Origin of the sequence: Jeotgalibacillus soli, from assembly GCF_000829435.1 — a bacterium.
Taxonomy (GTDB): Bacteria; Bacillota; Bacilli; order Bacillales; family Jeotgalibacillaceae; genus Jeotgalibacillus; species Jeotgalibacillus soli.
Genome location: NZ_JXRP01000013.1, coordinates 57672 through 160793 on the forward strand (window position 1 = coordinate 57672; position 103122 = coordinate 160793).

Annotated in this window: 91 protein-coding genes, 8 pseudogenes and 4 riboswitches (1 of these 103 cut by a window edge); of the genes and pseudogenes, 71 read left to right on the plus strand and 28 right to left on the minus strand. The window is 39.2% G+C overall.

The genetic code is table 11. The annotated features are described in order from the left end of the window. Window positions 1-621 carry the 5' end (the start) of a sigma-54 interaction domain-containing protein gene (locus KP78_RS07670; RefSeq protein WP_052474695.1) on the minus strand. 1086 nt of this gene lie to the left of the window's left edge, so only the first 621 of its 1707 coding nucleotides appear in the window; it begins with the start codon at window positions 619-621; its stop codon lies off the left edge, out of view. 211 nt (window positions 622-832) lie between these two features. On the opposite strand from KP78_RS07670, the gene KP78_RS07675 reads away from it, so the two are divergent. The 6 genes and pseudogenes from KP78_RS07675 to KP78_RS07695 form a co-directional block, all read left to right on the plus strand. Beyond that, window positions 833-1726: a carbon-nitrogen hydrolase family protein gene (locus tag KP78_RS07675; protein WP_041087808.1), complete on the plus strand. Its 894-nt coding sequence runs from the start codon at window positions 833-835 to the stop codon at window positions 1724-1726. Window positions 1727-1819: 93 nt separating this feature from the next. Next, window positions 1820-3940 (plus strand): hydantoinase/oxoprolinase family protein, encoded by a 2121-nt coding sequence (locus KP78_RS07680; RefSeq protein ID WP_052474696.1) that lies wholly within the window; start codon window positions 1820-1822, stop codon window positions 3938-3940. Between the two features lie 89 nt (window positions 3941-4029). Next, window positions 4030-5796 (plus strand): hydantoinase B/oxoprolinase family protein, encoded by a 1767-nt coding sequence (locus tag KP78_RS07685; RefSeq protein ID WP_041087810.1) that lies wholly within the window; start codon window positions 4030-4032, stop codon window positions 5794-5796. A 155-nt stretch (window positions 5797-5951) separates the two neighbouring features. Next, a complete protein-coding gene (locus KP78_RS07690; RefSeq protein WP_041087812.1) occupies window positions 5952-7442 on the plus strand; it encodes an NCS1 family transporter in 1491 nt (496 codons plus the stop codon). A 131-nt stretch (window positions 7443-7573) separates the two neighbouring features. Continuing rightward, window positions 7574-7702, plus strand: a complete 129-nt coding sequence (locus KP78_RS19105; protein ID WP_084219852.1) for a DUF4023 domain-containing protein — start codon at window positions 7574-7576, stop codon at window positions 7700-7702. Window positions 7703-8069: 367 nt separating this feature from the next. Beyond that, window positions 8070-8441: pseudogene (locus KP78_RS07695) on the plus strand (manganese catalase family protein); the annotation flags it as partial. Between the two features lie 122 nt (window positions 8442-8563). Here KP78_RS07695 and KP78_RS07700 read toward each other — a convergent pair. Next, on the minus strand, window positions 8564-10237 hold the full coding sequence (locus tag KP78_RS07700; RefSeq protein ID WP_041087814.1) for a ribonuclease J: 1674 nt from the start codon (window positions 10235-10237) through the stop codon (window positions 8564-8566). A gap of 302 nt (window positions 10238-10539) precedes the next feature. On the opposite strand from KP78_RS07700, the pseudogene KP78_RS07705 reads away from it, so the two are divergent. The 3 genes and pseudogenes from KP78_RS07705 to KP78_RS07715 form a co-directional block, all read left to right on the plus strand. After that, window positions 10540-10734: pseudogene (locus tag KP78_RS07705) on the plus strand (KGG domain-containing protein); the annotation flags it as partial. 874 nt (window positions 10735-11608) lie between these two features. Next, window positions 11609-11875: a DUF1292 domain-containing protein gene (locus KP78_RS07710; RefSeq protein ID WP_041087817.1), complete on the plus strand. Its 267-nt coding sequence runs from the start codon at window positions 11609-11611 to the stop codon at window positions 11873-11875. Between the two features lie 292 nt (window positions 11876-12167). Next, entirely contained in the window at window positions 12168-12794 is a 627-nt protein-coding gene (locus KP78_RS07715; protein WP_041087819.1) for a LysE family transporter, read from the plus strand. A gap of 5 nt (window positions 12795-12799) precedes the next feature. Here the strand turns inward: KP78_RS07715 and KP78_RS07720 are convergent, their stop codons facing one another. Beyond that, on the minus strand, window positions 12800-14152 hold the full coding sequence (locus KP78_RS07720) for an amino acid permease (RefSeq protein ID WP_041087820.1): 1353 nt from the start codon (window positions 14150-14152) through the stop codon (window positions 12800-12802). 200 nt (window positions 14153-14352) lie between these two features. Between KP78_RS07720 and KP78_RS07725 the strand changes: the two genes are divergently transcribed. The 7 genes and pseudogenes from KP78_RS07725 to KP78_RS07755 all read left to right on the plus strand — a co-directional run bounded on the left by KP78_RS07725 (window position 14353) and on the right by KP78_RS07755 (window position 21023). Beyond that, window positions 14353-15531, plus strand: a complete 1179-nt coding sequence (locus KP78_RS07725) for an MFS transporter (RefSeq protein ID WP_106388548.1) — start codon at window positions 14353-14355, stop codon at window positions 15529-15531. A 221-nt stretch (window positions 15532-15752) separates the two neighbouring features. After that, on the plus strand, window positions 15753-16028 hold the full coding sequence (locus KP78_RS07730; protein WP_041087821.1) for a hypothetical protein: 276 nt from the start codon (window positions 15753-15755) through the stop codon (window positions 16026-16028). A 133-nt stretch (window positions 16029-16161) separates the two neighbouring features. Further along, window positions 16162-17814, plus strand: coding sequence for a catalase (locus KP78_RS07735; RefSeq protein WP_041087822.1), 1653 nt, complete (start codon window positions 16162-16164; stop codon window positions 17812-17814). 65 nt (window positions 17815-17879) lie between these two features. Beyond that, window positions 17880-18152 (plus strand): hypothetical protein, encoded by a 273-nt coding sequence (locus KP78_RS20610; protein ID WP_041087824.1) that lies wholly within the window; start codon window positions 17880-17882, stop codon window positions 18150-18152. A 535-nt stretch (window positions 18153-18687) separates the two neighbouring features. Next, complete coding sequence (locus tag KP78_RS07745) at window positions 18688-19035, plus strand: hypothetical protein (protein ID WP_041087825.1); 348 nt, start codon at window positions 18688-18690, stop codon at window positions 19033-19035. 237 nt (window positions 19036-19272) lie between these two features. After that, a pseudogene (locus KP78_RS07750) lies at window positions 19273-20391 on the plus strand (glycerol dehydrogenase). Between the two features lie 329 nt (window positions 20392-20720). Continuing rightward, complete coding sequence (locus KP78_RS07755; protein ID WP_052474697.1) at window positions 20721-21023, plus strand: HD-GYP domain-containing protein; 303 nt, start codon at window positions 20721-20723, stop codon at window positions 21021-21023. A gap of 68 nt (window positions 21024-21091) precedes the next feature. Here KP78_RS07755 and KP78_RS07760 read toward each other — a convergent pair whose 3' ends face one another. Next, the gene (locus KP78_RS07760; protein WP_041087826.1) at window positions 21092-21361 is read right to left on the minus strand and encodes a hypothetical protein; all 270 of its coding nucleotides are present in this window, start codon (window positions 21359-21361) and stop codon (window positions 21092-21094) included. Window positions 21362-21467: 106 nt separating this feature from the next. Here KP78_RS07760 and KP78_RS07765 point away from each other — a divergent pair, with 106 nt between their 5' ends. Beyond that, entirely contained in the window at window positions 21468-21713 is a 246-nt protein-coding gene (locus KP78_RS07765; RefSeq protein WP_157841467.1) for a hypothetical protein, read from the plus strand. Between the two features lie 105 nt (window positions 21714-21818). Here the strand turns inward: KP78_RS07765 and KP78_RS07770 are convergent, their stop codons facing one another. Further along, window positions 21819-22088 carry a YczF family membrane protein gene (locus KP78_RS07770; RefSeq protein ID WP_041087828.1) on the minus strand — a complete coding sequence of 90 codons (270 nt, stop codon included), beginning with the start codon at window positions 22086-22088 and terminating at the stop codon, window positions 21819-21821. 124 nt (window positions 22089-22212) lie between these two features. Between KP78_RS07770 and KP78_RS07775 the strand changes: the two genes are divergently transcribed. The 3 genes from KP78_RS07775 to KP78_RS07785 are packed head-to-tail and all read left to right on the plus strand — an operon-like array spanning window position 22213 to window position 26196. After that, on the plus strand, window positions 22213-23862 hold the full coding sequence (locus tag KP78_RS07775; protein WP_041087829.1) for a spore germination protein: 1650 nt from the start codon (window positions 22213-22215) through the stop codon (window positions 23860-23862). Next, window positions 23852-25075 (plus strand): Ger(x)C family spore germination protein, encoded by a 1224-nt coding sequence (locus KP78_RS07780; protein ID WP_041087830.1) that lies wholly within the window; start codon window positions 23852-23854, stop codon window positions 25073-25075. Before KP78_RS07775 ends, KP78_RS07780 begins: the two co-directional genes overlap by 11 nt. Window positions 25076-25095: 20 nt before the next feature. Next, window positions 25096-26196, plus strand: a complete 1101-nt coding sequence (locus KP78_RS07785) for a GerAB/ArcD/ProY family transporter (RefSeq protein WP_041087831.1) — start codon at window positions 25096-25098, stop codon at window positions 26194-26196. A gap of 49 nt (window positions 26197-26245) precedes the next feature. On the opposite strand, the gene KP78_RS07790 is transcribed toward KP78_RS07785, so the two are convergent. Next, window positions 26246-26755, minus strand: coding sequence for a DUF3231 family protein (locus KP78_RS07790; RefSeq protein ID WP_041087833.1), 510 nt, complete (start codon window positions 26753-26755; stop codon window positions 26246-26248). 63 nt (window positions 26756-26818) lie between these two features. Further along, window positions 26819-27022 carry a WGxxGxxG family protein gene (locus KP78_RS07795; RefSeq protein WP_041087835.1) on the minus strand — a complete coding sequence of 68 codons (204 nt, stop codon included), beginning with the start codon at window positions 27020-27022 and terminating at the stop codon, window positions 26819-26821. A 66-nt stretch (window positions 27023-27088) separates the two neighbouring features. Here KP78_RS07795 and KP78_RS07800 point away from each other — a divergent pair, with 66 nt between their 5' ends. After that, entirely contained in the window at window positions 27089-27343 is a 255-nt protein-coding gene (locus tag KP78_RS07800; protein ID WP_041087838.1) for a hypothetical protein, read from the plus strand. Between the two features lie 58 nt (window positions 27344-27401). After that, window positions 27402-27599 carry a hypothetical protein gene (locus tag KP78_RS07805; RefSeq protein ID WP_041087839.1) on the plus strand — a complete coding sequence of 66 codons (198 nt, stop codon included), beginning with the start codon at window positions 27402-27404 and terminating at the stop codon, window positions 27597-27599. A 60-nt stretch (window positions 27600-27659) separates the two neighbouring features. Here KP78_RS07805 and KP78_RS07810 read toward each other — a convergent pair whose 3' ends face one another. The 3 genes from KP78_RS07810 to KP78_RS07820 all read right to left on the minus strand — a co-directional run bounded on the left by KP78_RS07810 (window position 27660) and on the right by KP78_RS07820 (window position 31160). After that, complete coding sequence (locus tag KP78_RS07810; RefSeq protein WP_084219854.1) at window positions 27660-28217, minus strand: undecaprenyl-diphosphatase; 558 nt, start codon at window positions 28215-28217, stop codon at window positions 27660-27662. 492 nt (window positions 28218-28709) lie between these two features. Then, a complete protein-coding gene (locus tag KP78_RS07815) occupies window positions 28710-29882 on the minus strand; it encodes a hypothetical protein (protein WP_041087841.1) in 1173 nt (390 codons plus the stop codon). Between the two features lie 51 nt (window positions 29883-29933). After that, on the minus strand, window positions 29934-31160 hold the full coding sequence (locus tag KP78_RS07820) for a metal-dependent hydrolase family protein (protein WP_052474699.1): 1227 nt from the start codon (window positions 31158-31160) through the stop codon (window positions 29934-29936). A gap of 245 nt (window positions 31161-31405) precedes the next feature. Here KP78_RS07820 and KP78_RS07825 point away from each other — a divergent pair, with 245 nt between their 5' ends. From KP78_RS07825 to KP78_RS07845, 5 genes are all read left to right on the plus strand, one after another. Continuing rightward, window positions 31406-32578, plus strand: coding sequence for a DUF2515 family protein (locus KP78_RS07825; protein WP_052474700.1), 1173 nt, complete (start codon window positions 31406-31408; stop codon window positions 32576-32578). A gap of 273 nt (window positions 32579-32851) precedes the next feature. Further along, a riboswitch (TPP riboswitch) is annotated at window positions 32852-32966 on the plus strand. 133 nt (window positions 32967-33099) lie between these two features. Continuing rightward, complete coding sequence (gene thiC, locus KP78_RS07830; protein ID WP_041087843.1) at window positions 33100-34881, plus strand: phosphomethylpyrimidine synthase ThiC; 1782 nt, start codon at window positions 33100-33102, stop codon at window positions 34879-34881. 509 nt (window positions 34882-35390) lie between these two features. Further along, window positions 35391-35534 (plus strand): hypothetical protein, encoded by a 144-nt coding sequence (locus KP78_RS20615; protein ID WP_235420877.1) that lies wholly within the window; start codon window positions 35391-35393, stop codon window positions 35532-35534. A 416-nt stretch (window positions 35535-35950) separates the two neighbouring features. After that, entirely contained in the window at window positions 35951-36643 is a 693-nt protein-coding gene (locus tag KP78_RS07840; protein WP_084219869.1) for a YqcI/YcgG family protein, read from the plus strand. A gap of 421 nt (window positions 36644-37064) precedes the next feature. Then, window positions 37065-38477 (plus strand): alanine/glycine:cation symporter family protein, encoded by a 1413-nt coding sequence (locus KP78_RS07845; RefSeq protein ID WP_422723700.1) that lies wholly within the window; start codon window positions 37065-37067, stop codon window positions 38475-38477. A 226-nt stretch (window positions 38478-38703) separates the two neighbouring features. On the opposite strand, the gene KP78_RS20945 is transcribed toward KP78_RS07845, so the two are convergent. Together KP78_RS20945 and KP78_RS07850 are read right to left on the minus strand one after the other, a co-directional pair. Continuing rightward, on the minus strand, window positions 38704-38835 hold the full coding sequence (locus KP78_RS20945) for a hypothetical protein (RefSeq protein ID WP_268747511.1): 132 nt from the start codon (window positions 38833-38835) through the stop codon (window positions 38704-38706). A 185-nt stretch (window positions 38836-39020) separates the two neighbouring features. Beyond that, complete coding sequence (locus KP78_RS07850; RefSeq protein WP_041087848.1) at window positions 39021-39311, minus strand: DUF6509 family protein; 291 nt, start codon at window positions 39309-39311, stop codon at window positions 39021-39023. Window positions 39312-39515: 204 nt separating this feature from the next. On the opposite strand from KP78_RS07850, the gene KP78_RS07855 reads away from it, so the two are divergent. From KP78_RS07855 to KP78_RS07870, 4 genes are all read left to right on the plus strand, one after another. Further along, window positions 39516-40043, plus strand: a complete 528-nt coding sequence (locus tag KP78_RS07855; protein ID WP_041087849.1) for a type 1 glutamine amidotransferase domain-containing protein — start codon at window positions 39516-39518, stop codon at window positions 40041-40043. Between the two features lie 227 nt (window positions 40044-40270). Continuing rightward, a complete protein-coding gene (locus tag KP78_RS07860; RefSeq protein WP_041087851.1) occupies window positions 40271-41746 on the plus strand; it encodes a potassium/proton antiporter in 1476 nt (491 codons plus the stop codon). A gap of 187 nt (window positions 41747-41933) precedes the next feature. Then, on the plus strand, window positions 41934-43673 hold the full coding sequence (locus tag KP78_RS07865) for an ABC transporter ATP-binding protein (RefSeq protein WP_041087853.1): 1740 nt from the start codon (window positions 41934-41936) through the stop codon (window positions 43671-43673). Further along, entirely contained in the window at window positions 43654-45492 is a 1839-nt protein-coding gene (locus KP78_RS07870; protein WP_041087855.1) for an ABC transporter ATP-binding protein, read from the plus strand. Before KP78_RS07865 ends, KP78_RS07870 begins: the two co-directional genes overlap by 20 nt. 144 nt (window positions 45493-45636) lie before the next feature. Here the strand turns inward: KP78_RS07870 and KP78_RS07875 are convergent. Then, a pseudogene (locus KP78_RS07875) lies at window positions 45637-46261 on the minus strand (cation diffusion facilitator family transporter). Window positions 46262-46587: 326 nt separating this feature from the next. Between KP78_RS07875 and KP78_RS07880 the strand changes: the two are divergent. The 4 genes from KP78_RS07880 (at window position 46588) to KP78_RS07900 (ending at window position 51114) form a co-directional block, all read left to right on the plus strand. Next, entirely contained in the window at window positions 46588-47709 is a 1122-nt protein-coding gene (locus tag KP78_RS07880) for a DEAD/DEAH box helicase (protein WP_041087857.1), read from the plus strand. Between the two features lie 824 nt (window positions 47710-48533). Next, entirely contained in the window at window positions 48534-48773 is a 240-nt protein-coding gene (locus tag KP78_RS07890) for a hypothetical protein (protein ID WP_041087859.1), read from the plus strand. A gap of 70 nt (window positions 48774-48843) precedes the next feature. Then, window positions 48844-49455, plus strand: coding sequence for a DUF4097 family beta strand repeat-containing protein (locus tag KP78_RS07895; protein ID WP_041087861.1), 612 nt, complete (start codon window positions 48844-48846; stop codon window positions 49453-49455). A 180-nt stretch (window positions 49456-49635) separates the two neighbouring features. Then, window positions 49636-51114, plus strand: coding sequence for an amidase family protein (locus KP78_RS07900; RefSeq protein WP_041087863.1), 1479 nt, complete (start codon window positions 49636-49638; stop codon window positions 51112-51114). A gap of 207 nt (window positions 51115-51321) precedes the next feature. Here the strand turns inward: KP78_RS07900 and ade are convergent, their stop codons facing one another. After that, window positions 51322-53007 carry an adenine deaminase gene (gene ade, locus KP78_RS07905; protein WP_052474705.1) on the minus strand — a complete coding sequence of 562 codons (1686 nt, stop codon included), beginning with the start codon at window positions 53005-53007 and terminating at the stop codon, window positions 51322-51324. A gap of 345 nt (window positions 53008-53352) precedes the next feature. Beyond that, window positions 53353-53475 (minus strand): hypothetical protein, encoded by a 123-nt coding sequence (locus KP78_RS20950; protein WP_268747512.1) that lies wholly within the window; start codon window positions 53473-53475, stop codon window positions 53353-53355. 389 nt (window positions 53476-53864) lie between these two features. Further along, window positions 53865-54017: riboswitch (cyclic di-AMP (ydaO/yuaA leader) on the plus strand. Between the two features lie 116 nt (window positions 54018-54133). Here KP78_RS20950 and KP78_RS07910 point away from each other — a divergent pair. Together KP78_RS07910 and KP78_RS07915 are read left to right on the plus strand one after the other, a co-directional pair. Then, window positions 54134-54790, plus strand: a complete 657-nt coding sequence (locus KP78_RS07910) for a potassium channel family protein (RefSeq protein ID WP_041087865.1) — start codon at window positions 54134-54136, stop codon at window positions 54788-54790. 5 nt (window positions 54791-54795) lie between these two features. Continuing rightward, the gene (locus KP78_RS07915) at window positions 54796-56115 is read left to right on the plus strand and encodes a TrkH family potassium uptake protein (protein WP_041087867.1); all 1320 of its coding nucleotides are present in this window, start codon (window positions 54796-54798) and stop codon (window positions 56113-56115) included. Between the two features lie 89 nt (window positions 56116-56204). On the opposite strand, the gene KP78_RS07920 is transcribed toward KP78_RS07915, so the two are convergent. Both KP78_RS07920 and KP78_RS07925 read right to left on the minus strand, forming a co-directional pair. Continuing rightward, complete coding sequence (locus KP78_RS07920) at window positions 56205-56834, minus strand: SOS response-associated peptidase (RefSeq protein ID WP_084219860.1); 630 nt, start codon at window positions 56832-56834, stop codon at window positions 56205-56207. A gap of 13 nt (window positions 56835-56847) precedes the next feature. After that, a complete protein-coding gene (locus KP78_RS07925) occupies window positions 56848-57612 on the minus strand; it encodes an aminoglycoside adenylyltransferase domain-containing protein (protein WP_041087869.1) in 765 nt (254 codons plus the stop codon). Between the two features lie 272 nt (window positions 57613-57884). Here KP78_RS07925 and KP78_RS20000 point away from each other — a divergent pair, with 272 nt between their 5' ends. The 4 genes from KP78_RS20000 (at window position 57885) to metH (ending at window position 64039) form a co-directional block, all read left to right on the plus strand. Continuing rightward, entirely contained in the window at window positions 57885-58049 is a 165-nt protein-coding gene (locus KP78_RS20000) for a hypothetical protein (RefSeq protein WP_157841469.1), read from the plus strand. After that, window positions 58046-58369, plus strand: coding sequence for a DUF4352 domain-containing protein (locus tag KP78_RS07930; RefSeq protein ID WP_268747513.1), 324 nt, complete (start codon window positions 58046-58048; stop codon window positions 58367-58369). The genes KP78_RS20000 and KP78_RS07930 overlap by 4 nt, the downstream gene beginning before the upstream one ends. A 125-nt stretch (window positions 58370-58494) precedes the next feature. Beyond that, window positions 58495-58645, plus strand: a riboswitch (SAM riboswitch). Window positions 58646-58752: 107 nt separating this feature from the next. Further along, window positions 58753-60615, plus strand: coding sequence for a bifunctional homocysteine S-methyltransferase/methylenetetrahydrofolate reductase (locus KP78_RS07935; protein ID WP_041087872.1), 1863 nt, complete (start codon window positions 58753-58755; stop codon window positions 60613-60615). Next, window positions 60593-64039, plus strand: coding sequence for a methionine synthase (gene metH / locus KP78_RS07940; protein ID WP_041087874.1), 3447 nt, complete (start codon window positions 60593-60595; stop codon window positions 64037-64039). The genes KP78_RS07935 and metH overlap by 23 nt, the downstream gene beginning before the upstream one ends. A 127-nt stretch (window positions 64040-64166) precedes the next feature. Here metH and KP78_RS21195 read toward each other — a convergent pair. Continuing rightward, window positions 64167-64394: pseudogene (locus tag KP78_RS21195) on the minus strand (ATP-binding protein). 739 nt (window positions 64395-65133) lie between these two features. Further along, window positions 65134-65637: a hypothetical protein gene (locus KP78_RS07945; protein ID WP_041087876.1), complete on the minus strand. Its 504-nt coding sequence runs from the start codon at window positions 65635-65637 to the stop codon at window positions 65134-65136. 432 nt (window positions 65638-66069) lie between these two features. Next, a riboswitch (TPP riboswitch) is annotated at window positions 66070-66173 on the plus strand. Between the two features lie 153 nt (window positions 66174-66326). Here KP78_RS07945 and thiT point away from each other — a divergent pair. Continuing rightward, window positions 66327-66902: an energy-coupled thiamine transporter ThiT gene (gene thiT / locus KP78_RS07950; protein WP_041087878.1), complete on the plus strand. Its 576-nt coding sequence runs from the start codon at window positions 66327-66329 to the stop codon at window positions 66900-66902. Window positions 66903-67148: 246 nt separating this feature from the next. Next, window positions 67149-67562: a hypothetical protein gene (locus KP78_RS07955; RefSeq protein ID WP_041087880.1), complete on the plus strand. Its 414-nt coding sequence runs from the start codon at window positions 67149-67151 to the stop codon at window positions 67560-67562. 414 nt (window positions 67563-67976) lie between these two features. Here KP78_RS07955 and KP78_RS20005 read toward each other — a convergent pair whose 3' ends face one another. After that, window positions 67977-68180 carry a hypothetical protein gene (locus KP78_RS20005; protein ID WP_041087882.1) on the minus strand — a complete coding sequence of 68 codons (204 nt, stop codon included), beginning with the start codon at window positions 68178-68180 and terminating at the stop codon, window positions 67977-67979. 258 nt (window positions 68181-68438) lie between these two features. Here KP78_RS20005 and KP78_RS07965 point away from each other — a divergent pair. From KP78_RS07965 to map, 4 genes and pseudogenes are all read left to right on the plus strand, one after another. Continuing rightward, window positions 68439-69142, plus strand: a pseudogene (locus KP78_RS07965) (SAM-dependent methyltransferase). A 32-nt stretch (window positions 69143-69174) separates the two neighbouring features. After that, a complete protein-coding gene (locus KP78_RS07970) occupies window positions 69175-69531 on the plus strand; it encodes a nuclear transport factor 2 family protein (RefSeq protein ID WP_041087883.1) in 357 nt (118 codons plus the stop codon). A 158-nt stretch (window positions 69532-69689) separates the two neighbouring features. Beyond that, a complete protein-coding gene (locus KP78_RS07975; protein ID WP_041087885.1) occupies window positions 69690-70895 on the plus strand; it encodes a dicarboxylate/amino acid:cation symporter in 1206 nt (401 codons plus the stop codon). 150 nt (window positions 70896-71045) lie between these two features. Then, window positions 71046-71789, plus strand: coding sequence for a type I methionyl aminopeptidase (map, locus tag KP78_RS07980; RefSeq protein ID WP_041087887.1), 744 nt, complete (start codon window positions 71046-71048; stop codon window positions 71787-71789). A gap of 44 nt (window positions 71790-71833) precedes the next feature. Here map and KP78_RS07985 read toward each other — a convergent pair whose 3' ends face one another. The 4 genes from KP78_RS07985 to recQ all read right to left on the minus strand — a co-directional run bounded on the left by KP78_RS07985 (window position 71834) and on the right by recQ (window position 76598). Continuing rightward, complete coding sequence (locus KP78_RS07985) at window positions 71834-73018, minus strand: GTP-binding protein (protein ID WP_041087889.1); 1185 nt, start codon at window positions 73016-73018, stop codon at window positions 71834-71836. A gap of 146 nt (window positions 73019-73164) precedes the next feature. After that, on the minus strand, window positions 73165-73488 hold the full coding sequence (locus KP78_RS07990; protein WP_041087892.1) for a hypothetical protein: 324 nt from the start codon (window positions 73486-73488) through the stop codon (window positions 73165-73167). Between the two features lie 136 nt (window positions 73489-73624). Next, window positions 73625-74380: a tryptophan-rich sensory protein gene (locus tag KP78_RS07995; protein ID WP_041087894.1), complete on the minus strand. Its 756-nt coding sequence runs from the start codon at window positions 74378-74380 to the stop codon at window positions 73625-73627. Window positions 74381-74450: 70 nt separating this feature from the next. Further along, entirely contained in the window at window positions 74451-76598 is a 2148-nt protein-coding gene (gene recQ / locus KP78_RS08000) for a DNA helicase RecQ (protein WP_041087896.1), read from the minus strand. 254 nt (window positions 76599-76852) lie between these two features. On the opposite strand from recQ, the gene KP78_RS08005 reads away from it, so the two are divergent. The 8 genes from KP78_RS08005 (at window position 76853) to KP78_RS08040 (ending at window position 84005) form a co-directional block, all read left to right on the plus strand. After that, entirely contained in the window at window positions 76853-78646 is a 1794-nt protein-coding gene (locus KP78_RS08005) for a M3 family oligoendopeptidase (protein WP_041087897.1), read from the plus strand. Window positions 78647-78897: 251 nt separating this feature from the next. Further along, window positions 78898-79443, plus strand: coding sequence for a GNAT family N-acetyltransferase (locus tag KP78_RS08010; RefSeq protein ID WP_052474702.1), 546 nt, complete (start codon window positions 78898-78900; stop codon window positions 79441-79443). A 269-nt stretch (window positions 79444-79712) separates the two neighbouring features. Then, the gene (locus KP78_RS08015; RefSeq protein ID WP_041087898.1) at window positions 79713-80066 is read left to right on the plus strand and encodes a lmo0954 family membrane protein; all 354 of its coding nucleotides are present in this window, start codon (window positions 79713-79715) and stop codon (window positions 80064-80066) included. Window positions 80067-80090: 24 nt separating this feature from the next. Beyond that, window positions 80091-80729, plus strand: coding sequence for a PspA/IM30 family protein (locus KP78_RS08020; protein ID WP_041087899.1), 639 nt, complete (start codon window positions 80091-80093; stop codon window positions 80727-80729). Between the two features lie 177 nt (window positions 80730-80906). Beyond that, window positions 80907-81644, plus strand: a complete 738-nt coding sequence (gene liaF, locus KP78_RS08025) for a cell wall-active antibiotics response protein LiaF (RefSeq protein ID WP_041087901.1) — start codon at window positions 80907-80909, stop codon at window positions 81642-81644. Further along, a complete protein-coding gene (locus tag KP78_RS08030; RefSeq protein ID WP_041087903.1) occupies window positions 81641-82687 on the plus strand; it encodes a sensor histidine kinase in 1047 nt (348 codons plus the stop codon). Before liaF ends, KP78_RS08030 begins: the two co-directional genes overlap by 4 nt. After that, on the plus strand, window positions 82680-83312 hold the full coding sequence (locus KP78_RS08035; protein WP_041087905.1) for a response regulator transcription factor: 633 nt from the start codon (window positions 82680-82682) through the stop codon (window positions 83310-83312). Before KP78_RS08030 ends, KP78_RS08035 begins: the two co-directional genes overlap by 8 nt. A gap of 78 nt (window positions 83313-83390) precedes the next feature. Beyond that, complete coding sequence (locus KP78_RS08040; protein ID WP_041087907.1) at window positions 83391-84005, plus strand: DUF1349 domain-containing protein; 615 nt, start codon at window positions 83391-83393, stop codon at window positions 84003-84005. A 1016-nt stretch (window positions 84006-85021) separates the two neighbouring features. On the opposite strand, the gene KP78_RS08050 is transcribed toward KP78_RS08040, so the two are convergent. The 3 genes and pseudogenes from KP78_RS08050 to KP78_RS21200 all read right to left on the minus strand — a co-directional run. After that, a complete protein-coding gene (locus KP78_RS08050) occupies window positions 85022-85396 on the minus strand; it encodes a hypothetical protein (protein ID WP_041087909.1) in 375 nt (124 codons plus the stop codon). A 326-nt stretch (window positions 85397-85722) separates the two neighbouring features. Further along, a complete protein-coding gene (locus KP78_RS08055) occupies window positions 85723-86298 on the minus strand; it encodes a beta-class carbonic anhydrase (RefSeq protein ID WP_041087911.1) in 576 nt (191 codons plus the stop codon). 101 nt (window positions 86299-86399) lie between these two features. After that, window positions 86400-86660: pseudogene (locus KP78_RS21200) on the minus strand (peptide-methionine (R)-S-oxide reductase); the annotation flags it as partial. Window positions 86661-87255: 595 nt separating this feature from the next. Here KP78_RS21200 and KP78_RS18585 point away from each other — a divergent pair. The 7 genes and pseudogenes from KP78_RS18585 to KP78_RS08090 all read left to right on the plus strand — a co-directional run bounded on the left by KP78_RS18585 (window position 87256) and on the right by KP78_RS08090 (window position 93093). Then, window positions 87256-87741, plus strand: a complete 486-nt coding sequence (locus tag KP78_RS18585) for a GyrI-like domain-containing protein (RefSeq protein ID WP_052474703.1) — start codon at window positions 87256-87258, stop codon at window positions 87739-87741. Between the two features lie 362 nt (window positions 87742-88103). After that, on the plus strand, window positions 88104-88601 hold the full coding sequence (gene queF / locus KP78_RS08065) for a preQ(1) synthase (RefSeq protein WP_041087913.1): 498 nt from the start codon (window positions 88104-88106) through the stop codon (window positions 88599-88601). 277 nt (window positions 88602-88878) lie between these two features. Beyond that, window positions 88879-89244, plus strand: a complete 366-nt coding sequence (locus KP78_RS08070; RefSeq protein ID WP_041087915.1) for a Na-translocating system protein MpsC family protein — start codon at window positions 88879-88881, stop codon at window positions 89242-89244. Window positions 89245-89477: 233 nt separating this feature from the next. Beyond that, window positions 89478-90485 carry a sodium-dependent bicarbonate transport family permease gene (locus tag KP78_RS08075; RefSeq protein WP_041087917.1) on the plus strand — a complete coding sequence of 336 codons (1008 nt, stop codon included), beginning with the start codon at window positions 89478-89480 and terminating at the stop codon, window positions 90483-90485. Window positions 90486-90496: 11 nt separating this feature from the next. Continuing rightward, window positions 90497-90982, plus strand: coding sequence for a carbonic anhydrase (locus KP78_RS08080; protein ID WP_106388545.1), 486 nt, complete (start codon window positions 90497-90499; stop codon window positions 90980-90982). 141 nt (window positions 90983-91123) lie between these two features. Continuing rightward, window positions 91124-91969 (plus strand): annotated as a pseudogene (locus KP78_RS08085) (DUF2935 domain-containing protein). Between the two features lie 170 nt (window positions 91970-92139). After that, window positions 92140-93093: a PstS family phosphate ABC transporter substrate-binding protein gene (locus KP78_RS08090; RefSeq protein WP_041087921.1), complete on the plus strand. Its 954-nt coding sequence runs from the start codon at window positions 92140-92142 to the stop codon at window positions 93091-93093. Between the two features lie 44 nt (window positions 93094-93137). On the opposite strand, the gene KP78_RS08095 is transcribed toward KP78_RS08090, so the two are convergent. Beyond that, complete coding sequence (locus tag KP78_RS08095; protein ID WP_052474704.1) at window positions 93138-94967, minus strand: pyruvate kinase; 1830 nt, start codon at window positions 94965-94967, stop codon at window positions 93138-93140. Window positions 94968-95338: 371 nt separating this feature from the next. Here KP78_RS08095 and KP78_RS20625 point away from each other — a divergent pair, with 371 nt between their 5' ends. From KP78_RS20625 to KP78_RS08140, 9 genes are all read left to right on the plus strand, one after another. Beyond that, window positions 95339-95527, plus strand: coding sequence for an alpha/beta fold hydrolase (locus KP78_RS20625; RefSeq protein ID WP_041087923.1), 189 nt, complete (start codon window positions 95339-95341; stop codon window positions 95525-95527). A 446-nt stretch (window positions 95528-95973) separates the two neighbouring features. After that, a complete protein-coding gene (locus KP78_RS08105) occupies window positions 95974-96993 on the plus strand; it encodes an STAS domain-containing protein (protein WP_041087925.1) in 1020 nt (339 codons plus the stop codon). 435 nt (window positions 96994-97428) lie between these two features. Then, window positions 97429-98505 (plus strand): sensor histidine kinase, encoded by a 1077-nt coding sequence (locus tag KP78_RS08110; RefSeq protein ID WP_235420878.1) that lies wholly within the window; start codon window positions 97429-97431, stop codon window positions 98503-98505. Window positions 98506-98657: 152 nt separating this feature from the next. Then, a complete protein-coding gene (locus KP78_RS08115; RefSeq protein ID WP_041087929.1) occupies window positions 98658-98864 on the plus strand; it encodes a DUF1657 domain-containing protein in 207 nt (68 codons plus the stop codon). Between the two features lie 97 nt (window positions 98865-98961). Beyond that, window positions 98962-99441: a stage V sporulation protein AC gene (spoVAC, locus tag KP78_RS08120; protein WP_041087931.1), complete on the plus strand. Its 480-nt coding sequence runs from the start codon at window positions 98962-98964 to the stop codon at window positions 99439-99441. Next, window positions 99441-100454 (plus strand): stage V sporulation protein AD, encoded by a 1014-nt coding sequence (gene spoVAD, locus KP78_RS08125; RefSeq protein ID WP_041087934.1) that lies wholly within the window; start codon window positions 99441-99443, stop codon window positions 100452-100454. The genes spoVAC and spoVAD overlap by 1 nt, the downstream gene beginning before the upstream one ends. Window positions 100455-100478: 24 nt before the next feature. Beyond that, entirely contained in the window at window positions 100479-100685 is a 207-nt protein-coding gene (locus tag KP78_RS08130; RefSeq protein WP_041087936.1) for a DUF1657 domain-containing protein, read from the plus strand. 39 nt (window positions 100686-100724) lie between these two features. Continuing rightward, a complete protein-coding gene (locus KP78_RS08135; protein ID WP_041087974.1) occupies window positions 100725-101585 on the plus strand; it encodes a DUF421 domain-containing protein in 861 nt (286 codons plus the stop codon). 215 nt (window positions 101586-101800) lie between these two features. After that, entirely contained in the window at window positions 101801-102547 is a 747-nt protein-coding gene (locus KP78_RS08140) for an ATP-binding cassette domain-containing protein (RefSeq protein ID WP_041087938.1), read from the plus strand. Window positions 102548-103122: the final 575 nt, after the last annotated feature.

Consider the following 103122-nt stretch of genomic DNA (forward strand, 5'->3'; position numbering starts at 1 on the left):
GCGTGATGCATTAACAACTCGAATAATATTCCCCTTCTTATCAAGGACAGGTGTACCAACCACAAGCAAGGTTTTTCCGGTTGAAGTTTTTTGGATAGCTGAAATTTTGCGTTTTTCTTTTAATACCATAGAAGTAACTGATGGATAGAAAACTTTTTGTTTCTCAAGATCGAAAACATTTAATCCGATAAATTCACTTCTTTTTTTACCCCATAATTGTTCACAAGCAGAGCTTACTCTAAGCGTATTCCCTTGTGCATCTGAAACAAAGATTACATCATAGGAAGAATCAAATAACACCTTCAAATCGGTAGCTATTTCTTGATACTCTTTAAATTTCTGTATTTCTCCATCCTGGTAAATGACGAAAACCCCGGCAAAATACCGGCCTTTTCCGATCGGTACCATACGTGTGAAAGTTGAGTCATGATCAGATAAATTACCGCTCCACGATGTTTGAGTATCATATACTTCGTTAAGAACTTGTTGAAACTCAGCGCTTGGTTTAGGGATTTGAGTACTCAATTGTTCATAGACAGTTTTTTTTGAACGATCAAAAAGCTGATAGGAGATACCAAAAACATCTAATAATTCTTTATGCGATGACAGACTAGCATCCAATAGTGGATCACCTCTTATTCAGAATAGAATAATAATTAGGAATTTTGTCATAATTATTACATGCTGCCTGCTTGAAAGACAATAGTCTTATGATGCATTTACAGGAAAAAGTATGGCAGTTACAGGATTTTATGGCGTTAATTTTTATTTGGCATGAAACTTGCAATATAGAAAATACAACTACATAAAAATAGAATAGGAGTTTAAGATGATGAAGAAAACAGTAAAAGCAGCTCTCGTTCAATTTTCACCATGGTCCATGCATGAGATGGACAAAAATATTGAGTATATCAATTCACAAATTGAGAATCTGGCTCAAGAAGGAAATGAATTAATAGTTTTTCCTGAAATGAGTGTTACAAATTTTTTTGAACATCATGAAAATGGCAAAGAAGAGTATTGGGATTATGGAGCAATATCAGTAGAAAGCAAACAGCTAAAGGCTATTGAAACAAAGGCTGCACAGCACAATTGTTATGTCATAGTTGGTTTTGCAGAAAGATCGAATGTGATTGGTGTAATCTTTAATTCTGCAGCACTAATAGGACCAGAAGGGATAATAGGAGTTACCAGGAAGATACATTTTCCAGGGATTGAAAAGCAGTATTATACTACAGGAGATCGTATTGATGTTTTCGATACACCTATTGGAAAGATAGGCATTTGTATTTGCTATGATAGCATGTTTCCAGAAATCACAAGAATTTTAGCTGTTAAAGGAGCCGATATTATTGTGATGACTTCGTCCATTTGGGAAGGCGGAGAAAAAGGAGGAATTGGTTCCCCAACATACAAAAAAAGCTATTGGGATCACCTGCCTCCAGTTAAGGCAGTAGAAAATCAAACATTTGTCATCGCGTGTAATGGAAGCGGCTCTCATCTCATTGGAGAAGCGCTTGGGAAATGGTCTAGGATGGGATTAAGCAAAATAGTAAGTCCTACCGGAGAAATTTTGGCTTCGATCGATCATAATCAGGAAGCGATTTTATCCGCTGTTCTAGATGAAAGGGATCTTGTAAAAGCGCGGAGTCAATATTCTTTTTTAGCTGACCGAAAGCCATATTTATTCCAAGATCTAGCTGGGAAACATAAGAATAGTTTTTAGCCATTAAAGGGGGTGAAACTTAAAGGGGTTCTCTGACTTAAAATTACTGAATTATTAATAAAATTGATAGATATTATTAAAGGAGGAATTATCTTGATTAGATTAGGTGTTGACGTTGGAGGAACATTTACAGATTTAATTTTAATTAATGAAGGAACAGATCAATCCTGGGTTCATAAGGTGCCCTCAACACCATCGGATCCTTCAGAAGCAGTAATAAAAGGTGTTACAGAGATTTGTGAAATGGCAAAGATTCAACCCTCTAAGATTGACCAATTTTTTCATGGAACCACTGTTGCGACAAATATTGTTTTAGAGCATAATGGCGCAAATGTAGGAATGATTACTACTGAGGGCTTCAGAGATATATTACACATTGCAAGGCACAAGCGTCCATACAACTTTTCTTTATATCAGGATCTTCCGTGGCAGAAATATCCATTAGTAGAAAGACGAAATCGTTTGGTGGTCCCTGAAAGAGTATCAGCAGCAGGAGAAGTAATAACGTCTTTAGATGAAGAAAAAACAAGAGAGCAAGTACGAAAGTTAAAGGATGCAAAAGTAGATTCAATTGCGGTCTGTTTTGTGTTTTCATTTAAAAATCCATCACATGAAAGCCGTGTTAAGGAAATAATTCAAGAAGAATTTCCTGAAGCTTACTTGTCTATCAGCAACGAAATATTACCCCAATATAGAGAATATGAACGTTTTAGTACAGTAGCATTGAACGCTTTCATTGGTCCAAAGGTAAGTCGCTATATCAAACGGCTGGAAGAAGTGCTGGACGAAATGGAAGTGAGTACAAGTGTTCATCTCATGCAATCAAATGGCGGGATTGCCACTTCTGAAGTAGCAGCGGAGAAGCCGATTAACTTACTCCTCTCGGGTCCGGTTGCGGGGTTGATTGGGGGAATTAAAGCAGCTAAAAACGCTGGATTTGATAATGTTATTACTCTTGACATTGGAGGCACATCTGCAGATATCGGTGTTGCGCCAAATGGTGAAATGAGAATGCGGCATTTGTTAGACACTCGTATCGGAGAATACAATGCGATGGTTCCAATGGTTGATATTGATGCTATTGGTGCTGGCGGCGGTTCAATTGCCCATGTAGATGAGGGTGGCATCTTTCGAGTAGGACCACAAAGCGCAGGGGCTGATCCAGGACCTGCCTGCTATAACCGCGGGGGGGCACTCCCAACCTCAACAGACGCGCAGGTTATACTTGGACGTATACACGCCGACAGTAGTCTTGCAGGCGATATGCAAGTGGTTGCTGAGCTTTCTGAAAAAGCTTTTGAAGAGCATATAGCACAAAAGCTGAATATGACCTCGCTAGAAGCTGCAGCTGGGGCGCTGAAAATTATGACACATAATATGGTGAACGCCATTGAAATGAACAGTGTACGTAAAGGGTATGATCCACGCGACTTTACGCTAGTGGCAGCAGGAGGAGCGGGTCCTTTATTCGCTTGTGATATTGCAGAAGAATTAAATATACCGAATGTTGTCGTTCCGCCATATCCAGGAATTACAGCGGCAATGGGACTCCTTGCAAGTGATATTGCATATGAGAAAGTTCATACACTTTGGGGAAGTCTAACACACCCTGATGTACCCAATATAAGCTCTGTAATTGATAAACTCGAAAAAGAATCATATAAAGCATTAAAAGAAGATGGAATGAGAGATGACCAAACGGTTCTGCGTCGGGTTGTTGATTGTCGTTACTCCGGACAAGGATACGAGCTTCGTGTTGATGCACCGGAGGGAGAAATTAATGATAGCTGGGTAACTGAGGTTATTCAAAGATTCCATCAAGCACATCTGCGTGAATACGCAAGCCAATTCCCTGACCAAGAAGTCATTGCGATTAATGTACGGGTAATTGGAATTGGATTAGTAAAATCTGAAAAAGAACAACTATTTGTTACCGAAGGACAGGAAATGTTCTCCATAGATGAATATCCACAGTATCCAGTTTATTTCTGGAACAGTGACCAGCTAGAGAAAGTTCAAACTCCATTTATCATACGTAATGACATACCTATTGGAACATCATTGTCAGGACCTGCGGTTATTCAACAAAAAGACAGTACGACGATCTTGCCGCCGGATTGTACTGCTAGCTTTGACTCTTATGGCAATATTGTAATTGATATGCGTCAAAAGATTGAAAAGAAATTTCAAGCATACGCATCAATATCAAAATAAGTATTTCTGATCGTCATATAAAAATGTTTCCGAAGCAGGAGCTTTTATCAAAATATTAACCGTATAAGAGAAGGGAGATTGAAAAATAGATGACTAACAAAATCTTAACTACTGATATTGATCCTGTAACATTAGGGGTAATTGCTGGGTCATTTAGTGCAATAGCAAAAGAAATGGCTTTAGTACTTTATCGTATGGCCTACTCGAGTATTATTCGTGAATCGGAGGATTTAGGGGCAGGGTTATTTGATCCAGATGGCAATGAATTATGTGAAAGTGATTCAACCCCAATGCATATCGGCTCATTACCGGGCTATATTCAGGGTGTTCGGCATTTTTTAGGCGACAATATTTGTGATGGCGATATTATCTTGCACAATAACCCTTACTATGGGGCGTCGCATACACCTGATCTAGCCATTATAATCCCCATTTTTTATGAAGAAGAACTTGTTGGATTTGCAGCAAATACAGGTCATGTATTAGATGCTGGCGGAATGTCTCCTGGACTAATGGTTGATGTTGTAGATGTATATGCTGAAGGAAAGCATTACAACGCAGTTAAGCTGTATAGCAAAGGCGTAAAAAACGAAGATATGTGGAGACATATCTTTGAGAATGTGCGAACACCAAAAGAAAATAAAGGTGATGTCGAAGCAATGATCGCTTCTGCTAAGCTCGGTAAGAAGCGTTATATTGAGCTTCTTAATCGTTACGGGCGAAAGACCATTCAAGCTGCAGAAAAGCGCTGGATGGAATATTCAGAAGAGATGCTGCGTAAGGAAATTGAAAAAATTCCTGATGGTGTCTATAAAGCACCAACAGGATGGTTAGATGATGATGGAAGGAATTATGGTGAAAGACTAAGAATTGAGACAAGTGTCAAAATTGAAGGCAGTGACTTAACTGTAGACCTTACAGGAAGCTCTGACCAGGTTGAAACGGCATACAATGTTCCGTTCTCAGGATCTACTTTGCCGGCAACCTATACGATTGTACGAGCTATTTTACTGGATGAAGCGAATTCAGATGTGTTTATCCCGCAAAACAGTGGTATTTTTAAGCCGATTAAAGTAGTGGCACCATACGGGAGTATATGGAATCCGAAACATCCAGCCTCTTGTACAGCAAGGATAAACCAAGTACAACGCCTAGCAGATCAAATTAACCTGGCTTTGTCAGATGTTTTGCCCGAAAAAACAACAGCAGGAAATTCAGCGCACGTACACTTTAACTCTTATGCAGGAATAAAAGAAGAGTCGGGAGATTATTGGGTGTATATCGAGGTTAACGAGGGGTCTTACGGCGGACGTAATGGCAAAGACGGACTAGACAGTGTAGATAATCTAGTAGCCAATACTCGAAATAACCCGATAGAAGAATTAGAAATGAGACTTCCAATGCGCTGTACACGTTATGAACTAAGAGATGAAGGTGCTGCAGCAGGGAAATGGAGAGGAGGCATAGGGATTATTAGAACATGGGAGTTCTTAACCGATACTCTTTTTACTGGTGAAGGTGATAGACATACAGATCCTCCGAGAGGTGTGTTTGGCGGTCAAGATGGATTAACTGGATCGATGATTTTAAATCCAGACACAGAAAGAGAACAAAATCTTCATGCGAAACTGACAAATTTCAAGATTAGAAAAGGAGACATACTAGAAATTAGGACACCGTGTGCGGCAGGGTATGGTGACCCGTTTGAGCGCAGTAGTGAACAAGTGCTAGAGGATATTCTGGATGATTATTTAACCATTGAAAAAGCTGAAAAAGTATATGGGGTAGTTATTCGCGAGGATTTATCTGTTGACCTGGAAAAAACCAGCAAGATTAGAGAAAAAGTAAGCAGCTAACTTTATAGAAGGCTGCAGCTGATCTATAAGATTGGCTGCAGCTTAACAAAACAGGGGGCCAACATAAAAAATTAATGTAAAATATTATCTGAATATTCAGAAATAAATACACGTCATTAACATTCTAAAAGAAACGTAATAAAGGAGGCAGTTTAATGTCTAAAGTGAAAAGTAAAAACCATTTATTGGAGGAATCCATTCTACCGATTAAGAATACACGCCGTTCAATTGGAATGCTAGGCTATTTTATGATATGGACAGGTATGGTAGTAATGATTGTAGCTTACCAATTTGGTGGTAACGCGATTGCTGCCCATCCTTTAGTTACGAGCCTGCTAGTTATATTTTTTGCATACTTTTTAATTGGTGCCATTATGCTGTTGTCAGCGGACATTGGAACGGAACACGGTTTGTCATTCGCCGTTTTTTTACGTGCACCTTTCGGGATTTATGGGACACATATTCCGGTAGTATCGAGGGGAATAGTCGCGGCAATTTGGTTTGGGATTCAAACATATCTTGGAGCATTGGCGTTAAATGGTATATTTCAATATTTAACAGGATTTGATAATTGGTTCCTGTGGTATGTAATTTTTGCTATCGTGCAGATCTTTAATACAGCGCTTGGAATAAAAGCTGTTGAACGTTTTGCTGATTTTGCGGCCCCGTTATTAATAGGTATTTCTGTTTGGATGTACTTTTATTTGGATGGAATGGTTGTCAACGAGGGAGAAAATATTTGGACTTTCGTGGGTTCAATGGATACCTCGCTATTTGTAATTTTTATGGCTAATTTTACGTTATGGACTGCGCTGGCAGTTGATATCCCGAATATCTCACGGTTCTTAAAAGTTAAAACAGGTACAAAATCATTTGTAAAACGAAATCGAAATATCTTTGCCGCCCAGTTAATTGCTCTTCCTATTTTCTCGACGTTTATGGCTTTTATTGGTGCAGTTGCTTTTGTTGCTACGGGGGATTGGAATCCAATAACAATTATCCAGAGTAACCAGACGGGATTTGGGTTAATCGTATTATTGAGTCTTGTTATACTAGCTCAGTGGTCTACTAATAATGCAGCGAATCTGATACCAGCTGCACTTGCGTTTGTTAATGCCGGTGCTCCACGTTTGAGCTATACAATGGGCGTTATTATTGCGGGTCTTGTGGGCACCTTGGCAATGCCGTGGTTAATTCTTAATAACCTTAGTACTTTTTTGGGGTATTACGGAGCTGCATTATCCGCAGTTGCAGGGATTATGTACTGTGATTATTATCTCCTTCGCCGCCGCCGATTAAATGTTCCAGACTTATATAATCAAGATGGTCAATTTCGCTTCATGAAGGGATTCAATCCAGCAGGCTTAATCGCTTGGGTAATTGGTGGAGGGTTTGCCATATGGTTTATACAATTTTCTTATTTAGTGGGATTACCGCTTGGTTTTGTTCTGTATTACATTTTAATGAAATCGTGGATCCTAAAAATGTATCCTCAACAAGAAATAGAATCAAATTTTGATGATCGTTATTTGGCAACCAGCGTCAATAAGGAATGGAGCTATTCTGATGAGGAATTTTACCATGTAGATGTTGCTGCCGATATAAAAGACGACTCATTGTTGGTGAAGGAAGAAGGCCTCATATAGTATTTAATTGGGAAAAGCTCAAGGGGAATAAACAGTTGTTTTTTCCCAGTAATACTCTCAACGTGTATACATCTTTCTCAGGTATTTGGTTAAAGTAATAATCACTCTTAATCATTAAGGAGGATAGATCATTGGAAAACGAAAGTACACATGAGTTTGTTGAGAAGCTGCATGATACACAGAAAAAAGACGCGGTAAATAAAAAGAGGCAGGGAAACGGTCATCCCGAAAAGAAATTGCCAAATAAAAAGGAAAATTAAATAACATGAATCGTTAAAATAAACCCTCAAATGCAACAAAAAGTAAATGATAGTAAAAAAGAAGTTCAATTCATGTGTGAATTGAACTTCTTTTTATTGGTCTAAAATTTAAAAGGCACCAAATTCACCAAAATACCTTCCACATACTTATCCACTGTTTTACCCACAATTCTATTTTCCCTTCTTTAAGTAGTCCGGATAGAAAAGAAAAATTAGTAAATAATACTTTTAAGTACTCAAATCATACATAAAAAGGAAGTTTTATTTGTGTGTTTTTACAAAGAAGATTTAATTAATATGATTGTTCCAGATAAACCTGATCCGCCTGCTGCAAGAGTTTTACAAAAAACACTGGGCGGTCGTTTTGAACCTTATTCTAGGATCTACGGGTGTTTTGCAAAAGACAAGAATTTATGAAATGAGTTCAAATAAATCGTTCAGGGAAACTCTTGCTTTCCTTATAGTCCGCGACAATGCCCACCAAAATGCGTTTGCAAAAGCGCTGGAAACCCTGGGTTTTGATTGGGCAAATCTCTTCCCGGTTCCAAATTATGATATTAACAAATATCCTGAATATAAAAAGTATGTAGAAATGGGATTCCACAATGCGCAGTTCAATTTCAGGTTGGATAGCATAAGGATTGGAGAGGTATTCCAAGGAGAATCGCCTAGTCGTAACAAGGGAGAATTAAAGGTTGTGGACCCTCCAGCTGGATATCCAGTTCCAGAACTGCCTTAAATGCCAAATGAACATAGTCCTGGATTAAACGATTTAAATGCTTAATCAAATAATTTAATATGTAAGAAAAAGAGCTGTTGAATGATACAGCTCTTTTTCTTGATTTACAATAATTTTCCCGGTTAAATTTCAATAATAATAGGAAGGATCATTGGCTTTCTTTTTGTGTGGGAATATAAATATTTTCCTACCGATTTCTTTATATTCTGTTTGATCACATTCCATTGGTGAAGGTTTTCTTTTTGTAAGTCGTTAACGGTTGATTTCACTAAACCATTAACATTCCTTAGGAGGTTCTCAGAATCTCGTGCATACACGAATCCACGAGAAATTGTGTCGGGTCCGGAAATAATTCTCCTTTCCGATTTACTTAGAGTTATAACAATGACTAGCATCCCATCCTCAGAAAGCTGTTTGCGGTCCCGTAACACAATGCTCCCAACATCACCCACACCTACCCCGTCCACGTAGATATTCCCTGATGGTATCTTCCGAGTCTGACGTGCAGTCATGTTCTCAATATCAACGACATCGCCATTACCAATGATAAAAGTGTTTTTTTTCTCCACCCCAATGGATTCAGCCAACAAACGGTGCTGGTGCAGCATTCTAAATTCACCATGAATAGGAATAAAATATTGCGGTTTCATCAGTGTAAGCATGAGTTTTAATTCTTCCTGATAGGCATGTCCGGAAACATGCATTCCTGTTACACTTCCCGATCCATAAATAACCTTTGCTCCTAGCAGAAATAGATTGTCTATTATACGCGAAACATTTCGTTCATTCCCAGGTATTGGAGATGCTGATATAATTACTGTATCTTCAGGTAGAATGTCTACTCCCCTATAGTTTGAGCTAGACAGACGTGAAAGGGCGGCCATCGGTTCTCCTTGACTTCCTGTGCATAGGATAGAAACCCTTTCCGGCTCCAATTCATTGATTTCGTGTGCATCAATCAGCATTCCATCAGGAATCTGTAAATAACCGCGTTCCATAGCAACAGTTACTACATTCACCATACTCCGGCCAAGCAGTGCAAGCTTACGATTTGTCTTTAGTGAAGCATCAACTACTTGCTGAACGCGATTAACATTTGATGCGAAGGTAGAGATAAAGACCTTCCTTCGGGCTTTCATAAAGGCTTCCTCGATATGATCACCAACAATTTGTTCCGACGGGGTAGAACCGGGACGTTCTGCATTGGTACTTTCAGATAAAAGAACCAAGACACCTTTTTTGCCGATTTCAGCCATTTTATGAATGTCGGCATACTGGTTATTCACTGGGGTTAAATCGAACTTGAAGTCCCCTGTATGGACGACTGTTCCTTCTGGTGTGTCAAAGACAATACCCAGACAATCGGGAATACTATGACTGGTTTTGAAAAAGGTTACATTGATCTCCCCGAAATAACAAATAGATTCTGAATCAATCTGGACCAGCTCGGTATCACCGAGAAGTCTATGCTCTTTTAATTTTAATTCAATTAAACCTAGTGTGAACCGCGTGGCATAGACAGGTATATTTAATTTTTTTAAAAAGTAGGGGATACCTCCAATATGATCTTCATGCCCATGAGTCACAATCAAAGCGCGGACTTTATCCTTATGTTCCTGCAAGTAGGATATATCGGGTATTATTAAATCGATTCCCAATAAACTTTCATCTGGAAACTTAGACCCGCAGTCAATGATCACGATATCATTCGAATATTGGATTGCATACATGTTTTTACCAATCTCATTCACTCCCCCCAAGGCGAAAATAGATAATATATTCTCTTTTTTGGTCAAACTAATACCCTCCCATTTTCTATAATATTCTTAGTATTCCCTTTTAAATTTCTTTTATATATGAAGGAATAGCTGTATTTCTGGTATGAATAACTGCAAAATGCTTTTCTAAATAGGATGGCAGCTTGATACCGCTTACGTTCTCTTTTATGCAAGGAGATCTGTACAAAAAAACAGCGTAGGTCTTTTTAGTAACTTAGGTAGCCCTTTAATATCAAAATTTTCCTTTTGCGTTTTGGATAAGTATGATCGGGAAAGAAACCACTGTGTTACCAAATCCAATTACAAGAGGAGGATTTCTAATGACGAAAAACAAAAATGAAACAATGAGTCGTGAAGAAGCGGGACGCAAAGGTGGAGAAGCAACATCAAAGAATCATGATAAGGAATATTACCAGGAGATCGGTGAAAAAGGCGGACAAGCAAATGCCAAGTCACATGACAAAAAACATTTTCAAGAAATCGGCAAAAAGGGCGCAGATGCTCGGAATAAAAACTAGTTTTTAAGGACAAGGATATTTTTGGGCTTGATTCAGAAATAAGGGAGGGACCATCTCAACAAACGATTACAGAAAATATTCACTGCATATTAAAAAAATGTGAAGAATAGTGGTGTACAAAGGATTGTTAATAAAAAACGAACCTTTTGTGCGTACAGGAGAACTGGTGACCATTCAGTTTGATTGCGACGGCCAAGTGTTTTATTAGTTATGTAAGAAAAAACAGAGATATTTTTTCCTGTGAGTGAGCCGATATAGGTAAGGTTTAACGGCCTTGAAGCTAAAGATTTTGGCTTTAAGGCCGTGCATTTTAATTTTTAAAAGGAAAATGGACTCTTTATGAGCTTTCTCCTCTTCTATCTTTATTTATGTCTTTCCCGGCCTCATTTGCTTTATTCAACTCATGATTATACAAAACCTCTTGCATGCCTGTGAGACCATTTTTTTGTTTTTTTCTGATCCATTTTCAATCCTCCTTTTAATATACTTAATGCTAGCCTGCCAAAGCAGCAAACTCCGCAGGAGATTATCCTTATTCTTAAATATTTATCAAACAAAAGTGGATTGATCCATTGGAATACAGTCGGTGGATCATGTATATAATTTCAAACCATAAGGCAAAATAAAAAAGTTAAAAAGAAGAAAGTAATCAAATTGTTAAGTAACGATTCTCGTAAAGAAGGAAATCCCTAGGTTAGAGGTGAAAGTGCCACTTGATATACGGCTATCCCTCCTTCCATATTTGGTTATGCCGAGATTTTTTCTGTTATCTTAGCTAATCGCAGTAAAATTTTAAGCATGTAACTTTTACAAATTGTCTAAAAAAATGCGAAGAGACCTAATTTTGAACTACATGGGAGGGAAAGGCAATATGGAAGAAAAAATTGAAATAGGCGATATCTTAACATTAATTGATGAGAACGATCAAGAGCAAGAAATTGAAGTGCTAGGCACGTTAAGCCTTGACGGAATGGATTATGCTGCAGTTGGGTTTGTGGAAGAAATTCAAGGGGAAACGGAAGAAGATATCGATGTTTTCTTTTTAAGAATTGAAAATGAAGATCAATTAACTGTTATCGAGGATGACAACGAATTTGAAAAGGTATCTGCCGCGTTTGAAGAGGCTGTAAAGGAGTAAAGAAAGATTTGAAAAGAGGGGGGAGTTCCTCTCTTTTTTTATTTATTTCAGTGGATATACGTACATATACGATAGACAGGCATCACTGCGGGACTATTCGCCCAATAAAAAAAGTGATCTTCATTTGAAGAATCACATTCATTTTATATATAGCACTGATAACCAGAGTATCTCAATGAGAGATTTCATCATATTCCTCTGTTAATTCATTAAAAATTTCCCTTTGCTTAGTTGTACAAGCTGCTTCCTTTGAATATGAATGCAAAGAGATCGTTTTAACGGAGGCTATTTAATGAATTCAATTTTTACCTATATCTTTTTAGGTGTATCTCTTGCTGCTCCCATAGGTCCTGTTAATGCTGCCCAATTAGACACGGGAATTAAAAATGGATTTACTCATGCTTGGGTGTTTGGTCTTGGCGCTTTAGCAGCTGACGTGATGTATATGATCTTGGTTTATTTCGGGGTTGGCCAATTTATCGACTCGGCTTTTATGAAAACGCTCCTCTGGTCGTTTGGATGTTTTGTTCTTTTGTATACAGGCATTGAAAATTTACTTGCCGTACATAAAATTGAAGTCAATATGAGATCCGGGAAAAAGATCCGTCTTAGACGATCACTTTTATCCGGTTTCTTTATGTCGCTATTGAACCCACTTACGATTCTTTTTTGGTTGGGGATCTATGGCTCTGTCCTTGCTGAAACATCCCAGGTGTTTACAGGCAATCAACTCTTTATTTATAGTATGGCCATTATCATTGGTATTCTTTTATGGGATTTAACAATGGCCTTTCTGTCCAGCGGAGCACGCAGGTGTCTATCTGTGATGCTCTTGAAAGTTATTTCTGTTCTTTCTTCGTTAGCCATGATTGGGTTTGGGATATACTTTGGCATACAGGCTTATCATGCGCTTTTTTGATTGAATTAAGCAGGGCTTTCCTCGGTCTCTTCCTTTTTCCATCTATTACGCAACATTACGACAACGATTACAATCACAGTGATGAATGCTAAGCTGATAAAAAATCCAGGGCGGCTTGTTGGGTGAAAGAGTGTTCCGCTAACAGCTGAGAAGACAAGAATCATTCCAATCACCCTTTTCACTTTGTCCCCGGAAGAGGGTGCAATTAATCTATGGTACATCATTAAAATGAAAAACCAGTTATACAGCAGCATTAATCCTGCAGCTGTGGTTATATACTCGTACACTTTTCCGGGCAATAGTAAGGATGTAACAATGGAAAGTATAAGTCCCACGGAAGTTAAAGCAACAGCAGGCAAGGGGACCTTTAGCTTCTTTTTCTTTTGTTTACTGAATATTGCTGGAGCATCCCCCTCTTCAGATAAGGTGATAAGAATAGTGGTAACTGAAAACAGAGAAGCAGCCATCGTTGAAAACCCGGCAATAATGATTGCACCAGTAAACACATACGGGAAAAAATCGAGATTATAGCCCGCTAATGCTTCAACAAACGGGCTTTTGTCCTGCTGAAACGATGTCCATGGAATCAGTAATAAGGCTAAAGAAAGAGCCGTAAAATAAATCATAGCCAGCAATATGAGCATTACTTTTCCCGCCTTAGGGGCATCTTCCTTTTTTCGAAGATTAATAGCCATAACCCCCATCACTTCGATTCCTCCATGAGCATAAAAGGCGAATATAAGAGCACTCCAAAATCCTAGCCCTCCATTAGGGAAAAACTCATGAACCGAATAAGGAAGCCCCTCTTTTGAACCTCCGTCAATTGTCCCTGTCAGTGCTAAAATGGCTATCACAATAAACATAAAAATAGCGGCTATTTTTGTCACGGCAAAGACACTTTCTAACTTCCCAAAAGCTTTTGTACCTATAAAGAGAACAAGGAGGCCACAAACAGCAAAACCCGATGCAAACACCCATAAAGGAATATCAGGAAACCAAAATTTAGACAAAAGTGAAATTGCCGTAAGCTGGCTGCCGATGATTAATATTTCCGAGCACCAATAAACCCAGCCACTGCTAAACCCGGCCCAGCGTCCATATGCTTTTTTTGCATAGGAACGGAAGGATCCTTTCTGCGGATCTTTTGCGGACATTTTTGCAAGCGCTTCAAATACAATATACGTTCCGCATGCAGCCAACAAAAAGGCGATGACCACAGAAGGACCTGTCATTTTAATTGCAATACTTGATCCTACGAAAAACCCTGTGCCAATAATACAGCCTACCCCAATAAGGGATAATTGCCACCATGCAAGTTTCCCTTCATTCGCATTGCCGCCGCACGCCTTCTTCTTCATTTTCGCACCTCCATATAAGGATAGGTTGTCACAATTAAATGGAATTTATGTTTAAAAGATGATGGAAACAATCTGTTTGAAATGCTTATTACTGAATAAAAAGAATGCGCATGGAAACCATACATTTAGTTAAAAAAAAAGATAGAGGTGCGGTTGTGAGAGAAAATGCTGAAAAAGTAGGTGTATGGTGTATTGTAAGCATGGCTTCTATTCCACTTGTAATGACACTTGGCAACTCCATGTTTATACCGGTGCTGCCGATACTGGAAAGAAAGGTTGGGATCTCTTCCTTTCAATCAAGTATGATCATTACAAGCTATTCAATTGCTGCCATTTTTCTTATACCAGTAGCCGGTTATTTGTCGGATCGTTTTGGGAGAAAAAAAGTGATTTTACCGAGTTTAACCCTAGCACTGCTAGGAGGCCTGATTGCTGGATTTGCATCCTGGAAATTGGAAGCCCCTTATACGTGGATTATTATAGGAAGAATTTTACAGGGGATTGGTGCTTCTGGGGCTTTTCCGATTGTATTGCCTTTAGTAGGGGACCTATACAAGGATGATGATGAAAAAACAAGCTCGTGTTTAGGGATCATTGAAACGTCGAACACAGCAGGAAAAGTACTAAGTCCAATCCTTGGTTCATTATTGGCAGCTTTTTTATGGTTCTTTCCTTTTTTTTCTATTTCTATCTTTAGTTTTATTTCTATCATACTTATTTACTTCTTTGTTAAGGTGCCAAAAGACAAAAACGACCCAATAAAGATTAAGGAATTTCTTAATAACACAAAAAAAACTTTCAAAAGTGAGGGGAATTGGCTGTTTACCGTGTTCCTTGTTGGAACATTTGTAATGCTGGTTTTATTCGGGGTGTTATTTTTTCTATCTGAAAATCTAGAAATGGTTCATGATCTGATGGGAATAAAGAAAGGATTTATTTTGGCCATTCCACTTTTTGTCCTCTGTATTACTTCTTTTATTACTGGCAGAAAAATTAAAGGCGTTTTACCGACAATGAAAAAAATAATGATCTGCTGTTTGATTGTCTTATCCGTCAGCGTTTGCTTTGTTGGATACACAAGTGAAAAATTGATTCTTCTTTTAATTGTCACCAGTATTGTTGGCATGGCTATAGGAGGGTTATTGCCTGTGCTTGACGCTATCGTCACAGAAAATATTGAAAAGGAAAAAAGGGGTACAATCACATCTTTTTATAGTTCTGCAAGATTTATCGGAGTAGCTGCAGGTCCTCCGATTATGTCACTTGTTATGAATGATGCAGATGCAGTCAATATCAGTTATATTACAGCTGGTGTGCTGGGACTTCTTTTTTTACTTATTGTGATAAAGTTAATTAAAGTTGAAGAAATTGAAAACTAATGCATAAGAACCCTTCTTCTATCTGAATATCCAATTAAATAAAATGGAAATTAAAAAAATATTTTATTCTTAATGAATTCGGGTATAGAGACATATATAGCTGTTCCAATGAAATGACTGGACAGTACTATAATTCGAATTAAAGGATTTTCTTTGAACAGAAGTAAATTGGCCATTTATTTTTTGTTTTCAGGAAGAGAAACAAAAATAGGAGGGTTCTTATGGCTGACAACTATCAATATATCGATAAACTGTCAGGAGAAGAGTTGTTTCCAGAAGAGATCTATTCGGAATGTGCAGATTCGAAGGCATTTAGAAAAGAAGGTGACAGCAACATTATCGTCTTTCGCAGCTGTGATAATGTTATCCAGACAAAAAAACCGCCAAGCCTCTATAGCTATACAGCCCATCATCCTGATTTAATTGAATTAGCACTTCAACTTGGGGATAAAATATGGTTTTTGGAGCTGACGGATCCGAAAAAAAGAAAACAATAATAAAGATCTTATTAATAACGAATCCCGTTAAATAGGACAGAATATTTTAATTTTTCTTTTTATTCCCGTTTGAATATGACCTGATGGGGTATTGTGGGAATGTATGCAATAAAAGATAGAGGGAGGACTTTTTTTGGATAATAAGAAAAAGAATGATTTTACAGGAACGTCCGCAGAGGGTGCAGGAAATTCGCATGATGAACGTACTGGTACTGGGGAATCAATGGAATCCCTAACGAATCGGCAGGGCCATCCGGTAGTCGATAATCAAAATGTAAGAACCGTAGGAAACAGAGGTCCTACTACTTTAGAAAACTATAATTTTATAGAGAAAATTTCACACTTTGACCGGGAACGAATTCCTGAAAGAGTCGTTCACGCCCGTGGAGCAGGGGCGCACGGTTATTTTGAAACGTATGGAAAGGCCGGTGATGAGCCGGTTTCTAAATACACAAGGGCAAAGGTTTTCCATGATGCAGGGAAACAAACGCCTGTTTTCGTCCGTTTCTCAACGGTAGCAGGGGCGAAGGAATCGCCTGAAACAGCTCGTGACCCGAGAGGATTTGCGGTTAAATTTTATACCGAGGATGGCAACTGGGATCTGGTGGGGAATAACCTGAAAATCTTTTTTATCCGTGATCCAATCAAATTCCCGGATATGATTCACGCTTTTAAACCAGATCCAGTTACAAATGTTCAAAATCCGGAGAGAATGTTTGATTTTGTCTCGCAATCTCCAGAAGCGATCCAAATGATTACCTTTCTCTTTTCGCCGTGGGGTATTCCAGCGAATTATCGACAAATGCAAGGGTCGGGTGTAAATACGTATAAATGGGTGAATCAGGAAGGTGAAGCGGTTTTAGTGAAGTATCACTGGGAGCCGTTAAAGCAAGGGATTCGAAATCTTACGCAAAAAGAAGCGGATGAAATCCAAGGCAAGAACACGAGCCATGCGACACAGGATCTTTATGAAGCAATTGAAAGAGGCGATTATCCTGAGTGGGAGCTTTGCGTACAAATTATGAGCGATGACGAGCATCCAGAGCTTGATTTTGACCCGCTTGATGATACGAAATTATGGCCAACAGATAAATTCCCATTTCTTCCTGTCGGGAAAATGGTGCTGAATAAAAATCCTGAAAATTATTTTGCGGAAGTGGAGCAGGCTGCATTTGGAACAGGTGTCCTTGTAGATGGAATGGATTTCTCAGATGACAAAATGCTGCAAGGCCGAACCTTTTCCTACTCAGATACACAGCGCTACAGGGTAGGAGCGAACTATCTGCAATTGCCGGTTAACGCTCCAAAAAAACGTGTAGCGACAAATCAGCGTGACGGGCAAAGCGCCTATTATGTAGATCATGCTCCTGGTCGTAATCCGCACGTAAATTACGAGCCATCCGTCCTTGATGGATTAAAAGAATCCGAGCGACCTGGCAAAGAACATCAGCCGCATTACAATGACAGACTTATAAGAGAACCGATTGATCGTCAAAATAATTACGGACAAGCGGGTGAAACCTATCGGAATTTTGAAGAGTGGGAAAGAGAAGAACTCATCAGCAATCTCGTGAGTGCTCTTAGTGTTAGCCATCCAACTATTCAGGAAAAAATGATTGAACATTTCACTCAAGCGGATGAAGACTACGGAAAACGGGTAGCAGAAGGGCTTGAAAAAGCGAAGGCAGAAATGGAAAATGAGGAAAAAGAGCATACAAGCTCGATTGAAAGTGAGAGAGCAATGTATAACGCTCAACGTAAGGGACATAAGGCAGATCCTTATTAAAAATTAATCGTGAGCGTGGCTAATAGGCAAAGCCGATTTCAATTTACATTGAGATCGGCTTTTTTATGATTCGATTAAAATCTATGAGCAGATCAATAATCGCAACATATACTATTACATTTCATCTTTTAAATCGACATGAAACACGTATGATAGAAGGGAAAGGGGAGGTGAAGTCAATTGAAGCAATAAAAAAGTTATTATCTAGCCATCTCTTCAAAACCATTACCTTAACCCACCCTGAGCAATTATTTAAACCATATATCCATACATATGAAGAGTTCCCCAATAGGATTTTATCCTTAGAAAAAGAAGAAGTATTAGCGATGTTGAAATAAAGGGGACGTATATCAAGAACGCCTACTCTTGCATTTCAGTTTCGTATTGATAAGAGTTTGCTTGCAGCGGAGCATCATCATAATCGACAAATACCTTTTCAATACCCATTTCATAAGCTGTTTATGAAGGTGATTATAAGGCTGTTTTGTTTGACTTTAGCGCTACGGGAAAGCTTGAAAAGGAAGGCATGGAAAAATTACATGACCTTTTTGAAAGTCTTTTTTTATATTGGGGCTCCTATATTAAAAAGTGATTAGTGTCAAACCGCGTCATGCGAAGGTATTGCATGAATATGGGCAAGTGTGGACGGTTGGATTTAAATCGTCCCTAAAAAGCATCCTGCACAAATATTTTAAGTAAAAAGAACTTCTTTGAAATGATAAGTCTTTCAAAGAAGTTCTTTTTATATGCCGAAAAATAATGAGAATCATGTTTGAAAATGTATAAATTAGGCTATATGGAAATAGAGAGAAAGAAGGATTAAAGACCTGCTATAGGCAGGAAGAAATTGTAATTCAGGAGAGTGAGTAACTGATGGTTCTTATGTTAAAAGAAGAGGAAAAAGTTGAGATGGTCATGATGCCGAATCTCCAATTACATAACCAAGTTCGATTTGCGAATATAAATGAAGCATCCATTTCATTAAGCGAAGCGTTGCATGATGCTGACATTTCGACTGAAAAGAAAAAAGAAATAGACCGAATTATTTCAGCGATTGAAAAAGAGGTAAACACGAGTAGACCGAATAGCAGTGTATTGGCTTGCATGATGAATGCGATGCAAAAAAAGATGAGTGGAGTAACATTTACCCCGTCTATGAAAGATATGTATAAAAAATGGGAAGCATTTGTAGAACCGATTATTAAAAATCCTCTTTCGTAGTTGTGATACCTTAAGCACTCTTTACTTCAAATTTTTTTGGAGTAAAGAGTGCTTAATTATCTTATGTTTAAATTTTTTCGAAAAATTTTTTTTGCAAATATCAAGAAAATGCAGTATATAGCAATTGTGAAATACTTTACAATAATTTGATCGACAAAATGCTTTTAGCCTACCTATTTTTTTAATTTTAATTGTGAAATACTTCACAAAAAATCAAATATAAAAGGAGCGGATCTTATGTCTGAAAAAGAATTTACTAGTCCAGGGAAATATGTTCAAGGAAAAAATATGGTTGAAAAGCCTGGAAAATATATTCGGGGGCCGGGGAAGAAAGCTTTAGTCATTGCAGATGAATTCGTTTGAAAGCTTGCTGGCAATAATGTGGTGGAAAGTTTAGAACAAGAAGGCGTATCTACAACAAAAATCGTATTTAATGGAGAATCTTCTCTTCAGGAAATAAATAGAATTACAGAAATAGGTAAAATGGAACAAATAGATGTTGTGATCGGAGTAGGCGGAGGAAAAACAATCGATACCATTAAAGCAATAGGAGATGATTTAAAGGCAAGCCGAGTGATCATTCCTACGGTTGCTTCATCAGATGCGCCAACCAGTGCATTATCTGTTATTTATTCTTCTGATGGTATATTTGAAGCGTATAAATTCTATAGTAAAAACCCAGATTTGATTCTTGTCGAAATTCAAATTATAGCAGGAGCACCACCTCGATTCCTTGCTTCTGGGATTGCTGATGCTCTTGCAACCTGAGTGGAGGCAAGAGCGGCCATTGGATCAGGTGCAATTAATATGGCAGGAGGTTTGCCAACCATCGCAGGGAAAGCGATTGCTGAAAAATGTGAAAAAGTGCTTTTCCAGTATGGATTACTTGCTTATGAATCCGTTAACAGCCAGATTGTAACCCCTGCTCTAGATGCCGTTATTGAGGCAAACACGCTATTAAGCGGACTCGGATTTGAGAGCGGCGGATTGGCAGGAGCTCATGCAATCCATAATGGCTTTACTGCAGTAAATGGAGATATTCACCACCTTACACACGGTGAAAAAGTAGCATACGGAACGGTTGCGCAATTGGTTCTAGAAAACAGACCAATGGAATAAATTGAACGCTATATTGAGTTTTATCTTTAGCTGGGCCTTCCTGTTACCCTTGAGGAAATTAAATTAAAGGATGCAACGAAAGAAGAGCTATACAAGGTGGGAGCTGCTGCAACGCAGGAGAATGAAACGATGCATAATTTGTCATTCGCTGTCACTCCAGATGACGTTGTACAGGCTATAATTGCTGTGGATCAGTATACAAAAGCGTATAAAGTCCGCGTTGGTTGGCAGGAATAGTTAACGGGTTGGAAATAGAACTGTCTCTCTTTTATAGAGGCAGTTTTTAACTTGGTACATAGGAGCGATGATATTGAAAACGATATTGCCAGTACCTGATCAGCTGCGAAATTTTTTACAATTAGGGGATGCTGTTATTATCACGGATAGTGATCAAATGAAAGAAATCACCTGCATTTAGATTCAAACTATACAGACAACATCATTCATTCCAGTATATTGCACGATATCGGGAAGGCAGGTATCCTAGAAGGAATATTATACAAGCCAGGAAGTTTAATGTCCTATGAAAGAAACATTATTGAAATGCACCCCTTAATTGAAAGGATATGTTAAACGAAATTTCCGCTGGTATTCAACATGACTTCATTCAAAATCTGGAGGTAGCAGAAAATATTATTTTATATCACCATGCAAAATGGGATGGAAAAGGCTATCCCTTCACAATAAAAGCTGAGAAAATTCCTTTTGAAGAAAGGATCGTAGCGGTTGTCGACGTTTTTGACGCTTTAACAAGCCGCAGACCTTATAAAGATTTTTGGACTAAAGAAAAAGCGTTATCTTACATAAATGAACAGAAGGGGAAGTGTTTTGATCCATCCATTGTCGAAACGTTTATTGAAATCATGTAAATAGAAAGAGGCTGTTCCAGCAAAAGCGGCGATACGTCGACTGATGGAACAGCCTTTTTGTGATTCCACTACACTACAAAACGGGCTGCCGTCAGCAAAACAAGCAAAAACCCGACAATTATGCTGTAAACTGCTCGATTTCTGTTCGTTTTTCTTCTAATTACGCCATTTATAATGGCAAAAATTCCGATTCCAATGGCAAATATATTAAGTACTATTTCACCTTCTATAAAAATGAGTGATCCCATTGTTAATACGGAAAAAATAACGAACGAAATTTTTAAGATCAGCAGCTGTTGTTTTTGAGCTCCTTGTTCCTTTTTAACGATCGTAAACACCTCGTTTTTTAAACATTATACCACGTGGATTTAGTAAGTAGTTTTTTAGAGATGTCCGGAAGAAAAACAAATGATTTTTATCCAATTAAAGCATAAAAATTACTATATGAAGAAAACTATTTCCACGTTTGGTAAAGGAGGAAAGAAAAAGGTGACGGCTGAGTATGAATACATTGATAAGCTGTCAGGGAAAGAATTGTTTCCAGAAGACATTTATTCCACGAGCTTACATGTTAAAGCATTTAGAACGGAAGGGAAAGGTAACTTCATTATTTTCCGCAGCTCTGAAAACATTATTCAATCGATTTGCCTCCAACATGCCATATTTATTCTGCACATCATCCAGATTTAATTGAATTAGCAATTCTGTTGAAAGATAAAAATTGGTTTTTGGAGCTTACAGATGATCAAAAAATTGTGTTTTTTGTGCTGCAGCAGCATCCTGCAGTGGCCAATATTACGATTCTGTAGAAACACTGCTTGATGGGTCGTTCTTTTTTTTACCCTTTCTTTTGTTGTAAAAGGTTAATAAAGGTGTTTTAAACAAAAAAGCAATAAATGATAAGCATACAACAAGTTCAATAAATTCCATTACTAAAAAGGGATTAAATTCATTATATAAGGATGGTTTTGGATCCAGTCCTAAAGAGACATCCAGTAATAAAGAAAAGCTCATTAACGAGATCAGCATCAGCATTGTTATACCGAGTATTTTTATTTTTATCACTCCCTGCTTTGTTCATATTTTTTTCAAGTTCTTAAACAGTTATGCGCAAAAATAGTTCTTATTTTGTATATGCACATATCTGAAAGGCAATAATGAATAAAAAATAAAGAAAGGTATATTGCCAATGCCTTCATTTTTTAAACGACATAAAAGGAAGAAGATTGACAAGGTACATAACAACAAAAAGGAACAAACGAAAAAGGAAGATAGTAAAGAGAATTCCAGCCAAAATGCTGCAGGTCCCCTTAACCGGTCATTGGCTGCGAATCTTGAGGTCATTAAACAAAAAACAGGGAGCAGCCCGGATGTGATCATACGCAGGTTAATGGTTGGCGGTGGTCCTCCTGTTGAGATTGCTATTGGATATGTGGAAGGACTCGTAGAGGAGCAATCAGTTAATGATTTTTTAATAAAATCGATTTTAAACAATGATGACATCGAGGTAAAGAATGGAGAAGAAATCTTAAACAAAATTGAAAAAGATATTATTGCACTTGGGAGCATAGAGCGTGTAAACGATTGGGAAAAATTATTTCAATCGATGCTGTCCGGCAAAACCATTATTTTAATTGATGGATCTAGTGAGGCTATAAGCGCCAATACAAGAGGCGGTGAAAAGCGATCGATCCTTGAACCAAGTACACAAAATACCATTCGGGGTTCAAGAGAAAGCTTTACAGAAGCCATCGGGACCAATATCGCATTGGTCCGGAGAATTATCAACAATCCTAATTTATGGATCGAGCCGAGGAAACTTGGGACTATAACACAAACAGATGTATCAGTTATGTATATAAATGGAATTGTTAAGGATGAAATTGTTGAGGAAGTACGTAAACGTCTGGATAATATCAAATTGGACAGCATCCTTGAATCAGGATACATCGAACAGATGATTCAAGATCAAACCATGACCACTTTTCCCACCATTTTTCATACAGAAAGACCGGATATGGTGGCAGGAAATCTCCTTGAAGGCAGGGTTGCGATTTTTATCAATGGGACTCCATTTGTTCTGTTGGCTCCTGCAGTATTTATTCAATTTTTTCAAACGCCAGAGGATTATTATATTCGCTCTGATATTGCAACGGCTACTCGCTTCTTACGCGTAATAACTTTCTTCATTTCATTGATGGGACCGGCGATTTATGTTGCTGCAACAACCTTTCATCAAGAAATGATTCCTACTCAGTTCTTGCTCATAATTGCAGCACAGAGGGATGTAGTCCCTTTTCCTGCATTTGTTGAAGCGCTTATTATGGAGGTAACGTTTGAAATATTAAGAGAAGCTGGTATACGAATGCCCAAAATTATTGGTCCTACAATATCAATTGTTGGTGCGCTTGTGATCGGACAAGCATCTGTACAAGCCGGAATCGTTTCGCCGGCTATGGTCATTGTCGTGTCCATCACAGCGATTGCAAGCTTTGCAACTCCTTCTTTTCCAATGGCCATTTCCATCCGTTTGATTCGTTTTCTTTTTATGCTATGTGCAGCAACATTTGGGTTTTATGGAATTGTACTTGCATTTATTACACTGCTTGCACATTTATGCGGTCTGCGGTCATTTGGTGTTCCGTATATGTCTCCTCTTACGCCTTTTATTCCTGAAAATGCAGGTGATACCATTTTTCGGAGACCTTGGTGGGACTTGAGAGAAAGACCGAGACTAATTGGCAGCAAAAATACTGTTCGAAAAGGGAATAACCAGAAACCGGAACCGCCTGCAGCGCGTGAAATGAGCTCGAGAAAAGGTGATGGGGATGAGATATAAAAAAATACTTCTATTTCTATTAATAATATGCATTACCACCATTTCTGGCTGTTGGAACAAAAAGGAGCTAAACGAATTATCAATTATTTCAGCCCTTGGAATTGATAAAAATGAAGAGGGGGAGTATGTAAAGACATTTCAGATCATTAATCCAAAAAACGTAGCAGGAGCATTGCAGGGAGGTGGCGGCGGACAAGGGCCTGCTGTTACTGTTTATTCTGCTACGGGTAAAACAATTCTTGATTCTCATTATATGGGCTCCACAAAAATTTCCCGAAGACTTTATATGGCGCATACCAATTTATTAGTGATCAGTGAAGAACTGGCAAGAGAAGAAGGAATCATCAAAATATTGGATGCCTTTGAACGTGACCCTGAAATCCGACCCACCACAACCATTGTCATTGCTCATGAAGCAAAAGCAGAAGATATCGTTAAATCGTTGACAGCAATCGATAATATTCCAGCTGATAAGGTTGTGAAAACGCTGGAAACATCAGAGAGGGTTTGGGGTGGGGAATTAAAAGTGACGCTTCAAGGTGTCATTAAAAAGCTTACAGATTCGGGTACAGACCCTTTAATCACAGGAGTTCGCGTAATCGGAGACCCGGAAAAGGGCAAGAAAATTGAAAATATTCAAGCGTCTGAATTGGATGCCACGCTAGAAGCGGATGGACTGGCGATTTTTAAAAATGGAAAATTAATCAATTGGCTGCATGGTGATAATGCCAGGGGAGCTGTATGGGTACTGGATAAACTAAAAAAAACCATAGTGAATCTTGAATGGGAGGGAGTTAAGGATGTTATTGGTTATCAGGTAATGCGACAAAATACAGAAGTTTCAGCTGCTATAAAAAATGAGCAGCCTGAAATTACTGTACATGTTCGTGCAGAAGGAGATATACGCGAGGTGAGAAATCCGGTTAAGCTGAGTGACCCTGACGTATTGAGGAAGATCGAGAAATTAGCGGAAAAAGAAATTAAGCGACAAATAGAAGGTTCGGTTGAATTTGCAAAAGAAAATAAGACCGATATCTTTGGATTCGGTGATGAGGTTCATCGCTCCTATCCTGACGCGTGGAAAGACTTCGGGAAGGATTGGCAGGAAACGGTCTTCCCGGAAATAAAAGTCGATGTAAAGGTTGATGCCTTTATACGGCGCACAGGATTACGAAACAATTCTTACCTCTCTGATTATGAAAATAGCCATTAATGAAAAGGAAGTGACAATCAGTGGAACAAGCGAAAATAAGCGCATATCAGCTGTTTGTCTTAATTGTCATGTTTACGGTAGGGAGCGCTTTAATGCTTCCACTTGCAAGTGAAGTAAAACAAAGTGCCTGGCTTGCTATTCTCTTGGGAATGGGAGGCGGGTTTTTGTTGTATTTGATCTATCATGGCCTCTATCAATATTACCCTAATATTCTTCCGACGGAATATGTTCAAAAGCTGCTTGGAAAAACGTTTGGAAGAGTTCTTGGGTTTATCTATATTCTTTATTTTATGTATCTTGCTGCCAGGGTACTAAGAGACTTTGGAGAGATGCTATTAACATTTGCTTATGAAGACACTCCATTATTTATTGCAAATGCATTGTTAATCATTGTCATTGTCTATACCGTTCGCAAAGGGATTGAAGTCATTGCAAGAACAGGGGAATTGCTATTTGTCCTCGCGGGGCTGCTTGCGATTAGCGGCTTAATCCTAATTATTGCTTCAGGTGTGATTGACACAGCGAATTTAAAGCCGGTCCTTGAAAAAGGATTGGGAGCACTACTAAAGACAACTGCTACTCAAACGCTTTACGTGCCTTTTGGAGAAGTCGTCGTCTTTGCGATGATTTTGCCTTATTTAAATAAATCAGAAAAAGCCAAACGCGCTGGTTTATTAGCATTGACACTCAGCGGGGTTACCCTGGCTTTGGTTGCGGCAATCAATATTAGTGTTCTCGGTGTAAGCCTTTTATCACGATCACAGTTTCCGCTTCTATCCTCCATACAAATGATCCAAATAGCAGGATTTTTGGAACGGCTTGACGTTTACTTTATGCTTACCTTAATTATCGGTGGTTTTTGTAAAATTGGTATCTATACGTACGTGGCCATTATTGGTACAGCCGATTTGTTTAACATTAAAGAATCATCCCAGCTGTCTTTTCCAATCGGGCTGATCATTTTACTCTTATCAATCATCATTGCAAGCAATTTTTCTGAACACATTCAGGAAGGGCTGCAGATCGTTACACTTTATATTCTTTTCCCGATGCAAGTGATCATCCCTGTTTTATTGCTTGTGATTGCTTTCTTTAAAAACAGGAAAAAAAACAATAATTGAAGGTTGTGTTGAGCTAGAACAAAAAAACCCCTTTTATAGGGTTTTTTTGTTAACAGTCAGCTTTATAGTGGTGAAGCGGGGGAGGAATGAGCCAGCCTTTTTCTTTATTTAATCGTAGTATTTTTGCACCAAGAGCAGCTTTTTGCATATGCATTTGTCCATACATGAGCGCGATGTCTTCTCGGATGGATTGCCCCATCATTGTACTGCAAGCAATTAAACCAGCAGCTGCATCTTTTGAAATGGCAGCCGCAATCTCAGGGTCTTGAAATCGAGCTCCAACCGGAATATTTTCTACTTGAGCATTTGGCCGAGACGGAGGTGTAGGTGGAAGACCGACTCCGTTTTCCTTTAATAATGCTTCAATTTGCTCGATTTCCTGCTGGGCTAATCTTAGTCCTTCTTCAATTAATTTTTGAAGATCCACATCACCAGTATGATTAATGAATGTTTCGTATCCTGCTACCATTCCTTTAGAAGCCAATAAATAAGACCAAGCTCCATATACCTCTCCATAATGCATTGGCTCGTCTTTTTGATTTCCACTTAAAATGCCCATCGTAATCCTCCATTTTATCTTTTTTAATTTGTTTATAAAAGTTATGTTCATGTTTTATGTTCTTTATTTGTCTTTTCTTCTTAACCCTAAAAGTCCCGCAAGACCAATTAAACCAATCCAGCCCCAATCTGTGTCATCATCATTTGCATCAGTTTGAACAGCGGTGTCCGGATTTTCATCTGTATCATGTTGAGCATAAGCTGGCACCCCTGCAAGCATTCCAGTAATGGTAATACAACAAACTAAATAAAAAATTTTGTTGGCCATCGTTTTCCTCCTTCCAAATCATAGTCATATATAGATTGTCCATTTGGGAGTAGATAATTCAAAAAAATGAGAGAGAATCATTTTTTTGAATTTATTTTCAAAAACAAAAAAATCATCGTTGTTTCTTTATGGAACCCGCAAATAATTGAACGCCTTCCTAAAGAAGTTCCGGCCTATATTACAACTTATAGCTATACAGATCATGTCATAAAACAGCTGAAGGCTTTACTAGAAGGTCTGATTAGCTTTAAAGGGAAATCATCAGTGACATTGCTGGAACAAGGAAGCTATACGTATGAACAATTGAATACGAATTACTAGCTTTCAAGAATATGATAAAGATCCAAATCAGCTAATTTCACTATGGAATAAAAGTTTAATGAGTACGTTTCCGCTGACAGAGGAATTGTTTAAGCGGAATATAATGAATAGCTGGTTTAATCCGTCTGGCTCCTTACCTTACTATGTATCAAATCAGGAGGTGATTGGTTTTCTTATTTCTAAAGGACCAAATCAAACGGAATTTTTCAATCAAGATCCAAAGCGAGTATGGCTGAGTTCCTTTCTTGTCGACTAAGAGCAGAATCTGCTCGAAACCGATTGAATAAGTTTGCATGGAAAGTGGGACAGCGCTGCATCACAGTGCTGCTCCGTTTGGTAACTTAATGTCGAACCATACATTTGGAATTCTAAGCATCCGAAAGACTGGAACAAAAAAATGCGGAAATTTATTGGTCATAATGCCGGAGAAAACCCCTAAAACAGCACTGCCAAGAACATCAGAAGGATAATGATGTCCTACCCAAATACGGGATAAGCCTGTCAGTCCGGCAAGTCCAAGCATGACGGATCCAAGCCGGCGTTCTTTTAGAAAAATGGAAGCAGCAACCGCAAAAACAAGCAAGACATGTTTACTTGGAAAAGAAGAATTCATCTTGGAAGGAATAAGTATACCGACACGGTGGTTCATAAAAGGGCGCGGTTTGTTGTAAAAAAACCTAATGAATGTGTTAAGAAACAAGGGGAATAAGAGTGAAAGGATTACGTTTTTTGGCGCTTGATTTTGCAGCCATCTGACCCCTAAAATAGCCATAAATACATAGCGGATTTTATTGGAAATCATGATCATCAGTGAATCCAATGGAGAATAACGCCCTGCCAATCCATTTATAAAATGAAATAATTTAATATCCATCCAATCTCTCCTTATTTTAAGATGTACATAATATACCCAAGGAGAAAAGGAATCATGTAGAGCGTGTTCTATGAAAGAAGCCAACCAGGATTCTGGTTGGCTTTACAAGATGTTGAAATTTAAAAACCGTGCGGCCCATTCCTTCGCTTTCCGCCGACGAACGCGAGCCTCCTCATGCAGAAGATCGCTGCACTGCAGGGTCTCTCTCAATCGTTTTTCCTACGGAGTCTCCAGAATGGGCGGCACTTTATTACGACTGCAAATCAAAAGGCTAATAGAAAGAAGTGGAAAGTAACGATCCACCTTAATGGGACAACCTCAAAACAGCAATCGCAATGGTTTCCATTGATCAGCTCGTGGCAATCGATCACTTTCTTCGCTATATCACCTAAATTGATTTTTCCTTCATTGATTAGACTGTTTCTTCTTATTGCAATGAAAATGGCGCTAATCAATCCCACCAGTTCTTTAAACTGAATTGCTTCATTAAAATTACAATGTGCCCATCAAAACAGATGCGACGATGATCGAAGCAACGGTTACTGTCGTAAATCCTCCAATGAGAAGCGGAGAAAGAATCTGGTCGAAAATATACTTTTCCTCTGCTGGCGTTCTTCCAGTCGTTCTGCTGATTTCTTCACAGATGATATAATCAGCTGGAAATCCGAACATGGCGGTTAAGGCAACAGGGATGCCTAAGTTTGGATCCCATTTGAAGATTTTGGAACCGATATATCCTCCCAAAATAATTCCTGCAGCACCAACAGCTAAGATGAGCGCGACGATAGGCAGGTTAGCAACGAAGTCAGAGAATGTTACTGCGTTCATAGAAGGCAAAACAACGAATATGATCCCGACCATCGTAATACCAAATGAATTGGCTCGCTCCATCATCTTATCTCTAAAAACTCCAGTTAATAGTCCGATAAAACCAATTGCTAATGACCATAAGCTATAATGAATGCCGGTTAAGTTTCCTAAAACGACAGCAATAGCTCCGCCAACAAACAACATGAATAATAGAATAACAGGTGTTGCGTATTTATCGCTTATCAAGTATTTCTTTTCTTTTTTATTTTCGCTGCTATCGGCTGCTGCGGCTGTTTCAGTGAATGCGCCTGCAGTAAACTGATCTCTTACTTTAATAGCATATTTTTTCAATAAGTTTGTAGCTAGCGGAAGTCCAACAAAATATTGGAAGGATAAAACGAGCGCTGCTACTGTGATAATTGAAGTAAGTCCTAATGATTGCAGTTTCTCTGAAGTAATAATAAAGGCAATAATTCCTCCTACTAAGGGACCTACGCCTGAAACAGCTGTTTCATAGCCGCTGATTGGTGTAACCACTGCGAGAACAAGAAGGGATGCAAACACAATGCCAAGCAGTGAAATAAGGACGGCTTTGTATTGTTTCTTTAAAATGGTCATAGGAATAAGTGTTCCCATGTGAACAATCGCTGGTGCGACAATAAGTGCACCAAATACAGAAAGAGTAGAGCTGTCAATAATATCTGTAGGAAAAAGGCCTGTCCATAAGGCAATTAAATAGCCCATAAAAACGATAAAGAGCATTGGTACTCTTGCTCGAGTAGCGATGGAAATAATTTCGCCTACTACGAGTAATGCTAAGACGAGTGCAGCGGCTACAAGTGGTTGATCAAACATTGATGTTTCCTCCATTTATACAAATGACCTTTTTAAGTTTCATTTGGTTATTTATTTTGTGTTTTTTACAAGCTTGCCTCCGACAAAAACCTGTTTAATATTATTTGTGTCTAATAGCAGTTTGATATTTTCTAGGGGATTGCCGTCTACCACAATTACATCTGCATATTTGCCTGCTTCAAGAGAACCGATTTTATCGGCCATAAACATCGCTTCAGCAGCAGTTTGAGTAGAAGCGACAATTGCTTCCATTGGTGTTAATCCAATTTCATTCACAAAAATGTCCAGCTCTTCAGCATTTCCTCCGTGGTCAACAGGATCGCAGCCTACAAAATCGGTGGCGCCAGCAATTTTAACGCCTGCTTTGTAAGCACGCTGGACATTTTCTTTATGGATTTCATAGTACATTCTTGCTTTCTTTAGACCGAATTCAGGCACCCCAAATTTATGTCCTTCGTTGACAATTCGTTTGACGATCGAGAAGGTTGGCACTAGGTATGCATCTTGTTTTAGCATCATTTCAATCCCTTCATCGTCAATCAAAATGCCGTGTTCAATCGTCTTAACGCCTGCTTTTAAAGCATTTTTAATACCTTGTGTACTTTGAGCATGGGATGCAACATATGAACCAACTGCCTCTGCTTCATAGACAATGGCTGAAATTTCTTCCACTGTAAATTGTGGAGAGCGAGGATCATCCTTCTCGGAAAGAACGCCGCCGGAAGAAGAAATTTTAATAAAATCAGCACCTGCTCTAAACTGTTCGCGTGCAGCCTTGCGACACTCATCGACGCCGTCACATATGCGGAAAATATTCATTTCTGGAGGAAGCATGTGGAAATCGCCATGACCTGCTGTTTGTGACAGCATTAAATGAGAAGTGGAGATTCTAGGTCCATTGTAGATCCCTTCATTTACAAGCTGTCTCATATAAACCGCTACTGGACTTCCTACGTCGCGAACCGCTGTAAAGCCAGCATTAAGAAGCTTGTCCAAATCCTTTAACGCTCTTCCCATCAGCATTTCACGCGGCTCAAAAGCAGCCATCGCAAGATTTAGATTTTTATGGCCGAAAAAATGCATATGGGCATCAATTAAGCCCGGCATAATCGTTTTACCTGTTACATCAATAACTTCAGCATTTTGTGGCACTTGAATGGAATCTGCTTCACCAACAGAAACAATCTTGTCATCCTCGATTAATACACCGCCATTTTCAAGAACATCGCCTTTTCCGTTGATAATGAATCCACCTGTTAAAAAGATTAGATTGCTCAAATATTCTACATCTCCTTTACTATTATCAGATAATTATTTATTTTTGAAATTAAGGATTTATTCTATAACATACAGGGAAAAAGTCAATATATCTTATGAGAAAAAATAAAAACATTTAGAAAGTATAAATATTAATAATATTCTGATAAAATTTCCAGAAAGAAAAAAAGCGTTTATTTTAATTTCTGCTGGTGAAAAATAAGGGGGGAATTGTAATTAAAATATGAAGGTAGGACGGAGCGATCATGAGTTTCTTTTCTTCTTTGCAAAAAACAGCACAGTTTCCATTTCACATCTTTCATCTTAGTTCCAATAGATTTGCCAAATGCTTTTACGAGCTAAAGGCGTTTTCTCAGCGTGAAATAAATGAAGAAATGATAAGGGAATGGAAGGATGAATTAAAGATTTTATCGGGAAGTAAACCCGTCAACTCAATGTTGCCAGAAGAACAAGAGCTTGTGAGAGTGATTAAAAATAAGACTGAAAAAGAAAATATAAACAATGTTACACGAACAGAAGCGTATGTTTCTTTTTATCGGAATCATCCAGAAATTCATTGGGCAATGCTTGCTCATTTGGTATCGCGAAACGGCGGCTGGAACATGACCGATCTAAAGGGGAGTTTATTAACAAATATCCTCTCTGCCAAAGTAAAATCGGATTTTTTTATGTTTCTGGAGAGTGCCAATGCTTTTATTTTTCATGATGCCTACCCGCAGCTGCTTTTGTATGAAAGAAGTAAAACGGATCAGCGAAACTATTTTCATCTGCTTCAGTATTTTGATGTTTCAATTTTTATGAAGCCGGTATGGGATTCTTTTTTACAAGAGCAGGATTCACAGCTTTTAACCATCTCGCTCATTATCAATGAACAGCAATATATTGAAAAACGTCTTGTCCAAGATGATTATTTTATAACGAATGTGTTCAATTCCGTGTTTTTTGAAGGACAGGAAATGTTTCATTTTACAAATGTCATGTTTCCTTATCGATCCTCTGCCGAAAAGGTGGGGCTGATCGGATTGAATGTAAGCCATTTTGCTCCTGTGGAGAAAAGAATCGAACTGGGAAAACGACTTTACGCAATGTTATTTGAGTTACCGTCCGTTTTTAGGGATGTAATGAGGTTTGTGGACGCTGTACCGCACACAGGCTCACGTGCTGACTATTGGCCGCATGTATTCACGGCAGAAAAGTCAGGTTCCCAAATATATAGTCCATATTTAGCAGAAGCTTGGGATACTGTAAATCATACATTTATCGAGAATATCGATTGGTACAACGATGAGAATGTCTTTCTCCATTTCTCACGAGTAAAGCGACCAAAAAAGTTTGAAATTACGCTTGAATATTATAAATCAATTGGAAAAATACAAGCAGGTGCCAGCGTTTTGGAGAAAGGGAAGAATCTGATCTAATAAAAGATTGATTCTTATCTCACACAAAGGGCTCAACGTGCGTGCTGCTTTTTCTTGGTTTGGATAATTAATGGGATAGTATAAAGTAGGAAAATCAAATATTACTTTTTAGGTATAAAAATAACTCCAATATATGTGCCGATAATGCTTACAAAGCGTTAATTGTAAACTAGGCTGGAAAGGATAAAATGAAACGTTCATCCGCTGATTTTGTTAGAAAAGCTGTTTACATTTATAAATAAGTGCTTTATAGTGAACTTGTACAATTTGAATATTCAGAACTAGGGGTGTCCAATCAGTTGGGCTGAGAGAGAAACGCGTGAAAGTTTCTTAACCCTCAGGACCTGATCTGGTTCATACCAGCGTGGGGAAGTTAGAATCTACTTGATAAATGGCGTACGGTCATTTATATAGTTATGCTAACGGCAGCCGGGTCTTTAATAAAAGACCCGGCTTTTTCGTGCGTAAAATGGATTAGATTTTGTCCTTTTTAATCAACTTAAAAAGGAGAGAATGAAATCATGATGAACAATTCATTAAATGACATGAACGTTTCAATTATGTCCAGCTTTTCAGGAAGCAAAAAAGTATATGTCGAGGGCTCAAGACAAGATTTGAAGGTACCAATGCGTGAAATAAAGCTTAGTCCAACGACAGGAGCTTTTGGAGATGAGGAAAATCCTCCTTTGCGTGTATATGATACGAGCGGTCCTTATACGGATGTCGATCAAACCGTTGATATTCGCAAAGGTCTTGAACCGATACGACGACATTGGGTACTGGAAAGAGAAGATGTTGAAGAATACACAGGTCGTGATATAAAACCAGAGGATAATGGCTATAAAAAAGATGACCCGCGTGCTAATTTAGAAGTGTTTCCAGCACTTGAACGAAATCCGCTCCGTGCTAAAAAAGGAAAAAATGTTACGCAGTTGCATTACGCACGCAAAGGGATTATTACGCCTGAGATGGAATTCATTGCGATTCGTGAAAATGTCGAGCCTGAATTTGTGCGTGATGAAGTAGCTAGAGGACGTGCGATCATTCCTTCAAATATTAACCATCCAGAAAGTGAACCAATGATTATTGGTCGGAATTTCCATGTGAAAATTAATGCGAACATTGGAAATTCCGCTGTCACTTCCTCCATCGAACAGGAGGTTGAAAAGATGACATGGGCGACCAGATGGGGAGCAGATAACATTATGGATCTTTCAACCGGTAAAAATATACACACTACAAGAGAGTGGCTGATTCGAAATTCACCAGTACCGGTTGGCACAGTACCGATTTATCAAGCACTTGAAAAAGTGAACGGTGTGGCAGAAGATCTAACCTGGGAAGTATATCGCGACACACTAATTGAGCAGGCTGAACAAGGCGTTGATTATTTTACCATTCACGCTGGTGTGCTTATGCGCTATATCCCGTTGACCGCTAAACGTGTGACTGGGATTGTATCAAGAGGCGGTTCCATTTTGGCTCAGTGGTGTCTTGCTCACCACCAGGAGAATTTCCTTTATACACATTTTGAAGAAATCTGCGAAATTATGAAAGCGTATGATGTTTCATTCTCATTGGGAGATGGACTTCGTCCAGGATCTATTGCAGATGCGAACGATGAAGCGCAGTTTGCTGAGCTTGAGACATTGGGTGAGCTGACGAAGATTGCTTGGGAGCATGATGTTCAGGTGATGGTGGAAGGACCGGGACATGTTCCTATGCATTTGATCAAAGAAAATATGGACAAACAGCTTGAGATTTGTAAAGAAGCTCCATTCTATACATTGGGTCCTTTAACAACTGATATTGCGCCTGGCTATGATCATATTACGTCTGCGATTGGCGCTGCAATGATCGGCTGGTTTGGAACGGCAATGCTTTGCTATGTGACACCAAAGGAGCATCTTGGACTGCCAAATAAAGAGGATGTACGTACAGGTGTTATTACGTATAAAATTGCCGCACATGCTGCTGATTTGGCGAAAGGTCATCCAGGTGCTCAAAAGCGCGATGATGCTCTATCGAAAGCAAGATTTGAATTCCGCTGGAGAGACCAGTTCAACCTGTCTCTTGATCCTGAAAGAGCCATTGAGTATCATGATGAAACACTGCCGGCAGAAGGAGCGAAAACAGCTCATTTCTGTTCAATGTGCGGTCCGAAGTTCTGTTCGATGAGAATTTCTCAGGATATTCGCGATCTGGCAAAGGAAAAGGGACTTGGCTTTGGAGAGGTTATTGATGAGGGAATGAAAGAAAAAGCAGAAGAATTTAGAAAAACTGGCGGGGAAATTTATCAATAAAAGCTGGAGAGGAGCATTCGATGAACCGCGCGATTCAGATTAAAAATGATATCTTTCAGCTGCAGAATCAACTTGATCAATTAGAAAAAGAGTTAAAAAGCTTGCAACACAATTGTGCTCATGAATTTACGAGACATATTCACAGTCAGGAATGCATTAAATGCCAATTGGTTGAGAGTTTGAACTGGTAGGATTTCAAGGCAGCCGTTATAAGTCTAATTAGACTTATGGCGGTTGTTTTTTTATATAAACTGTACAAAAAAACTGCATAACATTTAATCCTAAATTATCGATCTACTATACTGATAGCATCTAGTTTTATCATTTTTGAAGGCCGTGTTAAAGAAAATTGTTAGCCTTCTCACTATATTGATTGGAGCGGAATGCGAACGTCTGAAGCGGAAATCAACAAGCTAGTTTAACAAAGTCTTTTTGAAAAAAGAAAACTTTTTATGCAGCTTCTCAGTCTAATAATTAGGAAGTGCCTTGATCGGAAGGAGTGTCAGACGTTGGCAGATGACAAGAGGATAAAAGAAACAATTGCTGAAGATGATACAGCTTTTTTAGAAATCCTCCACACCCATAAGATTGCTTTATATAAAACGGCCTTAGCGTATTTAAAAAATGAAGAAGAAGCACTTGAAGCCATATAGGAAGTAACTTATCGAGCTTATCGTTCTATTCAGACTCTGCGGGACCCAGCATTTGCTAAAACATGGCTAATCCGCATTATGATTAATTATTGTCATGATCGTTTAAAAGCGAAACATTCGGGGGGAAGCTCTTACAGGTCTATGGAGGATATAGATGTTCATGGATTAAAGCTGCCGGAAGAGTCTTTTGTTAATCCATTGAGCATTAAGCTAAATTCCTATCCGCCGTGGATTGAAGAAAAAATAAGAATGAAAGTCAAATAAAGAAATATAACAGTTTCTGCTAGTTAGGGGCTGTTATATTTCATTTACGGGGTTTATACAATTAATTGAGGGGTAGCTAACATAAGAGAAGAATTCTAATGGGGGCGATGTGATTGATACTGACTAGCTCAACACTTTTAACAAAGGAAGATATGCAAAATGATAAGGCTTTACCTGATTGGGTCGTAAAGGAATACGCTACCTTTCATCGAACGGTCACGGATCCAACATTCCCTTGTTATTTTGGCATGAAGGCTGAAAATAAAGGCGAGCTCAGATATGCATATATTTCACAAGACGATTGGTCAAATTTGCCGAAAGCAGTCGAAGCTTTTTTAGCGCTGTTTGAGGAGCCGCCATTTACTCGGCATGGATTATTTGTTTTTGTGGAACCATTTGAAAGGGAGGGCGTCTTGGACGATTACAGAAAACAATTTTGGGAAATTCTTCAGTACCTTCATGAGCATGATGAGAAGCCATGGCCGGAGGATCATCCCAAAGACCCTGAACATTTCCTATGGGATTTTCATTTTAATGGTGAACCAATTTTTGTTTTTGGCAATGCTCCTGCGTACAAACAGAGAAAAACGAGACATTTGGGGAATAGTCTAATACTTGGTTTTCAGCCCAGAGTGATTTTTGAAGGGCTAAAAGGAACTGAAAAGGGAGGCATCATGTCCAGAGAGAAGGTCAGGGAGCGTGTAGAGAAGTGGGATCAGCTCCCGAAGCATCCTGACATCAGTCATTACGGTGATCCAACACATAATGAATGGAAGCAATTTTTTATTGGAGATGATAGTGAGCCGATCAAAGGTAAATGCCCTTTTCATCATAAGGATGGCTAAAGTCCTGAAAATTAGATAATACGATGGTCAAATCATGAAGTCTTTCATAAATTGAGAGGCTTCTTTTGGAGGATATTTACAAATATTGAATTTGGACAAATAAGTTTAACATTACATAACTATGTGAGGAATTTTTATAATTAATTTTATAGAATTTTTCTAATTTTTAAAATGAAAACGCTATCTAATTTTTAATAAAAAGTAAATAAAAGGATTTATTTTTAGGGTTCTTCTTACAAAAATAATAAAAAATGCTTTTTTTATACAATTTCTATATGAGAGATTGATTATTTTAAAAAAAATGTTGTTAAACCTCTATTTTTAAATTATAATTTTGAGTAGATTTAATTTTCAGAATTAAGGGGGGCTTTATTTGGAGGATTTTTTAGGCTGGTTTAGTGGTTTACTTTGGAGTACACCAATGCTGATTTTTTGTTTGGGAGTTGGATTATTATTCTCGATCCTGACTCGTTTTTTACAGGTGCGTCATTTTAAAGACATGATCAAGCTTATGTATGAAGGAAAAGGCTCGTCAGCAGGGGTATCTTCCTTTCAGGCATTAACGCTAGCACTTTCTGGTCGTGTTGGTACAGGTAATATTGCCGGGGTTGCAACGGCAATTGCTTTTGGGGGACCAGGAGCCGTATTTTGGATGTGGACGATTGCTTTTATTGGTGCAGCAAGTGCGTTTATTGAGTCAACATTGGCTCAGGTGTATAAGGTGAAGCAGGATGGTCTGTATCGTGGTGGCCCGGCCTATTATATTGAAAAAGGGATTGGGTGGAAATGGTTTGCCGTGATTTTTGCATTCGCTGCACTTCTTGCGATGGCTCTTTTAATGCCGGGTATCCAATCAAATTCAATTGCACAAGGAATGGACAACGCATTTGGTATTGATCCAGTCATTACAGGTATCATATTAGTAGCTTTATTAGCTTTTATTATTTTTGGCGGAGTTAAACGAATTGTGAATGTCGCTCAAATTGTCGTGCCTTTTATGGCGATTGGGTATGTCCTTATTGCATTAATTATTATGGCGGTAAATATTACTGAGGTCCCAGCTGTATTTTCACTTATAATAAGTAGCGCTTTTGGGGCGAATTCAATATTTGGTGGAATTCTTGGTTCTGCAATTGCCTGGGGTGTACGACGAGGAATTTACTCAAATGAAGCTGGTCAAGGAACAGGTCCACATGCTGCAGCGGCAGCAGAAGTATCACATCCCGCAAAACAAGGACTTGTACAGGCCTTCTCTGTTTATATTGATACGCTGCTGGTTTGTTCAGCGACTGCTTTTATGATTCTTTTTACAGGCATGTATAATACTGAGGCCCCTGATGGTACCTCTCTTGTGAATAATCTTGGGGATGTCGAAGCTGGTCCTTACTATACACAGGCAGCCATTGAATCTGTTCTTCCAGGGTTTGGCGCAAGCTTTGTCGCAATCGCATTATTTTTCTTTGCTTTTACAACGATTATGGCTTATTACTATATGGCAGAAACAAATGTCGTTTACTTAATGGGTGAAAGAAATAAAAAGTGGGCGATGCTGCTTCTGAAGTTTGTCATTTTAGGAGCTACCTATTATGGAGCAGTCAGAACAGCAGCAGTAGCTTGGGTGTTAGGGGATATTGGCCTTGGCTTGATGGTATGGCTAAACCTAATTGCTATTCTTATTTTGGCTAAGCCTGCACTTCGTGTTCTTAAGGATTACGAAGAACAGAAAAAACAAGGGCTTGATCCTGTTTTTAACTCCACAAAAATGGGCATTAAAAATGCCGAGTATTGGGAAGACGGATATAAGAAAGAAAACGAAAAAGAAAATGCCTCATAGGATTTGAACATGGGACAGAAACCGAATAAGGTTTCTGTCTTTTTCATAGAAACTCAAATTTTTTTCGATGGCTGCTGTATAAATGCCCCCCCTCCTATAAAAGAGACAGGGCAGGTGTCAGATATGATTATCCTTGTATTTCTTTGTTCACATCACTATACTCGTTTTCTTCCATTTCTTTATGTCCAACTTGTGCTTCCGGCAGTGTAAATTGCTTTATGGCGTCTTAAAGCTCCTCTGCCATGTCGGCAAGAGCAGCTGCTGATGTAATAACTTCTTCCATTGAGGCGAGCGTTTCTTGCGCTGCTGCACTAACGCTGGTTGAATGATCATTGGTCTCACGAGCTATATGCGTCATGTTCGTTACTGTTTCGGTGACGTGACCGATTTTTCAGCAACCTGTTGAGCTGTATTATTCATTTGTTCAATTTGATGTGAATTTTCTAACAAAAAATGATTTTATGTCCTTTTCTGTGGAAAATTGAAAAAACCACTCTCATAATAAATTGAGAGCGGTAGGTAGTATCGTTCTTATTGAAAAGGTTATTCTGCAGGCAAATGTTCTTTGCAAAAGGATTCAATCATGGCCAACTCATCCTCTTCCAATTCAAAATCCAACACTTGTGAAGTTTCTCGATCAATGAGGTCATATTTTATTAGGCTTGCGACTTGATCTTCAACACGGTAGAGTACTTTTATCATAATTCCACTCTCCGTATAAAGCTCGTCATCCTCAGGAACTTCAATGTCAAGAAGATATTCATAACGATCCCCAGTTAAAATTCCAAATGGATCATTCAGTGTTTCAATTGTGTAATTAGTAATATTTATCATATCGTCTTCCTCTCTTGTCTTATAAGACCATTATACAGAAAAAATAAGATAAATCATTTTTTTTGAATAGTACAAAGAGAATTCAAATCAATCTTGTTTCAAAGATATGTCCTAGAATTTTCATTTTTCAAGGTTCTCCTTTCTTCCTTATTTCATGAAATTATTTCTCATTCAATGATACAATCACAAAAGGAGGTGGATAGCATGAGATTAAAAGAGAAAAAAATTATTGCACTTGTGAGTCCTGATTTTGAAGATTTAGAGCTTTGGTACCCTGTTATGAGATTACAGGAAGAGGGTGCTGTCGTTCATCTAGTCGGTGAAAAAAAAGGTGAGACCTACATCGGTAAGTATGGTGTACCAGCCCAATCTGATTATGCGTTCAATGAAATTAAGGCAGCGGACTACGATGCCATTTTAGTTCCGGGCGGATGGGCGCCGGACAAACTGCGACGCTATCCGGAAGTGCTTGAAATGGTGCGTAAAATGGATAAAGCACAGAAACCAATCGGTCAAATTTGTCATGCCGGATGGGTATTGATTTCAGCTGGAATACTTAAAGGACGTCAAGTAACAAGCACTCCTGGAATAAAGGACGATATGGTAAACGCAGGTGCGACCTGGCATGATGAACCAGTAGTGGTGGATGGACATATTATTTCTAGTCGCCGACCGCCTGATTTGCCACCTTATGCAAAAGCATTCGCTGATGCTTTAGCAAATCAAAAATAAAATGAAGAAGCAGTGCATGGTGAATCATACACCATGCACTTTTTATAAAGAACAAATCGTGTATGATTTTCCTTTGCAATGTTATAGTCTATTCTATTTCCTTTATAATATGCTCTCTCCTTATAGAACCAAGTGAATCTCTTAAGGTAAAGCTTCTGGGCTTTATTTCAGTAAAGCGAAAATGTTTTTGCTATACTTAGAATAAGAATTTGAAAAGGAGTGAGCCTGTGGGGTTTACAATTGATGGATTGATTCTATTAATGTCTTCGATGCTTATTATTGGAGTACTGGCCACTAAATTTTCCTCTCGCTTGGGCCTGCCTTCCCTTGTATTTTTCTTAATCGTAGGAATGATTTTAAGTGAATTTGTCTATTTCGAAAATGCACGTTTCACCCAGTTGATCGGGATTCTCGCCTTAGTTATTATTTTGTTTGAAGGTGGAACCCAAACAAAATGGCACAGTATGCGCCCCATACTAGGCGCCGCTTCGTCTCTTGCAACAGTTGGGGTTGTGGTTACTTCGGGGGTCATAGGCGTAGCAGCGACGTTTATTTTAGATTTAACGTGGCTTGAAGGAATGCTGTTTGGTGCGATCGTTGGCTCCACGGATGCAGCAGCCGTTTTCTCGGTACTGGGAAATAAAAATATTAAGCAAAGGCTCACATCTACGCTTGAAGCGGAGTCTGGCACAAACGATCCAATGGCTGTTTTCCTGACAATCATGTTTATTGAACTTATTCAATTTCCTGACACATCTGTATTAAATTTAATTGGTGATTTTTTTCTCCAAATGGGAATTGGGCTTATACTTGGTTTGCTATTTGGTAAGCTTACAGTCGAAATCATTAATCGAATCAATCTAGATTCTTCTGGATTATATCCAGTTTTAGCCCTTTCATTCGCTGTTCTTACATACGCCATTACAACCTATGCAAACGGCAGTGGACTATTAGCTGTTTACGTGATGGCGGTAGTAGTTGGGAATGCTGATTTAACATATCGCTTTTCGATATTGCGATTTAACGAAGGCTTTGCTTGGATGATGCAAATTGTCATGTTCATCTTATTGGGTCTGCTTGTATTCCCTGAACAATTAATTGGTATCATTTGGGAAGGGGTCATCCTTGCAATTATTTTGATGGTCGTTGCACGTCCGATCGGCGTTTTTCTCAGTATGCTTGGAATGAGATACAGCTTGAAAGAAAAAGTGTTTATATCATGGTCTGGTCTTAAGGGTGCTGTACCAATTGTGTTAGCGACCTATCCCATAATAGCAGGCATTCCCAATTCGGAATTAATCTTTAACGCAGTCTTTTTCGTGGTCATTATTTCAGCTCTTGTTCAAGGAGGCTCACTCTCATGGATTGGTAAGCGCCTTGGATTAACAGGTGAGGAATTACCGTCAAGTAACTATAGTCTTGAACTTGTTACATTAGGGAAGACAGATTCAGAGATGATTGAAGTGACGATACCAAAAGGTTCAACTGTCGCAGGACAATCTCTTATTGATCTTGTGCTGCCCGATGACACGCTAATTACAGCCATTATACGTGACCAGGAAATTGTTACTCCAACAGGTCAAACGCTAATTGAAGAGGGAGATACTCTTTATGTGTTAACGAAAAAAAGAAGCCGGGACCTTGTGAAAATGAAATTCAATCAGAAAAAAATTGAGCCTCAAAAAGAACAAGAAATTGTATAATGATTAGATGCTTTCTGTTTTGTGCAGAGAGCATTTTTTCATGGACAGGGCTAAATACCTCATCTGTAAAATATTCCTGATATATGGTAAAGTTTTAAAGTAACTATTTTGAGTTGCAAATTATTATAATGAAAAATCAGAATGTTAGCCTATTAATTGATTGCTCTAAAAAGGAGACCGGGTTTAAATGCGCCGAATACTCTCATTTTTAACGCCATACCGTTTGGCGATTATCATTGCACTTTTTTTAATGCTAATAGAGCTCACGGTTGAACTCATCCAGCCCTTACTTATTGCTCATATTATAGATGAGGGAATTCTTAAAGAAGATTTATCGGTGGTCCTGCTTTGGGGAGGTGTGTTAATTGGTTGTTCATTTATCGCTTTTTTTTCAGGGGTCGTGAACTCCTTTTACTCCTCTCATGTTAGCCAGAGCTTTGGCTTTGACGTTCGAAAATCTCTTTATGACAAGGTACAGGCCTTTTCATTTACAAATTTTAGTCAGTTTCCTACCTCTTCATTAATCACCAGACTAACAAATGATGTAACCATGCTTCAAAATACCGTGTTTATGAGTTTACGCATTATGATGCGTGCGCCTCTTTTAGTCATCGGCAGTGTCATTATGGCTTTTTTTGTAAGTCCGGGTCTTGCACTTGTGTTAGTGATCGCAGTGCCTCTTTTAGTCCTCTTTTTAGTGCTCATTATGAGAAAAGCGGGAGCATTATTTAAAGCGGTTCAGCGACGAGTCGACCATGTAAATAATGTGATGCAGGAAAACCTGGCAGGAATTCGTCTAATCAGAGCTTTTTTGAGGGAAAACCATGAAGTAACGCGTTTTAAACAATCAAGCGGAGCGTTGATGGAGAAAACGGTATCTGCTTTTCGACTCGTCGAGGTCACCATGCCTATTATCTTGCTGCTGATGAATGCAAGTATTTTATTCATTCTGTGGTTTGGCAGTGTTGAGGTATCTGCAGGTCAGGCAAGTGTTGGGGATGTTGTGGCCGTTGTCAATTATGCAACGAGAATGACTGGTGCTCTTTCCATTGTAACGATGATTATCATGGTGTTTTCGCGCGCTAAGGCTTCGGGTGAAAGAGTGAGTGAAGTGCTTGGGAGTGAAATTGATGTCATTGATAAAGAATTAAGTGAAGAACACACTATTTCAGAAGGAAGTATTTCTTTTCAAAATGTTACTTTTACATACCCTGGTACAGAAGTGGAAATCATAAAAAAACTTTCCTTTCATGTTAATCCTGGTGAACGAGTTTCAATTTTAGGAGCGACCGGATCTGGAAAATCTACTTTGTTTCAGCTTATTCCTAGGCTTTATGATATTGATCAAGGAAAAATATTGATTGATGGCTGGGAGAATAGTTTCATAAAACTTGAGCATTTACGCAAGCAAATTGGATTTGTTCCCCAGGAAGCGATGCTGTTCACAGGAACCGTACGTGACAATATCATGTGGGGGAATGAGCATGCAACTTTAGACGAAATTAAAGAAGCAGCCGCCCGCGCTCAGATTCATGAAGCCATTATGAAATTGCCGAAGCAGTATGATACGGTAGTTGGGCAGAAGGGAGTTAATCTTTCTGGCGGACAAAAGCAGCGGCTGTCGATTGCGCGTGCGCTTGTACGAAAACCGGTCATTTTATTGATGGATGACAGTACGAGTGCATTGGATATGAAAACGGAAGCAAGACTGCTTGATGAATTGAGTCAATTTTCGTGTACGACCCTCATGATTACCCAAAAAATCAGTACGACGATGGCATCAGATCAAGTCCTGCTGCTTGATGATGGAGAGATTATTGCTCAAGGTTCACATCAGTCATTGCTGAAATCGTCTAAGCTTTACCAGCAAATTGTTGAATCCCAGGTCGGAAAGGAGGCGTTGACGCTTGTTGAAAGAGGTCATTAAACCGTTTCGTTATCAACGCCGAACTTTAGAGGAATTGGGTGAAATAAGGAAGCAGGGAAAAAATAGTGCACAGGATTTTGGTGGAACGTTAAAGAAGATATGGCATATTCTTGCCTTGAATAAAGGAAAGCTGATACTTGTCCTGCTAATGGTCACCATAAGCTCAAGCATGGTGCTGTTGGGCCCATTTCTTGTAGGAATGGGGATCGATGATTTTATAGTTAATAGAGACCCTGCTGGTTTGATTACTCTAATTTGGGTGCTAGCCATTATCTATATTATCCATTCATTGTCTACCTGGTTTCAGGCAGCGTGGATGATTCGCATTGCTCAAAATACGGTTTATACAATGCGAACAAATCTTTTTGATCATCTTCATAAGCTGCCCATTCCTTTTTTTGATAAGCGGCAGCATGGAGAGCTGATGAGCCGGGTAACCAATGATATGGAAAATGTCAGCTCGACGTTAAACAGCTCTGTCATTCAAATTGTTTCGAGTGTGCTGACCTTGATCGGAACCGTCTGTGTAATGCTTTATTTAAGTCCGCTGTTGACGTTTATTACCATGCTCATCATTCCAGCCATGTATGTTGGAATGAAGTGGATTACGAAGAGAACGAGCCGATTATTTAAAGAGCAGCAGCGTAATCTAGGGGAATTGAACGGTTATATTCAAGAAACCATGTCAGGACAACGCATTATCAAAATGTTTTCCCAGGAAAAAAGGGTTATTCAGCAATTTGAGGAGAGAAATGCCCGTCTTAAGCTTGCTGGATTTTGGGCGCAAACCTTTTCAGGATTTATTCCAAAATTGATGAACTTTCTAAATAACATCAGCTTTGCTATGATCGCGCTCGTGGGTGGAATACTTGCTTTAAATGGAAATGGTTCTATTTCGATTGGCGTCATTGTTATTTTTGTAGAATATGCAAGGCAATTTACACGACCTCTAAATGACTTGGCCAACCAGTTTAATACACTGCTTTCCGCTGTGGCTGGTGCTGAGAGGGTGTTTGACATTATGGATGAAGAAGAAGAGCGCAAGGACGAAAAAAATGCGATTGAGATAGACCAGTTGTATGGACGAGTGGAATTTTTAAATGTGTCATTTGCTTATGAGAAGGGAGAGGACACAGTTTCTGACATCAGCTTTAGCGTTTCTCCAGGGGAAACTATCGCATTTGTAGGACCTACGGGCGCTGGGAAAACAACGATGATCAATTTGCTCTCACGCTTTTATGATGCAAATGAAGGAGTTGTTTTTATTGATGACAGGGATATTACGACGATTAAGAGATCAAGCTTCAGACGTCATATGGCCTTTGTACTGCAGGATTCTTTCCTGTTTGAAGGGACGATCCGGGAGAATATACGGTACGGACGATTAGATGCCTCGGACGAAGAAGTGGAGAAGGCGGCTGAGCTTGCGAACGCGGCAACATTCATTCGAAGGATGCCAAAGCAGTTCGACACACTTATTCAAGCTGACGGTCAGGGAATCAGTCAAGGGCAGCGCCAGCTATTATCCATAGCTAGGGCAATTCTCGCAAATCCCTCAATCCTCGTCATGGATGAAGCAACTAGTAGTATTGATACTATTACAGAAATAAAAATTCAAGAGGCACTTCAGCGGTTAATGAAGGGAAGAACAAGCTTCGTCATTGCGCACAGACTGAACACCATTCAAAACGCAGATCAAATCCTTGTTCTAGACAATGGCCAACTGATTGAACAAGGAAACCATGAAGAACTGCTCAAGCAAAAAGGCTTCTACGCAGAACTCCATAACAGCCAGCTGCGGGGGAAAATAATGCTTTAGTTCGTTGAAGGGGTCTGACCCCTTCAACGAACTAAAGCGCTCGGAAACTCCGGTGTACAGGAGTTATAATTTTTATTTCAGCGAACAAAGAGAAAAATCAAAGCAATAGAACGAACAGCCCGGTACAATTTATTCCGGGCTGATTTATGTCCATTCGAGTACCTGGTCGTCTTCGTCGAATTCAATGATAACATCGGTAACACCTTTTTGTGCATAGATAAGGAGGGCAAGACGATCTTTTATTTCGTCCGCTTCAGAGATTGTCAGTGTTGGATCTATCTCTATTTCAAGCTCTACATGGAGATGTTCCCCTTCTTTTATGACGCCTAGTCGTTGAATATCTCTTACAGCCTGGTCTGCTCGTACAATTCCAGCAATATGCAATCGCATTTCATCATCCGTTTCCCCGATTGCACCGCGTGCATTTTCAAGAAATACTCTGCCAACCACGTAAAACATCATTAATCCGATCATAATTGAGACAATTCCTTCGATTTGAAGAAAATCAGTAAAGTGGGCAATAATGATGGTCAGAATAGCTAAAATACCGCCGATTGTTGCGATTAAATCCTCCATAAAAACGAGATCCGATAAAAACAAAAAATTGATTTGCTGCGTCTCCAAACGAATGCATCATTTCCGCAAACATGGCCACATTACCAGTTAATAAGAAAGCACCTGCCTTCAGTAGCCAGATAATGGTATTCACGATGGCTGCCATAAAAGATGATTTATTACCATTATTTAGTAATCGAATAAATTCCCCCATAGTGTGCCACCTGTTGTTTTTCTTTCAATCACCCTTCTAATCAAACATGATGAATAGAGCGGATAGATCATTCCTATCCTATATTTAAAAGTGTTCGCTCAAAATACGGTAAACATGCATTACCTCTGCACCACCTCTATCCAGAGAACAGGAAAAAACCATATACAGCAGGAGGTAGATGGGGCTTTCGTTCGCTAAAGGGGCCTGACCCCTTTAGCGAACGAAAGCGACTATCACTGGCAGTCAAAGGGTGGTACAATGGTGAGATGGGATGCTGTATGAGAGAATACGGCGTTTGAGTTGAGAGATCGGAGAGTGGACGATAGATGTTGAATCGAACGAAAGAGATTTGGCAGGAGGCTGGCTTTGGTGAGCTGACTGCTGTACAGGAGCAGGTAATTCCTCTTATGCAAGAAGGAAGAGATGTGCTCGCTGAATCACCAACAGGAACAGGGAAGACGTTGGCTTATGCCATTCCTCTTATTGAAAGAATGGATGTAACGAAGCGTTTGCCGCAGGCAGTTATTTTAGCTCCATCAAAAGAGCTGTCTATGCAAATTCTCGATGTAATTCAAACTTGGGGAAAGCCAAGCGGGGTGAGAGCAACCTCTATCATTGGCGGGGCGAATGTAAAGAGGCAGTTAGAAAAGCTGAAAAAGCAGCCGCATATCATTGTCGGGACACCAGGGAGAATTCTTGAGCTAATTAAGCAGAAAAAGCTAAAAATGCATGAAGTAAAGACGGTTGTGCTTGATGAAGTGGATCAGCTTTTCCTGCCGGAACATACAACTGCCATAAATGACTTAATTAAAAGCACCCTGGCAGATCAGCGGCAGCTGGCTATGTTCTCTGCAACACTCCCGCAAGAAACTGAAAACCAGGCAAGATTATTGATGAAGGACCCAGCACTCGTTCGTGTGGATCGTTCCGCTGCGCTATCAAGTAAGGTGAAGCATCAGTTCATGGTCTGTGAAGCGAGAGATAAAATGGATTGGGTGAGGCGCATTGTCCGTATGTCTTCGATGGAAGGCGCGAAAACACTGGCATTTTTGCGTGAAGTGCGAGACGTAATCATTACAGCTGAAAAGCTTACCTATAAGAATTTGGAAATTGCTCCGCTGCATAGTGACCTTGATAAAGAAGAACGTGCCGCATCCATGAGAAAATTCCGTAAAGGTGAAGTGCCGTTAATGCTGGCGACGGATGTTGCAGCCAGAGGTCTTGATATTGCCGATGTCACCCATATCCTTCATATGGATGTTGCAGAAGATCTGGAACAATATATTCACCGGTCTGGCAGAACTGGAAGAGCGGGGGCAGCAGGCACCGTGCTCTCTCTTGTAACCCCGCAAGAAGAAAAGCAGCTAAAGCGCTATGCAAAAGAGCTAGGGGTAGAACTTGAGAAGGTCACTGTATACAGAGGAAACTGGCAATTGGAGAAGCAATAAAAGAGATAAAAAGCATGATGCGCATAATTTGGAAGATATTTTCCATTATTATGCGTGCGTCATGCATTTTTTTATGCTATTTGACTATACTCATTTAGTAGTCATTCATATAAAATATTTTTATTTGGCAGCCCCAGAAAATCATGCGGAGCTGTTAGCCCAGTTCCCCTAACCGTACAGGTGATTTTCCTTCAACAAGTACCGTCGCCACAAATTAAGAACAAAAATAGGCGTTACTTCGTTTGATTTCCCAATTTATTAAAAATCCTATTAGTTCTATAAGATTGTATTTATAAAGATCTTCATTCGATTTAAATCGATCGACTGCTTTTCTGACGGACGTCTATTCATTTTCTGTCACATCAATTTTTAAAAAATACATGAAGTATTGGCGTATATAAGACCATTCTTTATATCCTCCTGTCTGAATCCCGAAAAAAGCGGCCAGACCAAGCTTTTTCGTCCAAAGGAATACAGTTCGTTTAACTCCGAGTCAAAGGCAATTGATATATGGTTGTATTTTGCATGAGTAAAAGATTGAATAAGGCGAGTGAAAAATGTGTGAGTATTCGTTAATAACAAAAAAATAGCTTTATTCTCCGTAGGCATGATCCACCTCCAATGATTAATGCACTTATGTATTCTAAATACTCTGTTTGGTTAGCCGGCATATCACTTGCAAAAGTTGTGAAAAAATTTGTTTTTTATTATTTGATCCCGATGCACGGCATCTTGACTTGGGTGCAAATAAAAATGTAGCTGGAGGATGGGAGTGAAATACGGCGGAGGTCCGTTACTCAATCCTTTCTATCGGAATATTCATTTTGATTTTATGGATAATTAAGGATATTTTATCTTTTGCAACCGTTCCGTTAAGTGAGTCGCAAACAGCGAGTGGTCAATCAATCCAGCAGATTAAGATTGAGAGCTCCTCGATTGATCTGAATGTTATTGAGGGAGAACAAAGTGACGTCATTGCAGCTTTTTCAGGTACTGTATGTGAAAATGATCAAAAACGATATGAAATTCAATTGAAAAAAAAACAATGGGACACTAGAAATTAAAGCGGTTCATAAAAGAAGCAGCTTTTTGGGAGGAGGATTTTCCTTCGAAGCCTTTTGATCGAAGGAGGTCATGACCGTTGAGATACCGGCTGAATCCTATTCATCAATTGAAGTGAAGACCTCATCTGCAGATCAGGAGACAACGGACCTAAAAGCTGATCGTTTAACGTTTGTGTCGACTTCTGGAGATATTACATTAGATGGTATTACAGCTGCAGATAGTGTAGAGATGAAATTAAGCAGCGGGGATGGATCGCTTAGTGAAGTTCACACAAAAAATCTGACAGTGGATGCTTCGAGCGGAGATATTGTGCTTTTTGATAGCGAATTACCCATTATTACTCTCTCAACTAGTTCAGGTGATATAGAATTAAACCATGTAAATGGAAAAGCAACACTTGAGTCTTCTTCTGGAAGGATTGACATTTTACAGGAAAACCTTGACAATGAATATATTATTTCATCGTCAAGCGGGAATGTGGATTTACAGCTTGATAATAGACCTAAGGCTCTTTCTGTTGATTTTCAAAGTTCTTCTGGAGAGGGTGAAGTGAACATTTCAAACCTAAATGTAGAAACAATGACAGATCATCACGTTTTGGCTTCTATTGGAAATGAAATACCATTAATTGATGTTCGGACCTCTTCCGGTGGCTTTGACCTTGGAATTATGAACGAGTAAATAAACGTTTTGTTAGTGTATATAGTGTAAATAAACGGAAAGCTGGGGCAATTACACACCTCGGCTTTTTACTTTGACAGCTTTTCGGATGCATCTCTATTGAAAGAAAAGGAATGAGCAGGTAGATCGATGGATCGTTTTCGTTTAAGAAGAGACATGTTTTTGGAGGGGGAGAGATCAATGAAGGGTCAGCGATTGGAAGATAGACTTAATTGGTTAGCTGATGTTACGACAGAGGAGTTAGGTCAATCGATGACAAATGGTGATCTTACCTCAGAAGAGCTCGTTCGATTATATATGACGCGTATAATGGAAGATAATCAAAAAGGACGATCCATAAGAGCGATAGCTACACTGAATCCAGAGGCGATAAGCATTGCAAGAATGTTAGATGCAGAACGCAAGAATGGGATTATCCGAAGTCCGCTGCATGGTGTTCCAATTCTATTGAAGGATAATATTAGTACGGCTGATCATATGCCGACTAGTGCAGGTTCATTAGCTTTAGCTGAAAATCGTGCAAAGCAAGATGCTCATCTTGTTCAATTAGTAAGAATAGCTGGAATGGTTATATTAGGAAAAACAAATATGACAGAATGGGCTAATTTTATGTCTGAACGAATGCCTAATGGCTACAGTTCAAGAGGAGGCCAGGTGTTAAATCCTTATAATCCTGGTGTATTTGATGTTGGGGGTTCAAGCTCTGGTTCAGCAGCAGCTGTAGCCTGTGGTTTTGCACCGCTTGCTGTCGGAACAGAGACCACAGGATCGATTTTAAACCCTGCATGCCAAAATGGGGTGGTCGGTATAAAACCAACAGTGGGTACAGTCAGCAGAGCAGGGATTATTCCGATTTCCTATACGCAGGATACAGCAGGTGTATTTGGAATAACGGTGAAGGATGCAGCACTTGCGTTTGCTTCAATTACAGGGCATGATCCTGGAGATCCTGCAACTGGATCATCTCCATGGCCGGAGCCTACAGCATTCATTTGGAAAGATCAAAAGACGAATGCTATAAAAGGGAAAAGGATTGGCCTTTTGCATAATGAATATTATCCAGAAGCAACAAAAGATCAAATGAAGATTTTTAAACTAGCAGTAGAAAAACTTAAATCACTCGGTGCAATTATTGTAGAGGACATCATACTGGCATCTCACGGTGAACAACTAAATAATCAGGTGCTGATCCATGAGTTTAAGGTAGGGATAGAAGCCTATCTCCAAGATTATGGATCCCGCAGCAATATTCAATCGTTGCAGGATATTATTAATTTTAATCTCAACCATAAAGAGCTTGCGTTAGTATATGGCCAAAGTGTATTAGAAGAATCAAATAAGACAAGTGGTACATTGACAGAGGAAGCATACCTTGCTGCATTGCAAAAAGATCATTTAGCATCAAAAGAGAATGGACTAGACGAGGCGATGAAGCTGAACCAGGTTGATATTCTATTATCCCCTCATGATCATGGAGAGGAATTACCGGCAAAGGCAGGATATCCTTCAATTGCCGTACCAGCAGGGTTTTCTGAGAGAAATGAACCGATCGGTATTACGTTTACAGGCGGGGCATTCAGCGAGCCGATGTTAATTCCGATTGCACATGCTTTTGAGCTGGCGACAAAGCATCGGAAAATGCCAAGCAGCCATGTTTAGTCTGAATAAATATAATAGAAACGCGGTGGGATTTTCCTAATCGGATGGAATCATTGATAGGAACAAATTCAATATGCATCCGTTTACTCCTTCAATTTAACAGGTGAAATGGTAAATCGATCTACTCATATTTTTTGATTGTTTCATTTGGATATAATTTCAGCAAATGAAAAATGCTTCCGGAAAGCCTGGAAGCATTTTTGGTTCCTAAACGTTTATATGACTGAAGGATTCAACATGAAAAAGTCCCATGTCCGTTAGCTTCAGTGAGGGAATTACAGGTAAGGCGAGAAAAGAAAGTGATAAAAAGTGATTAAAGTCCGCATTCGGTGATACAAGCTCGAGTCCATGATGGACTGAAGTCATTTCATTTGCAGCAGCTTCATATTTTTTTATCGACATAAGACCTGCAAGCTGCAGCTCCATTTGACCGACAATCTGTGCATCTTTTACGACAACAAGCCCTCCCTGAATTTCTTTTAAATGATTCATTGCGAGTAGGATCGCTTCATCTGATGTACCTGCTGTGATCATATTATGGGAGTCGTGTGCGACGGTTGATGCAATGGCGCTGTTGGCAGTAAGCTTCAAGCCTTTCACAATCCCAGTTCCAACAGTGCCAAGGGAATGATGACGTTCAGCGACCACAAGCTTTTGTAAATCATGCTCAGCTGATGGAAGGAAATATCCTTCCTGGTCCGTTGGAACGGTCTCTTTAAGATAGCGAGTAATGATCTGGTTTGGGATGATTTCGATGATATTTGCTTTCGACTCAGCAGGCTTTATCTGAATTTGTGACTGATCAAGAGGCAGCATATTTACTGATTCAATACAGCCTTCCAAATGCTCGGTTGTATAGGCCCATTCATTTATTAGTTTCTGATTTTCAGCGATTAATTTTCCATCCTTGAAGACCTTATTAATTTTCACTTGATTAAGGTCGTCTATTATGAGCAAATCGGCTTTCATCCCTGGGGAAACGGCTCCGCGATCATGAAGATCATAGCCCTGGGCAACATTTAATGTAGCCATTTGATAAGCGATTAATGGATCCAATCCTAGTCTTATGGCCTCTTTAACGGAGTGATTGATGCTGCCTTCATTTATAAGCTCATCTAGATGTTTATCATCTGTACAAAATGAAAAACGATGTGCATTTCGTTCGTTGATGGCTTTAATCAGCTCAGGAAGGTTTTTTGAGCCGGATCCTTGTCGAACCATTACCCTCATTCCGAGTCTTACACGTTCAAGTGCTTCTTCAGCCGTTACGCATTCATGGTCATTACGGATGCCAGCTGCTAAATAACCGTTAATTTCAGTCGTTGTTAACCCTGCAAGGTGCCCGTCTATTTTAGCGTGATGGCGGTGTGCAGCCTGCAGCTTGTTAATCATATCAGGGTCTGCATTCATGACAGCAGGATAATCCATTACCTCAGCAAGTCCAATGACCCTCGGATGCTCGTAAAAGGGCTCTAAATCCTGTGCGCGTATTACGGCTCCTGAATGTTCAAATGAAGTGGAGGGAACACATGAAGGCAGGACAAAGAATATATCCATTGGAGCATGCTCAGAATTTGTAAGCATATAAGAAAGACCTTTTGTACCTAGTACATTCGCAATTTCGTGTGGATCTGTAATGATCGTTGTGACACCATGAGGCAGCATCACCTTTGCAAATTCGGAGGGTGTAAGTGTCGAGGATTCGATATGTATATGTCCGTCTATAAAGGCGGGTGAGACAAACTGTCCTTTGGCGTCTACTATTTCATGACCTTCATTGTAATCACCAATGGCAGCAATGACACCATCAATAATGGCAATATCTCCGGATGTGATTTCTAGTGTGTATACATTGATAATTTGTGCGTTTTTAATGACTAGGTCTGCAGGCATTCTTTTTGCAGCGACAGCTATACGTCTGGCTAACTCATTGTTTGTTGGCGGCGTTATTTTTGTCAATATGATGACTCCTCTCAAAATAGCATAAAAGCCCGTGTCCATTTATGACCACGGATCATTTTAAAAACACTTCATATGCGGAGCCGGCCTTTCAACAAGGTAAGGGATTATAAGCTGATATTGTTCCGTTCGAAGTGTGTAAATGGTTAATTGTGAATTTTAGACTAGAGTGAATCATATGTCAATGAACATAAAATAATTGGATAAAATGAAAGATTCATAACTAAAGGGCATTTAGCTAATCTGGTCTCTATTTTCACGATGCATGTCGATTGGACTTTAATTATCAAGGCTTGGCTTATCTTCTGTTGATCCCTCGGCAGCTGCTGCTATTAAAGCCGACACGATTATATTTGCTGTTTTTTTATATGGATGGTTAAGCAAAGAGTTACGCTTTATCATGATCCATTGATGAGATGGATCGCTTTATTAAACGCGCGGGAATTATCTGCTTATACATTCTTTTTCCCGCTGGCTAATATACTACTAATAAATTGATGGATCAAAAACGTTTGTCAAATTCCATTTTATTGTCAAATGATAGGTATGCGCCTTACCAGGTGTTTTAGCTATCATTTGCTACCCGTTTTTTCCTGTATCAATTTCTGGCCTAACTATTATAGGAGAATTTGTGCTTCTAAGCTTTATCCTTTTGTTTACTAAAAATTGTATAAAGTTGAGATTAATATTTTGAATTTTTTGTCATATTTTTGCGGAAAAAAGGGAAATAAATTTTTAATTTTCCTCTTTACTCTACCTTATGAGGGGAGTATGATTGCTTTCATGATAAACATTCTAGATCGCTTAATTCCTGTGTTTTGGAAGCGGAGGATCCACTAAGGCCGATATTCGGCTAGGGGTGAAATCTTGTTTTCTGCAAGATGGGGCTACTCTCATGGTCCTAATCCGACAGCTAACTTCGCAAGCGTGTTAAGAGAGGATGAAACTTGTGAGCCGTTAGTGATGACCACAGGACATTTCCTTGTGGTTTTTTTGTTCATTTTACATGTAATCAATGGTGATTAGGTAAGATAGGAATAGAAAAGGATGATGATTCATCATGAAAAAACAGTTTGCTGTATTAGGTTTAGGCAGCTTTGGCGGGCATTTAGTGGAGGCATTTCATGAGATTGGTGCAGATGTATTTGCAATGGACCGAAATGCTGATCTTGTGGATCGCTATAGTGATATTGCCACCCATGTTATCCATGGGGATGCACAGGATGAACAGCTGCTTATGCAAGCAGGCATTCGCAATTTCGATTTAGTCGTGGTGTCTTTTGGGGAAAATATTGAAGCAAGTATTCTAACGACCATTATCTTGTCAGATTTGGGCGTTAAAGAGATATGGGTCAAAGCATCAAGCTTGTACCATCAAAAAGTATTAGAAAAAATTGGCGCTACAAGGGTGATTCGTCCAGAACGTGATATGGCTACAAGGATCGCTCATCGACTCACATCTGATCACTTCATAGACTATATCGAACTTTCCGATGTCCATTCAATGGTTGAAATTAAAGCGACACCTAAAATCTGCGGAAAATCGATTGCAGGTCTTAATATTCGTAACCGATTTGGCTGTAACATCGTTGGGATTTATCGCGCGCATGATATGATCATTTCTCCAACAGCAGAAGAAAAAATTTTGGTAGGGGATGTACTGATTGTGATTGGTGAAAATCGATGCTTGCATCGATTTGAAAAACAAGGAGTGTAACCCATTTGAAGAAGAAGCGTTCATTCTCACCACCTCAATTATTAATTGGATTATTCGGTGTCAGCATCCTGATCGGCACGTTTCTTCTTAAATTGCCAATCGCACATACGACTTCAATTAGCTGGCTCGATGCTCTTTTTACAGCGGTATCTGCTATTACGGTGACGGGTCTTGTTGTGGTGGACACAGGGACTGTCTATACACTCTTTGGGCAGTTTGTTATTCTGGGACTCATCCAGCTGGGTGGGTTAGGCATTATGACATTTGCCGTTCTTATTTTTCTAATGCTTGGACGGAAGATTGGTTACAGAGGACGGTTAATTGTTCAGCAATCACTCAATCAAAATGACGCAGGCGGCATTATCCGCCTAGCAATACGTTTAGCTGTTTTTTCCTTTATCATTCAGTTTTTTGCGATTGGTTTATTATCCACTGTCTGGGTGCCTGAGCTTGGGTTATGGAAAGGTCTTTATTTCAGTCTTTTTCATGCTGTATCAGCTTTTAACAACGCTGGGTTTGGGCTGCTACCTGATAATTTGGTGGCTTATGTAGGAAATCCAATCATCAATCTTGTCATCTCAGGGTTATTAATATTAGGTGGAATAGGCTTTACGGTATTAGTTGATATGTGGCGTTCCAAAACAATTCGTCAATGGAGTCTTCATACAAAAATAATGATTGTGGGAACTATTGTTATCAATGCAGTTGCAATGCTTTTTATCTTTTTTACTGAATGGAAAAATCCGAATTCAATAGGGACGCTTCCTTTGAAGGATAAGCTATGGGCATCCTATTTCCAAGCAGTTAGTCCGAGAACAGCCGGCTTTAATACAATTGATTTGACGGGTCTGGATGATGCAACGATCTTTTTTATGATTGTTCTAATGTTTATTGGGGCAGGAAGCGCTTCAACAGGCGGAGGAATCAAGCTCACTACATTCATTATTATTTTACTTGCAACGCTGGCTTTTTTCCGCAGCAAGCATGAGCTTACGATCTTTAATCGAGAGATCAGACAAGAGCTGATTTTTAAATCATTAGCCATTGCAATGAGCAGCGTATTGCTGGTCGTCGGTGCTTTATTTATCTTAACGCACACAGAGCATGATGTTAATTTTTTGACAATCTTATTTGAAGTTGTGTCCGCATTTGGAACGGTTGGGTTATCGTTGGGAATCACAGCTAAATTGACGGTTTTTGGGAAAATAGTCATTATTATCGTCATGTTTGCAGGGAAGCTTGGTCCATTAACACTTGTCTTCTCCATTACGCGTCCGGATAAACGTAAAATTAAATTTCCTAAAGGTGATGTATTGGCGGGATAACAATAGCAAGAGAGCTGTTTTTACGTCAACAAATGGCGTAAAAACAGCTCTCTTGCTATTGCCGGATTGAATATATGGAAATGCTTATTTTATGTAAAAAAAGTAGGAGAAACAGGCTCCATTTGCAGCTGACTGCTAGGCAGCGGTGTAAGAAGAGCTTGCAATGCTTCTTTGGACGATCGAGCTGACAGCCATGCGGTATAGTCATCTGGCTGTAAGATTACCGGCATTCGATCATGAACAGCCGACATTTTATCGTTTGGTGTTGTTGTAATGATGGTACAGCTGCGTATGAGATTGTCTCCATTTCGCCATGATTCCCAAAGCCCAGCAAAAGCGAATACAGAGTGTTCAGCAGGATGAATTCTGTACGGCTGTTTTATTTTTGGCGTTTTTTTATGCCATTCATAAAAAGCAGTGGCTGGTATAATACAGCGTTTTGATTGAAATGCGTTTCGAAAGCTCGGTTTTTGATGCACGGTTTCTGCTCTGGCATTAAACGTTTTATAACCGATTTTTGCGTCCTGTGCAAAGGAAGGGATGAGTCCCCATTTAAACGAGACGGGATATCTAAGTTCATTTACTTCAACAATCGCCATTACGTCCTGAGAAGGGGTTATATTTTGACTTGGCGTATAATGAAAGTCGTCTCTCATAATAAAGTGAAAATGGGTCTGCAGATCAGCAAACGCTTCTACTAATGAAAATCGTCCACACATAATAACCTCTCCTCTACTCCTTTAAGCTCCTTGCCGGAGGCAGCATTTGAAGCATGGAAGTCGCAAAAAAGATTAGTGATGCTTCGTTCCATGCACTCGGAGCAGGCTGGCCACGGTAAACAAGAAGACATTCCTCCACCAGCTCGTGAAAAGCTCCCGGCAGTAGATTCACTGCCCATTCTCCTGCTTCTTTCTTAGAGGATATGACTCCTTCTTGAACGTAATACAATATTCGGCAAAGATTTAATACATAATAAACCGGATCCTTTAAAATATCCTCTTTGACATTTTCAACATCTCGTAAAATTGAATCTAAATAGCGCTCTTCAGATACATAGCCAAACACTTCAGGGATCGGCTCACCATATAGACAGATACCTCGTTCTTTTATCATCATAAAATGAGCCACCAAGTCATAATCAACGTCTGTATCAAGTGCTCGGTAGGGAACAGTCTCATAGTGTTTTCTCAAGGATTCGCTATAATGCAATTCAAAAGGTGTAGGGTAAGGAATCAGCTTTGTATGCTGATGCAGCACGATGCTTACTTCGACTCCTCTTAATGGAACTCTTGGATAGGTAAGCAAACGTTCAATGATTGCATGCTTCATTTTACTTGTTGGAGCCTGTTCCACAACAACCACTAAATCTACATCACTTCTGCTAATATGATAGCCGGTCATGGCTAGAGAACCATGCAGATAAACACCAGTTAAAGAATCTCCGCATTCTTCAGCAAAAATGTCTGTCAGTTCTTCCAGCATTTGATCAACATTCATTCGTTGGTCAACTCCTTTACTACAATACTTGTCTTATCGCATATATATTTTCAAGCAGGATGCTCTATGAATCATACGGTATGATTTATTTTACCATAGTAAAATATAGACTTTAACTAATATACGATTGTAAATAAAAAGTAGGAAGGGATAGTTATTCGATAATATTGAAAAATTATACTTTTTACTTTTTAAGGGAATTCGTTGATTTACTTCGAATGACGAAGGATAATGAGAGATGTCAGAATTAATAGATTTAAGGGGCATTTACAATGAAGAAAAAATTAATGGCGTTTGCTCTATTTGCAGCGATGGTTTTAGCAGCTTGTTCTGCAGATAACGAGCTGAAGAGTCACAAGCAGACACTGACAATGAAACAGAAGAAACAGAAGAAACGGCAGCTGAAGAAGCAACAGAAGAGCCGGCACTTAATATAGTTGGAGATGAAGTAGAATTTGGTTCTGCAGTTGTAACAGTGACAACTACAGGGGTGGTACAAGCACTTGAAGAAGCGGATCGTGTATATGAAATCGTATTTTCTGTTACAAACAACGGCGAAGAGGATCTAACGCTTACCAGTGAGCAATTTTCATTTGCTAGCCTGGAGGGTGAAATGAAAGAAGAGTACGCAGCAGAAGGAGCTTTTGAACTGACTGTTCCAACGGGTGAGACAGCTGAAGGAGCTATACGGTACGTTGCTTCACAAACATCGGCTTTTGAGCTGATTGGGACAATTAATGAAGAAGAGAAAACATGAAGACTACCTGGTATTACCACATTGGACTAATCCTTTTTTCCATTTGCTGATTATTTGATTTTTTCTCATATTGACAATACTCCGACATTCTAGTACATTTATCATAATTAACTAAATATTATGGATTCTTATTAAGAGAGGTGGAGGGACAAGGCCCTGCGAAACCTCAGCAACCTTCAGTCTTGCCTATTATTGTGCAAATGCTGAAAAGGTGCTAACTCCAGCTTGTCACAGTGATCTTTAAAAGGATTATGAATACGACAAGGAAGATAAGAAGAGTTGTGAACGGTTCTATTACAGGTCTTCTTATATCTATAGGAAGACCTTTTTGTATACAATTTTTTTGGAATGTTTAGGGTGACGATAAATAAGGGGGGAAATAAATGAAGCTAATAGACGCACTTCAAGAGCGTATACTTATAGCAGATGGAGCGATGGGGACATTGCTTTATTCATATGGAACGGATCAATGCTTTGAAGAGCTTAATTTATCAGCAGCAGAGCATATTCAGCAAATTCATACTGCATATATTCAGGCTGGGGCAAATGTCATTCAGACGAATACGTATGCTGGAAACTATCATAAGCTCGAGCGATATGGACTTGAGGATTATGTGAAGGAAATCAATCGTGCAGGCGTTAAAAATGCTCGTCAGGCAGCCCTTGCAGATACTTTTGTGGTTGGTACAATTGGTGGCATACGAAGCTTGAATCCACAAACTGTTAAACTAGAGGAAATTAAACGAAGCTTTAGAGAACAGCTTTACTGTTTATTGCTGGAGGGCGTGGATGGTATTTTACTAGAAACCTATTATGATTTGGAGGAATTATCCACTGTCGTATCGATCGCACGAAAGGAAACAGATATCCCCATTATTGCACAGGCTTCCCTTCAAGAGGTTGGAGTTCTGCAGGACGGCACGCCTATTACAGAGGCATTTAAGCAGCTAGAAGACTTGGGTGCTGATTTAGTTGGGCTTAATTGTCGCCTTGGACCTTATCATATGCTGCGAACGTTAGAGGGAGTGCCGCTGCCTAAGCATGCTTTTCTCTCAAGCTATCCAAATGCAAGCCTCCCGTCCTATTCGGATGGGGCGCTTCAATACAACAATAATGCGGAATACTTTAGAGAGGTAGCACATTCCTTTCAAACACAGGGTGTTCGATTATTAGGAGGCTGCTGCGGTACAACCCCTGATCATATTCGGGCATTTTCCGAGGCGCTTAAAGGAGCAGTTCCTGTTTTGGAAAAGGACGTATATATTCAACAACCCAAAATTGAGGTATCTAGCCGTCGCATTTATGTTCCCGAGCCTCTTCAGAACATTGTTACGAAGCGATCCTCTATTATTGTAGAGCTCGATCCTCCTAAAAAGCTGAATATAGATGCTTTTATGAAAGGAGCAAAAGCACTGAAGGAAGCTGGAGCTGATGCAGTAACGCTTGCTGATAACTCGCTGGCAAGTCCGCGTGTATCAAATGAATCTCTTGGCCATTTAATTAAAGCGGAGCATGATGTCCGTCCGCTTGTTCATATTACCTGCCGGGATCGCAATTTAATTGGATTGCAGTCCCACTTAATGGGACTTCATACACTGGGGCTTCATGATGTGCTTGCTGTAACCGGAGATCCTACAAAAGTAGGGGATTTTCCTGGGGCAACCTCCGTCTATGATGTGTCTTCTTTCGAACTGATTGAAATGATCCAGCAGCTGAATCGGGGAGTTTCCATGTCAGGTAAGGATCTTGGGGAGTCCACTTCATTTTCCATAGGTGCAGCTTTTAATCCAAACGTCCGGTCTGTTGAGCGTGCCGTGCTTAGGATGGAAAAAAAGATTAAAGCAGGAGCTGATTACTTTATGAGTCAGCCTGTATTCTCAGAGGAAAAGCTGCTAGAAGTATACGAGTATGTAAAAGACATAAATGCACCTTTATATATAGGCTTGATGCCGCTAACGAATAGCCGAAATGCAGACTTTCTTCACCATGAGGTACCTGGTATCAAGCTGTCAGATCAAGTGCGTGAGCGAATGGCAACGGTAGCCGGGGACAAAGAACGTTCTTCTCAAGAAGGTCTTGCCATTGCCAAATCACTTATTGATACGGCATTGGAGCTATTTAACGGAATTTATCTAATTACACCTTTTATGCGTTACGATCTAACTGTAGAGCTAACGAAATATGCAAAGCAGCAAGCGGCAAAAAGAGCTGGAGGAGTTAACCATGTATCCAACATCATTCACTGAGCAACTTGAAAATCGCATTTTAATAATGGATGGAGCTATGGGTACCATGCTTCAGGAAGCAAATTTAACGCCTGAGGATTTTGGCGGGGAAGAATATGACGGCTGTAACGAGTATTTAAATATAACGGCCCCTCATGTAATTGAACGAATACATGACGCTTATCTTGGAGCAGGAGCAGATATCATTGAGACGAATACGTTCGGTGGAATGAGTATCGTACTGGACGAATACAATCTTGGTCATCTTGCTTATGAAGTGAACAAAGTAGCTGCACAAATAGCTAAACGCTCAGCCAGCAAATTTTCTACAACAGAAATGCCACGTTATGTTGCGGGAGCCATGGGCCCAACAACGAAAACACTGAGTGTAACAGGTGGAACAACCTTTGATGAGCTGACCATATCTTATGGGGAACAGGCGCGAGCATTAATTGATGGTGGATGTGACCTGCTTTTGCTCGAGACAAGTCAGGATTTACTAAATGTAAAAAGTGCATTTTTAGGCATTCAACAAGCATTTGATCATACCGGCATCACCTTGCCGATCATGATTTCAGGCACAATCGAACCGATGGGAACCACGCTGGCTGGACAGTCTATTGAATCATTTTATATAAGTATTGAACATATGAACCCTATTTCTGTAGGCCTTAACTGCGCTACAGGACCTGAATTTATGCAGGACCATATCCGTTCTTTATCCGATTTAAGCAATACGTTCGTTAGCTGTTATCCAAACGCAGGTTTGCCGGATGAAGAAGGCCACTATCATGAAACAGCTGAATCCTTAGCCAAAAAGCTTGCAGGCTTTGCGGAAAAGGGATGGCTAAATATTGTTGGAGGCTGCTGCGGTACAACACCTGAACATATTCGTGAGCTGTCAAAAGCAATGAAAAAATACACACCAAGAAAAGTGGAGAAAAAGGAGATTCACACGGTCTCAGGCATAGAACCATTAGTCTATGACGACCCCTCTATGCGTCCGCTTATGATTGGTGAGCGTACAAACGTCATTGGTTCAAGGAAATTCAAGCGCTTAATTGCAGAAGGGAAAATAGAAGAAGCATCTGAAATTGCACGTGCTCAAGTAAAAGGGGGCGCCCATGTCATTGATATTTGCCTGGCCGACCCGGATCGTGATGAGCTTGAGGACATGGAAGTGTTTATTCAAGAGGTTGTAAAAAAGGTAAAGGTTCCTCTTGTAATCGATTCAACGGATGAGGCAGTCATTGAGCGAGCACTTAAATTTTCTCAAGGGAAAGCCATTATTAACTCCATTAATCTTGAGGATGGGCTTGAGCGTTTTGATGCTGTGATACCGCTTGTGAAGAAATACGGTGCAGCGGTTGTTGTTGGAACGATTGATGAAATAGGGATGGGAGTTACTGCCGAAAGAAAGCTTGAGATCGCCAAAAGGTCCTATAAAATTTTAGTAGAAAATTATGGATTGGCTCCGACGGATATTATTTTTGATCCACTCGTATTTCCTGTCGGAACAGGAGATGAGCAATATATTGGATCAGCAAAGGCAACGGTGGAAGGAATCCGTCTTTTAAAAGAAGAGATGCCGCTATGTCAAACGACGCTTGGGATCAGTAATGTCTCCTTCGGCTTGCCGCCAGTCGGCCGTGAGGTGCTTAATGCAGTTTTTCTTTACCACTGTACACAAGCAGGGCTTGACTATGCTATTGTAAATACGGAAAAGCTGGAGCGGTATGCTTCAATATCAGCTGAGGAAATCGCAATGGCAGATAAGCTATTGTTTGACACGACGGATGAATCGCTAGCGACCTTTACCGAATTCTACCGTGGCAAGAAAAAGGAATTAAAGTCGAGCATGCCTGATATGACGCTAGAAGAGCGCCTTGCCTACTACGTTGTCGAAGGTACTAAAGAGGGACTGCTTCCTGACCTGGAGAAAGCCTTGGCAGAATATGATGAACCATTGACCATTATTAATGGTCCATTGATGACAGGAATGAAAGAGGTAGGCCGTTTGTTCAACGACAACCAGCTAATCGTAGCGGAAGTGCTGCAAAGTGCAGAGGTGATGAAAGCAGCGGTAGCATTTTTAGAGCCTCATATGGAAATATCTGATAAAACTTCATCCAGGGGGAAAATCCTGCTAGCCACTGTTAAAGGTGATGTTCACGATATTGGGAAAAACCTTGTCGATATTATCTTAAGCAATAATGGTTATGAAGTTGTTGACCTCGGAATAAAGGTCACACCAACCACATTGATTGAGGCCATTAAACGTGAAAAACCCGATATTATAGGGTTATCAGGTCTTCTTGTGAAATCGGCACAGCAAATGGTCATCACAGCTGGGGATATGAAGGAAGCAGGGCTTGCTCTTCCAATTCTAGTCGGCGGTGCTGCTTTATCAAGGAAATTCGTCGATACGAAAATTTCACAGCAGTACGATGGATTAGTGCTGTATGCCAAAGATGCGATGAATGGATTAACTTTGGCAAATCAACTTCAGGACGAACTTGAAAGAGAGCAGCTTGTAGAAGAACGTCAGCTAAAACTAGAAGCAGTGGCCAATGCACTAGCGATGCCTGTTTTGGAAAAAGCACCAGTAGCGGTTCGAACACGATCAAATGTGTCCACAACGGCTCCCGTTTTCACGCCTGCTGACGTTAAAAGGCATATTCTTACTTCTTATTCCGTTGCCCACGTGGAAGCCTATATCAATCTGCAAATGCTCATTGGGCATCATTTAGGTGTAAAAGGGAAGATCTCTCGTCTGCTAGAGGAGAAGGATGAAAAAACCTTGAAAATTAAAGAGGTAGTGGATAGCTTGCTGACTGAAGTAAAGAAGGAAAAGCTAATTCAGCCTGCTGCTGTGTATCAATTTTTCCCTGCGCAGTCAGATGGAGACGACGTGATCATTTACGATCCGGCTGATCAATCAACGATCATTGAACGATTTACATTCCCTCGTCAGCATAAAGAACCGTTTTTATGTCTTGCTGATTATTTGAAAGCAGTCGGCAGCGGCGAGATGGATTATGTAGGGTTTTTCACAGTTACTGCAGGACGCGGTATTCGTGAAAAAGCGCAAATCTATAAAGAACAAGGCCGTTTTTTAGAAAGTCATGCCTTACAGTCACTGGCTTTAGAAACAGCAGAAGGCTTTGCAGAGCTTATTCACCAGCAAATGCGCGACCGCTGGGGCTTTTCTGACCCAGTTGACTTCACCATGCAGGAGCGCTTTAGTGCGAAATACCAGGGGCAGCGTTTCTCATTTGGCTATCCTGCTTGTCCAAATCTCGATGACCAAGAAAAGCTCTTTAAGCTTATTCGTCCGGAGGAAATTGGGGTCGAATTAACCGATGGCTTTATGATGGAGCCTGAAGCATCAGTGTCTGCGATTTGTTTTGCTCATCCGGATGCGAGATATTTTAATGTTTTATAGGTTGAAAAGCGGCTCGTAATTGAGTCGTTTTTTTTGCGTGGGGATCTTGAATTTTGGTGATCTTTATTGCAACTGAAGTATCAATAGGCTTAGCTTGTGAAAATCTCAGAGAAATGCTGAAAATACTTTATTCAATCAAGAATGTTTTTGGCAATAGTATTTTAATCGTAGTCCCTTTGCCGGGCTTACTTTTGACTTCGATCGTTCCTTGCTGATTTTCGATGATACGTTTACATAGCGTGAGTCCTTATCCTGTTCCCTTTTCTTTAGTTGTATAAAAAGGTTCGAATAATTTTTTCTGTCTTTCTTTTGAGATACCAACTCCACTGTCTACAACTTCTATTAGATAATGCACATCTCATATTTTTTAAGGAAAACATTGATGTGTATGTATGGTTATGTGGTTGCTTCAGTAGAATTTTGTATAAGATTAATGAGTACCTGCTTCAATTGATTCGGATCACAATGAGCTATGATAACTGTATCAAAATGTAATTTTATTTGTATATTACTTAGATTCGATTGAGGCTCCATAAAAAGTATGACATTTGAGATGACATGTATAAATTCGTTAAATATACAAAAACTTCTCTATTATCGTTTAAATAGCTTTAGATATTAATGTATATTAAATAAACACATTTAAAAAACGAGACGTCGACAAAAGCGGCATCTCGTCTTCCTCTTTTTATTTATCGTTCCCTTTTAAGAGAATAAGCTCAAAAATTTAACTTTAATCTGCAGTTCTTCGTCTTTCGGTTCTTTCTTGTTAAATTCTATTATTGTTTCTGATTACCGCGGACTTCTGTCTCCAAAGTCAAGCTCGTTTATCCTTTTTATGAAAAAGTTGGAAAGCTTGAATTATGCGGTCCTCAGCTGATTTCCAAATTCATATTAATAATGCGTCACCAAAAGTACGCCAAGCGTGTGGCGAAAACTCCTATTGCCGTCGTTCATAAACGAGAAAATAAGGATCTATTCTTTTCCGTTTATGATCGTAACTACAGGTTACGTAAAGAACATTTCTGCTGTTCCTCTATTAGTACAAGCGTTTCTGAGTATAGTTGGCGGCTGGCTGTTGAAAAGAGTAGAGATCAAACGGTTGAAAGCAGAAGTCCTTCTGGGGCTCTAAGCATGGCCACTTCTTTAATCAGTGTTTCGTAAATTAACGTAATGGACAGACGATTTTCACCCAATGTACGTATTAAATCGATGGTTTTCTCCTGATTCTTATAGGAAAGTTCAGCAAGAAGAGGCGGGATTGCAATGCTTTGCTCAAGAATATCTAAAGGAATACGAAACTCTGTTTGATTAAATTTTAAATTCTTCAGGTCTTGCATGAAAAATTTCTTTTTTTGTGAATTATGTGATAGCCAATATCGATTACCGTAATATGATACTTTTGATGAAAATAGATCGGGTCTAGAGTAGACTAGTTTCCCGCCCCATTTACGAACTAAGTCAATTGTCTTCTCTTTTTTTTGATAGGACAACTCTGCTAACAACGAAGAAATGGCTATATGGCGTTCAAGAAACTCTAAATCGATTGGAATCCCTTGACCATGATTCAAATTCTTCCATTCTTTTAAAGCGTTCATAACATTCTCCTCCTATTTTAATATAATTCTAACTACTAACTTTTAATCTTTTTCTTTATCTAAAACCTGTCTACCCTCCTTGCTTTTATCATCTCACTACTTGCTAGAGAGATAACACCGACTCTTTTCCTATTTCACCCAAAAACTGTACGAGGGATTTCGCTACAATTAGACCTTAAAAGTGCAACTTATCTGTTTTCCGTTTAATATCGTCAATCCCTCGACAAGAATCTATGTAATAAATGAAACAAAGAAGAGAAAGAGAAATTCCTTTATTTCATATGAAGATCAGTTTATCCATTAATGATCATTCTTATTACGAATTATATTGATCGGCAGTGTGCCTAATTGATCTTTATTTAGCAGGTCATCATGATATTGCTTTTATTGGGTGAAAAAACTTCTAATTGGGTGTACAATAACAGCAGATGCAATTTCCGCAAGGGGAGCCATTATGGCTGAGAGTGAGCTTTTTTAGTTCAGACCCTTTGAACCTGTAAGTTAATGCTTACGCAGGGATGTGGATGGAAACAGGCGCGTAAAGCAATGTCTGGATTTCTATCCTGGACATTGTTTTTTTATATGCATTTTACGGTCACTGGATGATTGACAGTAGGATACAAAATAAAAAAGCAATGGTTTATCCCCTTCGTGCGAGCTGCATCATTTTCGCAAAAGGAGGAAGTAAAATGGAAAGATCAAAGCTTTTATTTATGTTAGAGGTTGCTATTTTTGCGGCTATTGGCGTTATATTGGATAGACTTTCATTCTCGGTATGGCCGCAGGGTGGTTCTGTAAGCTTTGCGATGGTACCTATTATTCTAATGGCATTACGATGGGGATTGAAAGGAGGTCTATTGACCGGACTGCTTGTTGGGACGATTCAAGTTGTAGTGGGTGGTGCCTATATAATTGATCCTATTCAAGGAGCACTTGATTACCCAATCGCATTTACAGTCGTAGGATTTGCTGGTTTATTTGCCGGTCCAGTTAAGACGGCATTGATGAATGGGTTAACAAAAAAAGCAATCGTTTATATCGTTCTTGCAACACTTGTTGGTACTGCTCTGCGTTATGTGTGCCATGTATTGTCTGGAGTTGTGTTCTTTAGTGCAGGATCGGCAGCTGTGCCTGCGTTAAAATATTCACTGGTTTATAATGGAACGTTTATGGGACCAGCCTTTATCCTAACGGCAATCGTGATTGCTGGTCTGCTCTCAACGGTCCCTCGTGTAGCAACGAAACAAAATATTCGAAACGCCTAATATGAACCTGTCTCCGATTGGAGGCAGGTTTTTTTATATGCAGGACTTAAGATAGGTAATTTAGGGAGTGCTCAAAAAATTAGCGCTTGAATAATCAATCTAAGCGGTAGTTGATCGTTAGTCTACTTTAAAAAATTATTCTATTTACTTTGTTAAATGTTTATAATAAGCAGTCGATATTTAATAGAGAGGGTAAGAAACCGCTTGTAAATACATACTTTGATAGCAAGAAAGGAACTACTTCATATGAAATCAGTAAAGATAATGATCGCAATACAGACACTTGTGCTGATTGCTGGAGGAATTGTACTAATATGGCTGTTTGACATAATTGGATTAGGTAATCCTAAGACACTGGTAGCATATTTAATAGGGATCCTCCTTATATTTTTGATCGTACGTTTCTTTCAAGTTAATTTCCTGGCTATTGATATTAAGCTATTAGTGGATCATTACAAGGAATATGAAAAGAATTTCGAGGAGCTCTCAAAAAGATTAGAATGGCACGATTTTACGATGGAGCTAGTAGATGGTGAAGTGATGTACAAAGCTAAAAAGACTCGATCCTTTACTTTCTTCGGAAGCAAATTAGGCTATAAATATTCGAAAACAGGCTTGGAAGAGTATTGGAGAAATAATCCTTATTCAAAGTTAAGATGATTTCCTAGACGCTTGTATAATAAGGGCTGTTTCAAAAGTCATTTAGTTTAAGTGACTTTTGAAACAGTTCATTTTATTTTTTGACTTGGTAAAACGTGTCTGTTGAATTCAACTGCAGGCGCTTGTTTTCCGCGGGGCAGGCCGTGAGCCTCCCAGGTCGCAGATGTCCCTGCTTGAGTCTCACCTGTCCTGTTCCAGCCCGCAGGAGTCTCGCGTATCGCTTCCAATCAACGCCGTGAAAATATCAACAATGGACTTGAACATAGCTTATTTTTAGGAAGTTGAATCGTATACTCCTTACGTTTTTCTTTCCTTTTCTAAAACTCTCTTTTCCTACACAAAATCTGCTTTTGCAAACAGTATGGCATATATAATTGTAAAAATCAGATAGGTAATTGCAACAATATACAAAAACTATAGCTGTTCAGGACCTTGAACAAATAATAACGATAAAACAAAAGGAATTCTTAATAAATCAATCGTAATAATTAGTTTTTTCTTCTGAAATCGATCTGCCAGCTTCCAGCCGATTGGAGCGAGAAATAAAAAAGGTACCATGGCGTATGATAGCAAATAAAAATCCAATAGCAGTCCTTTAACCGTCATCTGATAGAGCAATGTAAGAAAGGAGACCTGAATAAATCAATTTCCAATCCCGTTTACGACTCCTGCCCCAAAAAAACTGTTGATCATTTTTTTCTGCTTCCAAACAAACCAGTTTGTCATCATTTCACCTTCTGTCGTTGTCCAATAATATAGATAAACATTTAATTAGATGTTTGTGACACTAGATATTATTATTGTGAGGCGTATTAAATTTATAAATCTGAATTATGATATTATTTGTACAAATCATGTAAAAAGAGGAAAGAGTAGATGAGCAGAGCTGAGAAGAGGGTAAAATTAGAGTTAGATAGAATTGTTTTTATCGGGGGAACCTTTGAAGAACATTTGGACCTGTTTTCGCTTACAGCAGGAATACTAAAGGGGAAGAAAATACTTGATTGTCCAGCAGGAGCATGTTCGTTTACAGCAGTCGGCATTCAACACGGAATTGATGTTACAGAATGTGATATTGCCTACTACCATGACCAAGAAGACCTGAAAATGAAAGGTTATCAGGATGTAGATCATTCGATGATACATAGGGAAAAAGCAAAAGACAATTACGGTTGGAATTATTTCAAAACGATTGAGGAATTAAGAGAGAATCGCTTACGTGCAGTTAATGACTGCACGAATGATATGAAGGAATGAAATGATCGATATGTGCCAGTTACTTTACCTTCTTTACCATTTAAAGATGATGAATTCAATATTATTTTATCTGCTCATTTTTTATTTATATATGCGTATCGACTAGATTACGAGTTTCACTTGAACACAGTAAATGAAATGTTAAGAGTGTCAAAAGAGGAGATAAGAATCTTTCCCTTAACGGATTTGGAGGAAGACAATATGAACATTTAGAAAAGCTGCTTGGCTATCTCAAAAAGAAAGGTTGTACTGTTGAAGAGATACGTGTTCCATATGCGTTTCAAAGGAATGCAAATGCTATGTTGAAGATTAAAAAAAGGTAAAAATAGCGAATAAAATGATTGGAGGATCTCAATTGCAAAATCTGACCCTTTTAAAAGAGCATATCCTGCAGCTTGAGGAACGATTGCTAAAGCCTGAAATTCGTACTTCCCTGGAAGAGCTTGATAAGCTATTAGCAGAGGATTTTTGTGAATATGGAAGCTCAGGAAATGTGTGGAATAGACAGGATTATTTTGGTGAAGGAGGGGCAGGAGTGGTGAAGATGACATTAAGTCATTTTGAAATGCACACGCTTGCAGAGGATACAGTTTTTACTACGTATCGAATATATAATGAAACAAAAGATCAGCATACGCTTCGCAGCTCAATATGGAAAAACAATAATGGTCAATGGCAAATGGTTTTTCACCAGGGAACACCGACTGCATAGCTTTAATTTATGCTCGGAACAGCCCATTGTTGTTTGTTCTTTTTCGCACATCTTTTAAATCCGACTTTTCAGGTATGAGCACATTATTTTGAAATGATATCTATCCGTGCTAGGATCACAATGTGTTTACATATTTCTACAATTAGGGAGGGATTAAAGTGAAGCTGTCTACGCAAATATTCGTTGCCTTAATAACGGGTATAATCGCAGGATTTATCATCAATCTTACAATGGCAACAGATTCCGTTGCATGGCTGGATCAAAACGTTCTAACACCTGTCGGACAAGTATTTTTACGTCTTATTCAATTTGTTGTGGTACCAATTGTTTTCACTTCCTTAATCATCGGTTTAACGAGTGTGAAAAGCTCCGCACAAATGGCTCGTTATTCTGCAAAACTGGTTAGTTTGTATGTTGCTACAGCCATTGTGGCACTTTTTATTGGGATGGGAATGTCAGCAATTCTGCAGCCGGGAGAGACCGTATCACTTGCTGGAATTGGTTCCGCACCTGAAGCGACTGAAAGCCCGTCTTTAATCAATTGGCTTGTCAGTCTTGTGCCCATTAATCCATTTGAAGCGTTGAGCACGGCAAACCTGCTTCAAATCATTTTTGCGGCCTTGCTTATAGGGATTGCAAGTAATCTAGTTGGGGACCAGTCAAAGCCTTTTGTTTCATTTATTCAAAGTCTTCATTCTATTATCGAGAAAATTATTTCGATTGTTCTTCGTGCTGCGCCAATTGGTATATTTGCCCTTATTGCTTCTGTTATTGCAACTCAAGGACTTGATCTTGTGGCACAGCTTGCACTTTATGTGATCGGTCTGATCGCAGCCATTTTTGTTATGATTGGCTTTTACTATTTAGCCTTGCTTGTATTTGGAGCAAAACCGAATCACTTTTTCAGAAGTTTTTCTCCGGCATTCTTCTTAGCTTTTGGGACAGCAAGCTCAAATGCAACGCTGCCGCTATCGATGGAAAACGCGGAGAAACGATATGGGATGCCAAAAGATTTAGCCAGCTTTTCAATTCCTTTTGGAACGGCGCTAAAGCGTGATGGAGCAGCAATTTTACAAGGGTTTAATGCCCTTTTTGTTGCACAGCTTTTTGGTGTGGACATTACCTTATCGTTAATTGTTACGGTTTTTGTCAGTGCGTTGATTGTGTCATTCAGTACAGCGGGGGTGCCAGGTGCTGGAATTATTATGATGACAACCGTTTTAGGTGCTGCAGGACTGCCGCTTGAAGGAATTGCCCTTGTCGCTGGTGTTGACCGGCTGTCAGACGGATTTAGAACCGCTTTAAATGTGGTTGGAAATACATCCAATGCAGCGCTATTGCAGCGTTGGGAAAAAAGACAATAGAAAAATCCAGTGTGAGCAGTAAGCACTGGATTTTTCTATTGTCCAATTTAAGGATAAAATATAAAAGTGATGGGTATTAGATGTAACGTAGTCTGACCACTATGATATGATAAAGAGTATAGACATTTAAGCAAGGAGAGGAACGACAGAATGATTGTTAAAACAGAAGAAGAGCTCGAAGCGTTGAAAAAAATCGGGCGCATCGTTGCTGAAATCCGCGATGAGATGAAGGTACAGACGAAGCCGGGTGTGACAACAAAAGAGCTTGATGAAATAGCAGGTAAAAGATTTAAGGAATATGGAGCGATCTCCGGACCGAAGGGTGAATACGACTTCCCAGGGTTTACTTGCATCAGTGTCAACGATGAAGTAGCGCATGGAATTCCAGGCGGCAGAGTAATACAAGATGGCGACCTTGTGAATATAGACGTTTCAGGTTCACTGAACGGGTATTTTGCAGATACAGGCATTTCTTTTCCAGTAGGGAATGCTGATCCAAAGCTTTCAAAGCTATGTAAAGCAGCTGAAGAGGCATTTACAGAAGCCATTAAAAAAGCGCGTGCCGGCTCAAAGAAAAACCAGCTCGGAAAAATCGTTTCACGTGTTGCAAAACAAAATGGCTTTACAGTCATTACAAACTTAACCGGGCATGGAGTTGGGAAATCCCTTCACGAAGCGCCTGATCATATATTAAATTACTTTGATCCATGGGATAACGAGCTATTTCAAGACGGAACCGTTATTGCCTTTGAACCGTTTATTTCAAGTGGAGCAGATCATGTTATAGAACAAAATGATGGCTGGACGTATAAAACACCGGATAGCAGTCTAGTTGCTCAAATTGAGCATACAATTGTCATTACAAAAGGTGAGCCGATCATTATTACGAAATAAAAAGAGAAGAGGTGAAAAAATCGCCTCTTCTCTTTTTTACGTCATTATCCTTCGTGTGTAACAAAAGCAGGAAGCTCATCCTTAAATGTGGACCAATCCATTTGCATTTCTTCATCGGTTAATAAGCAGCTGTCCAGTGCCTGGGTGATTTCTTCTTTATCAAGTTCAATGCCGATCCAAACGAGCTCATTCATGCGGTCACCATAAATAGGATCCCATTTTTTTCTGAGATCTGCATCTTCTGCAAGTGAAGCTTCTTGTTCAGGAGCAGGCATTGCCGCTACCCATTCACCCGCTCCTTGAAAGGTGATCGAGGCACCGGCTTGAGAGAGAAGTCCGGCCATATTGTCTCTGCTTGCTAACCAGAAAAATCCTTTTGCACGGACAATTTCTGCAGGAAGATCTTCCAGCCACTGTTTAAAACGTTCTGGATGGAGGGGACGGCGTTTACGGTAAACAAAGGAGCTAATCCCGTACTCATCTGTCTCTGGTATATGCTCTTCATTCAATTCTTTTATCCAGCCGGCAGCTTGGCTGGATTGATCAAAATCAAATAGATTCGTATGAAGAATTTCATTCAGTTCAATTTTCCCAAAAGTAGAAACAATAATTTTTGCATCGGGATTCATTTTAATTAAAAATCCCTTTATTGTATTCAAGTCTTCTTTAGAAACCAAATCTGTTTTATTTAAAATAATGACATTGGCAAATTCAATTTGATCAACAAGAAGATCTGATACATCGCGCTGATCCAGTTCATCGTCTGTTTGCTGACGCTCGAACAGAGTTTCTCCGCTTTCATAATCAGTCCAAAAGCGATATGCATCTACAACCGTAACCATTGTATCTAGCCGGGTAGAGGACGTCAGATCAATACCAAGCTCCTCATCCAGATAAGTAAATGTTTGAGCAACTGGAATGGGTTCTGAAATACCGGTTGATTCGATTAATATGTAATCGATATTGCCCATCTCTACAAGTCTTTCAACTTCTTTCATTAAATCATCGCGAAGGGTGCAGCAAATACAGCCGTTTTGAAGCTCAACAAGCGTTTCCTCTGTTCGGCTGAAATGCCCGTTCTTGACAAGCTCTGCATCGATGTTAATTTCACTCATATCATTTACAATGACGGCAACACGAAGATTTTCTTTATTGGCCAGTACATGATTAAGTAATGTGGTTTTACCGGCTCCAAGATAGCCGCTTAATACTGTTACAGGAATTGACATGGTGATCCTCCTAAAAAAGAATTATTACGATTTATAGATTAAAAATATAAAACGTAATTATTACGATTTATATAATAGTATAAAACAATAAAAATGTCACGTGCCTGACCCTGCATACTTTAAGGCATGTAGGGTCAGGCACCGAGTTAGTTAAGGGCTTTTTTTCGCTGCTGAATAAAAATAGCTGCTGCCAAAATAAAAAATGAAAACGCAGAAGGAATGGAAATATAAGAGGACATAAACAGCATGATAAGCACAGGAGTGCCTCCAGGTGCATTCAATGCATCAATTTCATCTATTCTCAGCAGGAAATATACAATTACTCCTATGGAAAACAGGAGGAAGATCGTATTCGTTATCCAAACCCATTTCATTTTATTTTTCCGTCCATAAATGATGGATAAAATCATCAAAATTGGCCCGATTAATAGCGTTATGAAAAACATTGCAAAAACAAAATTTCCGCTCAAGTTATAGCTCCTTCTCCCGAGATACGGGATATTAATTGTTCTTTAATGGTACCAGAATGATGAATAAACGAAAAGGCAACGCTACTCGATGTAAAAGAAAAAGCTCCCCATTACCCGAGAGCTCACCCGTCAACACCTAGAATTTAAGTTTACGAGAACTAAAATTCAGCTTTTTCTGTTTGCGGCGAAGCATGAAAATCCCAATCATGATCACAACGGATAATACGTAAGCTGTAAACACAATAACAGATGCGTTTTCTTCATTTTTAACGCCAATGCCAATAAAAGCCCAAACGAAAACAAGAGGATACACCCAGTCATTTTTATGATAGCGAATGTGAAGGGCCAGCGCCGCTGCGAACAGCAGTAAAATTACTGTCCACAAGATGTCTGATATTCCCCAGCCACTCCAATAATAATAGGTTAGCGAGTAGCTTATGTTAGCAATCATTGCTACACTGACCCAGCCAAGATAAACAGAGAACGGCAGTCGATCAAAGAACGTCATATCTTGCCGCTGGATGGTTAGATAAAGAAGGGTCAGGGTAGCCAGCAGTCCGATCATGATGAATACAGAGCCGGCAAATACCTCATAATGCCACATGAAAATCCATATGATGTTTAATATACAGCTAATAACAAATAACGCAGAGGTTTTTCGGTACACATCACGGTCTCGCTGCCATTTTAGTGATTGACGAAGCACCCAAACGAGTAATAGAGCATAGATAATGGCCCATATTGAAAATACATAGCCTGCCGGTGTAAAGAATACATTTAAACGGTTTGATATTTCTCCTGTTGTCTGGCCATTGATCGGCAATATATTAGCAAGAATATTTAAGAGGATGACACTGATCAAGGCGATTAAATTGATGTAAAACCGTTTCATAAAAAAACCCCCTAAGTGTATCGGAATAAAATCGTTCCCATCTAGTGAAATATTCTTTTTTAGCAATAAGTCAATCAATTAAATTATTCTTTGCTAACGCCATTCGAATCTGAAAATAAGAAATATGATCTGGCAACGCTTCTTTGATTGATTTGAGCTTCGGTTCTGCCAATGTTTCTCTAACGGCAAGCACCTGTTGCTCGATTTCCGGTTCAAGCCATTTCTCAAATGGCAGTGGATTTCCTTCCTTAAAAGACTTAACTAGGTGATTCTCAATTGTTTGGACAGATAAGGCACGGCTCTTAGCAATTTCTAGAATTAATTGGCCTTCCTGCAGCAAATTATACGTAAAAAGATGACTAGGCTGGTCAGCAGGAGAAACGACCTCAGCTTCTTTTTTTACAGAATCCACTTGGATTTTAGAAGGTGCTTGCACCCCATGTTTTTTAACATGTTCTTGAATTACCTCTATAAATGCATCTCCATATTCAATAAACTTTCTTTCCCCTACCCCTTTTATCGACAGTATTCCTGATTTTTCAACAGGATAAGCGGTTGCCATTTCACGCAGCGTAGCATCTGAAAAAATCAGGTAAGGAGGGACACTATTATCTTTTGCCAGCTGACTGCGAAGGGTTCTAAGTTCTTCAAATAATGTACTATCATATTCAGCTTCAGCGGTTTGGACTTGATACGCAGATTTCACCCAAACCTGTTCTGCCCCTTTTAACACAGGGAGCGCTCGCTGACCAAGACGAATGGTTGGAAATTGTCCGCTTTCAAGCTGCAAATATCCGTCTGAAATCAAATATTGAATAAAGTCACTAATCTGTTTTTCTGTATATTTACTGAGCATCCCATATGTTGAAAGACGATCCAGCTTAAAATCAATCACCTTTTTGCTTTTGGAGCCCTTTAACACTTTCGCCGTAAGCGTAGTACCAAATCGTTCCCCCATTCGTTTCACACATGATAGAACGATTTGTACGTCTCTTGTACGATCGATTTTTTCACGATCATCCCGGCAGTTGCTGCAGTGGCCGCAGTCCTCTGTCATCTGATTATCCTCAAAGTATTCTAAAATGACTCGAGGCAGGCAATGATTGTTATGGCAGTAATTGACGATTTGCTGTAGCTTCTGGTATTCAGCCGCTTTTTTTTCTTCATTGACGATTGATTGTTCAATAAGGAATTTTTGCAGCATCACATCCTGAGGGCTGAAGAGTAAGAAACAATCACTCGGCTCGCCGTCTCTTCCGGCACGTCCAGCTTCCTGATAGTAGGATTCCATGTTCATAGGCATTTGATAGTGTAAAACAAATCGAACATTGGATTTGTCAATTCCCATGCCAAATGCATTGGTGGCAATGATGACTTTTTTTTCATCAAAAATAAACTGTCTTTGTGCCTCTTCGCGAACAGCTTCCGGCAATCCGGCATGATAGCATGTAACAGAATGCCCTTTGCTATCCAGCCATTTTGTAAGCTGGTCCGCTTCCTTTCTAGTAGCTGTGTAGATGATTCCAGTGTTTGATTTATTTTCTTGCAGGTAGCTTGAGATGAATTTTTGCTTATCTTCGCCTTTAAGTACATGAAAAGATAGATTGTCCCTTGCAAAACCAGTATTAACAATATGGTCATTTTCAATGGTTAACAGCTGGGCAATGTCCTGAATAACATTATCTGTTGCTGTTGCGGTCAGTCCCGCCAGCACTGGGAGATTAGGGAGCTTTTTTAACGTCTCTACAATGGAGCGGTAACTAGGTCTGAAATCATGTCCCCACTGTGAAATACAATGGGCTTCATCAAAGGCAATCAATGAAAGCTTGATTAAAGAGATAGTTTGAAAGAAGGAGAGAGAATCAAACCGCTCAGGGGCTACATAGACAAACTTGTAGCTGCCTTCTCGAATATCATGCAGTCGCTCTGTTGCCTCCCTTGACGTTAATGAGCTATTTATATAAGTAGCAGCAATGCCGTTTTCCAATAAGGCATCTACCTGATCGCGCATGAGTGAAATAAGCGGTGAAATGATGACAGCTGTTCCATCGAGAAGAAGACCGGGAATTTGGTAGCAAAGAGATTTTCCTCCTCCTGTCGGCATGAGGCCAAGCGCATTTTCACCGGACAATAATGATTCAATTACTCGATCCTGTCCAGGGCGAAATGAGTCGTAGCCAAAATAGGTTTGCAGCGCTTTTTCAGCTTGCTGAAGCATGGAATCATCCTTTCATAGATAATCAATTCTATAAGTCTACCATATAAGGATGTGCTGTGGATATTTGAAAGCGATGGGAAATGAATGATATAAAATGAAGCCGTTAAAAGAGAATGAGAAAGCTAATAGATATGTAAGAGAATAAGAGAAAGTATAACTGTTTCGAATGACGAAATATTGTGGTATAGTGGGTTTGTTCAAGTTGTCAGAAGATAGAGAATTTTTATTTGAATATATATAAGGAGGAGAGATAAATGGCAGTAACTACATACCCGCAGCAATGGGATTTGGACGTGTTTTTTAAAGGTGGGAGTGAATCCCCCGAGCTGCAGGAGCATTTCAAGAAATATGAGGAGCTTACAGCAGCCTTTGCAGAAAATGTAAAAGGATTCTCAACACCGGAATCCACCAATGACCTTAATCAGGTGAAAGAACTTATAAAAGAAGCAAAATCAGTTTCGAGTGGAGTTTGGCAGTCAGCAGCCTTTATCAGCTGTTTGGAAGCACAAAATACAAAAGATGTGCAGGCGAATGTTCTAAGAGGAAAGGTTACGTCTTTAGGAGCAGTGTTTGGGACGGCTTTCACAGCGTTTCAGCAAAAGCTTGCCGCGACCCATGAGGAAGTATGGGAATCACTTCTTGCTGATGATGAGCTGAAAGAATTTACTTTTGTCGTAAATGAATGGCGTGAGCGATCGAAGGAAAAATTGTCTGAGGAAGAAGAAGGATTAATTCAAGCACTGGCTGTTGATGGTTATCATGCATGGGGACAAATGTATAATACCATTATTTCAACGATGAGCATAAACGTAACAGTAGATGGTGAAGAAAAAACATTATCTGTAGGGCAAGCGAATAATCTTTCCTCCCATAAAGACCCGGCAGTGCGAGAAGAAGTGTTTCAAAGGCTGGAAGAAGCATGGAAGGAAAAAGAGCAGCTTTTTGCTGAAACGATTAATCATCTTGCCGGTTTCCGCTTGAATGTATATAAAAAGCGCGGTTGGGATGAGGTGCTGAAGGAGCCTCTTGATATTAACCGCATGAAGCAGGAAACGCTGGATGCAATGTGGGGAGCTATCACAAAGAATAAGCAGCCGTTTGCTGACTTCTTAACGCGTAAAGCTCAGTTAAATGGAAAGGAAAAGATGAGTTGGGCACATTTAGACGCTCCAGTTGGCAAGTCTTTAAAAACACTTTCTTATGACGAAGGAGCCGCTTTTATCTTAAAACATTTTGCTAAGTTTGGACCTGAGATGGCGAAATTTGCAGAGGTAGCTTTTGAGAATGGCTGGATTGAAGCAGAGGATCGTACTAATAAACGACCAGGCGGCTTCTGTACAGGCTTCCCGCTGGATGAGCAATCTCGTATCTTTATGACATACAGCGGCTCAATGTCCAATGTGGCAACACTTGCTCATGAGCTTGGTCATGCTTTCCACACGTATGCATTAAAGCCAATGGATCCATTAAACCGCAGATATGCAATGAATGTAGCTGAAACCGCTTCTACCTTTGCTGAAATGATCGTAGCTGACGCCGCTTTGAAGGAAGCGGAAAATGATGAAGAAAAGATCTCACTGCTTGAAGACAAGGTATCCCGCAGTGTAGCATTCTTTATGAATATACATGCCCGTTTCTTATTTGAAACCCGTTTTTACGAAGAGCGCAAGCAAGGAACAGTGCCGGCAAGCCGTTTAAACGAGTTAATGGCTGAAGCGCAGCGGGAAGCCTATGCAGGTGCTTTGGATGAAGTACATCCAACATTCTGGGCATCTAAACTGCACTTCCATATTACGGGTGTGCCGTTTTACAACTTCCCATATACATTCGGCTACCTCTTCTCGCTCAGCATTTACGCAAAAGCGCTTGAAGAAGGCGCCAATTACGAAGAAAAATATATGGCACTTCTTCGTGACACAGCCATTATGACAGTCGAAGACCTTGCCATGAAGCATTTAGGTGAAGATATTACACAACAAGCATTCTGGGAAAAAGGAATTGCACTCTGTGTTAAAGACGCTCAAGAATTCATGGAGCTAACAAAATAATTCCCCCCTGTTCGCTGGGCAAACGATCGCATCACAAAGATCGCATGCTCAGCGAACATTTTTATAGTGGAAAGCCTGCAGATATAGGATGATTGAGTGCTTTCGTTCGCTAAAGGGGTCTGACCCCTTTAGCGAACGAAAGCACTTTAGGCTGAAAAATAAGCAATTTACCTATCGACCTTTTGAGGTTTAGTCGGTACACTATGTGTAGAGTTGAAGCGTCGACAATGAAGATAATGGAGAGAATAATCATGATTTTATTAGAGAGTGAGAGGCTTTATTTTCGGCCGTTAACCACACAGGACGTGGATCTGGTGGTGGAGTTGATGCTTCGTAATCGTCATTTCTGGACCATTCACGAGCCGCGCCACCAGGATGCTTATTATACTCGTGAGGTTCAGTATGAAAAGCTTGCTGAAGCGGAGGAACAGCTCAGGCTCGGTAAGGAATATAGCTGGGGGATTTTTTTGAAGGAGTCAAGCAGGCTCATTGGAAGTATTTCCATTTACTCAATAAGAAGGCTGCCTTTCTCATCAGCGTTTGTTGGCTATTCGCTTGATGAATCAGTGACGGGACAGGGGTTAGGAACGGAAGCAGTCAATGCTGTATTAAGCTTTGCTTTTCGTGATTTCGGTTTACATCGAATGGAGGCACTTGTTTCACCAAAAAATATGGCTTCCATGAGAGTGCTGGAAAAGGTTGGCATGATGCAGGAAGGAAGAATGAGGAAGAATCTTTTTATTAACGGAAAATGGGAAGATCACTTCTTATATAGCATGCTTGAGGAGGACTTTTGAAAGAGCAAGGCCCCATGGGAGCGCTATATTGTAAGACCATTCCGTTCTTTTCTCCGCTGGGGATGGTAGAAAACGAAATGAATAAATTAGGCAGAGCCGGCACCATCAGGAATTTTTGATGGTGCCGGCTTTTTTTTGCTGCTTTTCATCATTGGTTGCACACTCCGCTAAGCCTCAGGTCTGATCTAAAAATAAAGCCGAGGCGCGTGTTCGGGATATTAAGAACACGATAAGATAAGACCATGATAAGAAAAAGGAGGAACAAAATAATGAAAAAGGTTGGTTTATTTATAGCAGCTGCAATTGCTGTTGCGGTATTGCTTTCAAACCTAGGCTCACTTTTAGGCCTTGTGATTAGTTTAGCTGTTCTCTATTTTGCAGCTAAGGGCTTTTTAAAAACTTCATCAGCATTTTCGAAAGTGCTATGGGGTGTTGTTGCGATCGTTGCAGCGATCACGGCAGTAGCAAATATTCCAGCCATTCTTGGGCTTCTCGCCATTTATGTTTTATATGTAGTCTATAAGAAATGGAACAGCACCAAGCGTGAGGCAGTGACAGAATCAAGAGATCCATTCGTTCATTTTGAAAAACAATGGGCCGAGCTTAGCAAAAAATCAAACTAAAAATGACTTAAGGAGAGAGACTAAATGACAAACCTTCTAACCCGTCTAAAAAATACGATTCAAGCCGATCTTCATGAAGCATTGGATTATAAAGAGGGGAAAAATCCGGTTGCTGTGCTTAACCACTATTTACGTGAATGTGAAAAGGAAGTAGAAAAAGTGGGCAAGCTTGTGGATCGACAACAGTTATTGAAAGAAGAATTTACGAAAGAACAACACGCTTCCAGGGAAATGGTTCAAAAGCGAGACCATCAGGTGCGAGTAGCAGAACAAGCAGGTGAAACCGAGCTTGCCTCCTTTGCACTTCGTGAACTTACTTATTACATCGAACGTGAAGAACGCTTATCCTTATCGATCGAGGAAGTGAAAAAGCAGCTTCTGGCGTTAGAACAAAAACATGGTGAGATGAAGCATAAGCTTAAAGATATGTACATCAAGCGATTGGAGCTAATGGGCCGAGAAAATGTTGTAAGGGCAAACCGCAGAGCAGACCATGTACTTAGTGAAAAATCAAATTCAACAAGCGGGAATCGTTTTGATGAGATGGAGTGCTACATTGATCAGCTGGAAAAAGGACTGCAGCATCGCTATAATGAACACACAATTGATCAACGAATTGCTCAGCTTGAAAAGGATTTGAATGAAAAACAGCTTCAGAACTAACAAAAATCAGAAGCGAGAGGAGCTAGTAAAACTGGTTTCTCTCGTATTCTATTAAATTCAATTGTTATCAGCGAATAGAGAAAGTTACAATAGAGGATGAAGGCATCAGCCAATAACCAGAATCGGTTTCTGATCATTGGCTGGTATCTTGATGTGAAAGAAAAGGAGGGAAGAGGGATGTTCAAGCAATGGAAAACAGATGCAGTGTCCTTTTGGGTCTTAATTGGGCTGGTCCTGCTATTAATAGAAGTTTCTTTTTTTGATGGAGGAAAGCTTTTTTCCCTCTTTTTTTCAGTCTTATTTATTTATTTTGGAAGAGCAAAATTTCATCGTTTATATGGGAAGATCCTTTTCGGATTAGGGATTATTTCATTGGCGGTCGGTGTCATTACGATGTTTACGATTAGGTTTTTATTAATAGCGCTTGCGATCTATTGGATCCGTGAGTATCTCCAGTCAAGAAAGTATCCTAAGGTTATTGCACTCGCTATTGAAGAGCAAAGGGACGAATTGAGAACGGAAGAGCTTAAGTTTGAACGGCAAAAGCTTTTGATAAATAAATGGGTGGGCAATCAGCAAACACCCTCTTCAAGCTATGAATGGCAGGATATTCACATTCAGAATGGTATAGGCGATACGACGATTGATTTAAGCAACACAGTACTGCCAAAAGGTGAGTCCGTCATTTCAATCAGGAGCAGTATTGGGAAGATTACGCTGCTAGTTCCTTACGAGCTTGATATTGCCTTACGTCATTCAGCCGTGATAGGAAATGCATCTCTGTTCCACCATATGCCAACAAGGCTTTGGAATGAAAGCGTTCAGTATGAAACCGAACAATATAGGGAAGCGGCGCAAAAAGTGAAAGTTGTCACTTCTGTATGGATTGGTGATATTGAGGTGAAGCGCGTATGAGCATATTGACGAGAATGATGGCACAGACGGCAGGATTAACCATCGTCATTTTAGTTTTTAGCTTTGGACTTTATCTGTTCTTTTTTCCTCCTAGAACGTGGGGAACTCTTTGGGCCACTGAAATTATAGATATTCCAATTGGTTTGTTCATTGTATTCGGGAGTGTAACATTGGCAGGAGCGTGGTCCATTATTCAGGGGGTAAGCATACGTAATCAGATACACTATGTTAACCAGCAGCTGACAGATTTGGAGCTTGGAAGATCTACTGTGCAAGGGAATCCTCCCTCCATTCCAGAGCTGCAGCAATTATCTGAACGGGCAAATCATATTCAGTCCATCATTAATGAGCAAGCAAAAACAGCTCAAAAGCTTGCAAGTGAAAAGGTTGAAAATCAAGAAAAGCTTATACAGGAAATGGTCTCACAAGAGCGCAACCGTCTTGCCCGTGAACTGCATGATTCGGTAAGTCAACAGCTTTTTGCGGCATCCATGATGATGTCAGCAGTGAATGAATCCAAAGATTCAACAAATGTCAGAGAAGCAAAGCAGCTGCAAATGGTTGAAGAAATGATTCACCAATCGCAGCTTGAAATGCGTGCTCTTCTTCTTCATTTAAGACCCGTTGCGCTAAAAGGGAAGACGCTAAAAGAAGGAATAGAAGAGCTGCTGCTGGAATTACAGCATAAGGTTCCGCTTGCTATCGCATGGAAGACGGAGGATATGAAGCTGGCAAAAGGAATTGAAGATCATTTGTTTCGTATTCTTCAAGAATCGGTATCGAATACACTAAGACATGCGAAGGCTACCATGCTTGATGTTTTATGTATTCAGCGGGATGGCTATGTCATTCTTCGCGTGCAGGATGATGGCAGCGGATTTAATGTTTCAGAGGGAAAAACAGGATCCTACGGACTTCAAAATATGAGAGAACGTGCAATTGAAATTGGGGGAACCTTTAAACTCATTTCATTGCCAAACAAGGGAACAAAATTAGAAGTAAAGGTTCCATTTGAATCAAGGAAGGAGGCAAAGCATGATTAAGGTATTATTTGTTGATGATCACGAAATGGTGCGAATTGGTGTCGGCTCCTACCTGTCTGCTCAGTCCGATATTGAAGTGATCGGAGAGGCAGAAGATGGCGGTATAGCGGTTAATATGGCGCTCGAGCTGCGTCCGGATATTATTTTAATGGATCTTGTCATGGAGCAAATGGATGGAATTGAAGCAACACGACGTATTATCGACGCTTGGCCGGATGCGAAAATTATTATTGTGACCAGCTTTTTAGACGATGAGAAGGTCTATCCAGCACTTGAAGCCGGAGCGACAAGCTATATGCTGAAAACATCAAAGGCAAGTGAGATTGCGAATGCAATACGAAAAACCTTCCATGGAGAAACCGTGCTTGAGCCTGAAGTGACAGGCAAAATGATGAAGAAAATGAGGCAGGGTGACAAACGTCCACTTCATGATGAATTAACCGCACGTGAGAGGGAAGTACTCCATTTAATGACAGAAGGAAAAACAAATCAAGAGATTGCAGATGAGCTTTTTATTGCACTTAAGACGGTGAAAACCCATGTCAGCAATATCCTGAGCAAGTTGGAGGTTCAGGATCGCACTCAAGCTGTGATCTATGCTTTTAAACACTCACTCGTTCAGTAAATTAGCCGCTTGCTTCGTTTTACCATTCTGTATTTCGGGGTAAAGAATAGAATACTAATCCTGAAAAGAGTGATCGCTATGAATTCTTTTTTAAAGACGAATGCAAAAAACTGCAGATGGATGTCAGAGCCTTCCTCATGGTCATTAAAAGAGGAGAAGCTGGTACTGACAACGGAGGAAGAAACAGATTTTTGGCGCAAAACACATTATGGATTCGAACGAATGAATGCCCATGTTTTTTATCAGGAAATTGTCGGTGATTTCGAAATGGAAGTTGCCTTGAAAATGGAGGACCCCTCCAGCTTATACGATCAGGCCGGATTGGTTGTTATGGTATCAGAAAATTGCTGGCTTAAAACCTCATTAGAATTCAGAATGGACGGACCATCCTATCTTGGTTCGGTCGTTACAAATAATGGGTATTCAGACTGGGCAACAAGAAACTATCCAAGTGCTTGGGCGGCTGCACCTTTAGCCTTTAAAGTCAAACGGACAAATGGCGATTATCAAATCTGGGCAAAAAGCAAGGCAGATGGAGAAACTGGACAATATGAGCAGCTTCGGATCGCAAGACTTCATGAAGATGATCATGATCAGCCAATCAGAATTGGTTTATATGCATGCAGTCCCTCTAAGAACGCTTCTTTTACCACAACGTTTCACTCTTGGAAGGTTCAAATGGAAGTGAAATAACGTCTTAGAAGAGAGAGTTGATTTTCTCTTTTCTTATATAAGGTCCTTCAAAGATTAAAAATAAAATAATCCGGAGACTAATTTTCTATCATGTTCGATTTTGAGATACACATTAGAAATTAGTAGATGAAATTGTAACAGAATTGGTCCCCCGATTAACTGGTTTATTAACATCAGTTATTGGTACTTAAAATGCTCAGGGCATAAAAGTTCTGAGCATTTGTTTATAAATAGATTTACTCAATAAAAGTCAACCTTAAATAATTAAAAACCCTATCCCTTTACTTTTTGATTATCACTTTATCAGTCTTTCCTCAATAAAGTGTAAACTTAAATTTCTCTGGCTTTTTTACATAGCTTCCGATAATAAAGGCACATTCAGTATAAAAAGTGTATTCGGTATCTGATCCTAAGCTCATTTTATTATCCGGATACATAAGTTCATACCCGCTATGCTTGCCTTTCCCAAATTCTTCTTCGCCACATTTTTTTGCATTCTATTATTTTCGAAGAATTTTTCATTTAAACTCCTCCATTAGAAATATGTGAGCCCACTCCCGATGTAAATCCTAATATTATTACCTTTTGACTAGTTGAATACCGATTTTAATTAACGTTCTTACTATAATTACGAATAAGTTGTAAATTGGATTCATCTTCTTCATATTACCTGCTTTATTAGTTGAATAACGCTTACTTAAGTTTTAACATATGAAATTCGTAAGTTGACAAAAACTTTGGGCATCATGCAGTTTCAGCTGTGAAATAATAGGTTGAATAGCTTAATTATTATTCGTGAATATTGATAAATCAATAAAAAAACAGTCCAATTCATATGCTAATTGGACTGTTTCTTTGCATGTTCTTACTTGTTTTTTATTCTTAAATCAAACCTATTACTAATTTCCGTCTCTGGTTTAATTTATATAACATAAATTGGTTTAACTTGACCGTAGTAACCATGTTACATACATAAAATACGTGAGGTAATGTCATCCTCATTGGGAATGTGTTTGTTAAATTGCCTTAGCTTGAGTTTCTTCGTCCGGTTTTTCATCCTCATTTAATTCAGCTTTCAACCGATCAAGAACTATTGTATAAACATCTCTTCTTGCATAATAATTATGTGGTTTTTGCTTTTCAACCTCAGCCAATCGGGTCATTAGAGTGGCTTGTTCTTCTGAAAACAGGTTTATATCATGATCAATATTTTCATTTTCCAAATCTTCATACATGTTTTTGAGTTCTTCTAGAATAATAAGTTGAATTTTTATTTCGGATATTTTTCTTTTTTCATATAAAACCTTCTCTTCGTATTCCTGGATTTGTCCGTTTGTTAAATCTAATAATTTCTGCACAATCGTTATTTGGTATTCCACTTCATTAAACATGACCTGACTCCTTTCCTTAATTCGTTGTTGTACACCCGAAACATAGAAATGAAATTTTACTTTTGTTTATGAATACCCAAATTCATATTTATGTACTCGTATCATTTTTAAAAAAGATCGACCGTGATTTTTCTATCGTTTTTCACCTTCGCTATTTAAGCGTAAGGATTTGATGAAAAAGAATAGATTAAAAGCCATTCTTTTAAAAGAAATGAACTTATTCGCACAAGTTTAAAATTTATCGACTTTAAGCTCTCTGCAATGCAATCCGATTCATTGAAAACCCCCTCTATCTACTATGATAGAAGGGGATTTTCTGGACCTATTTATACACTTTTCAAGACTTCATATCCATCCTGTATCAGATCCAATTTCCCTGTGCCTGGGTCAATAACGAGTCCGTGAACAGGTATATCCTTGCTCATAAGGGGATGATTTCTTACCATATCAACGCTATTCTTCACGCTTTCGTTTACATTATCAAATCCCTTTAACCACTGGTGAAGATCAATTCCTGAATAGCTTAATGTATCAATCGTTTTTTGTTTAATTCCACGCTCTAGCATTGTTTCAATCAGACTTTGGCTGTTAAGCGCGCCCATTCCGCAATCATGGTGCCCAATAATAATGACCTCATCTGCTTGGAGAGCATAGACAGCAACGAGAAGGCTGCGCATAATACTTCCAAATGGGTGAGTGATCACCGCGCCGGCATTGCGAACAATTTTTACGTCACCGTTTTTCATATTCATTGATTTTGGTAATAGCTCGACCAGTCGAGTATCCATACATGTTAAAATAACGAGTTTTTTATCAGGGAATTTCGTGGTTGTAAATTCTTCATACCGTTTTTCTGATACGAATTCCTCATTAAACGTTAGAATGTCAGTTAAAAGTGTCATCATTAAACCTCCTGTATAAGATTATGTATTTGCTCTATTGTAAAAAAAGAAAGGACATCTGTCGACTTTAACGGATATCCTGAATGTTAAGTATTCGTAATTTAGCTTGGTGATTGTGCTTCAAATAAAGTAAGAAATTCTTCATAGCCTTCTGCTGCAAGGTCTTCAGCAGGAATAAAATGCAGTGCTGCTAAGTTCATGCAATACCTTAGGCTAGTTGGCTCAGGGCCGTCCTCAAACACATGACCAAGATGCGAGACAGCAAATTTACTTCGGATTTCTGTGCGGAGTCCCAATAATCCTAAATCATACTCTTCGACAATATTATTGGGAGCTAGAGGCTGGGTAAATGATGGCCAGCCTGTACCGGAGTCCTATTTATGTGTTGAGCTAAAAAGAGGCTCACCCAACACGATAGCATCATGATAAGATGGATTTTTCCTCCGCTCCGCCTGTATAGCCTGAGAAGGCATTTCTTACACCTTCCAGCTACTCAAATGGCGGTTCCATACACCAAAAGCATCCTCCGGCAAACGTTGCCACTTCCTCATTAGGTAGAATATTAAAGGACTGAAATGGTTTACTGCCAACAAAACGTCCCATTAACTGATCAGAAAAAGCAATGGTGCCCAAAACAAAAGCAGCAAGGCTGATACCTAACCACTTTTTTCACACGATCACCTCCGCTCAATATTGATAGTATTGAAAAAATTTAAAAAATCAATTTCTTTTTTTAACAATAACATATTTAGGAAGAAAAATAGAGCGCTAATGCTTTATTTAAAAACGGAAAAGGAAACGAAAGGTTATATATAGAATACTTACCTATAAAGGATTCATCTGTTTAATGTAAATGACGAAAGAGCATCGTTTTGTCAGCAAGTCGCTTTGTCACAGCTGTACAACCACTTTCCACTTTTTAATGGACTCCGAATTATTGGGAAGGGAGCGTGTGGGATGGAGAATATTGAGATAACACATAAATCGAGCTTTTGTTTTGTTGGAATAGGATGGACAGGCACGTTTGAGGCAGCTGCTCATGGAGATATTCATCGTTTGTTTTATCGATGTAAAGAAACACTGCAGGCAAAGGGATTACTTGAAGGCAGAACGGATCTAATTGGTTTGTCCTACAGTGATCGCCAGAATGGCTTTACGTATTTTCTGGGGATTGAAGCGGATCAAAAGCTTCAGGTTCCCCGAGACATGCACAGTATAATAGTTCCTTCCTACGACTTTGTCACGGCAAGTCATAGCGGTCCGCAGGCATGGAAAATCTATGAGAAACTAAACGGCTGGATTCTTGAGCAGGGATATCACTTAAATCATTATGGTGGTTTGAATCATATTGAAGTATATCCCATTGACTATGACCCCTACAGAACGAGCCTCACCTTTCAAATTGGAATTCCAATTAAAAAAAGTCGGCAAAGTGTTGAATAGGAAAACTTAGAGACATAGTGAATTAAAGGTAAGCAGGTAGACAAAATGAATCATAATGAATGGGGAAATACTAACTAAAGGTATTTTCTCTTTTTTTGACGAAAGGTTTGCAGAAGAATGGAACCATACCTATTTTGGTTCGAACGGAAGAATCTTGACATATATGTTGTACGTTGTATAAGATGACAACGTACTTATAAGTACAGACAGAGGTTCATAGTAGCAACCCTCTATAAAAAACTATGGTTCATTGGAATCAGCGCTTCATTGAATCAGACAAGAGGGATGAATTGTGCAGTGTGTACACGTCCTTTTTTTGTGCGATCAAATGCAGCTGGCTGATGAATAAAGGAGGAACTAAAATGTCTGGAAGATCAGATAAAGAATTAGAAGGCGTTACGTTATTAGGAAATCAAGGGGTAAAGTATTCCTTTGATTATGCTCCGGAGGTATTAGAATCCTTCGATAATAAACATCAAGGAAGAGACTACTTTGTAAAATTCAACTGTCCTGAATTTACATCGCTTTGCCCAATCACAAGTCAGCCGGATTTTGCGACGATTTATATAAGCTATATACCTGATGTGAAAATGGTTGAAAGTAAATCGCTGAAGCTTTACCTATTCAGCTTCCGCAACCACGGCGATTTTCACGAGGACTGCATGAACATTATCATGAACGACTTGATCGAGCTAATGGACCCCCGCTACATCGAGGTATGGGGCAAGTTCACGCCTCGTGGCGGAATCTCCATTGATCCTTACACCAACTACGGCAAGCCAGGGACAAAATACGAGGAAATGGCCTTCCACCGCTTGATGCATCATGATATGTATCCGGAGACGGTTGATAATCGATAAGAATTGACCTTAGAATACATGGGAATTATCAATTTTTACATGTTGACACCCCTCGTACTAAACGCTAAAGTATTACTTATCTTAATAACCGAGAGATGTTTATTTTAACTTCTACATTGGATAGGGCTTTAGCATACCGTTAATAATTTTTATTGATTGTGTGAAAAAGCAGCCTACAAAGCATAAGAAGAATAGAAATAAGGTAAATCGGTATATTTCTTGGCTAGGAGACTAGGTGGGGAATATACCGATTTTTTTTTGTTAAGGAGGAATTTTTATGATATCAAAAGGATCGATTGAAGCGGAGATTAGTAAGGCATTAACCCAATGGGAAAAAGATTATTTGGGACGCGGATCAGTATCTGTCAAATCAGATATTTTGCGTAATATGATTATTGTGACATTACGTGGTATTTTAACGCCTGCTGAATATTCACTTTGTGAAACAAAAGAGGGAATGATTTCAATAAAAAGGATGCGGTCTGATTTGATTGAATCAGGCATTGAAGGTTTAAAAGAGATCATCTTGAATATAACCGGAGAAGAAGTGAAAAGCTTTCACACAGATATCAGCACTCGCGATGGAGAACGGGTGATGGTGTTTAAATTATATAGTGATTATGAGAATAAATTTACAACGTAAAAGGTACATTAGGAAAAGGGAGATCTTCAAAAAACAATCATGTTAGTTGAAGATAAACCGGCAATACCAGGATGAATGGATTTTCCCATTCGTCCTGGTATTGCCGGTTTTTTTATTGAAAAGCTATGTAGGAGTCTATTGCTGATTGTTGTACGGCGTTGATTGGAGCGCCTGAAGCGGGAATCAACAGACACGTTTAAAAAAGTCATTGGAAACGAGCGGGAGGAAAGAATATGTCAGAAATCATCATACAAAATTTGTTATCGCCAGTCGTGCTGTTTTTTGTGTTAGGCATTATGGCGGCTTTAGTTAAATCAGATTTAAAGATCCCAAGCGGTTTAAGCGAAGGGTTAAGCATTTATCTTTTAATTGCGATTGGACTGAAAGGCGGGATTGAGCTATCCCAATATTCCATTGAAGACGTTATTCAACCAATCATTGGTGCACTCATTTTAGGAAGTATCATTCCCTTTATTACACTTTTTATCACGCGTCTGATGAAAATGGATCTTAAGAATTCAATTGGTTTGGCGGCCACCTTTGGATCTGTCAGTATCGTAACCTATGGAGCGGCGATCTCTTTTATTGAAAAGAATGGAGTCCCTTATGAAGGATTTATGAATGCGCTAGTTGTGATTATGGAGAGCCCTGCTATTTTAGTTTCATTATTGTTATTAAAGGTGCTGGAGAATAAAAAGAATGAATCAGCCATGACGATCCGAAATGTCGGGTTTGTCTCCGGATCGGCAAGACTTTTTGATAAGGAAGTGTTGAGAGAAAGTCTGTTTGGGAAAAGTGTGTTATTGCTTTTGGGCAGTTTAATCATTGGATTGATTCTTGGAGACCGTGCCGTACCGATGGTTAAACCGCTGTTTATGGATTTATATAGCAGTGTGTTGATTTTATTCTTACTGAGTATGGGGATCACCACAGGACAGCGCTTGCCAGAGGTAAAAAAACATGGGTTAAAATTGCTCTTATTTGGCATGTTCACGCCGATATTATTCGGCGCTTTAGGTGTTTTAACAGGGCACTTAGCAGGTCTTTCTTTAGGCGGAATTACATTAATGGGGGTATTAGCTGGAAGTGCATCGTATATTGCAGCTCCGGCAGCATTAAAAACATCTGTGCCAGAGGCAAATCCATCTATTTATCTAGGCTTGGCATTAGGCATTACATTTCCATTCAATCTTATTATCGGAATACCAGTCTATTATGAAATGGCTAAATGGATTCAATAGGAGGGGCTATTATGGAGAAAACAATTGAGAAAAAGGCTTTAGTTCTTACAGGATTAAGTGAAAAATCACATCATTTATTTCCTGCCATAACGAATAGAAGCGTTGACCAGCTCGTCATTGCATCTAGTTTTGGAGCCATCATTTCACAACCATATGGCTGTATGGTTCGAAATGTTATTTTTGCTGTTTACTCAGAAAATATAGAAGAAATTTATATTATTGTGGAGAAGGATAGCAAGGAACATACGGTTACGGGAGATGAGATTCTTTCGAAAATCCAAGAAGCCGGCATTACAAAAGAAACGATCAAAACAATTGAGTATATTGATGCAGCAGGATGCAATCTATCAAATTGGCTGGCAGGGAAACAAGACGTGAAAAAAATAATAACCGAAAATATTGAGTTGATTAAACATCACCCATTACTTCCAAAAACATTGTCTATTTATGGTTTTATTACAGATGCTGAGACAGGTGAGTTTGAGGCAAATGCTTGAAAGGAAGAAAAAGAGGAATACTCAAGAGAAAATTAATCATCGTTATATAAAAGTTTAATAAAGGAAGGTTCTAATAGGACGTGTATGAACGGCTTACAAGAACCCCCTCTTTTTTCTGCCATCACCAGTCTAGTCTGGAACATGGATTATTTTCCGAATGACAATATAAATACAAGGAAGGGTGATAAAAAGGAGGGGCAAAGGGCCAATCAATTTGTAAGCAGGTCGTTAGATGAAATCTGTTTTGGTCAAGAATTATGAAGGAGCATGCATTATTTTTAAGCTTGGGTTTAACCCGGATGATAAGAAATTAATTGAGGAAGCAAAGCAATTCATATTCGTTTTTGAAAAAATAGAAGAGCGGTTAAGTAATTTTTCGGTAAGCACTGATCCACAGAGGATACAAGCGTTTAATAATCAGGTTTATCAAGCTGTGGCATCGATTTGGGCTTATAAAAGAAAGGTTTTGGGACTGATTTTACGGTGTGAATTACGCTCAAATAATTATGCGCTGCTGGTCGATCATACAAGCAGAGAGGCAGCTTATTTTGCCAATCGTTTAAAAGAACTCAATGAAGGAAAGATCAATACAACGCCGGATGCGATCATTCAAGAAATGTTTTCTTTCTTAAAATCATGGCAGACCATGCCAAATTTATTGGTCATTTTTTAGATCGGAGTGAGAGACAGTTAGTTGAACAGGCAAGGGCTTTTAGCAGCGATTTTGATCATTTAATGTTCCAGGCCCTGGATTTGGGTCACATGAGACAGGAATCAGAAGCGCCGCAGCTATTGGATCAATTTTTAGATCAGAACAGGGTTTCAATCGTGTCATTAAGGGAATTTAAAAAGACAGCAAGAGACTTAATTGAAGCATGCCGTATTAAGAGCAATATTCTTCCTTTACTTGCGGATCATGTTTTTAGAGAGGCAGGAAGATTTATTGAGATTATTGATCTATTTGAATCCAGCTTAAAAAGCAATTAATCATAACGAATTACATATAGTCTTCAACAATCCTGTTCTTTTATGAGGGGATTGTTTTTATGAAAGGATTTTACTCAATTTAATAAATACCATTTTTTAACACGGTTAATTCTTCCTTCTAATGAACATAATGGTGGGGAAAACAACCATTATGTTTGGAGGGGCTAGTGATGAAAAGTTACAGATATTCAGCAGTGACGGCGATGCTTTGTTCTGCTCTATTCTTAGCAGCATGTGCAGGCGATGGAGCAGACAACTCAGCCAATGTGAATAATGATACAAAAGTAGAAGGACAGGTAACCGGGGATGGTTCATCTACGGTTGCGCCCATTATAGAAGGCATCGTTGAAATATACGCAGCAGAACAGCCGGATGTCAAAGTTTCATCTGGTGTTTCCGGAACGGGTGGAGGCTTTGAAAAATTTATAGCAGGTGAAACGGATTTCTCAAATGCATCTCGAAAGATAAAAGAAGAGGAAGCTGCAGCTCTAAAAGAAGCAGGGATTGACTATACGGAGCTGGAGTTAGCGTATGATGGAATAACAATTGTTGTAAGTCCGGAAAATGATTGGGTTGAAGATTTAACCATAGACGAACTAAAGAAAATATGGATTGAAGATGGAACAAAGAAAACATGGGCAGATATTCGAGAAGGATGGCCGGATGAGCCGATCGAGTACTACTCTCCAGGTACAGATTCTGGAACATATGATTATTTTAATGAAATCGTTCTTGGGGAAAGTGATATGGTGCGAACGGCTACATTGTCTGAAGATGACAACGTACTTGTTCAGGGAGTCAAAGGATCTCCTAATGCAATTGGCTACTTTGGATATGCTTATTACCAGGAAAATAAGGATGCATTAAAAGATATTCCAATTGATAGCGGTAACGGTCCGGTTGAACCGACCCATGAAACAATCCGAAGTGGGGACTACTCTCCGCTTTCCCGTCCATTATACGTATACGTAAAGAACAGCTCGATTACAGAAAATCCGGCTGCTGCAGATTTTATTACGTTTACAATAAATCATGCAGGTGAGATGTCAGAAGCGGTTGGCTATGTAAGCTCTCCGCAGGAAGTGTACGATGAGGATTTAAAAGCAATAGAAGCATTAAAATAAACTAACTTAGAAAACCCGTAATGGAAATTTTCCATAACGGGTTTTTACTTTTCGTTATTAAAAGGGATATTAAATGCATTCAAGCTGCGTGTGATCATCTGGTTATGATCTTTTACCTTGGATAATAATTGCAGCGTTTCTCTTAGAAATGTAATTGTTCCTTCCATATAAGGACCTTTGTTTAGCATAATGCAGTCAAATTGACTGGCAAAGGATAAATCGGCCAATTCAGAACGTGAGGGGATGCTTTTTTTTGCTAGTGTTTCTAATACTTGTGTGGCCAGTATTACGGGGATATGAGCAGCCCGGCACATATTCAAAATTTCTTGCTGTACAACGGCCAGCTGATTAAAACCAATTTCTATCGCTAAATCTCCTCTGGCAACCATAATACCAAACTTAGGAAAAGTTAATCCCTCTAAAAGCAGATTTGAAAAGTTATAGATGGCCTCTTTGGTCTCGATTTTTGCAATTACAGGTAAATCAATCCTCTTAAAGTGATGTAATAATTGCTTTAACTGCCTTAAATCGCGTGGATGATGTACAAAGGACAGTCCAACGATGTCAGCATGTTTACTAATAAAAGCCAAGTCTTCTTGATCTTTTATTGTAAGGGCTGGAACAGTTAAACTCACGTTCGAATCAGGTAAATTAATCCCTTTATGCTCTTTTATTTTCGTCATAGTATCCGGAGAAGTAATGTCAATTTCAAGTGAATTTGTTTTCCTTTGAATTACTTTACCTTCAATTTTCCCATCATCAATAAAAATAAAATCATTCACTTTAACATGTTCAAATGCTTTAGGCAGACTGACAGAAATACCAGCAGGCTGTGCAAGAGTGGCTGGATGGCCTTCCTGGTTATCTAAGTAAACTGATAAGCGGTCCCCTTTCTTCACTGAAATATTTAAAGGAGTTTTTTCAATGTTATTTACCTGCAATTCTAATTGGCAGCGATCATTTAGAAGACGTGTATTTGCATCAATAAAGGCTGACTTACCAATTCTGACAATCAAATGCGCCGGGGAAATGTCAATAATGACAAGCTTTCTTTTGCGCTTTCTCGCATCATAAAAATAGAGAAAATTACCCTTCTTTAATTCGTGAAATCTGACATGGGGGTGAACGGAAAGAATAAAATCATAGTTGCTATTCGGGAATTCCTTTGTTGAGACCGATTGTAAACTAATCAATCCTATTTTCGTTTCCAACGGTGTTCCGTATGGATCTTTTTTTACTTTTATGTGTAATGGATAGTCGCCCTTTTTTATTGGGCCTACTCTGATTTTTGGGCCGGCTAAATCCATAAAGATTTTACAATGTCTGTTTTTATAATGCCCTATCCTCCTTAATTCCTCTTCCGCATGTCTTACGGCTCCAATTAGTTTCCCCCATGCAGCAGCATCATGATAGGCACAGTTTATTCTGGCAATGGTCATGCCATTAAGCAAAAAATTTTTAATAGCAGAGGAAGAAATCATATTGACGTCAAGTGTCACCATAATGTGGGGCTGTTCTGGAGTTATATTTTTTCCGAAAAGATCTTCTGCACGTTGCTGGGAGAGATAAGATCCATTGTGGTGGTCGTCACTGTCTAAACTGGATACTGAATTCATCCCTAAATTTAGGCAGGTCGTTTTCATGCTATTTAAGACATCCTGAGTAGAGGTAAGCATAAACCCTCTTCGATACAGTTCCTTTATTAAATAGGGATCAGCTTTTTCTTTGTAGATTAGAAATGAAACTAAATTTTGGGCACTATATTTAGCAGCATCATTAGGGTAGAGAAAGCTAATATTCTTAATTTTAGTGAGTATTCGTTCATATAAAGCCAATACTTCATTACGTAATAGTTCGTGAGCACTGTTGGTCATGCTTTCACCTCAACTAATTTAACAGTTTTCTTTATGGAAAATGTGTTTGATGAAGGGCGTGGATTTTATGAGTAATTTTTAATGGAACATGATATCTGTGCCGTTTATGGGGGTGTAGGAGTTAGAAGATGCCGTATAGGATCGACCTTTATATATTTATTCACTTTCTATCATGAGTATGATTGACCGTTGTAAGAGGTGATAGTGGATTAGAAAAGGAGTGAAGAAAAATGGAAAATGCTCCTCCGTCCTTTATTTCTATATTGAGGGAAGAGAAATTTATTGATGCATATAATCAAACTCTCTCACTGTAGGATGTATTATACAAATCTATTTATATTGAAACTAAGTATGGAAAAGCTCATATTATTATGGCAGGACCTGAGGATGGGGCACCGTTAATTTTGTTTCACGGCTTTCGGTTTGGAGCAATTATGTGGTATCTAAAGGCGGCTAAACTAAATGCGGACTTTCAATTTTTTGCGATCGATAATCTTGGTGAATTTAATAAAAGTACAAGCAGCAAATCCTTTGTGGAAAACAACAATTCATGGCAATAAACAGTATAAAAACCACTCCATGATTATCAATCATTTTTGCAAATGGTTTGTGACGAAAGGAAATACTGTCCATGATCAATTGTTTAAACAATAGGGATCATCCATTTCAAATGAAATCACATCATTCTGCCTGCCTCCAATTGTTTTTTCTGAAGATGAACTGAAAAAAATCACAGTTCCTGTACTGCTGATGATTGGTAATCGGGAAGTTATTTATAATTATAAGAAGGCGATGAGCAGGGTGATTCGACGTATTCCTCATATTAAAACATCTATTATTTGCAATGCAGGTCATATTATCAATTGAAAAAGCAGAGATAGTAAAGGATCAATTGATTTATTTTATTAAAAAATCTGTTAATAACTAGAAAGTTGTACTGTGTCACATTATTGTATATCATTTTAGTTAGATGATAGAAAGATACGAGTACAGGGGGAGCAGTTCTATGTCGGATTCGATAGCGCGTATACAGGTGGATACAAATGAATTTGTTTGGAAGAAAGATGAAGGCTTATTTACGTTTGATGGAGCTCCAGCTCTGCTGTTTTGGGACTCGGCAATTGAATTGTTTCTGAAAACGATTGAAGAAGTTTCAGGGAGTGACGTAACGACAACTGTATTTGAAGCCACAGGCTACCGTATGGGGCATTTAGTGAGTACATACTATAAGGATATATATAATATTGAAGAAATCCTGGAGCATTACAGTAGTATATATCGAAATGCTGGGTGGGGGAACGTTAAAATTGCTTATTATTCCCTTGAAGAGAAAAAAGTCGTTGTACAGCTAAAAAACAGCTGGGAACACAGGATTTTTCAATCAATGGATAAAAATCAGGCAGGTGTACTTTTGCCAAGCCATTGGGCTGGTGTTTTTAGCGGGCTTTTTCAAGAGGATATGTGGTATAAGACAGTCAAAAGTCAAATAAATGATGAGGGATATGATGAAATTGAGATTACTGCATCATCAACTACTCCATCAGGAAACATTCATAATTTAACTAGACAAAAAGAACAAAAGTATATTAATGAGCTGGAGTCCGAGGTTTCACAAAGAACAGAAGAATTATCGTCACTTGTTAAAGATTTATCTTCTCCTGTAATACCAGTATTGGATGGAATCCTTGTTATTCCATTAATGGGCAAATTTAATGAAGAGCGTTTTGAGGAATTAATGCAAAAAGCACTGTTTGAATTTACCAGACAACAGGCTGAATACCTACTGTTTGATTTGACTGGGCTAAAGTATTTTGATGAATATACCATTCAGGGACTGCAGCGATTAATAAGTGCTATTCGTTTAATAGGGGGGGAAAGTATCCTTGTAGGTGTATCTCCTTCTTTTAGCATTCAACTAATCAATTCCAACGTGGATATGCAAGGCATCAATTCCTTCGCCACACTTCAGCACGGTGTTCAATATGCACTTGAGCAAAACGGATATGCCATTACGAAAAAAAGATAATTTAAAGCATTGGGCTGTCCCGAAAGTCAAGGATTCATTGACTTATAGGACAGCCTTTTCTCAATGAAAGTTAACGGGGGAGCTTGTATTAAAGGAGAATGATTTTTTCATTGAATAGATTTTTTGAGCAAGCTTTCTGTGTGGGTTGAAAAAGTTTTGGCATAGATGCTTTCTTTTTCAAAGAAATATATTGTACAATTTGGAAAAAACAGATAATCTTTATCTATAATCTAATTTGGATGTGGTAGTATTTTCGACATAACCATACACTTTTTATTTAATCTATCTTTACTAATCGTTCTGCTGTTTTTTTGTTTAATTTGGATTGAAAGGTCTCAGATTCAACGATTGTATCAGGTAACGGCCATTGGATACTTTATTTTATCACTTTTAACCTGTTTTATTTTTACATACGAATTAACAAGCGGTATGCAAATGGATTTACGGAATATTCCAATTGTTATCGGCGGTCTCTATATGGGGCTTGGCCCATTACTCGCTATTATCTCAATCATTCTTAGTGGATTTAGTGGATTTGATGATGAATTTTCAGCAAATATGCTGTTTTATGGATTTTCAGCGTTATTATTGTGGCTTGTTTCCCCTTGGTTTATCAAGCAAAAATCGCCCCATCGAATACTGTATGCGGTATCATTAACCATAATCATGAGCTTTATTACATTAATTTATATGGAATTCTCCTATCCCCTTGATCAAAAGCTTGATGTTTGGTTTGCTTATCTCTTGATCCCTGGTACTGGTGTTGCAATGATTTCTTATATTATTGAATTTATTTCTAAAAACTTATTGATACGGGAGCATTTAGTTAAGTCGAAAAAATTAGAAGTGGTAGAGCAAATGGGTGCTGCCATTTCACATGAAATCAGAAATCCTCTTACGGTTGCACAAGGCTTTGTTCAGCTTTTGCAGGAAACCTCCACAAATAAAGAAACACAAAACAAGTACCTATCTATTATAAAGGCAGAGCTAGAGTCGGCGGAGAGAGTCATAAAAGATTATTTGACCTTTTCTAAGCCAGCACTAGAGTCGATCGAAAAACTGATTATCCAAGATGAGCTTACCCATGTGCTAAAAATACTTCAGCCGCTGGCAAATGGAAATTCCGTGAAAATTTCAACTGAATTTACTCCGAAAGCCATGATTCAGGGTGATCGTCAGAAATTTCATCAGTGCTTTTTAAATGTGCTAAAAAACGCCATTGAATCAATGCCAAATGGCGGGGAGTTAGTTATAGAAACAGTAACTACTCGAACTGATGTCATTATCCGTGTGAGGGATAATGGAATAGGGATGACAAAAGAACAACTTGATCGTCTTGGAGAACCGTACTATTCTACGAAGGGATCGAAGGGAACTGGTTTAGGAATGATGGTTGTATATAGTATTGTTCGCGCAATGAAAGGGAAAATTGAGGTGCAAAGTGAAGAGGGAATGGGAACTGTTTTTCAATTTTCTTTCCATCAATTTATTCCCGAAAAAAGCTTTGATTGAAGCCTGTTGATTAGATTATTAAGAAATATTGTTAGAGCTGACCAAAAACGGTTGGCTTTTTTGTGGTTAAAATGGATATTTTTAAAAAACATAATAACCGCACATCATGTACATTCTAGGACGGTAATAAATAAATTCTAGGAGGAATCAGCATGACAGTAATTAGTGATGTTAAACAAACCTTTGCTGGACTTAAAAGTGCACAAGCAAGCTTTGAACAATTTGCGCTTGCAACTGACAATCAACAAGCAAAGCAGCTTTATGAACAAGCTGCCCAGCAAACACAATCAATTGTTGACAGTTTTTCTCCACGCATTGAACAAATTGAACAAGAAGAACCTCAATATACACAACAGTAATGATAAAAAAGGTTGGTTATCCTAACCAACCTTTTTTATCTAATTATGGATAAAAAGAACTGGTTATCAAATCCTTATATAAGGAGGTGGTTGAGGCATGGCAAATAATAAGAAAAAACAATTAACGCCAGTGCAGCAAGAATATCAAACATTTCAAAAGGAAAGAGAAACGAATCGTCCTGTCTTGAAAAATTGTATTAAAGCATTTATTACAGGTGGAACCATTTGCATAATCGGGCAAGCCCTTCAAATATTTTTCCTTTATTATTTTGATTTCACGGAACAAACTGCAGGGAATCCAACAGTTGGTACATTGATTTTTATTGCGATGCTTCTTACCGGTTTTGGGGTCTATGATCGGCTTGCTCAATTTGGAGGCGCGGGGTCGGCTGTTCCAATTACGGGATTCGGAAATGCGGTGATCTCTGCTTCTATTGAACACAGAACAGAAGGATTTGTGCTTGGCGTAGGTGGAAACATGTTTAAATTAGCGGGATCTGTTATTTTATTTGGCGTGTTTTCTGCCTTTGTGATAGCGGCCGTTAAAACAGTATTTATACAGTGGGGTGGTTTGTAATGTTGAAGGGGCATCGCACATGGGAATTTGTTCAAAAACCTGTCATACTCTCCACTGGGACAGTCGGAGGGCCGTTTGAAGGAAATGGAGCAATAGCTGAAGATTTTGATCTTTTGCATTCAGATCTATGGTTGAATCAAGATTCCTATGAAAAAGCACATAGAGTTTTACTAGAGGAAGCATGTCAAAGGGCGATCGAAAAAGCACAGATCCAACAGGAACAGGTTCAGTTTTTCCTTGGGGGGGATCTCATAAATCAAATTACTCCTACAAGCTTTGCTTTGAGAACACTTGAAATCCCATATTTAGGCTTGTTCGGAGCCTGTTCTACTTCTATGGAGGGACTTGCTTTGGCGGCATTTATCGTGAATGCCAAGGGTGCCGATTACTTGCTGACAGGTGCATCAAGCCATAACGCTGCGGTGGAAAAACAATTTCGCTACCCAACTGAATATGGGGGACAAAAACCTCCTACAGCCCAGTGGACAGTGACAGGTGCAGGCGTGGCGTTATTAAGTGATTCAGGGGAGGGGCCGCGTGTCACATCAGCCACAGTTGGTCGAGTGATTGATATGGGTTTGACCGATCCGTTTAATATGGGAGGAGCAATGGCTCCTGCCGCAGTTGACACCATTGAGTCACATTTAAAGGAACGAGGCATCCAGCCTTCTTACTATGATTTGATTGTCACAGGAGATCTTGGCCATATCGGGCATGAGATCGCATTTGATTTACTGAAAAAACATGGCATACAAATAAGTGAAGAACAGTTTCAGGATTGCGGAATGATGATTTACAGAGAAGGACAGCCGGTTCTTGCTGGTGCGAGCGGTGCAGGATGCTCTGCTACAGTGGTCTATGGACATTTATTAAATCGGATGAAAAAAGGTGAATTTAAACGAATGCTTGTTGTTGCAACAGGTGCATTATTATCACCCGTAAGCTTCCAGCAGGGTGAGACCATTCCATGTATTGCACATGCGGTGTCCATTGAATTTGATGGACGTCAATAATTCAAAGAAAAAGGAGGGGCCAAGATGACGGTTGCATCAGATGTGAAACAAAGTCTTGCTAGTCTTAAAGGAATTGAGGCAAGTTTATCAAGCTTGGCTATACGCGCCCAGGATGAAAAATCAAAAAAAGCATTCCATGAATCAATGGTGACTGTTAATGAAATTGTAGAAGATTTGAAACAGCAAGTCGGTAAATTGGAACGGGAAGAATTTGAGTATAAAGGTTTTTAAAAAAGGAGGTGTAATACTGTGCCAGCTTGGTTAGCCGGAGTGCCGGAATGGCTTGATGTTGTGATACGGGCTCTCATATTCCTTATCGTGTTATTTTTAATAACGAAATGGCTCGGTAAAAAACAAATTTCTCAGCTGTCCTTTTTTGAGTACGTTACAGGTATCACGATTGGTAGTATAGGTGCAGAGCTTGTAACGGGACTTGATCGAAATATTATGCACGGAATTATCGGAATTACGACCTTTGCAGCCATTCCTTATTTAGCGGGTATTATTTCTTTAAAAAGTAAAACCTTCCGGGATATCGTCGAAGGGAAAGGCTCTGTTTTAATTAAAGATGGAAAGATAATGGAGGATAATTTAAAGAAAGAGAAATATTCAACGGATGAATTATTGGAGTTACTAAGGAAAAAAGATGTATTCCAGGTCTCTGATGTTGAATTTGCCGTATTGGAGCCGGCTGGTGATATGAGTGTTATGTTAAAGAAAGAAAATCAGCCTTTGACGCCAAAGGATATTAACTTACATGTGCATTCAGGCAAAGAGCCTCAAACAGTCATTATGGACGGTGAAATCTTAGATGAACCGTTGTCAACAATAGGGCGAAATAGAAAATGGCTGAAAACAGAGCTTGAGAAACTGGGCGTTACAATAGAAAATGTATTTTTTGGACAGGTGGATTCTTTTGGCCAATTAACGGTGGACCTTTTCGATGATCAGCTGGAAGTAGCAGCTCCTCAAGAAAAACCTTTGCTATACGCCACGCTGAAAAAATGCCAGGCAGACTTAGAGGTTTTTGCTCTAAGTACAGAAATAAAAGAAGCGCAGAACATGTATGCTAAGAACAGTGAAAAGCTGCAAAATGTAATCAATAATTTAACACCTATCTTAAAGGATTAAAGCATTCTAACGAGCATTACAGCTAATACGAGGTCTGGTATGAAAGAACAGGCCTGCTTACATAAAATATTGAAACCATTTTCTGTACCAAATATTCTTTCATGTAAATGAGAAAGGGGAAAAGTGATGGAAGTGATTACATTCTTGTGATTTATGGGAATATTCCATATAGTTCAATCATATTATTTATAGAGCGGAATAAGAGGTGGAAAGAGATGAGTAATGGATTGGAGATTCGCGCGTTAATTCAATCACTTATTGCAATTTGCCGTGCGATTACTCATGCTAAAATGCAAAATTGGCTTAGTCTGTCCTTTTTTAAGCAAAAGCATGTAACCAATTACATTCAGAGATCTCTTTTCCATTTCTTGCAATCGACAATGAAAGACAAGAGGTGTGCCCGGAACACACTTCATCAATCGTGTCTATTCGTTGTTAGCCATGGAGGAAAAGCATCCTCTATGGCTATTTTTTATGGGAAAATAGCTGTGAAAAGAGTTTTCATTACCGATTTGGAAGGAAATGAAAATGGTTGTTTGGCAGGTAAATCAAATGATGAAGGGCTGGGGTTACTGCTTCTTCAGCGTCCAGAAATATTACTACTGGATGAACCAACGAATCATCTGGATATTGAATCGATCGAATGGCTTGATGAATTCTTAAGAGATTATCATGGAGCTAGAATAGTCGTTTCCCACGATCGCTATTTTCTTAATCGTATGTTCACAAGAATTGGATGGTGGAGTAATAGAAAGCTCCAGGTAATGGAAGGACCATATGAATGGGCATTTACCAGGCGGTTGGCGTTACAAACAAAAAATTCAATCGTTTCACATGAAACAATAGGGAAAAATTCAAAAAAAAGTAATTTTAAAATAAGCTCAAACGACTCGGCCCTTTCGAACGAGATGTCGGAAGAAAAGCTGCTGGAGTTGCTGGAAAAGATTGAGCAGGAATTATAGAAGATTGATTCGGAGCTTGAGTCTGAACAAGATCTTAATAAAGTCCAAAAACGCTATGAAAAATGGGTTGCGGCTGAAAATGCTTATAATAGCTTATATCAACAGTTAAGTTTATGATGCTTTTGTGCAGTTAGAAAGAAGATGAAGGACATCTATCAAGGAGAGGATGTCTCGGTAGAATTTGTATGATTTATGAAGGAACAGTCTGTTTCAGGGGGGGCTTGAGCATTTCCAGGCCGTTAATTACGATTTACGAGCCGTGCTCATCATATTTTTGCATGCTGACCTTAAAATTTACGAGCCTTGCGCCCCAAACTATAGCCGTTATTTTAATTTACAGGCTGTGCTCCCGCATTTGCAGGCCGTCCTCCAAATTTCCAAGCCGCGCGCATACATTTACAGGCGGTGCGCACACATTTCCAAGCCGTTACCAAAATACAAAAAAGCTGCCCCATACGCCGGTCCATCATGGACGACGTACGGGACAGCTCTATTCACGTTCGATTAAAAATCAACTTTATCACCGTTAAAGGCAGCGATATAAATCTTTTTCAGATCTTCTGCCGTTACTTCAC

Bases quoted from the DNA above. Each gene is read 5' to 3' on its own strand.
- KP78_RS07675 (WP_041087808.1), top strand. From the start codon at position 833: ATGAAGAAAACAGTAAAAGCAGCTCTCGTTCAATTTTCACCATGGTCC.
- KP78_RS07685 (WP_041087810.1), top strand. From the start codon at position 4,030: ATGACTAACAAAATCTTAACTACTGATATTGATCCTGTAACATTAGGG.
- KP78_RS07690 (WP_041087812.1), top strand. From the start codon at position 5,952: ATGTCTAAAGTGAAAAGTAAAAACCATTTATTGGAGGAATCCATTCTA.
- KP78_RS07710 (WP_041087817.1), top strand. From the start codon at position 11,609: ATGGAAGAAAAAATTGAAATAGGCGATATCTTAACATTAATTGATGAG.
- KP78_RS07715 (WP_041087819.1), top strand. From the start codon at position 12,168: ATGAATTCAATTTTTACCTATATCTTTTTAGGTGTATCTCTTGCTGCT.
- KP78_RS07720 (WP_041087820.1), bottom strand. From the start codon at position 14,152: ATGAAGAAGAAGGCGTGCGGCGGCAATGCGAATGAAGGGAAACTTGCA.
- KP78_RS07725 (WP_106388548.1), top strand. From the start codon at position 14,353: ATGGCTTCTATTCCACTTGTAATGACACTTGGCAACTCCATGTTTATA.
- KP78_RS07730 (WP_041087821.1), top strand. From the start codon at position 15,753: ATGGCTGACAACTATCAATATATCGATAAACTGTCAGGAGAAGAGTTG.
- KP78_RS20610 (WP_041087824.1), top strand. From the start codon at position 17,880: ATGATTCGATTAAAATCTATGAGCAGATCAATAATCGCAACATATACT.
- KP78_RS07745 (WP_041087825.1), top strand. From the start codon at position 18,688: ATGGTTCTTATGTTAAAAGAAGAGGAAAAAGTTGAGATGGTCATGATG.
- KP78_RS07755 (WP_052474697.1), top strand. From the start codon at position 20,721: ATGTTAAACGAAATTTCCGCTGGTATTCAACATGACTTCATTCAAAAT.
- KP78_RS07765 (WP_157841467.1), top strand. From the start codon at position 21,468: ATGAAGAAAACTATTTCCACGTTTGGTAAAGGAGGAAAGAAAAAGGTG.
- KP78_RS07775 (WP_041087829.1), top strand. From the start codon at position 22,213: ATGCCTTCATTTTTTAAACGACATAAAAGGAAGAAGATTGACAAGGTA.
- KP78_RS07780 (WP_041087830.1), top strand. From the start codon at position 23,852: ATGAGATATAAAAAAATACTTCTATTTCTATTAATAATATGCATTACC.
- KP78_RS07790 (WP_041087833.1), bottom strand. From the start codon at position 26,755: ATGGGCATTTTAAGTGGAAATCAAAAAGACGAGCCAATGCATTATGGA.
- KP78_RS07795 (WP_041087835.1), bottom strand. From the start codon at position 27,022: ATGGCCAACAAAATTTTTTATTTAGTTTGTTGTATTACCATTACTGGA.
- KP78_RS07800 (WP_041087838.1), top strand. From the start codon at position 27,089: ATGAGAGAGAATCATTTTTTTGAATTTATTTTCAAAAACAAAAAAATC.
- KP78_RS07805 (WP_041087839.1), top strand. From the start codon at position 27,402: ATGAGTACGTTTCCGCTGACAGAGGAATTGTTTAAGCGGAATATAATG.
- KP78_RS07810 (WP_084219854.1), bottom strand. From the start codon at position 28,217: ATGGATATTAAATTATTTCATTTTATAAATGGATTGGCAGGGCGTTAT.
- KP78_RS07815 (WP_041087841.1), bottom strand. From the start codon at position 29,882: ATGTTTGATCAACCACTTGTAGCCGCTGCACTCGTCTTAGCATTACTC.
- KP78_RS07825 (WP_052474700.1), top strand. From the start codon at position 31,406: ATGAGTTTCTTTTCTTCTTTGCAAAAAACAGCACAGTTTCCATTTCAC.
- thiC (WP_041087843.1), top strand. From the start codon at position 33,100: ATGATGAACAATTCATTAAATGACATGAACGTTTCAATTATGTCCAGC.
- KP78_RS07840 (WP_084219869.1), top strand. From the start codon at position 35,951: ATGCAAAATGATAAGGCTTTACCTGATTGGGTCGTAAAGGAATACGCT.
- KP78_RS07845 (WP_422723700.1), top strand. From the start codon at position 37,065: ATGCTGATTTTTTGTTTGGGAGTTGGATTATTATTCTCGATCCTGACT.
- KP78_RS20945 (WP_268747511.1), bottom strand. From the start codon at position 38,835: ATGACGCATATAGCTCGTGAGACCAATGATCATTCAACCAGCGTTAGT.
- KP78_RS07850 (WP_041087848.1), bottom strand. From the start codon at position 39,311: ATGATAAATATTACTAATTACACAATTGAAACACTGAATGATCCATTT.
- KP78_RS07855 (WP_041087849.1), top strand. From the start codon at position 39,516: ATGAGATTAAAAGAGAAAAAAATTATTGCACTTGTGAGTCCTGATTTT.
- KP78_RS07865 (WP_041087853.1), top strand. From the start codon at position 41,934: ATGCGCCGAATACTCTCATTTTTAACGCCATACCGTTTGGCGATTATC.
- KP78_RS07880 (WP_041087857.1), top strand. From the start codon at position 46,588: ATGTTGAATCGAACGAAAGAGATTTGGCAGGAGGCTGGCTTTGGTGAG.
- KP78_RS07895 (WP_041087861.1), top strand. From the start codon at position 48,844: ATGACCGTTGAGATACCGGCTGAATCCTATTCATCAATTGAAGTGAAG.
- KP78_RS07900 (WP_041087863.1), top strand. From the start codon at position 49,636: ATGAAGGGTCAGCGATTGGAAGATAGACTTAATTGGTTAGCTGATGTT.
- ade (WP_052474705.1), bottom strand. From the start codon at position 53,007: ATGCCTGCAGACCTAGTCATTAAAAACGCACAAATTATCAATGTATAC.
- KP78_RS20950 (WP_268747512.1), bottom strand. From the start codon at position 53,475: ATGATAAAGCGTAACTCTTTGCTTAACCATCCATATAAAAAAACAGCA.
- KP78_RS07910 (WP_041087865.1), top strand. From the start codon at position 54,134: ATGAAAAAACAGTTTGCTGTATTAGGTTTAGGCAGCTTTGGCGGGCAT.
- KP78_RS07920 (WP_084219860.1), bottom strand. From the start codon at position 56,834: ATGTGTGGACGATTTTCATTAGTAGAAGCGTTTGCTGATCTGCAGACC.
- KP78_RS07925 (WP_041087869.1), bottom strand. From the start codon at position 57,612: ATGAATGTTGATCAAATGCTGGAAGAACTGACAGACATTTTTGCTGAA.
- KP78_RS20000 (WP_157841469.1), top strand. From the start codon at position 57,885: ATGAAGAAAAAATTAATGGCGTTTGCTCTATTTGCAGCGATGGTTTTA.
- KP78_RS07935 (WP_041087872.1), top strand. From the start codon at position 58,753: ATGAAGCTAATAGACGCACTTCAAGAGCGTATACTTATAGCAGATGGA.
- metH (WP_041087874.1), top strand. From the start codon at position 60,593: ATGTATCCAACATCATTCACTGAGCAACTTGAAAATCGCATTTTAATA.
- KP78_RS07945 (WP_041087876.1), bottom strand. From the start codon at position 65,637: ATGAACGCTTTAAAAGAATGGAAGAATTTGAATCATGGTCAAGGGATT.
- thiT (WP_041087878.1), top strand. From the start codon at position 66,327: ATGGAAAGATCAAAGCTTTTATTTATGTTAGAGGTTGCTATTTTTGCG.
- KP78_RS07955 (WP_041087880.1), top strand. From the start codon at position 67,149: ATGAAATCAGTAAAGATAATGATCGCAATACAGACACTTGTGCTGATT.
- map (WP_041087887.1), top strand. From the start codon at position 71,046: ATGATTGTTAAAACAGAAGAAGAGCTCGAAGCGTTGAAAAAAATCGGG.
- KP78_RS07985 (WP_041087889.1), bottom strand. From the start codon at position 73,018: ATGTCAATTCCTGTAACAGTATTAAGCGGCTATCTTGGAGCCGGTAAA.
- KP78_RS07995 (WP_041087894.1), bottom strand. From the start codon at position 74,380: ATGAAACGGTTTTACATCAATTTAATCGCCTTGATCAGTGTCATCCTC.
- recQ (WP_041087896.1), bottom strand. From the start codon at position 76,598: ATGCTTCAGCAAGCTGAAAAAGCGCTGCAAACCTATTTTGGCTACGAC.
- KP78_RS08005 (WP_041087897.1), top strand. From the start codon at position 76,853: ATGGCAGTAACTACATACCCGCAGCAATGGGATTTGGACGTGTTTTTT.
- KP78_RS08010 (WP_052474702.1), top strand. From the start codon at position 78,898: ATGATTTTATTAGAGAGTGAGAGGCTTTATTTTCGGCCGTTAACCACA.
- KP78_RS08015 (WP_041087898.1), top strand. From the start codon at position 79,713: ATGAAAAAGGTTGGTTTATTTATAGCAGCTGCAATTGCTGTTGCGGTA.
- KP78_RS08020 (WP_041087899.1), top strand. From the start codon at position 80,091: ATGACAAACCTTCTAACCCGTCTAAAAAATACGATTCAAGCCGATCTT.
- liaF (WP_041087901.1), top strand. From the start codon at position 80,907: ATGTTCAAGCAATGGAAAACAGATGCAGTGTCCTTTTGGGTCTTAATT.
- KP78_RS08030 (WP_041087903.1), top strand. From the start codon at position 81,641: ATGAGCATATTGACGAGAATGATGGCACAGACGGCAGGATTAACCATC.
- KP78_RS08035 (WP_041087905.1), top strand. From the start codon at position 82,680: ATGATTAAGGTATTATTTGTTGATGATCACGAAATGGTGCGAATTGGT.
- KP78_RS08040 (WP_041087907.1), top strand. From the start codon at position 83,391: ATGAATTCTTTTTTAAAGACGAATGCAAAAAACTGCAGATGGATGTCA.
- KP78_RS08050 (WP_041087909.1), bottom strand. From the start codon at position 85,396: ATGTTTAATGAAGTGGAATACCAAATAACGATTGTGCAGAAATTATTA.
- KP78_RS08055 (WP_041087911.1), bottom strand. From the start codon at position 86,298: ATGACACTTTTAACTGACATTCTAACGTTTAATGAGGAATTCGTATCA.
- KP78_RS18585 (WP_052474703.1), top strand. From the start codon at position 87,256: ATGGAGAATATTGAGATAACACATAAATCGAGCTTTTGTTTTGTTGGA.
- queF (WP_041087913.1), top strand. From the start codon at position 88,104: ATGTCTGGAAGATCAGATAAAGAATTAGAAGGCGTTACGTTATTAGGA.
- KP78_RS08070 (WP_041087915.1), top strand. From the start codon at position 88,879: ATGATATCAAAAGGATCGATTGAAGCGGAGATTAGTAAGGCATTAACC.
- KP78_RS08075 (WP_041087917.1), top strand. From the start codon at position 89,478: ATGTCAGAAATCATCATACAAAATTTGTTATCGCCAGTCGTGCTGTTT.
- KP78_RS08080 (WP_106388545.1), top strand. From the start codon at position 90,497: ATGGAGAAAACAATTGAGAAAAAGGCTTTAGTTCTTACAGGATTAAGT.
- KP78_RS08090 (WP_041087921.1), top strand. From the start codon at position 92,140: ATGAAAAGTTACAGATATTCAGCAGTGACGGCGATGCTTTGTTCTGCT.
- KP78_RS08095 (WP_052474704.1), bottom strand. From the start codon at position 94,967: ATGACCAACAGTGCTCACGAACTATTACGTAATGAAGTATTGGCTTTA.
- KP78_RS20625 (WP_041087923.1), top strand. From the start codon at position 95,339: ATGGCAGGACCTGAGGATGGGGCACCGTTAATTTTGTTTCACGGCTTT.
- KP78_RS08105 (WP_041087925.1), top strand. From the start codon at position 95,974: ATGTCGGATTCGATAGCGCGTATACAGGTGGATACAAATGAATTTGTT.
- KP78_RS08110 (WP_235420878.1), top strand. From the start codon at position 97,429: ATGGATTTACGGAATATTCCAATTGTTATCGGCGGTCTCTATATGGGG.
- KP78_RS08115 (WP_041087929.1), top strand. From the start codon at position 98,658: ATGACAGTAATTAGTGATGTTAAACAAACCTTTGCTGGACTTAAAAGT.
- spoVAC (WP_041087931.1), top strand. From the start codon at position 98,962: ATGGCAAATAATAAGAAAAAACAATTAACGCCAGTGCAGCAAGAATAT.
- spoVAD (WP_041087934.1), top strand. From the start codon at position 99,441: ATGTTGAAGGGGCATCGCACATGGGAATTTGTTCAAAAACCTGTCATA.
- KP78_RS08130 (WP_041087936.1), top strand. From the start codon at position 100,479: ATGACGGTTGCATCAGATGTGAAACAAAGTCTTGCTAGTCTTAAAGGA.
- KP78_RS08140 (WP_041087938.1), top strand. From the start codon at position 101,801: ATGAGTAATGGATTGGAGATTCGCGCGTTAATTCAATCACTTATTGCA.